Source organism: Erythrobacter tepidarius (assembly GCF_002155695.1).
In the GTDB taxonomy this organism is placed as follows: Bacteria; Pseudomonadota; Alphaproteobacteria; order Sphingomonadales; family Sphingomonadaceae; genus Erythrobacter; species Erythrobacter tepidarius.
On the sequence record NZ_MUYJ01000003.1, the window covers coordinates 1 to 114,263 of the forward strand.

98 protein-coding genes (1 of these 98 running past the window's edge) are annotated in these 114,263 nt (G+C 66.4%); 34 read left to right on the plus strand and 64 right to left on the minus strand.

Annotated elements, in window-relative coordinates; all coding sequences use genetic code 11:
• A partial coding sequence (locus tag BZF61_RS03050; protein ID WP_086616887.1) for an IS5 family transposase occupies nt 1-752 on the minus strand: 752 nt, incomplete at its 3' end.
• Between the two features lie 27 nt (nt 753-779).
• Here BZF61_RS03050 and BZF61_RS03055 point away from each other — a divergent pair.
• The gene (locus BZF61_RS03055) at nt 780-1,541 is read left to right on the plus strand and encodes a hypothetical protein (RefSeq protein WP_143736885.1); all 762 of its coding nucleotides are present in this window, start codon (nt 780-782) and stop codon (nt 1,539-1,541) included.
• A 7-nt stretch (nt 1,542-1,548) separates the two neighbouring features.
• On the opposite strand, the gene BZF61_RS03060 is transcribed toward BZF61_RS03055, so the two are convergent.
• The 6 genes from BZF61_RS03060 to BZF61_RS03085 all read right to left on the minus strand — a co-directional run bounded on the left by BZF61_RS03060 (nt 1,549) and on the right by BZF61_RS03085 (nt 9,253).
• Entirely contained in the window at nt 1,549-2,952 is a 1,404-nt protein-coding gene (locus BZF61_RS03060) for an NAD(P)H-dependent flavin oxidoreductase (protein WP_086617188.1), read from the minus strand.
• A gap of 97 nt (nt 2,953-3,049) precedes the next feature.
• A complete protein-coding gene (locus BZF61_RS03065; protein ID WP_086617189.1) occupies nt 3,050-3,754 on the minus strand; it encodes a class I SAM-dependent methyltransferase in 705 nt (234 codons plus the stop codon).
• 221 nt (nt 3,755-3,975) lie between these two features.
• Nucleotides 3,976-5,103 (minus strand): peptide chain release factor 2, encoded by a 1,128-nt coding sequence (gene prfB, locus BZF61_RS03070; RefSeq protein WP_086617190.1) that lies wholly within the window; start codon nt 5,101-5,103, stop codon nt 3,976-3,978.
• Between the two features lie 89 nt (nt 5,104-5,192).
• The gene (locus BZF61_RS03075) at nt 5,193-5,726 is read right to left on the minus strand and encodes a peroxiredoxin (RefSeq protein ID WP_086617191.1); all 534 of its coding nucleotides are present in this window, start codon (nt 5,724-5,726) and stop codon (nt 5,193-5,195) included.
• A 50-nt stretch (nt 5,727-5,776) separates the two neighbouring features.
• The gene (locus tag BZF61_RS03080) at nt 5,777-8,299 is read right to left on the minus strand and encodes a penicillin-binding protein 1A (protein WP_086617192.1); all 2,523 of its coding nucleotides are present in this window, start codon (nt 8,297-8,299) and stop codon (nt 5,777-5,779) included.
• Nucleotides 8,300-8,353: 54 nt separating this feature from the next.
• Complete coding sequence (locus tag BZF61_RS03085) at nt 8,354-9,253, minus strand: N-acetylmuramoyl-L-alanine amidase family protein (protein ID WP_086617193.1); 900 nt, start codon at nt 9,251-9,253, stop codon at nt 8,354-8,356.
• Nucleotides 9,254-9,677: 424 nt separating this feature from the next.
• On the opposite strand from BZF61_RS03085, the gene BZF61_RS03090 reads away from it, so the two are divergent.
• Nucleotides 9,678-12,356, plus strand: a complete 2,679-nt coding sequence (locus tag BZF61_RS03090; RefSeq protein ID WP_086617194.1) for an Rne/Rng family ribonuclease — start codon at nt 9,678-9,680, stop codon at nt 12,354-12,356.
• Nucleotides 12,357-12,429: 73 nt separating this feature from the next.
• Here BZF61_RS03090 and BZF61_RS03095 read toward each other — a convergent pair whose 3' ends face one another.
• Together BZF61_RS03095 and BZF61_RS03100 are read right to left on the minus strand one after the other, a co-directional pair.
• Entirely contained in the window at nt 12,430-13,062 is a 633-nt protein-coding gene (locus BZF61_RS03095; protein ID WP_086617195.1) for a class I SAM-dependent methyltransferase, read from the minus strand.
• 68 nt (nt 13,063-13,130) lie between these two features.
• Nucleotides 13,131-14,594, minus strand: a complete 1,464-nt coding sequence (locus BZF61_RS03100) for a hypothetical protein (RefSeq protein ID WP_086617196.1) — start codon at nt 14,592-14,594, stop codon at nt 13,131-13,133.
• 141 nt (nt 14,595-14,735) lie between these two features.
• Here BZF61_RS03100 and BZF61_RS03105 point away from each other — a divergent pair, with 141 nt between their 5' ends.
• Nucleotides 14,736-15,743, plus strand: a complete 1,008-nt coding sequence (locus BZF61_RS03105) for a D-alanine--D-alanine ligase family protein (RefSeq protein WP_086617197.1) — start codon at nt 14,736-14,738, stop codon at nt 15,741-15,743.
• A 31-nt stretch (nt 15,744-15,774) separates the two neighbouring features.
• Nucleotides 15,775-16,071: a hypothetical protein gene (locus BZF61_RS03110; RefSeq protein ID WP_086617198.1), complete on the plus strand. Its 297-nt coding sequence runs from the start codon at nt 15,775-15,777 to the stop codon at nt 16,069-16,071.
• Nucleotides 16,072-16,125: 54 nt separating this feature from the next.
• On the opposite strand, the gene BZF61_RS03115 is transcribed toward BZF61_RS03110, so the two are convergent.
• Nucleotides 16,126-16,872 carry an SDR family NAD(P)-dependent oxidoreductase gene (locus BZF61_RS03115; RefSeq protein WP_086617199.1) on the minus strand — a complete coding sequence of 249 codons (747 nt, stop codon included), beginning with the start codon at nt 16,870-16,872 and terminating at the stop codon, nt 16,126-16,128.
• A gap of 248 nt (nt 16,873-17,120) precedes the next feature.
• On the opposite strand from BZF61_RS03115, the gene BZF61_RS03120 reads away from it, so the two are divergent.
• Genes BZF61_RS03120 through zapE form a run of 3 tightly spaced genes read left to right on the plus strand, consistent with a single transcriptional unit; the run spans nt 17,121 to nt 19,492 of the window.
• Entirely contained in the window at nt 17,121-17,900 is a 780-nt protein-coding gene (locus BZF61_RS03120; protein WP_086617200.1) for a succinate dehydrogenase iron-sulfur subunit, read from the plus strand.
• A 4-nt stretch (nt 17,901-17,904) separates the two neighbouring features.
• On the plus strand, nt 17,905-18,366 hold the full coding sequence (locus tag BZF61_RS03125) for a PaaI family thioesterase (protein WP_086617201.1): 462 nt from the start codon (nt 17,905-17,907) through the stop codon (nt 18,364-18,366).
• 7 nt (nt 18,367-18,373) lie between these two features.
• Nucleotides 18,374-19,492 (plus strand): cell division protein ZapE, encoded by a 1,119-nt coding sequence (gene zapE, locus BZF61_RS03130; protein WP_086617202.1) that lies wholly within the window; start codon nt 18,374-18,376, stop codon nt 19,490-19,492.
• Here zapE and BZF61_RS03135 read toward each other — a convergent pair.
• The 12 genes from BZF61_RS03135 to BZF61_RS03190 all read right to left on the minus strand — a co-directional run bounded on the left by BZF61_RS03135 (nt 19,489) and on the right by BZF61_RS03190 (nt 34,645).
• Nucleotides 19,489-21,384 (minus strand): XrtA/PEP-CTERM system amidotransferase, encoded by a 1,896-nt coding sequence (locus BZF61_RS03135; protein WP_086617203.1) that lies wholly within the window; start codon nt 21,382-21,384, stop codon nt 19,489-19,491. The two genes, zapE and BZF61_RS03135, sit on opposite strands and share 4 nt — an antisense overlap.
• A 12-nt stretch (nt 21,385-21,396) precedes the next feature.
• Entirely contained in the window at nt 21,397-22,407 is a 1,011-nt protein-coding gene (gene xrtA / locus BZF61_RS03140; RefSeq protein ID WP_086617204.1) for an exosortase A, read from the minus strand.
• Nucleotides 22,397-23,620, minus strand: coding sequence for a TIGR03087 family PEP-CTERM/XrtA system glycosyltransferase (locus BZF61_RS03145; protein WP_086617205.1), 1,224 nt, complete (start codon nt 23,618-23,620; stop codon nt 22,397-22,399). The genes xrtA and BZF61_RS03145 overlap by 11 nt, the downstream gene beginning before the upstream one ends.
• 12 nt (nt 23,621-23,632) lie before the next feature.
• Nucleotides 23,633-24,694 (minus strand): FemAB family XrtA/PEP-CTERM system-associated protein, encoded by a 1,062-nt coding sequence (locus BZF61_RS03150; protein ID WP_086617206.1) that lies wholly within the window; start codon nt 24,692-24,694, stop codon nt 23,633-23,635.
• Entirely contained in the window at nt 24,691-25,629 is a 939-nt protein-coding gene (locus BZF61_RS03155) for an XrtA system polysaccharide deacetylase (protein WP_211276708.1), read from the minus strand. Before BZF61_RS03155 ends, BZF61_RS03150 begins: the two co-directional genes overlap by 4 nt.
• A 1-nt stretch (nt 25,630) precedes the next feature.
• Complete coding sequence (locus BZF61_RS03160; protein ID WP_086617207.1) at nt 25,631-26,806, minus strand: XrtA/PEP-CTERM system-associated ATPase; 1,176 nt, start codon at nt 26,804-26,806, stop codon at nt 25,631-25,633.
• Between the two features lie 18 nt (nt 26,807-26,824).
• Complete coding sequence (locus tag BZF61_RS03165; protein ID WP_086617208.1) at nt 26,825-28,486, minus strand: porin family protein; 1,662 nt, start codon at nt 28,484-28,486, stop codon at nt 26,825-26,827.
• A gap of 2 nt (nt 28,487-28,488) precedes the next feature.
• A complete protein-coding gene (locus BZF61_RS03170; RefSeq protein WP_086617209.1) occupies nt 28,489-29,475 on the minus strand; it encodes an AAA family ATPase in 987 nt (328 codons plus the stop codon).
• A gap of 16 nt (nt 29,476-29,491) precedes the next feature.
• Complete coding sequence (locus tag BZF61_RS03175) at nt 29,492-31,012, minus strand: XrtA system polysaccharide chain length determinant (protein ID WP_086617210.1); 1,521 nt, start codon at nt 31,010-31,012, stop codon at nt 29,492-29,494.
• A gap of 15 nt (nt 31,013-31,027) precedes the next feature.
• Entirely contained in the window at nt 31,028-31,669 is a 642-nt protein-coding gene (locus tag BZF61_RS03180; protein ID WP_086617211.1) for an XrtA/PEP-CTERM system exopolysaccharide export protein, read from the minus strand.
• 205 nt (nt 31,670-31,874) lie between these two features.
• A complete protein-coding gene (locus BZF61_RS03185) occupies nt 31,875-33,101 on the minus strand; it encodes a pyridoxal-dependent decarboxylase, exosortase A system-associated (protein ID WP_086617212.1) in 1,227 nt (408 codons plus the stop codon).
• The gene (locus BZF61_RS03190; protein WP_086617213.1) at nt 33,098-34,645 is read right to left on the minus strand and encodes an acyl-CoA ligase (AMP-forming), exosortase A system-associated; all 1,548 of its coding nucleotides are present in this window, start codon (nt 34,643-34,645) and stop codon (nt 33,098-33,100) included. The genes BZF61_RS03185 and BZF61_RS03190 overlap by 4 nt, the downstream gene beginning before the upstream one ends.
• On the opposite strand from BZF61_RS03190, the gene BZF61_RS03195 reads away from it, so the two are divergent.
• The 4 genes from BZF61_RS03195 to BZF61_RS03210 are packed head-to-tail and all read left to right on the plus strand — an operon-like array spanning nt 34,644 to nt 37,495.
• Nucleotides 34,644-35,678, plus strand: a complete 1,035-nt coding sequence (locus BZF61_RS03195) for a GNAT family N-acetyltransferase (protein WP_169711936.1) — start codon at nt 34,644-34,646, stop codon at nt 35,676-35,678. The two genes, BZF61_RS03190 and BZF61_RS03195, sit on opposite strands and share 2 nt — an antisense overlap.
• A 42-nt stretch (nt 35,679-35,720) precedes the next feature.
• Nucleotides 35,721-36,017 (plus strand): acyl carrier protein, encoded by a 297-nt coding sequence (locus BZF61_RS03200; RefSeq protein ID WP_086617214.1) that lies wholly within the window; start codon nt 35,721-35,723, stop codon nt 36,015-36,017.
• A gap of 12 nt (nt 36,018-36,029) precedes the next feature.
• A complete protein-coding gene (locus BZF61_RS03205) occupies nt 36,030-36,704 on the plus strand; it encodes an alpha/beta hydrolase family protein (RefSeq protein WP_086617215.1) in 675 nt (224 codons plus the stop codon).
• Complete coding sequence (locus BZF61_RS03210; RefSeq protein ID WP_086617216.1) at nt 36,701-37,495, plus strand: hydrolase 1, exosortase A system-associated; 795 nt, start codon at nt 36,701-36,703, stop codon at nt 37,493-37,495. The genes BZF61_RS03205 and BZF61_RS03210 overlap by 4 nt, the downstream gene beginning before the upstream one ends.
• On the opposite strand, the gene BZF61_RS03215 is transcribed toward BZF61_RS03210, so the two are convergent.
• The 7 genes from BZF61_RS03215 to BZF61_RS03245 form a co-directional block, all read right to left on the minus strand.
• Nucleotides 37,482-38,681 carry a class I SAM-dependent RNA methyltransferase gene (locus tag BZF61_RS03215; protein ID WP_086617217.1) on the minus strand — a complete coding sequence of 400 codons (1,200 nt, stop codon included), beginning with the start codon at nt 38,679-38,681 and terminating at the stop codon, nt 37,482-37,484. The genes BZF61_RS03210 and BZF61_RS03215 overlap by 14 nt on opposite strands.
• Nucleotides 38,678-40,066, minus strand: a complete 1,389-nt coding sequence (locus BZF61_RS03220; RefSeq protein ID WP_086617218.1) for an NAD(P)H-hydrate dehydratase — start codon at nt 40,064-40,066, stop codon at nt 38,678-38,680. The genes BZF61_RS03215 and BZF61_RS03220 overlap by 4 nt, the downstream gene beginning before the upstream one ends.
• On the minus strand, nt 40,063-40,323 hold the full coding sequence (locus BZF61_RS03225) for a hypothetical protein (RefSeq protein ID WP_086617219.1): 261 nt from the start codon (nt 40,321-40,323) through the stop codon (nt 40,063-40,065). Before BZF61_RS03225 ends, BZF61_RS03220 begins: the two co-directional genes overlap by 4 nt.
• A 112-nt stretch (nt 40,324-40,435) precedes the next feature.
• Nucleotides 40,436-42,157, minus strand: a complete 1,722-nt coding sequence (gene ilvD, locus BZF61_RS03230; protein WP_086617220.1) for a dihydroxy-acid dehydratase — start codon at nt 42,155-42,157, stop codon at nt 40,436-40,438.
• 41 nt (nt 42,158-42,198) lie between these two features.
• Nucleotides 42,199-42,915 (minus strand): N-formylglutamate amidohydrolase, encoded by a 717-nt coding sequence (locus tag BZF61_RS03235; protein ID WP_086617221.1) that lies wholly within the window; start codon nt 42,913-42,915, stop codon nt 42,199-42,201.
• Nucleotides 42,912-43,709, minus strand: coding sequence for a 4-(cytidine 5'-diphospho)-2-C-methyl-D-erythritol kinase (locus BZF61_RS03240; RefSeq protein WP_086617222.1), 798 nt, complete (start codon nt 43,707-43,709; stop codon nt 42,912-42,914). The genes BZF61_RS03235 and BZF61_RS03240 overlap by 4 nt, the downstream gene beginning before the upstream one ends.
• A gap of 111 nt (nt 43,710-43,820) precedes the next feature.
• Nucleotides 43,821-45,470, minus strand: a complete 1,650-nt coding sequence (locus tag BZF61_RS03245) for an electron transfer flavoprotein-ubiquinone oxidoreductase (protein ID WP_086617223.1) — start codon at nt 45,468-45,470, stop codon at nt 43,821-43,823.
• A 123-nt stretch (nt 45,471-45,593) separates the two neighbouring features.
• Here BZF61_RS03245 and BZF61_RS03250 point away from each other — a divergent pair, with 123 nt between their 5' ends.
• Genes BZF61_RS03250 through BZF61_RS03270 form a run of 5 tightly spaced genes read left to right on the plus strand, consistent with a single transcriptional unit; the run spans nt 45,594 to nt 50,405 of the window.
• Complete coding sequence (locus BZF61_RS03250; protein WP_143736887.1) at nt 45,594-46,403, plus strand: uracil-DNA glycosylase family protein; 810 nt, start codon at nt 45,594-45,596, stop codon at nt 46,401-46,403.
• Nucleotides 46,376-48,160: a lytic transglycosylase domain-containing protein gene (locus BZF61_RS03255; RefSeq protein ID WP_245804487.1), complete on the plus strand. Its 1,785-nt coding sequence runs from the start codon at nt 46,376-46,378 to the stop codon at nt 48,158-48,160. The genes BZF61_RS03250 and BZF61_RS03255 overlap by 28 nt, the downstream gene beginning before the upstream one ends.
• Nucleotides 48,160-48,690, plus strand: a complete 531-nt coding sequence (gene moaB / locus BZF61_RS03260) for a molybdenum cofactor biosynthesis protein B (protein WP_086617225.1) — start codon at nt 48,160-48,162, stop codon at nt 48,688-48,690. Before BZF61_RS03255 ends, moaB begins: the two co-directional genes overlap by 1 nt.
• A gap of 27 nt (nt 48,691-48,717) precedes the next feature.
• Nucleotides 48,718-49,296 (plus strand): type III secretion system chaperone family protein, encoded by a 579-nt coding sequence (locus BZF61_RS03265; protein WP_143736889.1) that lies wholly within the window; start codon nt 48,718-48,720, stop codon nt 49,294-49,296.
• A gap of 35 nt (nt 49,297-49,331) precedes the next feature.
• A complete protein-coding gene (locus tag BZF61_RS03270; protein WP_086617227.1) occupies nt 49,332-50,405 on the plus strand; it encodes a PA0069 family radical SAM protein in 1,074 nt (357 codons plus the stop codon).
• A gap of 4 nt (nt 50,406-50,409) precedes the next feature.
• Here BZF61_RS03270 and BZF61_RS03275 read toward each other — a convergent pair whose 3' ends face one another.
• Genes BZF61_RS03275 through BZF61_RS03285 form a run of 3 tightly spaced genes read right to left on the minus strand, consistent with a single transcriptional unit; the run spans nt 50,410 to nt 52,958 of the window.
• Nucleotides 50,410-50,844 carry a DUF1330 domain-containing protein gene (locus tag BZF61_RS03275; protein WP_086617228.1) on the minus strand — a complete coding sequence of 145 codons (435 nt, stop codon included), beginning with the start codon at nt 50,842-50,844 and terminating at the stop codon, nt 50,410-50,412.
• Nucleotides 50,837-51,358 (minus strand): GNAT family N-acetyltransferase, encoded by a 522-nt coding sequence (locus tag BZF61_RS03280; RefSeq protein WP_245804488.1) that lies wholly within the window; start codon nt 51,356-51,358, stop codon nt 50,837-50,839. Before BZF61_RS03280 ends, BZF61_RS03275 begins: the two co-directional genes overlap by 8 nt.
• On the minus strand, nt 51,351-52,958 hold the full coding sequence (locus tag BZF61_RS03285; protein ID WP_086617230.1) for a long-chain fatty acid--CoA ligase: 1,608 nt from the start codon (nt 52,956-52,958) through the stop codon (nt 51,351-51,353). Before BZF61_RS03285 ends, BZF61_RS03280 begins: the two co-directional genes overlap by 8 nt.
• 232 nt (nt 52,959-53,190) lie before the next feature.
• On the opposite strand from BZF61_RS03285, the gene BZF61_RS03290 reads away from it, so the two are divergent.
• The gene (locus tag BZF61_RS03290) at nt 53,191-54,327 is read left to right on the plus strand and encodes an OmpA family protein (RefSeq protein ID WP_086617231.1); all 1,137 of its coding nucleotides are present in this window, start codon (nt 53,191-53,193) and stop codon (nt 54,325-54,327) included.
• A 66-nt stretch (nt 54,328-54,393) separates the two neighbouring features.
• Here the strand turns inward: BZF61_RS03290 and dnaE are convergent, their stop codons facing one another.
• The 4 genes from dnaE to BZF61_RS03310 form a co-directional block, all read right to left on the minus strand.
• The gene (gene dnaE / locus BZF61_RS03295; protein ID WP_086617232.1) at nt 54,394-57,906 is read right to left on the minus strand and encodes a DNA polymerase III subunit alpha; all 3,513 of its coding nucleotides are present in this window, start codon (nt 57,904-57,906) and stop codon (nt 54,394-54,396) included.
• Nucleotides 57,907-57,980: 74 nt separating this feature from the next.
• Complete coding sequence (locus BZF61_RS03300) at nt 57,981-58,460, minus strand: glutathione peroxidase (RefSeq protein ID WP_086617233.1); 480 nt, start codon at nt 58,458-58,460, stop codon at nt 57,981-57,983.
• Nucleotides 58,461-58,473: 13 nt separating this feature from the next.
• Nucleotides 58,474-59,163 (minus strand): ABC transporter ATP-binding protein, encoded by a 690-nt coding sequence (locus tag BZF61_RS03305; RefSeq protein WP_086617234.1) that lies wholly within the window; start codon nt 59,161-59,163, stop codon nt 58,474-58,476.
• Complete coding sequence (locus tag BZF61_RS03310) at nt 59,156-60,409, minus strand: lipoprotein-releasing ABC transporter permease subunit (protein WP_086617235.1); 1,254 nt, start codon at nt 60,407-60,409, stop codon at nt 59,156-59,158. Before BZF61_RS03310 ends, BZF61_RS03305 begins: the two co-directional genes overlap by 8 nt.
• Before the next feature lie 260 nt (nt 60,410-60,669).
• Here BZF61_RS03310 and purF point away from each other — a divergent pair, with 260 nt between their 5' ends.
• The 3 genes from purF (at nt 60,670) to BZF61_RS03325 (ending at nt 63,364) form a co-directional block, all read left to right on the plus strand.
• Entirely contained in the window at nt 60,670-62,157 is a 1,488-nt protein-coding gene (gene purF, locus BZF61_RS03315; RefSeq protein WP_086617428.1) for an amidophosphoribosyltransferase, read from the plus strand.
• A 4-nt stretch (nt 62,158-62,161) separates the two neighbouring features.
• Nucleotides 62,162-62,878, plus strand: a complete 717-nt coding sequence (locus tag BZF61_RS03320) for an SDR family NAD(P)-dependent oxidoreductase (protein WP_086617236.1) — start codon at nt 62,162-62,164, stop codon at nt 62,876-62,878.
• Nucleotides 62,879-63,016: 138 nt separating this feature from the next.
• Nucleotides 63,017-63,364: a PilZ domain-containing protein gene (locus tag BZF61_RS03325; protein WP_086617237.1), complete on the plus strand. Its 348-nt coding sequence runs from the start codon at nt 63,017-63,019 to the stop codon at nt 63,362-63,364.
• Nucleotides 63,365-63,383: 19 nt separating this feature from the next.
• On the opposite strand, the gene BZF61_RS03330 is transcribed toward BZF61_RS03325, so the two are convergent.
• The 3 genes from BZF61_RS03330 to BZF61_RS03340 all read right to left on the minus strand — a co-directional run bounded on the left by BZF61_RS03330 (nt 63,384) and on the right by BZF61_RS03340 (nt 67,046).
• Nucleotides 63,384-64,589: a serine hydrolase gene (locus BZF61_RS03330; protein WP_086617238.1), complete on the minus strand. Its 1,206-nt coding sequence runs from the start codon at nt 64,587-64,589 to the stop codon at nt 63,384-63,386.
• Nucleotides 64,590-64,655: 66 nt separating this feature from the next.
• Nucleotides 64,656-66,047, minus strand: a complete 1,392-nt coding sequence (locus tag BZF61_RS03335) for a cryptochrome/photolyase family protein (RefSeq protein WP_086617239.1) — start codon at nt 66,045-66,047, stop codon at nt 64,656-64,658.
• A 15-nt stretch (nt 66,048-66,062) separates the two neighbouring features.
• Entirely contained in the window at nt 66,063-67,046 is a 984-nt protein-coding gene (locus BZF61_RS03340; RefSeq protein ID WP_342742780.1) for a metal-dependent hydrolase, read from the minus strand.
• A 69-nt stretch (nt 67,047-67,115) separates the two neighbouring features.
• On the opposite strand from BZF61_RS03340, the gene BZF61_RS03345 reads away from it, so the two are divergent.
• Both BZF61_RS03345 and BZF61_RS03350 read left to right on the plus strand, forming a co-directional pair.
• Nucleotides 67,116-68,066, plus strand: coding sequence for an alpha/beta hydrolase (locus tag BZF61_RS03345; RefSeq protein WP_086617240.1), 951 nt, complete (start codon nt 67,116-67,118; stop codon nt 68,064-68,066).
• Nucleotides 68,063-68,542 carry an RNA pyrophosphohydrolase gene (locus BZF61_RS03350; protein WP_086617241.1) on the plus strand — a complete coding sequence of 160 codons (480 nt, stop codon included), beginning with the start codon at nt 68,063-68,065 and terminating at the stop codon, nt 68,540-68,542. Before BZF61_RS03345 ends, BZF61_RS03350 begins: the two co-directional genes overlap by 4 nt.
• Nucleotides 68,543-68,545: 3 nt before the next feature.
• On the opposite strand, the gene BZF61_RS03355 is transcribed toward BZF61_RS03350, so the two are convergent.
• The 5 genes from BZF61_RS03355 to BZF61_RS03375 all read right to left on the minus strand — a co-directional run bounded on the left by BZF61_RS03355 (nt 68,546) and on the right by BZF61_RS03375 (nt 74,089).
• A complete protein-coding gene (locus BZF61_RS03355; protein ID WP_245804489.1) occupies nt 68,546-69,043 on the minus strand; it encodes a tetratricopeptide repeat protein in 498 nt (165 codons plus the stop codon).
• 61 nt (nt 69,044-69,104) lie between these two features.
• Nucleotides 69,105-70,283 carry an RsmB/NOP family class I SAM-dependent RNA methyltransferase gene (locus BZF61_RS03360; RefSeq protein WP_086617243.1) on the minus strand — a complete coding sequence of 393 codons (1,179 nt, stop codon included), beginning with the start codon at nt 70,281-70,283 and terminating at the stop codon, nt 69,105-69,107.
• Between the two features lie 9 nt (nt 70,284-70,292).
• Nucleotides 70,293-71,747: an IMP dehydrogenase gene (gene guaB, locus BZF61_RS03365; RefSeq protein ID WP_086617244.1), complete on the minus strand. Its 1,455-nt coding sequence runs from the start codon at nt 71,745-71,747 to the stop codon at nt 70,293-70,295.
• Nucleotides 71,748-71,834: 87 nt separating this feature from the next.
• Entirely contained in the window at nt 71,835-73,340 is a 1,506-nt protein-coding gene (locus tag BZF61_RS03370) for a M28 family peptidase (protein ID WP_086617245.1), read from the minus strand.
• Complete coding sequence (locus tag BZF61_RS03375; RefSeq protein ID WP_086617246.1) at nt 73,337-74,089, minus strand: 3-hydroxybutyrate dehydrogenase; 753 nt, start codon at nt 74,087-74,089, stop codon at nt 73,337-73,339. The genes BZF61_RS03370 and BZF61_RS03375 overlap by 4 nt, the downstream gene beginning before the upstream one ends.
• Nucleotides 74,090-74,184: 95 nt before the next feature.
• Between BZF61_RS03375 and ypfJ the strand changes: the two genes are divergently transcribed.
• Nucleotides 74,185-75,054: a KPN_02809 family neutral zinc metallopeptidase gene (gene ypfJ, locus BZF61_RS03380; RefSeq protein WP_086617247.1), complete on the plus strand. Its 870-nt coding sequence runs from the start codon at nt 74,185-74,187 to the stop codon at nt 75,052-75,054.
• 52 nt (nt 75,055-75,106) lie between these two features.
• On the plus strand, nt 75,107-75,535 hold the full coding sequence (locus BZF61_RS03385) for a hypothetical protein (RefSeq protein WP_245804490.1): 429 nt from the start codon (nt 75,107-75,109) through the stop codon (nt 75,533-75,535).
• Between the two features lie 6 nt (nt 75,536-75,541).
• Here the strand turns inward: BZF61_RS03385 and BZF61_RS03390 are convergent, their stop codons facing one another.
• Nucleotides 75,542-77,263 (minus strand): M56 family metallopeptidase, encoded by a 1,722-nt coding sequence (locus BZF61_RS03390; RefSeq protein ID WP_086617248.1) that lies wholly within the window; start codon nt 77,261-77,263, stop codon nt 75,542-75,544.
• Nucleotides 77,260-77,649, minus strand: a complete 390-nt coding sequence (locus BZF61_RS03395) for a BlaI/MecI/CopY family transcriptional regulator (RefSeq protein WP_281251519.1) — start codon at nt 77,647-77,649, stop codon at nt 77,260-77,262. Before BZF61_RS03395 ends, BZF61_RS03390 begins: the two co-directional genes overlap by 4 nt.
• Before the next feature lie 125 nt (nt 77,650-77,774).
• Between BZF61_RS03395 and BZF61_RS03400 the strand changes: the two genes are divergently transcribed.
• Nucleotides 77,775-79,376 carry an esterase-like activity of phytase family protein gene (locus BZF61_RS03400; RefSeq protein WP_158094048.1) on the plus strand — a complete coding sequence of 534 codons (1,602 nt, stop codon included), beginning with the start codon at nt 77,775-77,777 and terminating at the stop codon, nt 79,374-79,376.
• On the opposite strand, the gene BZF61_RS03405 is transcribed toward BZF61_RS03400, so the two are convergent.
• The 4 genes from BZF61_RS03405 to sdhC form a co-directional block, all read right to left on the minus strand.
• Nucleotides 79,345-80,307 (minus strand): C13 family peptidase, encoded by a 963-nt coding sequence (locus BZF61_RS03405; protein ID WP_245804491.1) that lies wholly within the window; start codon nt 80,305-80,307, stop codon nt 79,345-79,347. The genes BZF61_RS03400 and BZF61_RS03405 overlap by 32 nt on opposite strands.
• A gap of 191 nt (nt 80,308-80,498) precedes the next feature.
• Nucleotides 80,499-82,367 carry a succinate dehydrogenase flavoprotein subunit gene (gene sdhA / locus BZF61_RS03410; protein WP_086617252.1) on the minus strand — a complete coding sequence of 623 codons (1,869 nt, stop codon included), beginning with the start codon at nt 82,365-82,367 and terminating at the stop codon, nt 80,499-80,501.
• Nucleotides 82,367-82,753: a succinate dehydrogenase, hydrophobic membrane anchor protein gene (gene sdhD, locus BZF61_RS03415; protein WP_086617253.1), complete on the minus strand. Its 387-nt coding sequence runs from the start codon at nt 82,751-82,753 to the stop codon at nt 82,367-82,369. Before sdhD ends, sdhA begins: the two co-directional genes overlap by 1 nt.
• An 11-nt stretch (nt 82,754-82,764) precedes the next feature.
• Nucleotides 82,765-83,145 (minus strand): succinate dehydrogenase, cytochrome b556 subunit, encoded by a 381-nt coding sequence (sdhC, locus tag BZF61_RS03420; RefSeq protein WP_086617431.1) that lies wholly within the window; start codon nt 83,143-83,145, stop codon nt 82,765-82,767.
• Nucleotides 83,146-83,254: 109 nt separating this feature from the next.
• Here sdhC and BZF61_RS03425 point away from each other — a divergent pair, with 109 nt between their 5' ends.
• Both BZF61_RS03425 and BZF61_RS03430 read left to right on the plus strand, forming a co-directional pair.
• Entirely contained in the window at nt 83,255-83,980 is a 726-nt protein-coding gene (locus BZF61_RS03425; protein ID WP_086617254.1) for an SDR family NAD(P)-dependent oxidoreductase, read from the plus strand.
• On the plus strand, nt 83,970-84,896 hold the full coding sequence (locus tag BZF61_RS03430) for a 50S ribosomal protein L11 methyltransferase (RefSeq protein WP_245804492.1): 927 nt from the start codon (nt 83,970-83,972) through the stop codon (nt 84,894-84,896). Before BZF61_RS03425 ends, BZF61_RS03430 begins: the two co-directional genes overlap by 11 nt.
• Here the strand turns inward: BZF61_RS03430 and BZF61_RS03435 are convergent.
• The 5 genes from BZF61_RS03435 to BZF61_RS03455 all read right to left on the minus strand — a co-directional run bounded on the left by BZF61_RS03435 (nt 84,893) and on the right by BZF61_RS03455 (nt 91,000).
• Nucleotides 84,893-85,384 carry a CinA family protein gene (locus tag BZF61_RS03435; RefSeq protein ID WP_086617256.1) on the minus strand — a complete coding sequence of 164 codons (492 nt, stop codon included), beginning with the start codon at nt 85,382-85,384 and terminating at the stop codon, nt 84,893-84,895. The two genes, BZF61_RS03430 and BZF61_RS03435, sit on opposite strands and share 4 nt — an antisense overlap.
• Nucleotides 85,381-87,462 (minus strand): NAD-dependent DNA ligase LigA, encoded by a 2,082-nt coding sequence (ligA, locus tag BZF61_RS03440; protein WP_086617257.1) that lies wholly within the window; start codon nt 87,460-87,462, stop codon nt 85,381-85,383. The genes BZF61_RS03435 and ligA overlap by 4 nt, the downstream gene beginning before the upstream one ends.
• Nucleotides 87,463-87,469: 7 nt before the next feature.
• On the minus strand, nt 87,470-88,279 hold the full coding sequence (locus tag BZF61_RS03445) for an alpha/beta hydrolase family protein (protein ID WP_158094049.1): 810 nt from the start codon (nt 88,277-88,279) through the stop codon (nt 87,470-87,472).
• A 167-nt stretch (nt 88,280-88,446) separates the two neighbouring features.
• Nucleotides 88,447-90,111, minus strand: a complete 1,665-nt coding sequence (gene recN, locus BZF61_RS03450; RefSeq protein WP_086617259.1) for a DNA repair protein RecN — start codon at nt 90,109-90,111, stop codon at nt 88,447-88,449.
• 94 nt (nt 90,112-90,205) lie between these two features.
• Nucleotides 90,206-91,000 (minus strand): outer membrane protein assembly factor BamD, encoded by a 795-nt coding sequence (locus BZF61_RS03455; RefSeq protein WP_086617260.1) that lies wholly within the window; start codon nt 90,998-91,000, stop codon nt 90,206-90,208.
• A 337-nt stretch (nt 91,001-91,337) separates the two neighbouring features.
• Here BZF61_RS03455 and BZF61_RS03460 point away from each other — a divergent pair, with 337 nt between their 5' ends.
• A complete protein-coding gene (locus BZF61_RS03460; RefSeq protein WP_211276709.1) occupies nt 91,338-92,153 on the plus strand; it encodes a hypothetical protein in 816 nt (271 codons plus the stop codon).
• Between the two features lie 240 nt (nt 92,154-92,393).
• Here BZF61_RS03460 and lepA read toward each other — a convergent pair whose 3' ends face one another.
• The 3 genes from lepA to BZF61_RS03475 all read right to left on the minus strand — a co-directional run bounded on the left by lepA (nt 92,394) and on the right by BZF61_RS03475 (nt 99,241).
• Nucleotides 92,394-94,211: a translation elongation factor 4 gene (gene lepA / locus BZF61_RS03465; RefSeq protein ID WP_086617261.1), complete on the minus strand. Its 1,818-nt coding sequence runs from the start codon at nt 94,209-94,211 to the stop codon at nt 92,394-92,396.
• A 59-nt stretch (nt 94,212-94,270) separates the two neighbouring features.
• Nucleotides 94,271-96,382, minus strand: a complete 2,112-nt coding sequence (locus BZF61_RS03470) for a putative bifunctional diguanylate cyclase/phosphodiesterase (RefSeq protein ID WP_245804493.1) — start codon at nt 96,380-96,382, stop codon at nt 94,271-94,273.
• Nucleotides 96,383-96,592: 210 nt separating this feature from the next.
• Complete coding sequence (locus tag BZF61_RS03475; RefSeq protein ID WP_245804494.1) at nt 96,593-99,241, minus strand: EAL domain-containing protein; 2,649 nt, start codon at nt 99,239-99,241, stop codon at nt 96,593-96,595.
• A gap of 250 nt (nt 99,242-99,491) precedes the next feature.
• Here BZF61_RS03475 and BZF61_RS03480 point away from each other — a divergent pair, with 250 nt between their 5' ends.
• Nucleotides 99,492-101,189 carry a PHA/PHB synthase family protein gene (locus BZF61_RS03480; RefSeq protein WP_086617262.1) on the plus strand — a complete coding sequence of 566 codons (1,698 nt, stop codon included), beginning with the start codon at nt 99,492-99,494 and terminating at the stop codon, nt 101,187-101,189.
• Nucleotides 101,190-101,312: 123 nt separating this feature from the next.
• The gene (locus BZF61_RS03485) at nt 101,313-102,176 is read left to right on the plus strand and encodes an alpha/beta fold hydrolase (protein ID WP_245804495.1); all 864 of its coding nucleotides are present in this window, start codon (nt 101,313-101,315) and stop codon (nt 102,174-102,176) included.
• Nucleotides 102,177-102,522: 346 nt separating this feature from the next.
• Here BZF61_RS03485 and BZF61_RS03495 read toward each other — a convergent pair whose 3' ends face one another.
• Nucleotides 102,523-103,467, minus strand: a complete 945-nt coding sequence (locus tag BZF61_RS03495) for a glycerophosphodiester phosphodiesterase family protein (protein ID WP_086617264.1) — start codon at nt 103,465-103,467, stop codon at nt 102,523-102,525.
• A gap of 87 nt (nt 103,468-103,554) precedes the next feature.
• Between BZF61_RS03495 and BZF61_RS03500 the strand changes: the two genes are divergently transcribed.
• Nucleotides 103,555-105,321, plus strand: a complete 1,767-nt coding sequence (locus BZF61_RS03500) for an N-acyl-D-amino-acid deacylase family protein (protein ID WP_086617265.1) — start codon at nt 103,555-103,557, stop codon at nt 105,319-105,321.
• Between the two features lie 24 nt (nt 105,322-105,345).
• Here the strand turns inward: BZF61_RS03500 and BZF61_RS03505 are convergent, their stop codons facing one another.
• From BZF61_RS03505 to BZF61_RS03525, 5 genes are all read right to left on the minus strand, one after another.
• Entirely contained in the window at nt 105,346-106,428 is a 1,083-nt protein-coding gene (locus tag BZF61_RS03505; protein WP_086617266.1) for a DUF2855 family protein, read from the minus strand.
• 29 nt (nt 106,429-106,457) lie between these two features.
• A complete protein-coding gene (gene dnaN / locus BZF61_RS03510) occupies nt 106,458-107,585 on the minus strand; it encodes a DNA polymerase III subunit beta (RefSeq protein ID WP_086617267.1) in 1,128 nt (375 codons plus the stop codon).
• 161 nt (nt 107,586-107,746) lie between these two features.
• Nucleotides 107,747-108,511: a 3-oxoacyl-[acyl-carrier-protein] reductase gene (fabG, locus tag BZF61_RS03515; RefSeq protein WP_086617268.1), complete on the minus strand. Its 765-nt coding sequence runs from the start codon at nt 108,509-108,511 to the stop codon at nt 107,747-107,749.
• Entirely contained in the window at nt 108,511-109,449 is a 939-nt protein-coding gene (fabD, locus tag BZF61_RS03520; RefSeq protein ID WP_086617269.1) for an ACP S-malonyltransferase, read from the minus strand. The genes fabG and fabD overlap by 1 nt, the downstream gene beginning before the upstream one ends.
• A gap of 36 nt (nt 109,450-109,485) precedes the next feature.
• A complete protein-coding gene (locus BZF61_RS03525) occupies nt 109,486-110,316 on the minus strand; it encodes an LD-carboxypeptidase (RefSeq protein ID WP_086617270.1) in 831 nt (276 codons plus the stop codon).
• Between the two features lie 56 nt (nt 110,317-110,372).
• On the opposite strand from BZF61_RS03525, the gene BZF61_RS03530 reads away from it, so the two are divergent.
• From BZF61_RS03530 to BZF61_RS03540, 3 genes are all read left to right on the plus strand, one after another.
• Nucleotides 110,373-111,800, plus strand: coding sequence for a glutamate ligase domain-containing protein (locus BZF61_RS03530; protein WP_086617271.1), 1,428 nt, complete (start codon nt 110,373-110,375; stop codon nt 111,798-111,800).
• 51 nt (nt 111,801-111,851) lie between these two features.
• Nucleotides 111,852-113,393 carry a class I adenylate-forming enzyme family protein gene (locus tag BZF61_RS03535; RefSeq protein ID WP_086617272.1) on the plus strand — a complete coding sequence of 514 codons (1,542 nt, stop codon included), beginning with the start codon at nt 111,852-111,854 and terminating at the stop codon, nt 113,391-113,393.
• Between the two features lie 330 nt (nt 113,394-113,723).
• Nucleotides 113,724-114,263, plus strand: the 5' portion of a protein-coding gene (locus BZF61_RS03540) for an NADPH-dependent F420 reductase (RefSeq protein WP_086617273.1). 99 nt of this gene lie beyond the right edge of the window; only the first 540 of its 639 coding nucleotides appear in the window; its start codon is at nt 113,724-113,726; the stop codon falls past the right edge of the window.

Genomic DNA, 114,263 nt, shown 5'->3' on the forward strand with positions numbered 1-114,263 from the left:
AGGTCTGGCAGCCGCGCCCCGTCATGGGCGTTGGCCGCGCTGGCATCCCAGGTCCTGATCAGCCCATGCGCCCGGTCGATGCCGATGTGGTTCTTGTAGCCGAACATCGGGATGGCAAGATCGACCGGCTTGAACGCCGCAGGATCAGCACCCTCCTTCACCTTCGCCTTGGAGTATTTGACCGTCCAGCGCGCATCGCGGTCCTTCTGGCGGATCCTGGCGGGCTTCTCCTTCCAGCGCTCCGGGATCTTGCCCTCCTTTATCGCGGCCTTTTCCTCATCGCTATTGCGCTGCCTGGGCGCCGGCACCACGGTCGCATCGATGATCTGCCCGCCCATCGCCAGATAGCCGCGATCGGTCAGCACGGCATCGAAGCGCGCAAAGAGCTTGTCGATCGCCTTGGCCTTCACAAGCTGCTCACGAAACAGCCACACCGTGGTGGCATCAGGCACCTTGCCATCGAGCCCTAACCCCAGGAACCGCTGGAACGAGAGCCGGTCCTTGATCTGGAACTCTGCCGCCTCGTCCGAGAGCGAGTAGAGCGCCTGCAGCACCAGGATCTTGAACATCATCACCGGATCGAACGGCGGCCGGCCGCCTTTGCCACGATCGCTCCGCCTCAGCGCCACGATCAGCGGCCCGCGGAACACTTCAAAATCCACCACCCCCGCCAACCGCTCCAGCGGATCGCCCGCCGCGCTCAACGCCGCATACCGATCCGACAAATCAAAGAAACCCGGCTGACCAACCATCATCGCCTCCGCTCATCGCAGCGCAGAGTGAATCAGATCAGCGCATCAAAGGCGAGGGTTTTTCGAGGTGTCCACATAGACCCTCGGTTTTATGTCCGAGATAGAATCGGGCAAAAAGATCGCGTCGCCTTGGTAAAAAGCTTCAAAGGAGATGATCGTCTTAAGGGATTTGAGTTTTTCGGTTTCTCCGATTCATTCCTGTCCATACCAAGTTGCCTTGGCTTCCTGGCGAATGGTTTAGCGGTAATCAGTGCTTCTTGCGACTTCATGCTTTTTCAGCAATTTGCGGATCGCCGTATCGAAATCACTTCAGGTAATGAAGAGCGGGAGCGTTATGATTTGAGTGATCGCAAGCCGATCCCCATCAAATCGATGATGTCAAGCCCGCTAGTTTTGGGCCAGATTGTCCTTCCACGTGATGTTGGCTTGGAAGATTATCTGACGAGATTGAACTTCGACAATGTCAAATCCCCGAACGGGAAAATAGCGTCGCAGCCCCTCTACGGTATTAACCCTAACATCATTGAGATGTCACACGATCCAACCACAACGCCAGCGTTTTTCGGCAATATCGATGCAAACATCGCCAGTTTTTGTGCCAACCAAATTTACCTGCGAGATTTTATATTCGAGCAATTCGGAAATTATAAATGGGAAATTGACACCAAGCCCGAAAGGCTGGCGCTTTGGCAGAGGATCGTTGCGAATGCCAAAAGCGAAAATGCATTCATGAGAATGCAGCTTGAACAGGACTATTTCAGGGCGACTGGTCTTCGCGTAAGATTTTAGGCGCCCCTCAATCGCCCGTCAGGATCCGGGCCACCAATTCGCGCACGGTGGGCGTGTAGCCATTGGAATAGAACGGATCGGTCTTGAACCGGTAGGCGGCGTGGCCAGCGAAGGCGAGGTTCCTGTGGGGATCGTCGCCATGGGCGATGTCCTGCAAGGTTTTCTGGATGCAGAAGCTGCGCGGGTCGGCGAGGCGTCCGGTGGTGTGGTCACCGTGATCCTTCCAGCTCGAGAACTGGCAATGCGACAGGCAGCCCATGCAGTCCTGCTGGTCCTTGCGGATCGTATCGCGCGCCTCGGGCGTGACGAAGACGATCGTGTTGTCCGGCGTCTTGAGCGGCTCGGTATGTCCGGCGCGCATCCACATTTCGGCCTTGGCCCTGTCCTCTGGAGTGACCCAGAAACTGCGCGCCTTGCCCTCATCGCCCAGCTGCACCGTGCCTTCCTGCTCGCCGCGCTTGAAAAACCGGATCTGGCGTTCCGAGCGATGCATCAGATCGTAGAGGAACGGTGTCTTGACCGCGCTCGAATAGAAGCCGGTGGGCGAAAACTTGTGCAGCAGCACGTCGCCCGGTTCGACGGTGCGCAGCATGTCTTTCCAGATTTGCGGGATCGGGCTTTCCTGGGTCAGCAGGGGACGCGTGCCGAACTGGAAGGCGATGGTGCCAAGCTCGGGATTGTCGATCCAGTCGTTCCATTCGCGCAGATACCACACCCCGCCTGCCATCACGATCGGCACGGCATCGGGCACGCCCTCGGCGCGCATTGTGTCGCGCAGCGCCTTGACGCGGGGATAGGGCTCTTCGGGTTTGGTCGGGTCTTCGGCGTTGCTCAGGCCATTGTGACCGCCCGCCAGCCACGGATCCTCATAGACCACCGCCGCCATCAGCGCGGCAACCTTGTGATAGCTGCGCTTCCACAGCGCGCGGAAGGCGCGGGCCGAGCTGACGATGGGAAGATAATTGACGTTGAAGCGCGCCGCGATCTCCGCCAGCTTGTAGGGCATGCCCGCCCCGCAGGTGACGCCCGTCACCATGCCGCGGGTGCGTTCCAGCACGCCTTCGAGCACGGCCTGCGCCCCGCCCATTTCCCACAGCACATTAATGTTGATCGCGCCCTTGCCGCCCGCGATCTCGAAGGCCTTCTTCACCTGCGTGGTCGCACCTTCGATGGCGTAGCGGATCAGCTCCTGATGGCGCTCCTCGCGGGTGCGTCCATGATAGATCTGGGGGATGACATTGCCGTCGGCGTCATAGCTGTCGGCATTGACTGCGCTCACCGTGCCGATCCCGCCGGCCGCCGCCCATGCGCCCGAACTGGCATGATTGGTCGCCGAAACACCCTTGCCGCCTTCGACCAGCGGCCAGACCTCACGCCCGCCATAGACGATCGGGCTCAATCCCTTGAACAATGAAAACTCCTCTTCGCGCCGTCCCTGTGGCGCGCATTACATGGTGGTGACATAGAGCCGCGCGGCGCGGCCTGCAACCGTGCCCCCGCGCTTGCCCCTAGCTGGCGTTGCAGGGCTTGATCGCGTGAGGTTCGGTGCGCTTGGCACCGCGCTGGAATCGGGCGAAATATCCCTTGATGTCGGGCCGCTCGATATACTCGACGAGGACATAGCCGACCGCCTCGAACTCGCAGAACAGCAGCCTGTGCGGCAGCCCATGCTGGCCGACTGGGCTTTCGCTTTCCACCACGATGATCTGCCCCTCGGCATTGAGCGCGGGCCACATCCGCCACAGGAAGGCGTAGGGATCGGTCACTTCATGATACATGTGCACCATGAAGATGCGGTCGAAACTGTCGGGGGGCAGCTGCGGATCGGCCGGCTCGCCGAGTTTGATCGAGATGTTTTCGAGCCGTTCCCTTTCGACCCGGCGGCCGAGCCGCTCGAGCGCCTCGCGGCTGATGTCCTGCGCCAGCACCCTTCCATCGCTGCCCACGCGTTCGGCAAGTCGGACGGTGTAATAGCCCTCGCCCGCGCCGATGTCGGCAACGGTCATGCCCGTGCGGATATCGGCGAGATCCATCACGACCTGCGCCTCGTTGCGTTCGTCGCGCGTATCCTCGGTGGCGAACTGATTCGAGACGACCTTGGCCACCGGCCGGTCAGGCTTGGGGAATGCCTCGGCATCTTCCGGCAGTTCAGCGGTGACCGGGATGATCGGGTCGCACCCGCCGAGCAGCGGGACAGCAAGACAGAGCAACATGGCCGCAAGCCGCGGACAAGACCGGTCGTTTCGGAGCATCACTGCGCGCCTTAGCGTGTCGTCCGGATCGATGCAAAAGCCAATCCACGCCAGTCCATGCCGCGGGCGCGATGCTATCGACCCGACCGCAGCGGCGGCAATCAGTCCGGCATCGACGCCCATGCGACTAACGAGATGTCCCGATCCGGCAGAGCAGGGGCGGCAGGAGGCGCCGGTGGTGCCTATTCGACGTCCTCGATTTCGACCTTCTCGCCCGTCACCCGCTGGGCGAGCGCGGCGGAAATGAACGGATCGATCGCCCCGTCAAGCACCGCGTCGGGCGAGGTCGAGACCACACCGGTCCGCAAGTCCTTGACCATCTGGTAGGGCTGCAACACGTAGGAACGGATCTGGTGGCCCCAGCCAATGTCGCTTTTGGCCGAATGCTCGGCGCTGGCGGCTGCCTCGCGGGCGCGCATTTCTGCCTCGTAGAGCCGGGCCTTCAGCATGTTCATCGCGATTTCGCGGTTCTTGTGCTGGCTGCGATCCTGCTGGCTCGCCACCACGATCCCGGTCGGCTGGTGGGTGATGCGCACGGCCGAATCAGTGGTGTTGACGTGCTGACCGCCCGCGCCCGATGCCCGATAGGTGTCGATCTTGAGGTCGGCCGGGTTGATCTCGATCTCGAAGCTGTCGTCGATCACCGGATAGACCCACACGCTCGAAAAGCTCGTGTGGCGGCGGGCGGAGCTGTCGTAGGGGCTGATGCGGACCAGGCGATGGACCCCGCTTTCAGTCTTGGCATAGCCATAGGCATTCTCGCCCCTAATCAGCAGCGTGGCGGACTTGATGCCCGCCTGTTCGCCCGCCTGATATTCGACCGTTTCGACCTTGAACCCGCGCCGCTCGGCCCAGCGTGCATACATGCGCAGCAGCATCTCGGCCCAGTCCTGGCTTTCGGTGCCGCCCGCGCCGGCGTGGATTTCGAGATAGGTGTCGTTGCCATCCGCCTCACCCGACAGCAGCGCCTGCACCTTGTCGGCATCGGCACGCTCGGCCAGCGCGGCGAGCGTGGCGAGACCCTCATCGACGATCGCCTCCTCGCCCTCGGCCTCGCCCATTTCGATGAACTCGATCGCATCGCGCATCTCGGCCGAGATCTCGTTGACGGTGTTCACCGCGCTTTGGAGCGTCTTCTGCTCGCGGCTGATGGCCTGGGCCTGCTTGGGATTGTCCCAGAGGTTCGGGTCCTGCACCCGGGCGTTCAATTCATCGAGGCGCCGCAGCGCACGGTCCCAGTCGAGCGACTGGCGCACCAGCGCCAGCGCTGCTTCGATCCGGTTGATATAGGATTGGGCCTCGGCCCGCATGGTCTGTCCTTCACAAGACGCGAAAAAATCCGGCCCCGCTTAGCCGTGCCTGCGCGATTGTAAAGCGGCGCGCGCGTGCGCCCCTTCGGCTATTTCCTGAGAGCCCGCACCGCTGCAAGCGTCTTTTCGACATGACCGCGGTAATCGGGATTGGAATAGACCGCGACGATCCGCCCGTCAGGAGCAATGACGTAGGAGGTGCGGGTGGCAAGGCCGGAATTGCCCATCGCCACATCATAGCCCTTGATCACCCCCGGCTCGGCCACACCGACCGGGAAGGCATCGCGACATTCCTCGCGGCTGAAGCGCTTGAGCGTCTCGATGTCGTCGTTCGACATGCCGATCACGCTGGCGCCTGCGGCCTTGAACTTGGGCATGGCCTCGGCAAAGGCATTGGCCTCGAGCGTGCAGCCGCTGGTGAAGGCCTTGGGGTAGAAATAGAGCACCACCGGCCCCTTCGCGAGCGCGGCGGAAAGCGAGAAACCGAATTGCTTGCCGGCAAGCGCGGCGCGCGTGGTGAAGGCTGGGGCCTTCTGCCCGACTGGCAGCTCGGCCGAGGCCGCGGTGACGAACCCGGCGCTGGCAAACGCCGCGGCGGCGAGAATAAGAAGCTTTCTGGTCATGGCAGTCCAACCTTCAAGGTAAAGCACGGTTCCCCCGTGCACGGTGCGGGTCAATAGACCCCGCCCTGTTCCTCGACGAAATCGGCCGGCTGATCGGGATTGTCCTCCACCACCGCGCTATCGGCGTTCTGACGCCCGGCGCGGATCAGCGCGAGGATTTCGTTGCGGCGCGCGGCGATCTCGTCCTGACGGGTGTAACGCTCGGGCTCGGTATCGGGCTTGAAGGCTTCCCAGATGATCGCCGACTTGGGATCGTCGGTGGGCCAGCCATCGAACACGCGCTTGCCGGTGCGCCGGTCAACCCGCACCATCCGCACGCCCTGCGGCGCGACCGGCGGAAGATCCGACCACTTCTTCCGGGTCTTCTCGATCAGGCTCTTGATGATCGGCGCGGAGATGGTGCCGCCATAGGCATAGCCGCCCATGTTGCGCGGCTTGTCGAAACCTACGTAAGCCCCGGCCACAATCTGCTGGGTGCCGCCGATGAACCACACGTCCTTCGGGCCGGTGGTGGTGCCGGTCTTGCCGAACAGCGGCAGGCCGAGCGGGTTCAGCACGGTCGCCGTGCCGCGGCTGACCGCGCCGCGGAGCATGTGCATCACCTGAAATGCAGTGCGCGGGTCCATTGCCTGCGCGCCCTTGATCCCGAAGCGCGGCATAGGCTTGCCGTCCCACTTGGGCATGTTGCAGCCCCGGCAGTCGCGGGTATCGGCGCGCCACAGCACCTTGCCGCGGCGATCCTGCACATAGTCGATCACGGTGGGCGGATTGAGCCGGCCGTGATTGGCCAGCGCGGCATAGGCGGCGACCATCTTCGAGAGCGTGGTCTCGCCAGCCCCCAGCGCGGTCGAGGGATAGGGTTCGAACTTGCCGATCCCGAGCTTCTCCACGGTTTTGACGACGTTGGACATCCCGGCCGTCATGCCGATCTGCACCGTCATGATGTTCTGCGACTGTTCAAGCCCGTAGCGCAGCGGATATTGCCCCGCGCGCCCGCCGCGGATGCATTTCTCGCCGAGGTTTGCGCCCTGATAGTAGCAGAAGCGCGAATTATCGATCTGGGTCGAAGGCGTCATCCCATGGTCCAGCCCGGTGGCATAGACGAAGGGCTTGATGGTCGATCCCGGCTGGCGCATCGCCTGCGTGGCGCGGTTGAAGTCCGACAGGCGGTGATCGAAGCCGCCCTGCATGGCCAGCACCCGGCCATATTGCGCATTCTCGACGATCAGCGCGCCCTGCGCTTCGGGGATCGTGCGCACCTGCCAAACATTGCCCGAGGGGCTGGCGGCGATCACGTCACCGGCCTTGAGCCGGTCGGGCAGGCCCGTCAAGGGCGCTTCGCTGCCGTCGGCAAAGCCAATCCGTGCCGAGGCCTGATTGCGGCTGGTGACCACGCCGACTTTCCAATTGCGGTAGCTGATGCCGAGCGGTGAGCTTTGCAGTTGGCTCGCCCAGTTTCCCTTGGAGACATCGATTCGCGCCAATGGCCCGGTCCACCCGCGCCCGCCGTGGTAGCGCAGCAGGCCCTCGCGCAGCGCATCGCGCGCCGCGATCTGCATTTCCGGATCGAGCGAGGTGCGCACCCACAGGCCGCCAGCATAGACCGAATTCGGTCCATCCTCGGCGGTTTCGCCGAAACGCTCGATCAGCTCGCGTCGCACTTCCTCGAGGAAGTAGCCGGCATCGACGCTGCGCTCGCGCCGCTGGGCGACCAGACCGAGCGGCTTTGCTGCGGCCTCACGGCGCTGCGATGCGGTTATGAAGCCGTTGGCCTCCATCTGAGCGAGCACGAAATTGCGCCGGGCGAGCGCCGCCCGTTCCTGCCCCTTGCGGCCATAGCGTTCGGGCGCCTTGGGCAGGATGGCAAGGAAGGCCATCTCGTGCAGTTCAAGATCGTGGACGTCCTTGTCGAAATAGGCGCGTGCCGCGGCCTGCACCCCGAAGGAGCGCCGCCCGAGCGGGATTTCATTGAGATAGAGCTCAAGTATTTCCTGTTTGGTGAGCACCTGCTCGATGCGTCCGGCAAGGATCATTTCCTTGAGTTTGCGGGTGATCGAATATTCGTCGCCCAGCAACAGGTTCTTGGCGACCTGCTGGGTGATGGTCGAACCGCCCACCGCACGCTCACCCGAGCCGAGCTTGCTGGCATAGTCGAGCACGGCATTGGCGGTGCCGAGGAAATCGATCCCCCCATGGCTGAAGAAGGTTTTGTCCTCGGCCGCCAGAAAGGCCTCGATCAGCTTCGGCGGAAAATCGGCATATTGCAGCTGCACCCGCCGTTCGCGCGCATAGGAATGGACGATCTCGCCGTCATAGCCCCGCACCACTGTGGGCAGCGGGGTTTCATAGGTAAGTAGCGCTTCGGCCTCGGGCAGATCCCTAGCAAGCCACACGAACAGCGCGATCCACAGCAGCAGGCCGAAACCCGCCAGGCTGGCGATGATGCGGAACAGCCGGCTTTCCCGCCACTTGGCGCCGAACCATGCAAGCGCGCCGCCGACATCGCGGTTGATGCGATAGCGCAGGTAGGCCCAGGTCGATTGCGGGCTGGAGGCAGCGGTCGGCTCGGTCATCGGCGGGGCGCAACTAGCACGCACGCCGCGCCCAAGGCTAGCGGCTTTCGGCCCCTATTCCCCGCCGCCTGCAAAATCGGTGCGGCGCGCGAAATAGACCCGGATCGCGCGCGCGAGCACGGCGGCATACTGGCCCTGCCCTTCCGGCGTCGTCAGCCGCGCACGGTCGAGCCGGTTGGTGACGAAGCCGCTTTCGAACAGCACCGACGGCACGTCGGGCGCGCGCAGCACCGCGAGCGCGGCGGCGCGGCGCGGTTGCGGGACGAAGGCGAGATCCTCGCCCCCCTCGCGCACCACCAGCCCGGCAAATTCGATCGCATCCTCCTGCGTGCGCTGCTGCGAGAGTTCAACGAGGATCGCGCTCACCGCCGCGCTCTGGCCCTCGATGGTGATGCCATTGAGGCGATCGGCATTGTTCTCGCGTGCGGCAAAGCGGGCCGCAGCCTCGCTGGAAGCCTTTTCCGACAGGGTGTAGATGCTCGCCCCGCTGACATTTTCGCGGGTGCCGGCGGAATCGGCATGAATCGAGATGAACAGATCGGCCTCCAGCTGGCGGGCGATCTCGGGCCGGTAGGCGAGCGGCAGGGTGCGGTCGTCGTCGCGGGTGAGTGCCACGCGGATGCGCCCGCTGCGCAACAACTCGCTGCGCAGCGCCCGCGCGAGCGCCAGGGTGATGTCCTTTTCCTGAACCTTGAGACCCTCGGCATCCTCGCCGATCGCGCCCGGATCGCGTCCGCCATGCCCGGCATCGATCACCACCAGCGGCAGCGCATCATCGGGCGGCCCCGAAATTTCCGGCAGGTCGAGCGGGATCGCGCCGTGCTCCAGCGGAAAGCGCAAGACATAGTCGCGCCCGAACACCGGCACCGGAATCCGTACGTCCAGCGCCGCCGCGCCGCCGAGCACGGCAGCAGGAACCAGCAGCACGATCAGCAACAGGGTGCGAAAGCTCATCTCCGCACCGGCTTACGTTCTTGCCCGTCATCAACGCAATAGAGTTGCGGGGCTTGTCCCGCGGTGCTAGCGGTGCGGGCGGAGAGGTTGCAACTGGTGCCCCGGCACCGAATAGCCCGCCTCTCGCGCCGGGCTCCCTCTCTTTCACGGCTCCCGGCTTCAGCACAGGTTGATGTAGTGACAAGACGCTTTTCCCCGCAATCCAGCACAGTGCGCGCCTTGGCGGCCTGTGTCAGTGCGGGCCGAAGCGCGGCATTTGGCCGCAGTCTTGCCATTGCAGACACGAGCTTCGCGCTTTGCGTCCGTTCAGGACGTGGCGTGACAACCCCTTCCGGCACACCCTTCGGGCCGTCCGGATCATCCCACAATTGGCGTCCCCTTCATCGCCCCCAGCGGGCCGGGCCGGACGCATGGAGAATATTCAATGGCAACGCGCATGCTGATCGATGCGCGCCACCCGGAAGAAACCCGGGTGGCGGTTCTGCAAGGCAACCGGATTGAGGAATTCGATTTCGAATCTGCCGATCACAAACAGATCAAGGGCAATATCTACCTCGCCAAGGTAACCAGGGTCGAACCGTCGCTGCAGGCGGCCTTTGTCGATTTCGGCGGCAACCGTCACGGTTTCCTAGCCTTCAGCGAAATCCACCCCGACTATTATCAGATCCCCAAGGCTGACCGTGAAGCTCTGCTCGCCGAGGAGGCCGAGGCCGCCGCGGAGGAAGAGCGCCTGCGCGCCGAGGAGGAAGAGGCAGGCATTCCTCCCGTCAACGAATATGATGTCGAGGACACGAGCGGCGAGGCACTGGCCGAGGATTTCGCTGAAAGCGGCATCGAGGAAGTCGACACTTCGGACAAGGACGATGTCGCGACCATCGAGGATGGAAGCTCCGACGACGAGAGTGCCGATAGCGAGGAAGAGAACGGCGAGGACGAACGCAGCCGCAGCCGTCGCGGGCGGCGACGCCAGGGCAAGAGCGGCAGCGACAAGGGTGACAGCGAAACGGGCCGCAGCCGTGCCAAGCAGGTCGACGAAGTGCGCGCCAAGCGCATGGCGCTGCGTCGCCGCTACAAGATCCAGGACGTGATCCAGCGCCGTCAGGTGCTGCTGGTGCAGGTCGTCAAGGAAGAGCGCGGCAACAAGGGCGCGGCGCTCACCACCTATCTCAGTCTCGCCGGTCGCTACACCGTCCTGATGCCCAACAGCACCACCGGCGGCGGCATCAGCCGAAAGATCAGCTCGGCCAGCGATCGCAAGCGGCTCAAGGAGATGGTCTCGGACCTCAAACTGCCCAAGACCATGGGCCTGATCGTCCGCACCGCGGGCATGAGCCGCACCAAGCCCGAAATCAAGCGCGACTTTGACTACCTCGCCCGCGTATGGGACGAAATCCGGGAGAAGACCCTCGCCTCGGTCGCACCGGCGCTGATCCATTCGGACAGCGATCTCATCAAGCGCGCGATCCGCGACATCTACAACAAGGAGATCGAGGAAGTCGTCGTCGAGGGCGAAGAGGGCTACAAGTCGGCCAAGGCCTTCATGAAGCTGCTGATGCCCAGCCACGCCCGGCGGGTGAAAGCCTATTCCGATCCGGTGCCGCTGTTCCAGCGCTACGGCGCGGAAGACCAGTTGCGGGCGATGTATGATCCGATGGTGCAGCTCAAGTCGGGCGGCTATCTGATCATCAACCCGACCGAGGCGCTGGTGGCGATCGACATCAACTCGGGCCGCTCGACCAAGGAACACAATATCGAGCAGACGGCGCTGCACACCAATCTCGAAGCAGCACGCGAGATCGCCCGTCAGCTGCGCCTGCGCGATATGGCGGGACTCATCGTCATCGACTTCATCGACATGGAATATGCCTCCAACGTCCGCAAGGTCGAGAAGGCGATGAAGGAGGCGCTCAAGAATGATCGCGCGCGCATCCAGATCGGCCGGATCAGTTCCTTCGGCCTGATGGAAATGAGCCGCCAGCGCCTGCGCACCGGCGTGCTCGAAGCCACCACCCGCCCCTGCCCGCATTGCGATGGCACCGGGCTGGTGCGCACCGCTTCCTCGGCGGGCCTGTCGGCGCTGCGACTGATCGAGGACGAAGCGTCCAAGGGCAAGGGCACGCAGATCCGCCTCGCGGCCAGCACCGAGGCGGCGATCTATCTGCTCAACGAGAAACGCGCCGATCTGGTCGAGATCGAGCAGCGCTACGGGGTCAGCGTCGAAGTCGTGCCCGAAGGCGAGCAGGAAGGCGCGAAGATGAGCATCTCCAGCAGCGGCCCGCGTCCCGCGCAGACCCCGCGCTTCGATCCGATCATCGACGAGGTAGAGGACGAGGACGAAGAGCTTTCCGCGGACCAAGAGGCCCAAGAGGATGCGGAGGCCGAGCGCGAATCGCGCCAGCGACGCGATGGCGAAGAGGATGGCGGTCGCCGCAAGAAGCGTCGCCGCCGCCGGGGTGGCCGCGGTCGCAACCGTGATCGCGAGGAAGGCGCTGAGGCCGAGACCGGCAAGGCAACCCATGCAAGCGAGGGCGAGGATCGCGAAGCCCCCGGCGATGCACCGGCCCACGAGAGCGACGATGACGGCGAGGCCCGCCCGAAGAAGCGCCGCCGTCGTGGCGGTCGCGGGCGCAAGCGGCGCGGCGATGGCAGTGAGGGCGATCTCGGCGCTGACGCGGCGCAGGATAACGAGGCCGAGGTCGAAGCCGGTACCGCAGGCGAAAAGGCAGAACCGAGCAAGCCCGCACCTGCGGCGGAGGCCGAGGCCGAAGTCGCCGCCGAAGTTCAGACCTCAGCACCTGTTGTCGAGGCGGCCGAGGAGGCCGTCGCCGAGAAACCCAAGCGCAAGCGTGCGCCGCGCAAGACCAAGGCCGTCACTCCGGAAGCCGGCGCCGAGCCGGCGGTCGAAGCGACAGGGGAAGCCCCCGCGGCCGACGAAGCGCCCAAGCGCAAGCGCGCACCGCGCAAAGCCAAGGTTGCCGATCCGCAGCCGGTGGAAACCGCCGAAGTCGTCCAACTGCAAGGCGAATCGCAAGCCGAAGCCCCCGCCGAGGCGGCTGAAGCCAAGCCGCGCAAGGGCTGGTGGAGCCGCACCTTCGGCGAGTAGGATGCGTTAGGCCATGGCCGGAAGCGGGGCGGGAGCGGGCAACCGCTCCCGCCCTTCGTGCTTGTCGCCGTGGCTATGCCGGCTTGCGGGCGATGCCCCACTCCATCCATCCGACAAAGCGCGGGACCTTGGGCGTGTAGGCCTCACCCAGCGTCTCGACCGCGAAGCCCGCGCTTGCCAGCGCACTGGCGATCGGGCGACTCAGATGGCAGCCCCCGGCAAGCCGCTTCCAAAGCGGCTCGATGCGCTCCTGCCACCTGCGCACACCGGTGTCGGGGGCGCGGCCGTGTTCGAGGAACAGCATCTGTCCGCCGGGGCGCAGGACGCGGCCGATCTCGCGCATCACCTGCGCCGGTTCATCGACCGAGCACAAGGTAAAGGTGCACACCACGCAGTCGAAGCTGTTGTCGCTGAAGGGGATCGCCTCGCCCCGCCCCTGCCTGAGGTCTGCGGCCCAGCCCTTTGCCCGCGCCGCCGCGCGGGCGGCTTCGAGCAGGCCGTCATGCGGGTCGATCCCGGCATAGGAGGTGATCGCCCGCCTATCGTAGAAATCATGGTTGATCCCGCCCCCGCAGCCCAGTTCGAAGACGTCGCCCCGCGCGAGCGGCACTACCGCACCGCGCCGCTTCATCACCTGAGGCTGCGAACAGGCGCAGGTGATGAGTTTCGGCATGATCTTCGCCTCGTACCAACCCTTGAGGCCCATATCGCTGCTCCTCCCCGCGCGACCCGGCGATCGGTTTCTAGCCGCTGTCGCTGGAATGGAAAGCGGCTTCAGGCGGCCCGGCGCTGGGCGGCGGCTGAAAGAGCTTCGGCAATGCGGGCCATGTCGGCCGCGAGCACAGCGATGAGCGCCTCGGCGGACAGGGCATTCCACTGCGCGATCTGGGGCATCGACAGGCCAACCCGCATCGTGCCGCCCCAGCCCCCACCGACACGCACGCACTTGACCGGCTGGCCGAGCCGGATGCCGTCCATCGCCATGGCCCTGTGCGCTGCCTGCGCCGCCTCGAAGGTTTCCAGCCCCGGAAGGGCCGAAAGGTCGAGCGTTGACAGCGTGCGCATCTCGATCGGGCTGTTGCCCGTGCCCTCGCCTCCCGGTGTCACGCAGGCAAGTCCGAGTGGCGCGAGCAGGTGCGTGTGCATGGCTTGCTCGAAGGCAGCGATAATCGCCTCGATCCGCGGCATGGGGATCGCCTGGAAGCGCTCGATCTCGAACAGAGCGGCTTCGAGCCGCAGCGCCAGGGCGGGGTTGGAACTGTCCTCGAGCGCCGCTGCTCCGGGCCACCCGTCGGGCCACTCCGCGCGGCGGAAGATCTGCGCGAACCCGTGCGGCAGCGGTGCGGCGCTGGCGGCGAGCGTGGCCGGCACCAGCGCCCAGCCATTGAACGGCGGCGCGCCGACGAACTTGGAACCCGTCATCAGCACGATCAGCCCGCGCGCAAGATAATCGCCGATCGCCGCGCTGGTGATGCGCGCCTGGCAGGCATCGACCACGAAGGTCGCATCGGCGCCGAATTGGGCGATAAGGGCATCGAGATCTGCGAGTGCGGGCAAGACCAGCCCGGTCTTGGAACCGTGCACGCAATGCACCACGCTGTGCTTGCCCAGCGCGCGCGCGGCGGCGATTTCCTGGGCTATCCCGGCGGTAATCTCGGCGCTGGTGCGGGCGACGCCATCCGGGCAGCGCACGGGCACGTCGACCAAGCTAATCTCCCCCATGCCCGCCACATCCTGACCTGGAGCAACGCCGTCAACCAGCGCGGTCTCGTTGGCGAAGAAACGGCCATGGGCGGAATGGATGCAGCCCGATCCGGTTTCGTCCGCGCCCAGCAGCACGTTGTGGATGCCCGCCGCGCTGCGCCCCAGAGCCAGTGCCAGGGCGACATATTCGAGATCGGTGCCCGACGGTGCAAAGACGATTTCGGTATCCCCGCCAATGCCATAGGCAGCACGGATGCGGCCGCGCAGCGCGTCGAGCCGCGCCTTGTAGCCCAGCGCAGCCGCGGCACCACCGCGCCCCAGCAGATGCGCGAAGGCAGCGGCGGAAATGTCGCTCACGGTCGAGGACGAATAGGCCAGCACGTCGCGCGGATAGGGCGCGGAGAGATAGCGGTTGAGCCCGCTGTCCGGATGAAGCGTGATCCGCGCATCGCCGCCCGAAGCCAGCGCCGCGACCAGCGCGACAACATCGTCGGTAGGCTCAAGCCCGGCCAGCGGGCGGTTCAGAGGAGGCACTGGGGCAACCTTTCAAGCGGCCTGATAACGGGTTCGCGCGCTCTAGAGAAAGCGCTCTGCCAATAAAACCGCAAAATGCATCTGGCGCACCTTTCCCCTGCACACTAAATGCGCGCCTTCCCGCCAAGAGGCCCGAAACCCATGACCAGCTACCCCGCTCCACTCCGCATCCCCGTAGAGGCCAAGCAGCGTCTCAAGATCCTGTTCATCGCCAAGAACGCGCTGTGGGACGGCTCCGGCACCGCCGAGGACGGCAACCACGCGACCTATCATGTCGAGATGCGCGAGACGCTGAAGGCGCTCGGCCTTAACCTGCGCGTGGAAAACAAGTTCGAGGTATTGTTCGACAGGCCCGAGGTCGATTTCGTCTTTCCGCTGCTCAACCGCGCGGGGTTCTTCAATTCGGAAATGCTTTGTCCGCTGCTGTGCGAACGCGCCGGCATCCCCTATCTCGGCGCCAGCCCGATCCTGCGCGGCCTTTCGGACGACAAGCATCTCGCCAAGCGCGCGGTGCGCGATGCCGGCGTGCCGACCGCGCCTTGGGCGATCTACCGCCGCGGCGCGCCGATCGATCCGGCGCGGTGCCCGGAAGGTGCGCGCTTCGTGATCAAGCCCAACAATTCCTCGGCCAGCTGGGGCGTCATGGACGCGACCGACTGGCCGAGCGTCGAAAAGGCCATCCACGGCGTGCACGATCTCGGCCACGACGCAATCGTCGAGCCTTTCATCGAGGGCTCGGATGTCGAGGTGCCGGTCGTCACCATCAAGGGCGAGCCGATGATTCTGCCGATGATGATCTTCCGCCAGGCCGATCCCTCGCACCTGCGCACCTATCAGGAAAAGCGCGATCTGGTGGATCGCAGCCAGAAATACTCGCTCGATCCATTCGAGCACCCCGAGATGATCGCCAAGATCACTGAATATACCAAGGCCGCGATGCAGGAATATCGTCCGTTCGATTACGGCCGCTGGGAGTTCCGCGTGAACGAGGAGACCGGCGAAATCACTTTCCTCGAGCTCAATCTCAATTGCAACCTCTGGTCGCAAAAGGTGTTCGGGCGCGCGGCAGCACTGGCGGGCTGGAGCCATCCCGAACTGATCGAGACGCTGCTTGCCGAAAGCCTTTCGCGCCACGGGCTGCTGGGGTAGGCTGCGCGGGCATTCCCGCCGGAGACGGACAATGATCCTGCCCACCCTGTTGCCCGCTGACCGCACCCGCCAGTTCCGCAAGCTGTTTGCCGCCTGCGCCGCGCTGCTGCTGGCGCTGCCGCTGGTGGCAATGGCCTTTACCGCAGACGTCAGCTGGGGCGCGGGCGATTTCCTTGGCGCGGCGATCCTGTTCGCTCTTCTGGGCGCCGGGATCGACATCGCGCTGCGCCTGCCCGCCTCGTGGCGGGTGCGCGGCGCCCTGGCGGCAGCGATTGCGGTGGTGTTCCTGCTGACCTGGGCCGAACTCGCGGTCGGCCTTCTCGCGTGAGCTTGTGGCCGGGTTTGCCGCGACCTCGGATGACACCATCTGGCGCGACGGGCGCTAGGCCGGAACTTCCTCTCCACGAAAATCGAAAACCCGTCCCGATTGCGCGGGCGTAAGGCCTGCCAGCACCCCGATCAGATTCGCCGCCGCCGCTTCGGGCGCGGTCAATTGACCCGCCGGCAGGCCAGACTGGAACGGCCGCGACAGCGCCGAATCCACCGTGCCCGGATGCAGACCGGCGACCACGCCGAGCGGATGGGTGCGCGCCAATTCCAGCGCAAGATTCTTCAGCAGCATGTTGAGCGCCGCCTTGCTCGCTCGGTAAGAGTGCCATCCGCCGAGCCGGTTGTCGGAAATCGATCCAACCCGGGCCGACAGCGCCGCAAACACGAACCGGCGATCGCGCGGCATCAGCGGCAGGACATGCTTGGCGATGAGCGCCGGGCCGATGGTGTTGAGTGCGAAGACTTCGGCCATGGCCGCTGCATCGATCCGCTTGTAGGTCCGCTCCGGCCCGGTGCCATCCGGCAGAGTGAGAACGCCGGTCGCCACGATCACCCACTCTGGCGGATCGCCGCGCATCGCCTGGGCCGCAGCAGCGATGCTGGCCTCGTCGGCAAGGTCGAAGGCAAAGGGGCGAAAAGATTCGCCCTCAGGCCCCACGCCCGCCCGTGATCCGGCATGAATCCGCGGGCACCCTGCCGCCGCCAGCCCCTCGCACAGCGCCCTGCCGATACCGCCCGACGCGCCGAACACGCAAGCCGTGCGTGGGGTGGGCACAGCGCCCTGTCCTACATCATCCATGCCGGCTAAAGCGCCCGCATGGCCCGCAGGTTCCGCGATTTTCTGACCTTTGCGAATGCCCGCCCGGCAAGCCTGTGGGCGGCGGCGGATTTTTGGTTTCAGGACAGTGTCTCATGTGTCTCCAACACGGCCTGGCGTGTGTGGGGCAACGCCTGTGCGAAACCATGCAAGAATTGCCAGTCACCGCCCGCTTGCGCGGCGGGACAATGGCGCTAGATAGGGTGCCAATTGCAACGCGGGATCACGTAATGGCGACCTTCACCCTCCCCAAGAATTCGAAGATCAATGCGAGCGGCAAGACTCACAAGGCCTCGGGCGGTCGCGTCAAGTCATTCAAGATCTACCGCTACGATCCCGACAGCGGCCAGAACCCGCGCTACGACAGGTTCGAGATCAATCTCGACGAATGCGGCCCGATGGTGCTCGACGCGCTGTTCAAGATCAAGAACGAGATCGACCCGACCCTGACCTTCCGCCGTTCGTGCCGCGAGGGCATCTGCGGATCATGCGCGATGAACATGAACGGCAGGAACGGCCTTGCCTGCACCACCGCGATCGAGGACCTCAAGGGCGAGATCCGCATCACCCCCCTTCCGCATATGGAGGTGATCAAGGATCTGGTGCCGGACTTCACCCACTTCTACGCGCAATATGCCAGCATCCGCCCATGGCTTCAGACCGTCACGCCGACCCCGTCGGGCAAGGAGCGGCTGCAATCGCCCGAACAGCGTGAGAAGCTCGACGGGCTCTACGAATGCATCCTGTGCGCCTGCTGTTCGACCTCTTGCCCTTCCTACTGGTGGAACTCGGACAAGTTCCTCGGCCCGGCGATCCTGCTTCAGGCCTATCGCTGGCTGGCCGACAGCCGCGACGAAATGACCGGCGAGCGGCTCGATAACCTCGAAGACCCCTTCCGGCTCTACCGCTGCCACACCATCATGAACTGCGCGAATGTGTGCCCCAAGGGCCTCTCGCCGGCCAAGGCGATCGCCGAGACCAAGAAGATGATGGCCGAGCGCGCGATCTGAACCGGTGAGCTTCAAGGACGACGTCTTCGAGCACGGGCCGGATCCGCAAAACCCCGGCTGGCACCACTGGAATCTCAAGGACGAAACGCTGTTCAATGGCGCGGTGATGGGCAGGCTCATCACCCGGGTCGACGATGACGGGAAGGCGCGCCTGCGCATGTTTCCCGAGCGGCGACACATGAACCTCCAGGGTGTGATCCACGGCGCGGTGACGCTGGCGCTGATCGACATCGCGCTTTTCGTCACCATGCACCGGATCGGCACCGGCAATGCCGGCCCTTCGGTGACGCTCGAGCTTTCGACCCAGTTCGTGGGCGGCGGCGATCCGCAGCGCCCGCTCGACGCGGTGACCGAAATCGTGCGCGAAACCGGCAAGCTGGTCTTCATCCGCGGCCTGGTGGTGCAGGACGAGGACACGGTCGCCAGCTTCTCGGGCATCGTGCGCAAGATGCTGCCGCGCGGTTGAGGCACGCGTGCCCGGCCTTCTTGCCCGCTACGATGCCCTCATCGCCAGCGGCGAGCTGCGCGCCGACCCCGACCAGCGCGCCGCGGCCGAACGGCTCGACCGTCTCCAGCGCGAGCTGGAAGCCCCGCCCCCCGCCGCAGGTCTGATCGGCAAGCTGTTAGGAAAGCGCCCCGCCCCGCCCCCGCGCGGGCTCTACATCTGGGGCGGGGTCGGGCGCGGCAAGTCGATGCTGATGGACCTGTTCGTCGAGACGCTCGGCATCGCACACAAGCGCCGTGTCCATTTCCACGCCTTCATGCTCGAAGTTGACCGCCGCATGGCAGCGGCGCGCAAGGCCCAGGTAAAAGACCCGCTGATCGCGGTCGCGCTGGACATGGCGGCGGGTCTCAAATGCCTCGCCTTCGACGAGATGGTCGTCAACAACACCGCCGACGCTGCGATCATGGGCCGCTTCTTCACCGCGCTGATGGAGGCGGGCACGGTGATCGTCACCACCTCCAACCGCCCCCCGCGCGATCTCTACAAGGACGGGCTCAATCGCTCCTTGTTCCTGCCCTTCATCAATCTGGTCGAAGCGAAGATGGACGTGCTCAGCCTCAATGGCCCGACCGACTACCGGCTCGACCGTATCGGCGGGCTCGCCACGTGGCATGCGCCGATCGGCGATGCGGCGACGGCGCAGGTGCGCGAAGCCTTCTTCCGCCTCACCGACTTCCAGCCCGAGGATGCCGCCCATGTGCCTTCGGGCGAACTCGATTTGGGCGGCGGGCGAAGGTTGCACGTGCCCAAGAGCCTCAAGGGTGTGGGCGTGTTCAGCTTCAAGAAGCTGTGCGGCGCAAACCGCGGTGCTGCCGATTACCTTGCCATTGCGCAGGCCTATCACACCGTGATCCTCGTTGGCATTCCGAAGATGGGCCCGGAAAACCGCAACGAGGCGATCCGCTTCACCAAGCTGATCGACGCGCTCTACGAGCACCGGGTCAAGCTGTTCGTCACTGCCGCCGCGGCGCCTGAGGACCTCTACCGGTCAGGTGACGGCGCTTTCGAGTTCGAGCGCACGGTCAGTCGGCTCAACGAGATGCAGTCGGATGGCTACCTGGCGCTTGGCCACGGGACGCAGGACTAGGCGCTCACCCCAAGGCGGGAGAGCGCCTTCTCCAGCATCAGCAGCTGCCACAGGGTGCGCGAATGATCCGCACGGCCGGCGATATGGGCCTCGGCAAGCCCGGCGATAGCCTTGGGCGCGAAGAAGGCGGTCTGCGCAAGACTACCGCTCGCAATCCCCCGCGCCGCCCCGGCCAGCGGCCGCCTGAACCATTCGGCAATCGGGGTGACGAAGCCCTGCTTGGGCCGATAAAGGATGTCGTGCGGGAGATAGCGCTCAAGGCTCTTCTTGAGCAGGTATTTGCCGGTCGCGCCCCTTACCCGCATCGATTCCGGCAGCCTCGCGGCGAATGCCACCAACCGGTGATCGAGCAGCGGCTCGCGCGCTTCGAGGCTCACCGCCATGCTGGTGCGGTCGACCTTGGTCAGGATGTCGCCGGGCAGCCAGAACACGAGGTCGGCATATTGGGCGCGATCGAGGCCCGATCGGCCCGGCGCCGAACGCATCAGCGCGATCACTTCGTCTTCCGCGCGAAAGCCGGCAAGACTGGCGGCGAAGGCATCGGAATAGAGCGCGCGGCGCGCATCGGGGAGCGTTACCGAAAGCCCACGCACGTAACCATGCTCGCCGCTTTCCGCGAGCGCCAGCAAAGTCGCCTTTGCACGCAACGGGCGCGGCGCCCAGTCGGCCTTGGGCCAGACACGCCCAAGCCCCCCGAACAACGGCGCGCGCAGGCCCGCCGGCAGCAGCGCGCGGGCGCGCTCCTCGTGATGGTGGAAAACCTGCCGCCGGTAACCGGCAAAAGCCTCGTCCGCTCCGTCGCCCGAAAGCGCCACCGTCACCCGCTCGCGCGCCAGCTGGCACACGCGCCAAGTCGGCAGTGCCGAGGCATCGGCGAAAGGTTCGTCGAACATTGCGGCCAGCTGGTCTACGGCGGCAAAATCGTCGGTGGCGACGATCCGCTCGGCATGATCGGCGCCGAACTTCGCCGCAACCTGGCGGGCGTGGGAGGTCTCGTCATAGGCGGCGACATCGAAGCCGATCGAGCAGGTTTGGACCGGCTGATGCGAAGCTTCGCTCATCAGCGCGACCACGCCGGAGCTGTCCACCCCGCCAGAAAGAAACGCCCCGAGCGGTACGTCTGCGACCATGCGGGAGCGCACGCCTTCGCGCAGCAGATGCAGAAGCTGCGCGGACAGATCGGCCTCGCTCCCGCGCTCGCGCTCGGTGAAGCATATGTCCCACCAGCGCTGCGGACGGCCCGGCGACTTGCCCTGCTCCAGCAGCCAGAAATGCCCGGCAGGCAGCTTCTCCACCCCCGCCAGCAGGCAATGCGTGTCCGGGACATAGCCCCACGCCATATAGGCCTCGATCGCCTGCGGGTTGACCCGGCGGCGCAGCAGCGGGTGGGCAAGCAGGCCCTTAAGCTCCGAGGCGAAGGCAATGCTGCCGTCCGACAGATGCGCGATGAACAGCGGTTTCACCCCGAACCGGTCGCGCGCGAGGAAGAGCTGGCGCTTGTCGCGGTCGAAGATCGCGAAGGCGAACATGCCGTCGAGCCGCGCGAGGCAATCCGGCCCCCATTTCTGCCAGGCGGCAAGGATCACCTCGGTATCGCCATTGGTGCGGAAGGCGAAGCCGGCCAGCTCCAGCTCGCGACGCAGTTCGCGGAAATTGTAAATCTCGCCATTGAAGACGATCACCGCGCGGCCATCGGCGGCGTGCATCGGCTGCGGCGAGCCGGCAAGGTCGATGATCGACAACCGGCGATGGCCCAGCCCGACCCCGTGATCGCTCCACACCCCTGCTCCATCGGGGCCGCGATGGGCGAGCGCATCGCACATCCGCTCGACCCTCAGCGGATCGACCGGCTTGGGGGTTTCGGCATGGAAAATCCCGGCAATGCCGCACATCGTGGCAGCGGCCTAGAACATGGCCGCAAAGGCGGCAATCGCGGCAAGGGCAATCACCGCAAGCGCGGCAGCGAATGGCGAGACGCTGCCCTTTTCGGCACCGGCAAGCCAGGCGGTGCGGGGGAGACTGCCGGCGCTCCAGCCAAAGTCATGCGGCGCGCGTTCAAAGAACCGCCATGCGCTGGAGAGCAGCATCGTCACGACGATGGCGAAGAAGACCCAGCCATAGACGATGTGATCGAACCCGGTGGCGCGCTCGGCGCCGATATATTGCGCGACATAGATCGTCGCCCAAGCGCGCACCCCGTTGGCGAGCACCGGCACGATCACGCAAGCAGCCATGAACAGGGCGCGACGGCGCCAGCTTTCGAAACGGGTGAAACACACCAGCACGCCGAGCGTCACCATCGCGATCAGGAACTTCACGCCCGAACACGCCTCGGCGACGATGAACAGCCCGGCAGGGGTGTGGATATGAATCCCCGCTATGCTTGCCTCGATCCCGCTCCAATGGGTCAGCGCGATGGCGATCTCGGCGGTGACGAATTGCAGCGGCGGGATGATCTCGTCGCCGAAGGGCACGAGAAAGCTCGCAAAGGCCAGCGGCAAACCCAGCAGCAGCGCAGCGCGCAGGCCAAGCACGCTGATTACCGCCGCCTGCAAGGCCCCTACGGCACCAGCATGGGCGATCAGGTTGATCCCGCTTGCACGCCCTGCCCACCACAGCGCCAGCGCGGCACCGACCAGCAGCAGGCCGGGCATGAACGGGCGCGGCGCGATGGCCGCCAGCTCGCCCACCTTGAGCAGCACCAACCAACCAATGATCAAGGGCACCAGCAGCAGGTGGTTGTAGGTATCGATGTTCCACCATTGGTGCAGCATCTCGCCCCAGCTTTGCGCAGTGACAGCAACCAGCGCGAGCGCGGCAGCCCCCAGCGCCATCAACGGGCTGCGCCACGCGGCAGGCAGGCGCCGGGCTGGCACAGCATCGGATCGAGCGAGAATGGCAGGTTCAGGCGGCATGGCGCACGCTCTCCCCGTCCCGGCCCAGCAGCCGCGCCAGCGGCGCCAGCATGGCTTCCCAGCCATGATGATCGCACACGAAGCGCCGCGCCGCAGCGCCGATGCGCGCGGGCGCATCAGCGTCCGAGAGCAAATCCGCGATCCGCGCGGCCATGGCCTGCGGGTCGGGTGGGCTGACCAGCCAGTGCTCGCCCTCGCGCGCGGCGATACCAGTCGCCGCCTCAGGGGTCAGCACCACCGGTCGGGCCATGGCCATCGCCTCCAGCACCTTGTTTTGCACACCGCGCGCGATCAGCAAGGGTGCGAGCACGGTATCGGCCGCGGCAATGAACGGGCGTACATCGGGCACCTCGCCCCAGACCTCGACACCCGGCCGGCCATGCTGCGCCCGCAGCCTTGGGGTGGGATTGCGACCGACGACATGGAACATCGCCTCGGGGAACCGCGCGCGCAAAATCGGCATGAGCGCCTCGATCACCCACTGTGCGGCCTGTTCATTGGGGCGATAATCCATCTGGCCAGTGAAGACGAAATGCGGCCCCGCCTGGTTGGCGAGCGCCGGGTGCGGGCGAACCGCTTGGGGATCGACCAGGCTTGCATCAATCCCGTTGCCGATCACCTGCACGTTCACTTTCGCCGGATCGCGCAACCGCGAGCGGTAAAGCGCGGCCTCGGCCTCGGAAATGAGGATCGTCGCATCGGCACGCTGGCCGAGCCGTTCCTCCTCCGCCGCCAGCAGGCGCGCCTCGCGCCGGTTAAGCCACACGCGCTCGCCGCCTTGCGCATAGCTGGCGAACTTGGCGCTATCGACATCGCACAGGTCGATCACCACGCGCCCCTTGAAATCGTCGGGGACATATTGACCCATCTGCCCCGAGAACACGACGATCGCGGCAATGTCGCGGACGGCGATGCTATGCCGCACCCAGTCGGCCAGCCGCCGCGAATGGAAGGCGGTGAGGCTCACCGGCCTGCCCGTCAGCACGGCCTCGATCCCGGCAAGCGGCAGCGGCTTGGTGCGCGCGATGATGCAGTGCGATGCGGCGATCTTCGCCAGCCCATCCGCGCCCGCCTTGTCACCGGCATCGGCAAAACAGCCGACATGCACAGGCCCGAGCCGCGCCAGCGCCTTGAGCAGATGATGCGAGCGGATGCGGTCGCCGCGATCGGGCGGAAAGGGCACGCGGTGCGCAAGGAAGAGGATGTCGCCCATCACGCCCCTTCGCTATGCCAACCCGCGTGCGATCCACGGCCCCAGAGCGTTGGCGATGGGCAGCGGCAGCTTCTTCCACAAGGCGATCTTGCGCGAATAGCTGGCGTCGGTGGGATCGACATTGCGCCGCTTTGCGCCGGGCGCGGTCCATGCGCCATATGCCAACGGCTCGGGCACGAAGCCCCAGTTCTTCTTGAAGGCGTAAGGCCCGCTGCCGGTCTTCGAGCGCCCGAAGTCGAAACGGGTCATGCCCCGCCGGCGGGCGTGGAGCATCAATTCGTAATACATCCGCTCGTTGGCCCGGGCCGCGCGCGCGGCGAACACGCCCCCGCCCCAGAAGGGCATCACCGCGCCTTCGTGGTAAAAGCTCAAGACGCTGGCCAGCGGACGCTCGCCATCCCACACGGTGAGGATGTCGCTGGATTCGGGGAATGCCTCGAGCATCGCGGCAAACAGCGCCCGCGGAAAAACCGGTGTGCCGAGATTGCGGACGCTTTCGCTGTAACAGGCGTAGTGCGCGGCGCGATCCGCACGGGCGCGTCCGATGGTGACGCGGTGATCGAGGGCGAGGCCCTTGCGAACCTCGGCGCGGGCCTTGCGCGGGATGGCACCCAGCTCGGCCTCGTCACTCGCCGCCAGCGGACGGACAAAGCCACAATGCCGGTGCGACCATGCGTCCCAATGATCGGGTATCGGCCCGCCGCGCAGCTCGATGCCAGCAAAGCCCCGCGTCAGGGCATGGCGTTCGGCGGCCTCGGCGAGCGCACGGGCAACCTCCGGGCTTTCGGCGATCATCCCCCCGCCAACGCCAAACCCGCTTGACACCAGCGCCTTGCCGAACAGCGCCGAACGCACCTCGGTGAGCGGGAGCCAGCCGGTCACCACGCCGAGCCTTTCGCTCACCAGGCCCGCCGCGCGCTGGCCGGTGCCGGCTTCGACCGCCCGCAGCCATGCCGGGCGGTGGAAGAGGCTTCCTCCACCTTCCGCGACAAAGCCCTCTATGCGGCGCAGTTCGGCCGGATCATGCGCGTCAAACGCGCGCACCTTATGGCCGGCCCTGACCGGCGCGTTCATGCCGCAAACTCCTCGCCGAGGCTGGCGGGCGCGGGCAGTTCGCCGGCGCGTGGCGCTTCGCGGTGGGCGATCATGTCCATCCTGCCCCAGCGGAACTCATGCACCAGCGCGCGCAGCTTTTCGGCCATCTTTGCCAGGCCGGTATAGTGGCGCAAGCGCGAGCGCAGCGGTGCATGGCCGACCCGCGGCTGATCGGGATCGATTTCCCACGGGTGAAAATAGAACACCGCCGGACGGCCTTCGCGGCGGTTCACCTGGCGGATCGCCCAGCGCGAGAAGCCATAGGGCAGCACTCGGAAGAAACCGCCGCCACCGGCCGCAACCCGCCGCCCGCCAAGCAGCGCGGTGGTCACCGGCAGTTCAACCAGCGAGGACCACGGCAAGGGGCGGAAGGCAAAGCGCGGGGCGTCGGGCCAGCCGTAATGATCATGCACTACCGGCGCGACACTGGAGGAATAAGCATAGCCCTGCTCGGCCAGTTCGGCGAAGGCCCAGGGGGTGCGCTGGTCGATCGAAAAGCTCGGCGCGCGATAGCCGGTCACCGCGACACCCGTGCAGTCTTCGAGGATGTGCCGCGCCTTGCGAATGTCCTCGGCAAAAGCGCGGCGCGTGAAGCTATGGACGCGGACGTGATCATAGCCGTGGCTGGCGATCTCGTGGCCGGCCTCGGCGATGCGGCGGATCATCGCCGGATGACGTTTCGCCACCCAGCCCAGGGTGAAGAAGGTCGCGCGCACATCGGCCTCGGCGAACAGGTCGATGATGCGCGCCACATTGCCCTCGACCCGCATGCGGATCGAATCCCAATCGCCGCGCGCGATCACATTCTCGAAGGCGCCTACCTGGAACCAGTCCTCGACATCGACCGACAGGCCGTTGACGATAGTGGCACCGGGCCGGCAGGCCGCGCGACAGGGATCAGGCGGCGCGTTCACGTCACGCCGCCTCGCGCGACGGATTGTCCTCAAGCCACTCGATCAGCATGGCCAGCACGTGGCGGAAGGATTGCTCCTGCTCTTCAAGCCGCGCTTCGATGCGTTCGAGTTCGGCGGCAAAGCGCGCTTCGGCGAGGCGCACTTCCTCGGGCGAGAGCGCTTCGTCCTCGGCCTTGCCTTGCGCCGCGCCAGCAGCCTGAAGCGCGCAGATCGCCGCTTCGAGTTCGGCCGTGCGGGCATCGCGGGTGGCGAGCAGCGCCGCGACTTCCGCGGCAGGCAGGCTGTCGGCCCCGGCGCCCATTTCGGGCGAAGCCGGGGCAACGGGCGCCGCGCGCAGATCGCCGCGACCATGCGCGCCGCGGGTCTGATCGACCGCCATCTCGGCGACCACGGCGTCGAGCATCGCCAGCGTCAGCTCGGAGCGTTCCTCGATCGCGCCGAGCAGCAGCAGGCGGTTCATCACCTGATTGACCCGGCGCGGAATGCCGTCGGTGTGACGATAGAGCGCGCCCAGCAGCCCTTCGCCGAGCGCCGGATGGCCTTTCCACCCGGCATGGCCGAGGCGGTGGCGGACATAGTCCTCGACCTCGCCATCATCGAGCGCTTCGAGATGGTGCGAGGCGATGATGCGCTGGCGGAGCTGTTCGAGCCCTGGATGATGGGCCAGCGTGCGGCGGAATTCGGGCTGGCCGAGCAGCAGACATTGCAGCAGCGGGTGTGCGCCGAGCTGGAAGTTCGACAGCATCCGCAGCTCTTCCAGCGCGGCAAGATCGAGGCTTTGACACTCGTCCACCACCAGCAGGCAGCGCCGACCGGCGCGGGCCTCGTCCTGCAGGAAATGTTCGATCGCGCCGAGCGCGCTGGCCTTGTCATGCCCTTCGACGGCAAGCCCGAAGGCCTGCGCGACGACATGGACCATTTCAGCCCCGTCGAGCGCGCTGGTGACAACCTGCGCCACGGTCAGCGCCGCTGGGTCAATCCGCTCCATCAGGTGCGCGACCAAGGTCGACTTGCCTGCGCCGATCTCGCCGGTGATGACGATGAAGCCCTCGCCCTGCCCAAGGCCGTAGCCGAGATAGCTCATCGCTTTCTTGTGGCTCGCGCTCTCGAAATAGAACTGGGGATCGGGAGTCAGCTGGAATGGCCGGGCGCTGAAGCCGTAATATTGTTCGTACATGAACGTGTCGCTCCCCAATCAGAAGTCGTAGCGCAGGCCGACCAGCGCCGTTGCAAAGGCGAAGTCCTCGGCGGTGAACTCGCTGTCAAAGTAATCGAGCGCCACCGCCGCGCGCGCAGTGAGGCGGCGGGTCAGGGACTGGTTGTAGGCTGCCGAGCCGCCGATCGCGGTGACGTCGCCGTTCGGCTCGGCGCTGTCGAACCAGTTGACGTAGGCATTGGTGGTGAGGTTCGCGTTCTGGCCAATCTGCCGGGTCAGCCCGCCGATCACGTAATAGCTTTCGTCGGTCAGGCCATCGAGCGGCCCGAGCGCCGTTCCGGGGGCGGCGATGAAGGTCCGCCGGTCATAGCCCGCCCCCAGCGCTGCCGTGGTGCGTCCCATCCGGCGCTGATAGGAAGCGCGCGCACCGCGGCCGCGAAATGCCGCCGAGCGCACCGATCCGAGCCCGCCGATGACCGATTGACCCTCGGCGCCTTGCACCAGTCCGCCGAAATCGCCCGTCACCGGATTGCGGATCGCCTCGAAATCGCTCGACAGGCTGGCGAGCGACCGATTGAGCAGACCGCCAAAGCCGGTGACCCCGTCATAGACGCTGAGCGCGAAGGCGCTGCGCTGGCTGGGGGCGTAGGTGAAGGTTCCGTAATAGGTGGTCGAATCGTATCGCTCGCCCACCCGCGCCTCGAGCGAGGTGCGCGAGGACGGACGCCACATCACGCCCACGTCCCACAGCAGGCCATCGACGTCGAAGGCGAGGACCCGCGGTGAGGCGGGATCGGTGACGAAGCGCCCGTCATTGCCGATCACCGGATTGCCATTGGCATCGCGCAGCGCGTCGCGGCTGGAAATCTCAACGTTCTCGTAACCCGCACCACCCACCAGCGCGAGGGTCGGGCTGACCGGGATGGTCACGTCGCCGCGCACGAAAAGGTCGCGCACGCGCTGATCGAGGTTGGAAATGTCTTCCTGGAAACCACCGGCGGTCACAGCCAGACCGACCGGCAGGACTTCGCCCGCGCGGGTGCCAGCGCGCACCTGTCCCATATATGTCACGCTGTCGTCGAACACATCGACCGGATCACCTTGCGCATTGGTCAGCACCGCGTCGTTCTCGAAGCGGTTGTAACCGACCCTGGCCACGCCCTGCACGCCGACGTCGCCGACACGGGTGTTGAGGCTCGGCCCGGCATAGAAGCTGTAAAAGCGGCTTTCCGCGTCCTCGCGCACCAGCGGATTGGTGGTGGTGCCGCCGCCGGCATCGACGCGGGTGCGCGACGCCAGCGCGCCAGCTTCAAGGCTCAGCGTGTTGCGCACCAACGCCAGCGTCCCACGCGCGACACCGCTGAGGGTGTCGCTATCGACGCTGTTGTCGCCATAGCCGATGTTGCGCTCGTAACGCAGCGAAACAGCCGCGCCGCTGTTGCGGCCCTGGACATTGATATCGACACCCGCGGCGATGGTGGTGAAGGTGAGCACATCATCGCCCGGCGAAAGCTCGGCGGACAGCACTTGCCCGACCTCGATATAGGGCTGCACCACGCGATTGGCGCGCTGGTCGGCAGAGACGCCCGTGCTCTGCGCTTGCCCTTGTGGGGAAACCGCCGGCTGCTGCCGGGCCAGCGCCGGCGCACCAGCGACCAGCGCGGCCAATGCGAGCGGCAGAGCGCAAATCGAAGCGCGCATGGTCACCTCCGTTCCGCGCCATAGCTGCCGAAGCGCCGCCCCGAAGGGCTGTAGCGCGCGGCGTTGAGCAGCAGCTTGATATCCGGGCAGGCCGAGAGCAGCTGCTGCGCGTCCTCGATCGCGGCACGCCCGGTCTCGTCGGCGCGGACCACCAGCAGCGCCTGCCCGACGTGGGCGGCAAGCTCGGCTGCCGGCGAAGCGGCCAGCGCCGGCGGCGTGTCGAAGATCACGATACGTTTCGGCGCGCCCTGAGTCAGGCGGTCGAGCACCGCGCCGGTACGGGCGCTGGCAAGATATTCGGCGGCGCGGGCAGAGGCGGTGCCGGCGGGCAGCACGAACAGCCCTTCGATATCGGTTCGGATAACAAGGCTCTCGGGCGCGATCGCAGGATCGGCAAGCGCGTCCATCAGGCCCAGATCGCCCGCGATCCCCAGCCTTGCGGTGACGCTTGGCTTGACCACGTCGGCATCGACCAGCAGCACTTCCAGGTCACGTTCGGCCGCCAGCGCAATGGCGAGGTTGGTGGCGCAATAGGTCTTGCCCTCGCCCGGATGGGGCGAACACACGAGGATGCGGCGCGCAAGCGCGCTGTCGGAGGCGCGAGCATCGGCAAGCAGTTCGCGCTTGACGATACGGAACTCCTCCAGCAGCCCGGTGACAGAATCCTCGGGCACCAGGAATCCCCCTTCGCGCAGATGCTCGCGGTCGACTTCAGCAAAGGGCCCGCAGAAGGCGACCGCGCGCGGGGCCCGCGCAGTCGGTGAAGGCGCACTGCTTGGGGCAGCGGCGCGCGGCCTATCCGCCGCGGGCTGCGACCCGCGATCGGCGGGTTGCGGCCTAGGCGCGCGGCGTGGGGCCTCGGGCAACGGCGGCACTGGCGGAAGCTTGGGCGCGCTGTGTGCCAGCCCCAGCCCGAACATGCTGTCGGCCCGCTCGAACAGCGAGGCCGGCCTTGCGCTTTCCCGGTTGATCTTGGCCTGATCGGTCATCGCGTTGCCCCTGTCCTCACGCGATCATCCCGATCGAGACGATCTCGATCGCCAGCAGGATCACGAACACGCCGATCAGCCCGGCGCATGCCCCGGCAAACTGCTTGAGGCGTCTCTTTTCCATTACGCGCGCGGTATCCGACATGGTCAGCGAGATCGCCCCGATCACCGGCAGGTCGAAGGCGCGCTCGAGTTTCTGCGGCGAGGCGAAGCTCGACTTGAGCTGGCCGAGCGCATAGGCGGCGCCTGCCCCGGCTGCGAGTCCGACGATCAGCACCCCTAGCAGCAGCAGCGGACGGTTGGGGGCAACCGGCTTCTGCGGTACGCTCGGCTCCTGAATTACGTCGAACCGGAACTGGCTGGCCTTGTCCTCGACCTTACCGCGCGTGCGCAGCGCCTCGCGATCCTGAAGCAGCTTTTCGTAATTGGCACGCAGCACGTCATAGTCGCGGCTGATGCGGTTGGCTTCGGCGGCGACCGCCGGCTCGGAGGCCTGGCTTGCCATGAGCGCGGCGAAATCGCTCTGGAGTGCGGCGCGGCGGGCCTGCAAGGCATCGACATTGGCCTGCCGCTCGGTGCGGATCGCCAGCAACGAGGCGTAGGCCGGATTGGGCGCGCCGCCGGCATCGTCGCCGGCCGCAGCCGCCTGCCGGGCAAGCAAGGAAACCTGCTTGGTGACCGCCACGACATCGGGATGGCTGTCAGTCAACCCGCGTGAGCGCAGCTCGGCGAGTTGGGTCTGGGCCTGCTGGAGCGCGGCGCGCGGCCCGGTCGCTTGCGGTCCGCCGACGATGGTGCGCGGCGTGTTGGCCAGCTGGCCCGAAATCGCCGCCAGCGCGCTTTCGGCGGCGGCGAGATCGGCATCGACCGCGCGCAGTTCGGCACGCGCCTGCTGGATCTTGCCCGAGAGGCTGTCCGAACCGCCGACCAGATCGGGATATTGTGCCTCGAAGTTCAGGCGGCGCTGTTCGGCGGCCTCGAGCTCGCGCTTGCGCTCTTCGAGCTGCCGGTCGAGATCTTCGATCGCCGAGCTGATCCCGGCGCGGTTGCCGACCACGTGCTCCTCGCGCAGGATGTCGAGCAGCTTTTGCACCACGTCGCGCGCCAGCACGGCGTTTTCAGCATCGGACAGATCCCTGCGGCCGATTGCGGCGGTGATCTCGAACAGGTTGTCCTCCTCGCTCGTCACCTTCACTTTCTTTTCGAGCTCGCTGATCATCGCATCGAGCGCGCCACGATCGGTCACCGCTTCACCGAGGCGGGTGGCGGTGATCACCTTTTCGAGGTTCTTGGCGCTCGACAGGGTCTGGCGCACGCGCATGATCTCTTCCTTGCCGTCACCGGCAATGCCGAGCTGCTTGGAGAGCACGTCCTCGACGTCGACATAGACGCGCGCCTTGCTCTCGTAGGTGTTGGGGACCATGCTGACCACCAGCCACCCGAGCAGACACACGCCCCAGGCGACTGCAATAGCCAGCCAGCGCCGGTGCCAAACCGACCATAGCGCCGCGCGCAGTTCCTCGAAGATCTCGCTCATGCCCGGCGGTGCCCCCTAGAACCGGCTCTCGGGAATGATGATGGTGTCCCCCGGCATCAGCATGACATTGGCGCTGGCATCCCCGCGCCGGATCAGATCGCTGAGACGCAGACGGTATTCCTCCTGTTTGCCGGTTTCGCGATTCTGGCGAATCAACTTGGCCGAATTGCCGGCGGCAAATTCGCTCAGGCCGCCAACCGCGATCATCGCGTCGAGCACGGTCATGTTGGCCCGGTATGGCAGCGACGCAGGCTGCGCGGTCGCACCGATCACCCGCACCTGCTGGGTGAAGTTGCCCTCGGGCGTGTTGACGATCACCGAGACGATCGGCTGTTCGATGTATTTCGACAGTTCGCCGGCGATGTATTCCTGCAACTGTGTGGCGGTCTTGCCGACCGCCGGGATGTCCTGCACCAGCGGGATCGTCAGCCGGCCATCGGGCCGCACACGCACCTTTTCGGCGGAAAGTTCGGGATTGCGCCACACGTGAATGGTAATCTCGTCGAGCGGACCGATGGTGTATGGCTCGGAAGGCACAATCGGACTTGCGCTGTAATTGGCTGGCGGCAATTCCGGCCCGGTGCCCGCACAGGCCGCCAGCAACAGCGGCGCGAGACCGAGCGTGGCAAGGCGGACGAAAGACAGCGAATGAACCATTGACGAGGATCCTTGGGCCTGAATGCGCATCGACAGGGCACGGGCCGGATGCAGGAGCGACCTGCAAACCGCGCCTTGCGGACGGCCTGTTCCTTTTCGTCGAAATTGGTGAACATCTGGTTAGTTATACAGCGCCAAATCGCCTCCCATCCCGGATCGGGACAGCGGATCTGCGCGGGTTAACACCGGCAGGGATCGCCTGCGCTCAGACCAGCAGTTCGGCTGCCGGCCCGTGGCCAAGAAAAGCGCTCGGGCTGGCGCTGGCCCCGTAAGCCCCGGCGCAGAACACCGCGACCAGATCGCCGACGTCGGCGCGCGGCATAATGGCATTGTCGGCAAGCCGATCGAGCGGGGTGCACAGACAGCCGACGATGTTCACCTCTTCTGTCGGCTCTGCCCCGTAAAGCGTTGCAATTGCCGAAGGATAATTGCGACGCACCACAGTGCCAAAATTGCCCGAAGCGGCCAGCTGGTGATGCAACCCACCGTCGGTGACGAGATAGACCACCCCGTGGCTCTCCTTGCGGTCGACCACGCGGCACAGGTAAACCCCCGCCTCGCCGACCAGATAGCGCCCCAGTTCGAGGCAAAGCTCGCTGTCTGCCAGCACCGCCGGCAGGTGCTCCAACCGCGCGATCAGCGCAGCCCCGACGCGATCGAGATCGAGCGGCTCGTCGCCCGGGAAATAGGGAATGCCAAAGCCCCCGCCCATGTTGAGCTTGGGGCAGCCATGACCGATCGCCTCGGTCAGCCGGGCGGCGAGATCCAGCACATTGCCCTGCGCTTCGATGATCGCATCGGCGCTCAGCGCCTGACTGCCGGTGAAGATGTGCAAGCCTCGCCACTCGGCCCCATGCGCGATCAGCTCGCGGGCAAGTTCGGGCACCTTGTCGGCATCTACCCCGAAAGGCTTGGCCCCGCCGCCCATCTTCATCCCGGAGCCTTTGAGCTCGAACGAGGGATTGACCCGGATCGCAATGCGCGGCGCCTTGCCAAGGCGCTGGCCGATGGCGAGCGCGCGGCGCCCCTCGCCCAGGCTCTCGCAATTGAGCGTCACCCCGGCAGCAATCGCCGCCTCCAGTTCCTCGTCGCGCTTGCCCGGCCCGGCAAAGCTGATCCGTGCCGGATCGATCCCGGCCTTGAGGCACAGCCCCAGTTCGCCCGATGAGGCAATGTCGAACCCGTCGACCAGCGGGGCCAAATGGCCGATCACCGCAAGATGCGGGTTGGCCTTGACCGCGTAGTTGATCCCGACCTGCGCTGGCAGCGCCGCGCGCAGTTGGGCGATGCGGGCATTGAGGTGCGCGCGCGAATAGACGAACAGCGGCGTCCGCCCGGCAGCGGCCACCAGCTCGCTCGCCCGCATCCCACCTATCGCAAGCTCACCCGCAAGGCTCTCGTAACCGGCGGGGATCGGACCGACGGGTTTCATGTCGCAAAATCCCTTTCGAGTTCGGCTTGCAATGCTGTGCGGTCGATCTTGCCGTTGGGATTGATCGGCATGGCCTGACGCCAATGGATCATCTGCGGCTGCATGAAATTGGGAAGATCGCGCTGGAGGCGTTTGGGCAGATCGGCACGTGCGGCCGCATCGCCGCTGCCGCGCACCACCAGATGCACCGCCTGTCCGAGCCGTGCATCCGGCACGCCGAGCGCCACCGCTTCGGCAACAAGACCGGTGGCGAGGGCCGCCTCCTCGATTTCCTGCGGCGATATGCGGTTGCCCGCGCTCTTGATCATCGCGTCGCGCCGTCCGACGAAATAGAGCAGGCCTTCGGCCGATCGGCGCACCCGGTCGCCCGACCACACCGCCATCCCGCCATAGGTCGATGCAGCAGGCGCAGGCCTGAAGCGTTCGGCGGTGCGCTCAGCGTCCTGCCAATAGCCCTGTGCGACCAGCGGGCCGCAATGGACCAGTTCGCCCTCCTCGTCATCGGCGGCAACCTCCCCGGCGTCGTTGATCACCAGGATTTCCGCAAACGGGATTGCCTTGCCCATCGAAGTCGGAAAGGTATCAACCAGCGCGGGATCGAGAAAGGTCGATCGGAACGCCTCCGTCAGGCCATACATCGGAAACAGCCGCGCCTGCGGGAACATCCTGCGCAGGTTGCGCACCAGATCCACTGTCAACGCTCCGCCGCTATTGGTCAGCCGCCGCAGGGGGGCCGAAGCTTCGGCCGGCCATTCGATCTCGGTCAGTTGCACCCACAAGGGCGGCACCGCGGCAAGGGTCGTCACCGCGTGCTTCGCGCAGAACTTGACGACATCCCGAGGGAGCAGAAAATCGAGTGGCACCACGCAGCCGCCCGCATACCATGTGCTCAAGAGCTGGTTCTGGCCATAGTCGAAGGAGAGCGGCAACACCGCCAGTGTCACGTCGTCTTCGGCCATAGCAAGGTAATGCGCCACGCTGACGGCGCCGAGCCACATATTGGCATGGCTCAGCATCACCCCCTTCGGCCTGCCGGTGGAGCCTGAGGTGTAGAGGATGGCTGCGAGCTGGGCCGGATCCGCCTCGGAAGGCCCAAGCCCACGCCCGGCCGCTTGCGCTGCCGCCAGCGCCTCGCCCTCGCCCAGCGCCGCGCAGCCGGGGGGCAGATCGCCCGGCTGGAAGCTGGCCAGCCGCGCGCCGGTGCCGATCAGCAGCTTTGCTCCGCTGTCACCGAGGATATGCGCCACCTGCGCGCGCTTGAGCAGCGGATTGATCGGCACGTGCACCAGCCCGGCCCGCGCCGCGGCAAGCGGCAGCAGACAGGTCAGCTCTCCTTTGGCCGCCCAACTGGCCACCCGCGCACCCTTTTCGGGAACCATCTGCGCGAGCCATCCGGCCAGCATCGCGACACGCTGTCTTAACTGATTGTGGTTAAGCGTCTCATCGCGCAGCACCAGCGCCGGCCTTTCGCCATGACCCGCCGCCCCTGCCAGTTCGGCAAGATGATCGAGCGGACGCGGGAGAGGATCGGGCAGGCTGGGCATGAATGGGAGCAATCTTTCCGTGATCGAAGCGCGGTATCACGATAGCGTTAATGTCTTGCAAGCACTGACTGCGCCTGCAGCCGCCGCACCCTTCGACCGCGCGGAGTGGTATGCCCTGCTCGCCGAGACCGGCCTTACCCCGCTGATCGCGATCGCCAGCGATGCCGAACACACCGCCGCCCTTGCCCTGACGCAGGAAGGCGGACGAATCGCGCCGTTGCGTAACTGGTACTCTTTCACCTGGCGCCAGCTCGCTCCCGAGGGCGAGGCGGGCGACCGGCTGCTCGAAGCGATCGCACGGCAGTTGAAGACCCGCGGCCACCGCGTCACGCTCGAACCCGTGCCGGGCGAGGACGGCTCGGCCGAGCGTCTCGCCCGTGCCTTTCGTGCCGCCGGCTGGCGGGTCGCGGTCGAAACCTGCGACACCAATCACATTCTCGAGGTCCGGGGACGCAGCTTCGCGGAGTACTGGTCGCGCCGTCCGGGGCCGCTACGCACCACGCTCAAGCGCAAGGCAAACAAGGTCGTGACCGAGGTGCTCACTCGCTTCGATCCGGCGGTTTGGGCCGAATATGAGGCAATCTATGCCGCGAGCTGGAAGCCGGCCGAAGACCAGCCGGCGATGCTGCGCGCCTTTGCACAGAGCGAGGGCGCGGCCGGTCGGCTGCGGCTGGGGGTTGCCCGGGCCGAGGGAATCGCGGTGGCAGCCCAGTGCTGGACGGTCGAAAACGGCGTCGCCTACATCCACAAGCTTGCCCATCTCGAAAGCCACAAATCGCTCTCCGCCGGCACGACGCTCAGCGCCGCGCTGTTTGCCCACGTGATCGATATCGACAAGGTCGACCTGGTCGACTTCGGCACTGGCGACCAGCGCTACAAGGCTGACTGGATGGAAGCCGTGCGCCCCCGGTTCCGCATCGACTGTCTCGACTTGGGGCAGCCTGCCGCCTGGGCGCCGCTGGCCAAGCGCTTGCTGCGCGGCGCAGGCGCATCGCCCGCCGCAACGCTTGCACGCGCGCGGCGGCATGGCTAAGCCCCGCGGCCAAGCGTCGATCACAGGGATTTGGGCGATCCGATGAATGCTAATCCAACCCTCGCAAGCGAGGCCGCCGAAGCCGCGCTCGATCAGGAACTCAAGGGCTTGATTGCCGACGTTCTCGGCCTCGATCCCGCGCAGGCGGCGGCCTTGGCGCCGGATTCGGGCCTGTTCGGCCACCTGCCCGAACTGGATTCGATGGCGGTAGCCGGCCTGCTCACCGAGATGGAGGACCGGCTTGGCATCGTGATCGAGGATGACGACGTCGATGGCGAGATGCTGGAAACCTATGGCGGCCTGCTGGCCTTTGCCCGGGCCAAGCTTGCCGGCGACTAGGCCCGCCCAGGCGTGATTGCCGCCTGGAGTGTTGCCGGCGCCGATGGCGCGGTGGGAGAGGAACTGCTCCTCGCCTTCGATCGGGCGCGGCCTGTGCGCGTGCTCGTCTGCCCGGCTTGGTTCGATGAGGCCAACAAGCTGCGGCGCTTCACGGTCGAGGTGATGCGGCGCCTCGACAAGGCAGGGATCGACAGTTTCCTGCCCGATCTGCCCGGTTGCAACGACAGCCTCGCCAAGCTTGAAACCCAGACGCTCGGCGGATGGCGGGAAGGCATGTCGGCGGCAGCGCATGTCTTTGGTGCGACCCATGTCCTGGCCATCCGGGCCGGGGCGCTGCTGGCCCCCGCCCACCTTCCCGGGTGGCACTATGCCCCCCAATCCGGCCCCAAGACGCTGCGCGGGATGATCCGCGCCCGCACCATTGCCGCGCGCGAGGCCGGGCGGGAAGAAACCGCCGAGGCGCTGATGGCGCTGGGCCGCAGCAAGGGGCTGGTGCTCGGCGGCTGGCCGCTCGGCGCGGCGATGATCCGCGAACTGGAGCGCGCCGAGCCGGAGCTTGCCGAAGGGCAGAGCGTGATCGCCCAGAGTGCGCTCGGCGGCCCCGGACTGTGGCTGCGCGCCGAACCGGACGAGGACCCGCGCCAGAGCGACGCGCTGGCAGCGATCATCGCCGGGAGCCTGGCATGACTCGTCTTCGGCTTTCTTTCGCCTGCAAGGATTTGCGCCTTGCCGCAACGCTCGACACCGCGCCGGAAAGCGTCGGCCTGCTGATCGTCTCTGGCGGCAACGAGCTGCGTGCGGGCGCATTCTCCGGACAGGCAAGGCTTGCCGCGCGGATCGCCGAGAAGGGGTTTCCGGTGTTCCGTTTCGACCGGCGCGGGGTGGGGGACAGCGAAGGCGAGAACCGCGGCTTTCGTCACTCGGCCCGCGACATCACCGCAGCGATCGAGGCCTTCCGCGCCATCGCTCCACAGGTTCGGCGCGTGGTTGCTTTCGGCAATTGCGATGCGGCTTCGGCGCTGATGCTGATGGGCGGCGCGGGGTGCGATGGGCTGGTGCTGTCGAACCCCTGGACCATCGAACAGGGCGAGAGCGGTACGGATGCCGACGCAATCCCGCCGCCAAGCGCGATCCGTGCGCGCTATCTCGCCAAGTTGAAGAACCCGCGCGAAATCGCACGCTTGCTCGGCGGCGGCGTCAATCTCGGCAAGCTGGCACGCGGCCTCATGCGCGCGCTCGGCCCTGCCCCGGCCGCGTCCAATCTCGCGCAGGAGATGCGCGAAGGGCTGGCTGGATTTACCGGCGAGACACGCATCCTACTTGCCACCGCCGATCGGACCGCACAGCTGTTCGAGGCGGCGTGGGACAAGAACGACCCGCGCATCCGCCGCTGCGAAGGCGCAGGTCATGCCTTTGTCGAGCCTGAGCATCAGGCGTGGCTTGAAGCGCAGATCCTCGCGCTGCTCAAGGCCGGATAAACAGGCTGGTCAGCTCGACATGGGTCGACCAGCGGAACTGGCCCACCGGGCGCAGTTTCGCTAGCCGGAACCCGGCCTCTACCAACCTCGCCGCATCGCGCGCCCAGCTTGACGGATTGCAGCTGACATAGACCACGCGCCTGAGATTGCTGGCGGCGATCTGTGCGACCTGCGCACGGGCGCCTGCACGCGGGGGATCGAGCAGCACGGCATCGAACCGGTTCAATTCGGCAGGTTGGAGCGGCGAACGAAACAGATCGCGGTGAAGCGCCAGCACAGCGCCGCCCGCGAGCGCACCGGCGGTCTTGCAGGCAAGATAGGCGGCACGATCGGCCTCCACCCCCAGCACCTTGCGGCCCTCGCGCAAGGCAAAGGCGAAGGTGCCGAGACCCGCAAACAGATCGGCAATGCGGTGCGCATCGCCAAGCCACTCGGCGGCATCGGCGGCCATGCGGCTTTCGGCATCCTGCGTCGCCTGAAGAAAGGCCCCCGGCGGCAGGCTGACCGGCACCCCGGAAAGCGTCACCGTCACCGGTTCCGGTTCCCACAGCGTCTCGGGGCCGTAGCCCTGATCGACGGTCAGACGGGCGAGCGCGTGATCGCGGGCAAAATCGAGCGCCGCCTCGGTCGGCCCGAGGCCGTCGAGAGGAAAATGGGCGAGGCTTACCTCAACCCCCTGATCGGCAAGGGTCAGGTCGATCCCGACCATCGCCTTAGGGCCATGCGCCGCGATAAAGCCGCGCAAGGGCACGATCAGCGCGGCAAGCTGGGGGTGAAGCACCGGACATTCGGCCAGATCGACCACACGGTGCGATCCGCCCTCGCGGTAGCCGAGCACCGCGCCCTTGGCGGTGCGCAGACCATGCAGCCCGGCGCGACGACGGGTGTGCGGAGGCGAAAGGTGGACGGGGAGCAATTCCTCCGGCCTCAGTCCTTGCCCAAGCGCCGCATTGACCACCCGGTCACGCACGAAGTCGGCGAGCACCACGTCATCGGCATGCTGCAACTGGCACCCGCCGCAAGTCGAGAAATGGCGGCAGGTGGCGGCGACGTGGTGCGCGCCGGGCGTGATCGCCCCGCTCTCGTCGATAACATCGCCCGGCACCGCGCCGGCGACATGCCGGGCCGAAGCGGTAACCCCGTCGCCCTTGGCGGCAAGGCGGATGATGGGTTCGGGGCTGCTCACCGGCAGGCCGCTAGCGCTTCGGGCACCCTTTCGGCAAGCTGCGAAGGCGTAAAGGCGGGGCCGGCACGCCGTGCGGCCTCGCCATGCAGCCACAGCGCCTCGCAGGCGGCGGTGAAGGGATCGGCCCCAGTTGCCAAGCGACTCGCGGCAATCCCGGCAAGCACGTCTCCGGAACCGGCCACCGATAGCCAGCTCGGCGCGGGGGTGCCCAGCGCCAGCCTGCCATCGGGCGCGGCGATCACGCTGTCCGGCCCCTTGGCGAGCACCACCATGCCGCCAACCTTGGCCAGCGCCGCCGCACGGGCGCGCCGACCCTCGGCGATGATACCGAAAGCGCGGCACAGGCTCTCAAGCTCGCCATCATGCGGGGTGGCGAGTATCGGCAGCTTGCGCGCGAGCATCGCCGGCGCGAGCAGCATCAGCGCGTCGGCATCGAGCACCAGTGCCCTTGCCTGGGCGAGTGCCTCGTCCAGCAGCACCCGCGCCGCTCCGTCACGTCCGAGGCCGGGGCCAATCAGCACAGCGGCCATCCTCGGATCGGCAAGCGCCTGCGCGAGCGGTGCCGTCTCGGTCACGACCTCGGCGGGCGTGCGCGGATCGGGGCTGCGGGCGAGCAGTTTCACATAGCCCGCGCCTGCGTGCTGCGCGGCCTGGGCGGCCAGCAGGCCCGCCCCCGGCATCCTCCCCCCGACAATGCCGAGCAGTCCGCGGCGATACTTGTGGCAATCCGCCGCGGGCGCAGCGATCTGCGGCCGCCCGAGCAGTTGGGCCGCACCCTCCACGCGCGCAATCCCGATCGGCACGAGCCGCATCTGCCCCATCAGCGCACGGCCTGGCAGGCTCCAATGCGCGAATTTCCAGGCGCCGAGCGCGAGCGTCAGATCATAGCCAGGCAACTTCTCGTTGAGCACCGCGCCGGTATCGCTGGCAATGCCCGAGGGCACATCCACCGCCACCCGGTAGCGGTGCCGTGCGGCGAGATCGCGCAGCAGCAGCGCGTGTTCGGCCACCAGCGGGCGCGCGAGACCTGAACCAAACAGGCAATCGACAAACACATCGCCCCGCACCGCGCCCGAAGTCGTCACGCCCCCGCCCCAGCGGCGCTTCGCCTCTTGCGCAGCCGCGGTGGCAGGCGCGAGCGGCGCAACTACCGTGACGGCATTGCCTGCCTCGCGCAGCCGCGACGCAATGACATAGCCATCGCCGCCATTGTTTCCAGGCCCGCACAGCACCGTGACCGATCGTCCCGCCGCCACCCGCCGGATCCACTCGGCCGCGCCGCTCGCGGCAACGTCCATCAGTTCGCAAACGCTCATCCCCGCATCGAACAGCGCCTGCTCGGCAGCGCGCATCTGTTCGGCGGTGAGGATCTGCCGCAAGTTCACGATGCGTCGGTGAGCAAGGCAAGCGGGATGCGATAGCGATCTGCGCCGATGGTGAACTCCACTTCGGCCTGCCGGCCAATTTCCGGCACCAGCGGCTCGGCCCCGTCGCGGGTCATCAGTGCGCCATTGGCCGGATCGCGGGTCAGCCGGCGAAAGCCGCCGTCCGGGTGGTAGAGAATGATCTCGTTGCCGCCTGGGCGACGCTCGACGAAGCAGCCGCGCGACAGTGCCGCCCCGGCCCCGATCGCGCAGGTCATCACCGCGCCCGAGGGCGAAGCGGAGGCCCTGGCATGAGGTGATGGGGCCGATCCGCCTTCAGAGCCGCAACCCGCCACCCCGCCAGCGGCGGTGGCAAGCAGGAGCAACGGGCTAAATGTCCGCAAACACATGGGTCTCCGCCTTGGCGCCCGGGTGCGTCACCGCCCCGTAACGCGCCTTCCCGACAACCTGTTGATAGCGCCACAAGGCGCCCGACTGGTAGTCGTTTGTGCGCGGTTGCCACGATTTGCGACGCTCGGCGAGGATCTCCTCGGGCACGTCCAGATCGATGGTGCCCTTCTCGGCATCGATCACGATGATGTCGCCATCCTCGACCAGCGCGATCGGGCCGCCATCGGCAGCCTCGGGGCAGACATGACCGATGCAGAAGCCCCGCGTCGCGCCGGAGAAGCGCCCGTCGGTGATGAGCGCGATCTTCTCGCCCATGCCCTGGCCGTACAGCGCGGCGGTGGTCGAGAGCATTTCGCGCATCCCGGGGCCGCCCTTGGGCCCTTCATAGCGGATAACGATCACGCAGCCCTCGGCAATATCGCGCCTTTCGACCGCGGCGAAGGCGTCTTCCTCGCAATCGAACACCCGCGCCGGGCCGGAGAACTGGAGGCGCGCCATCCCGGCGACCTTCACGATCGCGCCGTCCGGCGCAAGGCTGCCCTTGAGGCCCACAACCCCGCCAGTCGGCGTGATCGGGTTCTTCACATCGTAAAACACCTTCTGGTCAGGGTTCCAGGTGATCTCTTCGAGGTTCTCGCCAATGGTCTTGCCGGTAACCGTCAGCGGATTGGGATCGATGAATCCGCCGTCGAGCAGCGTCTTCATCGCCATATAGACCCCGCCGGCCTCGTGCATATCTTTGGCGACATACTTCCCACCCGGCTTCAAATCCGCAATGTAAGGCGTTGATTTAAAGATATCCGCGACATCAAAGAGATCAAAGTCAATGCCGCATTCGTTGGCCATGGCAGGCAGGTGAAGCGCAGCGTTGGTCGAACCGCCGGTGGCTGCAACCACCCGCGCCGCGTTGATGAAGGCCTCGCGGGTGCAGATATCGCGCGGGCGCAGGTTGCGGGCGACGAGTTCCATCACCTGCTTGCCCGCGGCCAGCGCGATATCCTCGCGCGATTTGTAAGGAGCCGGCGCCATGTTACTGTTCGGCAGAGATAAGCCAATCGCCTCGCCGACACAGGCCATGGTGTTGGCGGTGAACTGGCCGCCGCAGGCGCCGTGGCCGGGACAGGCGACCTTTTCGAGCGCGATCAGCTCGTCCAAGGGGCAATTGCCCGCGGCGAACTGACCCACGGCCTCGAACACATCGACCACGGTCACATCCTTGCCGCGGTGGGTGCCGGGCAGGATCGAGCCGCCATAGACGAAGATCGAGGGAACATTGAGCCGCAGCATCGCCATCATCATGCCGGGCAGGCTCTTGTCGCAGCCAGCAAAGCCGACAAGCGCGTCATAACAATGGCCCCTGACCGATACTTCGATCGAATCCGCAATGATCTCGCGGCTGATGAGCGAGGACTTCATGCCCTGATGGCCCATCGCGATGCCGTCGGTGACGGTGATGGTGTTGAACCGCCGCGGGGTGCCGCCGCCGGCGATCACGCCTTCGCGGCAGATATCGGCCTGGGCGTTGAGGGTGGTGTTGCAAGGCGCCGAATCGTTCCCCGCGCTGACCACGCCGACGAAAGGCTTGGCAATATCTGCCTCGGTCATGCCCATTGCATAATAATATGAGCGATGCGGCGCGCGCTCCGGGCCGAGCGAAACATGGCGGCTGGGGAGCTTCGACTTGTCAAACTTCTGCGACATAAGATTTCCCGTTGGCGGCGATTTGCGAAACGCCCTTGCCGCTAGCGAAGCGCGGACGCAACCCTTTGCGCAATTTTTGCCAAGAGCGCGGCCCAGCGGAAGTGGTCTGCCGAGGTTTGCGTCAGATCCTGCCGCAATTCGATGCCCAGATAGGGACGGCCCCGCGCTTCGGCATGGCGGTTCATGGTGTAGTTGAGGTCGCGGCCCGAATAGGGGAGATTGTCGCCGACATTGAGCCCCTCGGCCACCAGTAGCGGAATGGCGATGCGGGCGGCGCGATCATCCTCGTTATACAGGACGCCAACCTGCCATGGCCGCTGCTGATCGCTGGTCGCGAGGCGGGGCGTGAATGAGTGGAGCGAGAGGATCAAGGCAGGCTGCGCGACCTCCAGCCAGTGCTCCAGCGCGGCGTGATAGGGGCGGTGGAAGCGGGCAAGCCGCCCTTCCCTGTCTGCGCCGATATTGCCAGGTATCGGGTGGCCGTCGCTGGATTCCGGCACGAGACCGGGGGCGGTCTCCTCGCGGTTCAAGTCGCACACGAGGCGGCTCACCGCGGCGATGTGGCCGGGGATGGCGTGATCCTGCGCCAGTCGCTCGGCGATAGCCGCGGTGCCGATGTCGAGGGCGATGTGTTCGCGGAGCAGGTGCGGGGGGATGCCGAGCGAGATGTCCTCCGGCACGCGGTTTGAGGCGTGGTCGGCGACCAGCACGATCCCGCCGGGGGTCGGCGCGCCGATCTGGCGGAAGATCTCGCTCATCGCAGTCGCCCGGCCATGGTCCACCACCCGGCAGGCATGGCCGCCGCTGCCGCATCGCGGGCCTCGGGCGTATCGTAGAGCGCAAAGCAGGTCGCGCCAGAGCCGGACATCCTCGCAAGCCAAGGCGCGGTGTCGCGCAGGCTTGCCAGAACCTCGGCGATCACCGGGCAGAGCGAAATCGCGGGGGCTTCGAGGTCGTTGCGCCCTTCCCGCGCAATTTTGGACGCCGGGCCTACCGGCAGCGGGCCGCGATCCTCGCCATCCCACGTCTTGAACACCGGCCCGGTCGAGAGCGGCACGCGCGGGTTGACCAGCAGGACGGGGGTTCCGGCGAGGTCGTCCTCGACCGCAAACCGCTCGGTGCCGGTGCCGAGGCCGATATGGGTGTGGCTGAGCACGCAGGCAGGCACATCCGCGCCGAGCGTCGCAGCCCTCGCCTGCCAGTCATCGGGCAGGCCGCTCATTGCCTCGACGATCCGGAACACCGCCCCGGCATCCGCCGACCCACCGCCGAGGCCAGCGGCAACGGGGAGGTTTTTTTCCAATGTCACCGCGAGGCCCTGCGGGCGCGGGAGGGCGGTGAGCGCGCGGGCGACGAGATTGTCGAAGGGATTGTCGAGCACCCCTGCAAACTCGCCCAGCGTGGTCACGCTGTCCTGCGCGGCGGGCTCCGCCACCAACACATCGCCCGCATCGACGAAGGCGAACAGGGTCTCAAGCGCGTGATACCCGTCCTCCCGCCGCCTGCGAACATGCAGCGCGAGGTTGATCTTGGCGTAGGCGGTTTCGATCATTCCACTACCGCTACCTCGTCATTGCGAGCGGAGCGCAGCAACCCATGTCCGGCCCTTGGATTACCGCGCCGCCATCGGTGGCTCGCAATGATGAAGTTAGCACGCGCAACCTCACATATTCGGATAGTTCGGCCCGCCGCCGCCTTCCGGCGTCACCCAGTTGATGTTCTGGTTGGGGTCCTTGATGTCGCAGGTCTTGCAGTGGACGCAGTTCTGCGCGTTGATCTGGAACTTGGGCGCGCCGGTCTTCTCGTCGGTCAGCCATTCATAGACCCCCGCCGGGCAATAGCGTGTCGAGGGGCCGCCAAAGACACCCAGTTCGCTCACCTTCTGCAATTCAAGGTCCTTGACCTGCAGGTGCACCGGCTGGTCCTCGGCGTGGTTGGTGTAGCTGTAGGCGACGTTGGTGAGGCGGTCGAAGCTGATCACGCCGTCGGGCTTGGGGTAGTCGATCTTCGGGAAGAGATCGGCGCGGCCGGTATAGGTATAGTCCGGCTTGTGCTTCATGCTGATCGGCAGACCAATCTTCAGCGTGCGCATCCACATGTCGATACCCGCCAGCACCGTGCCGACATCGCCGCCATACTTGGCGACCGCGGGCTGCGCGTTCTGGACGAGCTTCAATTCGTCCGCGATCCAGCTCGACCGCACCGCCGCATCGTAATCGGCCAACTCGGTCTTCTCTTGGCCCGCCGCAATCGCCGCCGCGACGCTTTCGGCCGCCAGCATCCCGCTCTTCATCGCGGTGTGGCTGCCCTTGATGCGCGGCACGTTGACGAAGCCCGCCGCGCAGCCGATCAGCGCGCCGCCGGGGAAGGCGAGCTTGGGCACCGATTGCCACCCGCCCTCGTTGATCGCGCGCGCACCGTAGCTGACGCGCTTGCCCCCTTCGAGATATTCGCGGATTGCCGGGTGCTGCTTCCAGCGCTGGAATTCCTGATAGGGCGAGACCCAGGGGTTCTTGTAATCGAGCGCAGTGACGAAGCCCAAGGCCACCTGGCCGTTCGCCTGATGGTAGAGGAAGCCCCCGCCCCAGCTGTCGCTTTCGGTCAGCGGCCAGCCCTGGGTGTGGATCACCCGGCCCGGCTTGTGCTTCTTGGGATCGATGTCCCACAGTTCCTTGATGCCGAGGCCATAGACCTGCGGGCAGCAGTTGGCCTCAAGATCATAACGGGCCTTCATCCGCTTGGTCAGATGCCCGCGCGCGCCCTCGGCAAAGAGCGTGTACTTGGCGTGGATCTCCATGCCGGGCTGAAAATCGGCCTTGCGGCTGCCATCGGCGGCAACGCCCATGTCCTGGGTGATCACCCCTCCGACGCGGCCCTGCTCGTCGATCATCACTTCGGCAGCGGGGAAACCGGGAAACACCATCACCCCAAGCCCTTCGGCCTGTTCGGCCAGCCAGCGCGCGAGATTGCCGAGGCTGCCGGTGTAGCAGCCGTGGTTGCTCATCAGCGGCGGCATGATCGCGTGGGGCAGCGCGGTCTTGCCGGTTTTCGAGAGCACCCAGTGCCAGTTGTCGGTCACCGGGGTTTCCGCCATCGGGCACCCCATCTCGCGCCATTCGGGCAGCAATTCGTCGAGCGACCGGGGATCGACTACCGCGCCCGACAGGATGTGCGCGCCGATCTCCGAGCCCTTTTCGAGCACGATCACTTCGAGTTCGGCATTGATCTGCTTCAGCCGGATCGCCGCCGCGAGGCCCGCCACCCCACCGCCGACAATCACGACATCGCAGGGCATTGATTCACGTTCGCTCATGGGGCTTTCCTGATCCTTGATAGTTTGGGCGCACGGGGCGCACATTCCGGCGAATTGCCTGTCCGGTTCACTTGCTAAGCAGGGCTGTGACAGTCAAGACCCGCATTGGATAGCCTTGGCAAGATGACCCGTCCCGAAACTGCCCTTGTCCGCGAACTCGAGGCCGCGCTGGCCTTCTGGCAGGCAGCCGGGGTCAGCCACGATTTCCGTGATCACGCCACCGCGTGGTTGGCCGAGGCGCCGCGCGCAACCGCCGCACCCGGAAACGCCCGCCCTGCTGCGGCCCATCACACGGCGACGCGGGCCCAGGCACCCGCCGCATCCTTGTCCGCCATTCAGCGCGATAAGGCCGCTCCGCCTGCGGTAGCCGCCGGGGCGCCGCGTGCGCGCCTGCTGGGCGAATCCCCTCCGCGCGATCTCGCATCCTTCCGCGATTGGTGGATGAGCGCACCAGGCCTCGCGGCCACGCAGGCCTTTCCCCGGATAGCACCGCGCGGCGAAGCAGGCGCAGAGCTGCTGGTGCTGGTGCCCCAACCGGAGGAAGGCGACCGCGAGCACCTGCTCGGCGGGCCGCAGGGGCGGCTGCTCGCCAATATCCTTGCCGCAATGGGCCTCAAGGAAAGCGCCGTCTATCTCGCGGCCGCCCTGCCCTGCCACACGCCGATGGCTGATCTGGCGATGCAGGCCGCCCGCGGAATGGACGCAGTCACAGCGCATCACATCGCGCTCGCCGCCCCGCACAAGGTGCTCGTGCTGGGGACAGCGCTGACGGCGATGCTGGGCACGGGCGCCGCGGAAGGTTTACGGGAAATCAACCATGCCGACCGCAGGGTTCCGGTAATGGTCAGCGAAACGCTCGAAGCAATGTTGTACTCGCCCACGCTCAAGGCGCGGTTCTGGCGGAGATGGATGGAATGGTCGGCTTCAAACTGAAGCACGGGCTTGGTTCGGCAATCGCGGTTATCGTGCTGGCCGCCGCAGGCCTGCCGGTGGCAGCGCAGGCGCAGTCGGGCGACCTCGTGGCGCGCTGGGACGATGGCGCAAAGCGCGAGAGCGTAGTCGGCACGGTGCTTTCGTCCGAGGAGCGGGCCTTCTATCGTCAGCTGTTCGCCATGATCGATGCCGAGCAATGGGGCGAGGTCGAAAGCCTGCTCGCCGCGCGCCCCGACGGGGTGCTGACCCAAGTCGCGCGTGCCGAATATTACACCCACGCCAACAGCCCCAAGGTTTCCGCAGAACAGATCAGCGCCTGGTTGGCCGCCGGCACCGAATTGCCACAGGCTGAACAGATCGCGCGGATGGGGGCCAAGCGCGGCGTCACCTCCTTGCCGCCGCTGCCCCGTGCGCAGGACTTTGCGCGTCAGCCTTCGGCGCCCAAGCGCACCCTGCCGCGCACCGTCAATGACGGAACCATGCCTGCCGCGACTGCGGGTGCGATCCTCGCCGCGATCAAGGCCGACAACCCGACGGAGGCCCATCGCCTGCTGACCGAGGCCGACGGGCAGCTCTCCAGCGATGCCCGCGCCGAATGGCGCCAGCGGGTCGCCTGGAGTTACTACATCGAGAACAACGATACCGCTGCGCTCGAACTGGCGCGCACCGTGGCCGAAGGCAGCGGCGAATGGGTCGCCGAAGGGGCGTGGGTCGAAGGCCTGGCCGCTTGGCGGCTCGGCTACTGCGCGCTCGCGGGCGAGGCTTTTGCCCGCGCTGCGGCGCGCGCCTCGAACCCAGAACTCGCAGCAGCCAGCCATTATTGGGCGCATCGTTCGCTGGTGCGCTGCCGCGAGCCGGGTCAGGCGCAACAGCACCTGTCGGCCGCCGCGCAGATGCACGAGACGCTCTATGGGATGCTCGCCGCCGACCAGCTCGGGATCGAACTTCCTGCCCACGCGCCGCCCGCGCGGTTCGACCGCAATGACTGGGAGCAGCTTGCGCACCGCAGCAATGTCCGCGTGGCAATGGCGCTGGCCGAGATCGGGCGTGCGGGCCTCGCCGACGAGGTGCTGCGGCACGAAGCGCGGATCGGCCCGGCGAGCCAGTATGACGCGCTCGCTCGCCTCGCCCGCGAGATGGGCCTGCCTTCGACCCAGCTGTTCTTGGCCAGCAACGCGCCCTACGGCAGGCGCAGCGATCCCTCCTTGCGCTTCCCGATCGCTTACTGGCAACCCGTGGGCGGGTGGCGGGTCGATCCCAGCCTTGCCTTTGCCCATGCGCTGCAGGAATCGAACTTCCGCACCAATGCGGTCAGCCCTGCCAATGCCCGCGGGCTGATGCAGATCATGCCCGGCACAGCACGCGATCATGCCGGCCGCCTCGGCCTCGGCGCGTCCTACGAGGATCTGAACGATCCGCATGTCAACCTCGCCTACGGCCAGCGCCACCTCGAGATGCTGCGCGACAGTCCCGCCACCGGCGGCACTCTGCCCAAGATCGTCGCGGCGTATAATGCCGGGCTGAGGCCGGTCGAGCGCTGGAACTATGAGATCAATGATCAGGGCGATCCGCTGCTGTGGATGGAATCGATCCCCTTTTGGGAAACCCGCAGCTATGTTGCGATCGTGATGCGCAATTACTGGATGTATGAACGCGCCGCCGGGGTGCCCTCGCCCAGCCGACGGGCCTTGGCGCAGGGGCGCTGGCCCGAGTTTCCGCGTCCGCAAACGCTGCGCTCTGCCCGACTGGAACCGTAATGGCGATCGACGAAAGCCGCACCTTCAAGCCGATCAACATCGCGGTGCTGACCGTTTCGGACACCCGCACCCCCGAAACCGACACCTCGGGCGATATCCTCGCCGGGCGGGTCACGAGCGCAGGCCACAACCTCGCCGCACGCATGATCGTCAAGGACGATGCCAAAGCCCTCGCCGCGCAGTTCGACGCATGGATCGACGATCCGGCGATCGACGCGGTGGTGAGCACCGGCGGCACCGGCCTGACCGGCCGCGATGTCACGCCCGAGGCGCTGGCGATGATCGAGGGCGCGCGCGAAATCCCGGGCTTTGGCGAACTGTTCCGCTGGCTCAGCTTCAAGACCATCGGCACCAGCACGGTGCAATCGCGTGCGCTCGCCGTAGTCGCGCGCGGCACCTATATTTTCGCCCTGCCCGGCTCCAACGGCGCGGTGAAGGACGGATGGGACGGCATCCTTGCCGAACAGCTCGACAGCCGCAACCGGCCGTGCAATTTCGTCGAACTGATGCCGCGGCTCAAGGAAGTCTGATTACGACCTGCACCTGTGGTCTGTGGCATGGCCGCGCTGGCGCAAGCTCGATTTTGTGTTGGCGCACCCCCTTGGGAGGGGGAGAATCGCGTGCGTTGCACGATACTTGCAGCAGCCCTGTCACTGGCGGTGGGCAGCACGGCGGCTCAGGCCCAAGCCTCAACGCTGTCGCACTTCACCCGCGCCGATTTCGAACGCGCGTTGACCGAGTCCGGGGCAAGCATCACCTCTGCCGCCGGGTCCGAGCGGATCGCGTTCACCCTCCACGGCGGCGTGACCGCCGATGCCCTGCTGCTCGCCTGCGGGGACGATAAGACCAAGACACGCTGCCTCGGCTCCTCCTTGCTCGCCACCTTCCAGGCCGATGCCGACACCACGCGCGAACGGAAGATTGAGGCGGTCAACAAGAACTATTACAAAGAGAATTTCGGCCGCGCTCATATCGAGCCCGATGGCGTGATCGCGGTCAGGATATACATGATCGCCGACGGCGGGATTACCCGCGAGAACCACGCCACCCAGATCGGCATGTGGTTCGCCTTGGTGGTCGATTCCTTCGGCTATCTCTACCCCGAAAACGGCGCCTGGCACACGCGCGGCGGATGACAGCGGGATAATCGTTCTTTATATGTTCTCCGGTCATGCCGGAGCGAATCCATGGACGCGGCGCCCAGTCAGGGGCGACATCGACCCGTTTCGACCTGCCCTCGCGCGCGGTCGACGGGGATTGGCGCGACTATCTGGCATCGCTCGATGGTCCGCCGGTGAAACTGCGCACCACGGTGACCGAGGAGAGGGCCAGATCAATCCTCAGCTTCAACCAATCGCCCGACGTGCCTTTCGACCGTTCGGTAAATGCCTATCGCGGCTGCGAGCATGGCTGCATCTACTGCTTTGCCCGCCCGACCCACGCCTATCACGATCTTTCGCCGGGGCTGGACTTCGAGACCAAGCTTTTCGCCAAGCCCAACGCCGCCGCGCTGCTGCGGGCGACGTTGGCGAAGAAGGGCTACCAGCCCCGCCCTATCGCTATGGGCACCAACACCGACCCCTACCAGCCGATCGAGCGCTCCTACCGGATCACCCGGCAGTTGCTCGAGGTCTGTCTCGAGGCGCGCCACCCCGTCACCATCACCACCAAGTCCGACCGGGTGCTTATGGATGCCGACCTGCTGGCGGAGATGGCGCAGGAAAAGCTGGTGGCGGTGGCGATTTCGGTGACGACGCTCGACAGAATGCTCTCGGCCAAGCTCGAACCGCGCTGCGCTGCACCGGCCAAGCGATTGAGCGCGTTGGGCAAGCTGGTGGAGCTGGGCGTGCCGGTGCATTGCTCGCTCTCGCCGATCATCCCGGCGATCACGGACGAATTCATCGAAGGCATTATCGCGCGGGTCGGCGAACTTGGCGTGAAAAGCGCTGGCTGGATCCCGCTGCGCCTCCCGCACGAAGTCGCGCCGCTGTTCCGCGAATGGCTCGCCGTCCACTATCCCGAACGCGCCGGCAAGGTGATGGGAATCGTGCGCGAGATGCGCGGCGGGCGGGACAATGATCCGAACTTCCACAGCCGCATGAACCCGCAAGGCGTCTGGGCCGATCTCATCCGCGCGCGCTTCAAGCTGGCGTGCAAGCGTGCGGGGATCGGCAAGGCGCGGTTCGAGCTCGATTGTTCGCGCTTCAGGGCGCCGGAAGTGAGCGGGCAGTTGCGGTTGATTTAGGCGCTCACCCGAACCCCTCCCCCGCCTCGCCCGGTGCGAACCGCACCAATCGGCTGTCAACCAAAGCGGCGGTGCGGTTGACCACCGCCTTCTGATAATCCGGGTCCTTGATCATCGCGAAGAAGGCGCCGGCATTGGGGTAGTGGGCGATGAAGGCATCGTGCCAGCGCTCGCCCTCGGGGCCGGTCACCATGGTCTCGAACGTGCCGCGCCAGATGATCTGCCCACCGACCCTGCGGAAAATCGGGCCGCTCGTCACCCCGTATTCCGCGTAGGCGCGGCGCCCGCTCCAGCCCTTGCCGGCGTGCTCGTGTCCTTCCGGATAGTCGGCCAGATCGCGGTAGAGCAGCAGGTTGAGCATATTGATCGGCGTGTCCCGCGGCAGGTCCTTGAAGGCCTGAAAGTTCGCCGGCGACGGATCGATGAAAACCTCACGCATTGTCCCACCCCTCTCCCGTCAGGTCGCATTGCATATAGACCGTATCGAGCCGCCGCCCGAACTTCAAGCCGACATTGCGCAGCCGCCCTGCGTGGACGAAACCGCACTTGCCGTGGAGCGCGACCGAGGCCGGCTCGCCTCCGCCGATCACCGCGATCATCTGTTCGAACCCGGATGCGCGCGCGGCATCGATCAGCGCCCTCAGCAGCTTCGTGCCAATCCCTTGCCCTCGCGCGCTTTCGGCGATGTAGATGCTGTTCTCGCAGGTGCGGGCATAGGCGGCGCGCGGGCGGAACTGGGTCACATAGGCATAGCCGATCACCGCGTCCTCTGCCTCCGCGACGAGGAACGGCCATCCTCGCGCGCTCACTTCGGCGATCTTGACCGCCCATTCCGCAACGCTCGGCCCTGCGCTGTCGAACGATGCCGTGCCGTGGGCAACGTGGTAATCGTAGATCGCACAGACGGCCCCAGCGTCGCTTGGCTGCGCAGGCCGGATGGGCGCGTCAGGCAAGCTTGTAGTCGGCAAACCGGTCACGCAGGTCCTTCTTGGAAATCTTGCCCGTGGCGGTGTGCGGGATTTCATCGAGGAATTCGACCGCATCGGGCAACCACCACTTGGCAACCAGCGGCTTGAGGTGCGCGATGATGTCCTCGGCCGAAACCTCGGCCCCGGGCTTTCTGACCAGGAACAGCACCGGACGCTCGTCCCACTTCGGGTGGTAAATGCCGATGCAGGCAGCCTCGGCCACGCCCGGATGGCCGCAGGCGGCGTTTTCGAGCTCGACCGAACTGATCCACTCCCCGCCCGACTTGATCACGTCCTTGGTGCGGTCGGTCAGTTGCAGCGTGCCGTCGGGATGGATGATGCCGACATCGCCGGTATCGAACCAGCCCTCGTTGTTGACCGCGTCCTTGTCGGCTTTGAAATAGCGCTTGATCACCCAAGGCCCGCGGATCTGGAGCGCGCCCGAAGTCTTGCCGTCGCGCGGCAGTTCGGTGGTCATGTCGTCAAGGTCAACCGTGCGCAGCTGCACCCCGAAGATCGGGCGCCCCTGCATCGCGGTTTTCTCGACCTTCTGTTCGAGCGTGAGCTGGTCCCAGTCCCAGGTCGGGCCGCCCACGGTGCCGATCGGTGACGTCTCCGTCATCCCCCAGGCGTGCTGGACGCGGGTGCCGTTCTTCATCAGCCGTTCGATCATGAACTTGGGTGCCGCCGAACCGCCGATGGTCGCCGCCTTGAGCGGCGGCAGGTCGAGGCCATTGGCATCGCAATACTGGAAATGCGCCAGCCAGACGGTCGGCACGCCGGCGGAATCGGTCACCCCTTCGCGCAGCATCAGATCGTGCAGCACGGCCGGATCGTTGACCGCCGAGAACACGAACTTGATCCCCGCCATCGCGCCAGCATAGGGCAGGCCCCAGCTGGCCGCATGGAACATTGGCACCACGGGCAGCATCACCGAGGAACTCGAGAAGTTGAACGCCGCCGGCTGCAACCCGGCCAAGGCGTGGAGCACGGTCGAGCGGTGCTCGTATTGCACGCCCTTGGGATTGCCGGTCGTGCCCGAGGTGTAGCAGATCATGCAGGGGTCGGTCTCGGCGCCGGTGACCCACTCGAAATCGCCGTCCTGCGCGCCGATCCAGTCCTCGAAGGCCGGAGCATTCGCCCCGCTGTCGTAACAAATGTAGTGTTCGACCGTGGGCCAGCGCGCGCGCATCCGGTCGACGATCGGCTGGAACGCCGCGTCATAGCACATCACGCGGTCCTCGGCGTGATTGACGATATATTCGAGCTGGTCGTCGAACAGGCGCGGGTTGACCGTGTGCAGCACCCCGCCCATGCCGGCCACACCATACCAGCTCACCAGATGGCGCGAATGGTTCATCGCGAGGCTCGCGACCTTGTCGCCGGGCTTCAGCCCGAGCGCCTGCAATGCCTGCGCCATCTTCAGCGCATCGCGGCGGATGCCGGCCCAGTTGGTGCGGGTCTCGCTGCCATCGGCCCAGCGGCTGACGATCTCCCGCTCCGGCGCCTCGCGCGCGGCGTGATCAATCACCGCGGTCACCCGCATGGTCCAGTCCTGCATTGCCCCGAGCCTGGTTCCGGCCATCGTCGTTTCTCTCCTCAAGTCAGCTCCGCAGCGCCTGAGCGCACGGTCGATGATCTATCCACCGCGCTTCCATGCCTTTGCCCCGGGCGCTTGGCAATCGCCCTTGCGCAGCATTCGCAAGCCGCGCCCAGCGCTGCGCAGGACAGGGCGCGAAACATCGCGCAGGCTGTCACAAGCCTGCCATGCAGCACGCCTAGAGTACGGCGCATTATCAAGCACCCGGAGGGCGGACATGAGGTTTTCGGCGGTTCTTCTGACAGGCGCAGCGGCATGCATCACCCTGCCCGCACAGGCCCGCGACGGGCAGTTCTACATCGGCATCAACGGCGGGGTCAGCCTCGAAGACCAGGTCGATGTCGATCTCGCCAACAACAACCCGCAAGCCAACGCCGCCTTTGCCGACACCAACAGCGGCATCGATGCCGATATCGTGGTCGGCTACGATCTCGGGGCTTTCCGGCTCGAGGCCGAGGGCGGCTACAAGCGCAACGGCTATGACGGGCTGACCGTGGTCAATTCGGGCATCCTGCCGGGCGGCCTCACGGTGCCGCCGGGCACGGTGGTGCAGAACGAGGCAGACCTGTCGATCTGGAGCGGAATGCTCAACGGGCTCGTCGAACTAGGCAAGGATGGCGGGGTGCAGGTCTTTGCCGGTGGCGGGGTCGGCATCGCCAAGCTCGATCTGCCGGTCAAGGTCGCCGGCATCGGCACGGTGGTCGACGACAGCGCCACCGATTTTGCCTGGCAACTGCTCGCCGGCCTGCGGGTGGCGGTCAGCGACCATGTCGATCTGGGGGTGAAGTATCGCTATTTCGTCGCCGACGGGTTCGCGCTCGAAGCGGCCAATGGCGTGCCGATCGAGGCGGGCTACACCGCGCATTCGGTGCTGGCGAGCCTGGTCTATAATTTCGGCGGGAAAGCCGCTCCGCCCCCGTCCCCGCCGCCACCTCCTCCGCCGCCACCTCCCCCGCCGCCGCCTCCGCCGCCTCCCCCGCCGCCGGCGGCACCCAAGCCGGTGTGCAGCACCGGGCCGTTCATCGTGTTCTTCGATTTCGACAAGTCCGACCTCACGGCCGAGGCTGCGACCATCCTCGATGCGGCCATCACCGCCTATGGCAATTGCGGCACGGCGCGGGTGATGCTGGCCGGTCACACCGACACCGCGGGCAGCGCGCGCTACAATATCGGCCTCGCCGCGCGCCGCAACGCCGCGGTGCGCAGCTATCTTACCGCGCGCGGCATTCCCGATGCGCGGATCATGGCCGAGGCCTTTGGCGAGAGCCAGCCGCGCGTCCCCACCGCCGATGGCGTGCGCGAGGCGCAGAACCGCCGCGTCGAAGTGACCTACGGCCCCGGCGCGGGGATGTAGTCCTCGGCTTCCACAATATGCCTGCATTTGGGGGGCGACCGCTGGTTGCCCCCTCTTTCTGTGCGGCTAAGCGACGAGCCGCAGCGCCGCCTTGCTCTTGACCGGCACCAGCTCGACATTGCTGATGCCCGGCACCTCGGCCAGTCGCTCGGCCATCTCGCCCGACAGCAGGAAGCCGCGCCCAAGCCGCAGCTGCGCATGGCCGCCGCTCTCCAGCCGCAGCCGCACCACCACCTCGCCATTGCCGATCAAATCGCCGTCATCCCTCACATCGAGCGCGAGCTTGAGTTCGCGCAGCGCGTCGAGGCTGGCGATATCGGCCCTGAGCTGCATCGGCGTGGCCCCGCTCACCGCGCTCAGCGGGCGGGCGCTGCGCACGGTGAGGCGCGGCGGCTCGTCGGGATTGGGCGCGTCGAGCTCGACCGTCATCAGCAGGCACTCGCCATCCGCGGCCCAGCGTTCGAACTGCGGCACGAGCGCCTCCTCGAAGCAGGCTGCCGAGAACTGGCCGGAACTGTCAGAGAAATCGGCGCGCACGAAGGTGCCGCCCTTGCGGGTGCGGGCCTTGGTGATGCCTTCGACCAGCACCGCCATCACCGCCGCCCCGCGCCCGCCCGCAGGCGCGCCGCCTTCCATCAGGCTCTGATAGGTGCGCGCGCCATTGGCCGAGGCCAACTCGCGATACTGCTGCACCGGGTGGGCAGAAAAGTAGAAGCCGAAATTCTCGCGCTCCTTCGCCATGCGCTCGGGCTTGCTCCACGGCGTGGCGGCGGCAAGCCGCAGATCACCACCGGCAGAATCCTCTCCGCCGAACAGCCCGGCCTGCCCGCTGCTGCGCTCGCGCATCGCTGCATCGGCCACCGCCAGCAGCCGCTCGGCATTGGTGTGGAGCAAAGCGCGATCAGGCTCGAGCGTGTCGAGCGCGCCGGCGCAGATCAGCGCTTCGAGCTGGCGGCGGTTCATCGTGCCCTGCGGCAGGCGCTCGAAGAAATCCTTGAGGCTGGTGAACGGCCCGCCGGCCTCGCGCTCGGCAACGATCGCCTCCATCGCCTTCTCGCCGACATTGCGGATCCCGGCGAGGGCATAGCGCACCGCATAGCCGTGATCGGTCTGTTCGACAGTGAAGCGCGCCTCGGAGGCATTGATGCACGGCGGCAGCACTTCGATCCCTCCCGATCCGTTGGGATAGCGCCGCGCATCGTCGACAAACACGCTGAGCTTGTCCGACTGGTGCATGTCAAAGCACATCGAAGCGGCGTAGAATTCCTCGGGGTAATGCGCCTTGAGCCAGCCGGTCTGGTAAGCGAGCAGCGCATAGGCGGCCGCGTGGCTCTTGTTGAAGCCGTAGCCGGCGAACTTGTCGATCAAGTCGAACAGCTCGTTGGCGCGCTTGGCATCGATGCCCGAAACCGCCTTGCAACCCTCGACGAAGCGGCCACGCTGAGCGTCCATTTCGGCCTGCACCTTCTTGCCCATCGCGCGGCGCAGCAGGTCCGCATCGCCGAGCGAATAGCCGGCCAGCACCTGGGCTGCCTGCATCACCTGTTCCTGATAGACGAAGATGCCGTAGGTTTCGGCAAGGATTCCTTCGAGCTTGGGGTGTGGATAGTCGATCGGCACGAGGCCCGCCTTGCGCTTGCCGAACAGGTCGATGTTGTCCATCGGGCCGGGCCGATAAAGCGAGACGAGCGCGATGATATCGCCGAAATTGGTCGGCTTCACCGATTTGAGCGTGCGCCGCATCCCTTCGGACTCGAGCTGGAACACCCCTACCGTGTTGCCCGCCTTCATCAGATCATAGACCGCCGGATCATCGAGCGGCAGCGCGCCGAGGTCGATGGCAATGCCACGCTGCGCCAGCAGATCGACCGCCTTGCGCAGCACCGAGAGGGTCTTCAATCCGAGGAAGTCGAACTTCACCAGGCCCGAGGATTCGACATGCTTCATGTCGAACTGGGTCACCGGCATGTCCGAGCGTGGATCGCGATAGAGCGGCACGAGCTGCGCCAGCGGGCGATCGCCGATCACAACGCCCGCCGCATGGGTCGAGGAATTGCGCGGCAGGCCCTCGAGCTGCATCGCCAGATCGACCAGGCGCTTCACTTCGGGGTCGTTATCGTATTCGCGCTTGAAGTCGGCCACGCCGTTCAAGGCGCGCGACAGCGACCAGGGATCGGTCGGGTGGTTGGGCACCATCTTGCACAGGCGGTCGACCTGTCCGTAGCCCATCTGCAGGATGCGCCCGCAATCGCGCAGCACCGCGCGCGCCTTGAGCTTGCCGAAGGTGATGATCTGCGCGACGTGATCTGCGCCATATTTCTGCTGGACATAGCGGATCACTTCGCCGCGCCGGGTTTCGCAGAAGTCGATATCGAAGTCGGGCATCGACACGCGTTCGGGATTGAGAAAACGTTCGAACAGCAACCCAAGCCGGATCGGATCGAGATCGGTGATGGTCAGCGCCCATGCCACCGCCGAGCCCGCGCCCGAGCCGCGCCCCGGCCCCACGGGAATGCCCTGCTCCTTGGCCCACTTGATGAAGTCGGCAACGATCAGAAAATAGCCGGGGAAGCCCATCTTCACGATCACCTCGATCTCGAATTCGAGGCGGTCGGAATAGACGCGGCGCTCGTCCTCGGTGAGATCGGGATAGGCGGCGAGCCGCGCTTCAAGCCCCCGGCGCGAATCTTCAGCCAGCATCCGCGCCTCGCCCGCCAGATCGCCCGCAAGGCTGGGCAGGATCGGCTTGCGATAGGGCGGTGCGAAGGCGCAACGCTGGGCGATGACGAGCGTATTGGCCAGCCCCTCGGGCAGATCGGCGAACAGCTCCTCCATCATGCTGGCCGATTTGACATAGGCCTCGCGGTTGGAGCGCGGGCGATCCTCGGCCTCGATCTGAGTCGAATGGGCGATGCAGAGCATCGCGTCATGCGCCCCGTATTGATGCGGCTCGGCAAAATTGGCAGGGTTGGTGGCGACCAGCGGAAGGTCGCGGGCATAGGCAAGTTCGATCAACGCCTCTTCGGCGCGCTGTGTCACCGGATCGCCGGCGCGCGCGATCTCGATGTAGAGCCGCGCGGGAAACAGCGCTTCCAGCCGCTCGGCCAGCCGCGCCGCGGCCTCGTGTTGGCCATCGGCGAGCAGCCGCGTCAGCCCGCCCTCGCCCGCCCCGGTCAGCGCGATCAGCCCGCCGGTGCGCCCTTCGAGATCGGCCAGCGTGACATGCGGTTCGAGTTCCAGCGGGCGATCGAGATGCGCCTTGCTGACGAGGTGGCAGAGATTGGCATAGCCTGCCTCATCCTGCACATAGAGCGGCAGGTAGTCGATCGTCCGCGCGCTCGATCCGTCCACGCCCTCGCGCGCGACGCCCAGCAGCGTGCCGATGATCGGCTGCACCCCTTCGCCCTTGCAGGCGCTGGCGAAGGCCATGATGCCGTAAAGCCCGTTGCGGTCGCAGATTGCGATCGCGGGAAAGCCGCGCTCCCTCGCCAGCTTGGCGATCGCCTTGGGATCGATCGCCCCTTCGAGCATCGAATAGGACGACATCACGCGCAGCGGAACGAAGGGAGCAAAGGCCATGAGCGCAGTTTAGGAATTTGCGCCGATTTCGGAAGCGTTCCCGCCGGTTAATTCTCCACAGGGGGTGGCTGTCGTCAGAGCAGCTTCTCGATGTCGGCGGCGATGCTTTCGGGCTTGTCGGTCGGGGCGTAGCGCTTGACGACCCGGCCCTCGCGGTCGATCAGGAACTTGGTGAAGTTCCACTTGATCGCCGTGGTGCCCATCAGCCCCTTGGCTTGCCGCTTCATCCAGTCGAACAAGGGCGAGGCATTCTCGCCATTGACGTCGATCTTGGCCATCAGCGGGAAAGTGACCCCGAAATTGACCTTGCAGAACTGCTCGATCTCCGCGTCGCTGCCCGGTTCCTGCGCGCCGAATTGATTGCAGGGGAAACCCAGCACCTCGAACCCGCGGTCCCGGTATCGCCGGTAGAGCTGCTCGAGCCCGTCATATTGGGGCGTGAAGCCGCACTTGCTGGCGGTGTTGACGACCAGCAGCACCTTGCCGAGCTTGCTCGACAGATCGAGCGGTTCGCCCGTGTTGGTGGTGACGGTGAAATCGGCAATCGTGGTCATGTCCCGTCCTGTGTCAAAGTCCTTCGATCAACACGCCGTCCTTGAGCCGCACCACCCGGTCCATCCGCGCGGCGAGGCGTTCGTTGTGGGTGGCGACCAAGGCCGCACTGCCCTCGCCCCGCACCAGCGCGAGGAACTGGCCCAGTACCACGTCCGAAGTCGCCTCGTCGAGATTGCCGGTCGGCTCGTCCGCGAGCACCAGCATCGGCCGGTTGGCGAGCGCGCGGGCCACCGCGACGCGCTGCTGTTCACCGCCGGAAAGCTGGCTCGGCCGGTGGGTCAGGCGTTCGCCGAGACCGAGACCGGTCAGCAGGGCATCGGCGCGCGCTTCGGCCGCCGCGCGCGCCACCCCGCGAATCATCTGCGGCATCACCACGTTCTCGCGCGCGTCGAAATCGGGCAGGAGGTGGTGAAACTGGTAAACAAAGCCGAGATGTTCGCGCCTGAGCTGGGTGCGCTCATCCCCGGCGAGGTGTTCCGCCTGCTGCCCGGCAAGGACGATCGAACCCTCGAACCCGCCTTCGAGCAGGCCGATCGCCTGGAGCATGGTCGACTTGCCCGAACCCGACGGCCCAAGCAGGGCAACGATCTCGCCCGGCATGATGTCGAGGTTCACGCCGCGCAGCACGTCGATGCGCTGCCCGCCCTGTTCGAACGAGCGCCGGAGGCCCCTGAGCGAAACGATTGGCCGGGGGCTATTCATAGCGCAGCACCTGCACCGGATCGGTATTGGCTGCCTTGAGCGCCGGATAGAGCGTCGCCAGGAAGCTCATCCCCAGCGCCAGCGCGACAATGCCGAGGACCTCCCATGGATCGGTGCGTGAGGGCAGGCTGGAAAGGAAGCGCACTTCCGGGTTCCAGATCTGCTGGCCGGTGGCGAAGGCGATGGCGGCGACGATCTGTTCGCGGAAGAACAGCACGACCGCGCCCAGCGCCAGCCCCGCGGCCGTGCCGATTGCGCCGATAGTGGTGCCGGTGGTGACGAAGATCTTGAGCAGGCTTTTCCGCGTTGCGCCCATCGTGCGCATGATCGCGATGTCGCGGGTCTTGGCGCGCACCAGCATGACCAGGCTCGACAGAATGTTGAAAGATGCCACCACCACCATGAAACTCAAGGCGAAGAACATCGCCACGCGCTCCACCTGAAGCGCCTCGAACAGCGCGGAGTTGATGCTCTTCCAGTCGGACACCACCGCCTGCCCGGCAAGCTTGTCGGCGATCGGCTGGAGAATCTGGCTGACCTTGTCCGGATCCTCGACGGTGACCTCGATCATCCCGATCTTGTCGCCCATCAGCAGCAGCGTCTGCGCCGCGCTGATCGGCAGGACAACGAACTTCTCGTCATAGTCGTAGATGCCGACCTCGAAGATCGCCCCGACCTCGTAGCCGATCTGGCGGATCGAGGTTCCGAACGGGGTGGCGCGGCCCTGGGGATTGATGATCGTAATCGTGTCACCCACCCGGATGCCAAGGTTTTGCGCCAGCCGCGAGCCGATCGCCACCCGGCCCGCTGCCCCGACCGCCGAGGCCTGGTAGAGCTTGCGGATATCGCCCATCACCACCTTGTCGCTCAGCGCGTCAATGTTCTCGTCGGTCTCGCCCCGCACGAACACCGCTTCCACCCTACCATCGAAGCTGATCAGCAAGGGCTGCTCGATCAGCGGCGAGGCTTCGACCACGCCCGGCGTGCGCTCGACATTGGCGAGCACGCTCTGCCAGTTGTCGAGCCTGCCGCCATAGGCCTGGACGATGGCATGGCCGTTCAGCCCCACGATCTTGTCGAGCAACTCGGCGCGAAAGCCGTTCATAACGCTCATCACCACCACCAGCAGCGCGACCGAGAGCGCCACCACGCCCACCGCAATGCTTGCAACCAGCGCGATGAAGGCCTCGCCCTTGCCGGGCCAGAGGTAACGCTTGGCGATCATCCATTCGAAGGGGGAAAGCATGGAAGGTGGGGTGCTGCCTTTATGGTGAACGCTGCCTGTAGTGCGCCGGACATGCCGCTGCAATCCCGCGCTTGGCCATTGTCCTGTCGCCGCCGGGCTTGCGCAGGTCAGCCGGCATGATCGGCAAGGCACGCCGCGCCTGTCACATCGCGGTCAGCAAAAAGGCGGGCATGGCGGGGCCGCTATCCCTTGTAATTGATCCGTCATATCGCCATTGGGGCAAGGCCCACCCCGCGGCTGATTTGCGGGCAGGTCTGGTGATGCCGATGACACCCCTCGAAGTGACTCACCCCTTCCACTATGCCGATGGCGACAAACTGCGCGAGGAATGCGGCATCTTCGGCGCGATCAATGCATCGGATGCGGCGGCGGCAACCGCGCTGGGCCTCCACGCGCTCCAGCACCGCGGGCAGGAAGCGGCGGGAATCGTCAGCTGGGACGGCTCGGAGTTCTACGCCCGGCGGGGCCTTGGCCATGTCGCCGAAAATTTCTCCTCCCCCGAAGCCATCGCCGAACTGCCCGGTCATATGGCCGCCGGCCACGTGCGCTATTCCACCACTGGCGGTTCGGGCCTGCGCAACGTCCAGCCGCTCTATGCCGATCTTGCCAGCGGCGGCTTTGCCGTGGCGCACAATGGCAATATCTCCAACGCCATGACCTTGCGCGCCGATCTGGTGAACAAGGGTTCGATCTTCCAGTCGACTTCGGACACGGAGGTGATCATCCACCTGGTTGCCACCAGTCGCTACCCCACGATTGCCGACCGGCTGGTGGACGCGCTGCGACTGGTCGAGGGCGCCTATGCCCTGATCGTGATGACGCCCGAGGGCATGATCGCCTGCCGCGATCCGCTCGGCATCCGTCCGCTGGTGATGGGGCGGATGGGCGAATCGATCCTGTTCGCCTCCGAAACCGTCGCCTTCGACGTGGTCGGCGCCGAGGTCATCCGCGAAGTCGAGCCCGGCGAACTGGTGCTGGTCAATTTCTCGGGCGAAATCCGCTCGGTGCGTCCCTTCGGCAACCCGGCCCCGCGCCCCTGCATCTTCGAACACGTCTATTTCAGCCGCCCCGATTCCGTATTCGTCGGCCGTTCGGTCTATGAGACGCGCAAGGCGATCGGAGTGCAGCTCGCGCGCGAGGCGCCGTGCGAGGCCGATCTGGTCGTCCCCGTCCCCGACAGCGGTGTGCCGGCCGCGCTCGGCTTCGCTCAGGCCTCGGGTATCCCCTTCGAGCTTGGCATCATCCGCTCGCACTATGTCGGGCGCACCTTCATCCAGCCCGGCGACGGCGCGCGCCATTCGAGCGTCAAGCGCAAGCACAATGCCAACCGCGCGCTCGTCGAAGGTCGGCGCATCGTCCTGATCGACGATTCGATCGTGCGCGGTACCACCTCGCTCAAGATCGTCGAGATGATGCGTGAGGCGGGCGCGGCCGAAGTCCATTTCCGCGTCGCCAGCCCGCCGACGGCGCATTCCTGCTTCTACGGGGTGGACACGCCCGAACGCTCCAAGCTGCTGGCTGCGCGCATGGACCTGGAACCGATGCGCGAATTCATCAAGGCCGACAGCCTCGCCTTCATCTCGATCGACGGGCTTTACCGCGCAGTCGGGCATGAACAGCGCGATCCGGCCCGGCCGCAGTTCTGCGACGCCTGCTTCACCGGCGACTACCCCACTTCGCTCACCGACCTTGCGCTGGCCGAAGCCAAGAACGCCGAGCTTCCCTTCGCTGACCCCAAGGCCGCATGATTCCATGACCGAGACTGCAAAACCGCTTTCCGGGCGCATCGCGCTCGTCACCGGCGCGAGCCGCGGCATCGGCGCGGCCACCGCCAAGGCGCTGGCTGGGGCCGGTGCACACGTCATTCTCGTCGCCCGCAAGGTCAAGGCGCTGGAGGCGGTCGAGGATGAAATCCATGCCGCGGGCGGAACCTCGACCATCGCCCCGCTCGATCTGACCGAGCCGGATTCGATCACGCGCCTCGCCACGGCGATTGCCGGCCGCTGGAACAAGCTCGATATCCTCGTGCTTTCAGCAGCCTATCTGCCGGATCTGACACCGGTTGCGCAGATCGAACCCAAGCAGTTCAACCAGGCCCTGCTGACCAATGTGGTCGCCACGCAGGCGATGATTGCCGCCTTCGACACGATGCTGCGCCAGTCCGAGGCGGGCCGGTTGATTGGCCTCACCAGCAGTCTCGGTCGCGCGCCGCGGGCCTATTGGGGCGCCTATGGCGCGACCAAGGCGGCGTTCGAGAACCTGCTGGAAACCTATGGCGCGGAAGTGGAGAAGCTCAGCCGCCTGCGCGTCGCGATCATCGATCCGGGCGCGACCCGCACCGACATGCGTGCCCGGGCCTTCCCCGGCGAGGATCCGGAGACGGTCAAGCCTCCCGAAGTCGTCGCCGACCGGCTGGTCGCGCTGCTGGTGGAAGGCTTCGACATGCTCCACCGCGAACGCATCGGCTGAATTGTTTTCGCGCGCCTTTTCGGCAAGCGGGGGCAGCGGTTTACCAATTCCGGTAACGGCGCCTTAGGGATTTCAGGCTCATTCAACCTGATAGCTCAGGCCGCGTGCGCGGCCCGCGTCTGACACGAGGTTGAAGTCATGCCACCGGAAAACGATGCCTATCGTCTGGCCGCGCAGGAAGATCGTTGCAGTCCGCGCACACGGCTGACAATCCCGGCGACCTTGCGCGCTTCAGGGGGCCGCGCCTTCCAGAGCGTGGTGCATGACCTGTCGATCTCGGGCTTCTCGGCCTCGTCGATCAACCGCATGTACGAAGGCCAGCTGTGCTGGCTCACCCTGCCCGGCCTCGAATCGCTTCAGGCCGAGGTGGTGTGGTGGGACAACTGCATCGTCGGCTGCGCCTTTTCGGAGCTGCTCAGCCCGATCGTGCACGACAACATCTTGCAGCGCTACAGCAATGTCGGGGTCTACCGGCAGGTGATCTGAGGCAGGCGCGCCGCGCAGTCTATTCGACTTGGGCGGCAACCTTGCGGGCAAGCTCCAGAAACTGCTCGCGCTCCGGCCCGCCGCTGGCTTTGGCCCAGTTGCCGACATAGGCGAAAACGATCTTCTTTTCCGGGAAGATCGTGATCCCCTGTCCGAAGATCCCCTGCGCGCCGTAGGCACCCTGCGGATAGGTCCACCACTGGTAGCCATAACCGAAGCCGCTTTCGCCGAAATCGACAAGGCTGTCGGTCGCTTCGGCAAACCAGTCCGGCGGCACCTCGGCCCCGCCGCCTTCCAGCACGAACTGGCCCATGCGGGCATAGTCGGACAGGCGGATCGAGAGGCAGCACCCGCCGATATTGCCGCCGCGCGGATCGACCATCCAGAACAGCCCACCCTCGAACCCGGCCGCTGCAACGATGTGGTGCTGGGCATATTCGGCGAGCGACATGCCGACCGCATTTTCGACCAGCAGGCCGAGCAGATTGGTCTCGCCGGTCTTGTAAACCCACTTGGTCCCCGGTTCCGCCTCGCGCGGGAGCGCCTTCATCTGCGCGACGATCGCCTCGGGGCCGTAATCGACAACGAAGCGGTTCATCTGCGCCACGTCCGAATTGGGATCGGTGTAGTCCTCGTTCCACTTGACCCCGCTGGTCATGGTGGCCAGCTGCTTGACGGTCACGCCGTCATAGGCGCTGCCCGCAAGGCCGGGGATATAATTGGTCACCGGATCATCGAGGCTGGCGATCTTGCCGTCCTTCACTGCCGCACCCAGCAGGGTCGAGGTGAAGCTCTTGGCGACCGAGAAGCTGGTCCAACGATCCTTGGGGCCCATCCCGAGGCCATAATGCTCGAAGGCGACCTTGCCATCCACCAGCACCATCACGCCTGCAGTGCCGGTGGCCTTCATCAGCGCGGTAATCTCGGCCTGCAAGGCGGGGTTGAGCGGAGTGCCCTTTTCCAGCGGACGGGTGGAGGGCGGCGGAGGCACCTCGTGTCCGGCGAACCACTGCTCCATCGCCCGGAAGCGCTGGCTGCGCTGTTCGTCGCTCCAGAACAGCACCTGAAGTTCAGTCTGGTCACGCGCCGGCGGTTGGGTCAGCGTGACCTCGCCCATGGGCGCGAGCCTGACGTGGGGCGCCTCCTGCGCCACAGCCGGTCCGGATGCCGCTGCCAGCAGTGCCGCCAGCGCCGCGCCCGCAGCCAAGGTTCCGATCCCACGCATCGCATTCTCCCGTCTTGTCTCGTCGGCAACAGGCTTAGGCGGGCGCGGGGCGCGTGGGCAAGCCCTTCAGCTGTCCTTCATTGCCTTCAGCGCCGCCAGCGCGCGTTCGCGGGCGAACTTGTGGGGGACGATCTTGCGCGGATAGCCTGCGGGTCGCTGCCCAAATTGCTCCGGGTCATGGACGTAAGGTTCTTCCAGCCCTTTGAGTTCGGGCACATAGGTGCGGATGTAGCGCGCGGCGTCGAACTTCTCGGATTGCGAAAGCGGCGCCATGATCCGGCTGAACATGTTGGAATCCACCCCCGTCCCCGCGGTCCACTGCCAGTTGGTCGCGTTGGAGGCGTAGTCGGCATCGCACAGCGTATCCCAGAACCACTTTTCCCCCTCGCGCCAGTCGATCAGCAGGTGCTTGATGAGGAAGCTCGCGGTGATCATCCGCACGCGATTGTGCATCCAGCCGGTCTGCCACAGCTGGCGCATTCCGGCATCGACGATCGGGTACCCGGTGCGACCCTGCTGCCATGCCTTGAGATCACGCGCCGCGGCGGGATCGGTGGCGGGATCGCGCCAGGGGAAGCGGTCGAACTCCGCGCGGTAGTTCTGCGTGGCATAGGCAGGGAATTGCAGGATCGCATTGGCCGAATAGTCGCGCCAGATCAGCTCGCCCTCGAACGTCTCCCAGCCCTTGGAGGTATGATGCTTCAAGGCATGCCAGATCTGGATCGGCGAGATTTCGCCGAAATGCAGATGCGGCGAGAGGCGCGAGACCTTGTCAAGGCTGGGGAAATTGCGCTTGTCGTCGTAGTCGTCGACGTCCGCTTCCCAAGCCTTGAGCCGCGCGTGGGCCGCCTCTTCGCCCACTTCCCAGAACGCGCGCATCCCCCCGGCCCAATCGGGCTTCGTCGGAAGCAGGTTCCATGATGCCAGATCGTCCGAAGCGGGCCAGCTGGCGGGGGCTTCGAGCCGGTCGGGCGCGGGGACTTCGGAACGCGGCGGGAATTCGGCGCGCAGGGCGCGGCTGAAGGGGGTGTAGATCTTGTATTGCCCGCCGGTGCCGGTGGTGATGCTGCCGGGCGGCATGAGATAGTTGCCATGGTGCAATTGCAGGTCGAGGCTCTTGGCCAGCTTGCGCTCGGCATTCAGCCACCAGGGTTCGTAATGGCAATTGGCGTGGATCGCGTTCGCGCCGACCTCGTTCGCGAACTTGGTCAGTTCCGCCACCGCCTCCCCGCCCCGTAGGATCAGCTTGCTGCCCCGCGCTTCCAGGCTGCGCGCAAGGCTCGCCAACGAATGATGCAACCACCAGCGCGAGGCCCCGCCATAGGCGTGGTGCCTGGGGCTTTCGTCATCGAGGACATAGACCACCACGACCGGGCCAGCCTTGGCGGCGTGGTAGAGCGCGGGATTGTCGGCAAGACGCAGGTCGCGCCGCAGCCATACGATTTGGGTGTTACTCATGCTGCCCGAAGCGCCTTACCCGGCGGAGAGTTCCACACATTTGACATCCGGCAGCGCGATCGAGAACCGGTCCCGCGCGCGCGGATCGTAGAAGCGGGCGTCGTAGAGAATCACTGAGCCGTCCCGCGCCCGCACCGCAAAGGGCGCGCGCGACCAGAACAGGAAGGCGTCGAGTTGCGAATTGGTGCGGCGGGCTGCGGTGAGGTCGGGCAGCTTGCACTGTGTGGCCTTCGAATTGGCGTAGCCATAGCCGAATGCCAACCCGTTCCAGTGGCTTGAAATCCAGCGACCATCCTCGACCAACGCGATGCGCTCGCGGTTCCAGAAGGCGAACGGCACGGGTGCCGCAATAACCGCGACCGGATAGGGTTCTTGCATTTCGCCGTCAAGGCGTTGGACACTCCACGAAAGGGCTGCATTCGCGCCGATATAGCCCAGTGTCGCCACAATCCCGACGATTGCCGGCCAGCGAAAAGCCGCCCCCGCCTTCTCCCGCCGCCGCGACCACCACACGGTCGCGATCAGCACCGCCCACAGCCACGGGTCGATGATGAACAGCGTGTCGCCATAGAACCACTGCGAGGAGAACGGCTCCAGCAGGCGGATGCCATAGACATTGAGCCAGTCGAAGAAGGGGTGGCTGAGGCACCCGATGAAGGCCATCGCATAGAGCCAGCCGAAGCGCACGGGCAGTCGCGCCTCGGGCCGCGTGCCGCGCTTCATCTGCCAGCGGTCCCAGCCCCACAGCAGCCCCGCCAGAGCCAGCGGCAACAGCACCAGCGCGGGCGGGCCATGGGTGATGCCGCGGCGGAAGGCGAGATGCTCGGTGCCCTCCAGCCAGAAGAAGCACGCCGCGTCCACGTCGGGCAGGTTGGCGCCGATGATCAGCGCCGGCATGGCAAGGCCGGTGGTGCGCTTCAACCCCGCCTGCCCCAGCACCGCGCCGACGAGGCTATGTGTCAGATTGTCCATCGCTTCGCTGGCTAGCGCGCCGCTCATCATCAAGCGAGTGGAAATCCGGCTCTCGCTCGCCTATCGCACCGGCCAGCTAACCGGGAGAGAACCACGATGACCGACGCGCCCTATATCCGCCCCGACATGAAGGCCTTCCTCGACATGATGGCGCAGGTGAACGGGCCGAAGCTTGCGGACATGACTCTGGAAGAGGCACGGCAGTCCTATGTCGCGATGCACAATCTCGCCGACCGCCCGGCGCGTCAGCTCCCGGTGATCCGTGACCTCGCCTGCCCCGGCCCGGCGGGTGACATTCCGCTGCGCCTCTACGACGCGCGCGAAAAGCGCGAGGGGCCGACGCCGGTGATCACCTTCTACCACGGCGGGGGCTTCGTCATCGGCGATCTCGAAACCCACCATGCGCTGTGCACCGAGATCGCCGCGCTGATCGACCTCCCGCTCGTCGCGGTGCATTACGCCCGCGCGCCCGAAGCCCCCTTCCCCGCCGCGATCCTCGATTGCGAGGCGGCGACGCGCTGGGTTGCCTCCAGCCCCGCCGAACTGGGCCGCGCCGCCAGCGGGATCATCACCATGGGCGATTCGGCGGGTGGCAATGCGACTGTGGTGGTGAGCCAGCTGCTTGGGCAGCGCCCCGCCGCCGTCCCTGTGGTGCTGCAAGTCCCGATCTTCCCGCTGGTCGCCGACGCCAACGGCTCGGACAGCATGGCGGCGTTCAGCGAAGGCTTCCTCCTCACCGCCGAGACGATGGCCTTCTTCGATGCCGCCTATGGCGCCGACCGCAACGATCCGCGCGGCTTTCCCATCCTCGCCGACCACTCGGCCGCCCCGCCTACCATCGTCGTCACCGCCAGCCTCGATCCGATCCGCGATTCGGGCCGCGCCTACGCCAAGGCGCTGGTCGATGCCGGGCGCGACGTGGTGTTCCTCGAAATGCGCGGGGTGACGCACAGTTTCATCAATCTCAGGCAGATGGTGCCGAGCACGCAACACGATCTCGAACGCGTGATCGCCGCGATGCAGTTCATGCTGGCCAACCCCGCATGAGCCCCGAAGGCCTGCCCTACCGCCCCTGCGCGGGCTTCATGCTGGTGAACCGCGATGGCCTCGTCTTCGTCGGCCAGCGCGTCGATCCTTCCGCACATGGCTTCTGGCAGATGCCGCAGGGGGGGATCGACAAGGGTGAGGATCCGCGCACGGCGGCCCTGCGCGAGCTTGAGGAGGAAGTCGGGGTTGCGGCGCACCTGGTCGAGGTGATCGCGCAGTCCGCGCAGCCCTATCGCTACGATCTGCCGCCCGAACTTCTGGGCAAGGTCTGGAAGGGCAAGTATCGCGGGCAGGAACAGCACTGGTTCCTTGGCCGCTTCCTCGGCGAGGAGACGGATATCGACCTCGATGCCCACGAGCCGCCCGAATTCAACGCCTGGCGCTGGGTCGCGCCCGAATTGCTGCCAGAGCTGATCGTGCCCTTCAAACGCGATGTCTATGCCGCGCTGGTGGCCGAGTTCGGCAACCTGATCTGAGCGTCAATTGCTCGCCGGCGTGCTCGCTGCGGTTTCAACCGCGAGCCGCGCCGATGGCGCGCGTGCAATGGTGCTCTGCAAGGCCATGGTTTCGGGGCAATTATCGCCGCACAGCGATTGCAGCTTGGCGAGATTGCGCCGCGCCTTCTCAACCGCGCCCTTCTCCACCAGGGCCGCGCCTTCGCCCGAAATCGCGGCGAAATTGCCGGGATCGCGTTCCAGCGCCTCGCGGTAATAGCGGATCGCCTTGCCTTGCAATCCGGTTTTGCGCGCGGCTTCGGCAAGGTCGATGAAGATCGGCGTGTAGCCCGGATCGACCGCCAAAGCGGCCTCGAAGGCATCAACCGCCGCCTCGGTCTGGCCCGCGGCGAGCGCCGCCCGCCCTTGCGCGATCAGCGCAGCGGCGCGCGGATCGGGAACCTGGCTGGCGCCGGCATTGAGCACGCTTGCCGAAATGGCCAGACACAGCGAAAGGGCAGCGGCAGCGGGTGCGAAACGCATCAGAAGCTCCTTCAGCGCAAAAGACCGGGAACCGGAGGGCTGAGCCATAGAGTTCACAATATCATGGCGAACGCAAGCCCGCGACGAAAAAACCATCCGTTGCGTCATGGTATGGGTCAAGTCGCCAGCCCGGCCCATGCGCGCGGCCGAGCGGCATCGCCAGGGCCTCGGCGCGCCAGTCCGGGTGACGCGCGAGGAAGGCGGCGATGCGATCGGCCCCTTCGGCATCGAGCAGCGAGCAGGTGACGAAACTCACCGTCCCGCCAGGCCGCACCAGCTGCGCGGCAAGATCGAGCACATGATCCTGAAGCCGGTTCAGCCGGGCAAGCCCGGCGCGATCGAGTCGCCAGCGTCCCTCGGGGCTGCGCCGCCATGTCCCGCTGCCCGAACAGGGCGCATCGACCAGCACGTGATCGGCCCTGCCGGCAAAGGGGGCAAGCGCCTGCATCTCGCGGCCCGGTTCGAGCAGCACGACTTGATCGATCGCCGCCCCCGCGCGGGCGGCGCGCGGTGCGAGATTGCCGAGCCTGCGCTTGTCGGTATCGGCGGCGATCAGGCTCGCGGCGTTGCCCAGCCTCGCGGCAAGCGCCAGCGTCTTGCCCCCGCCGCCGGCGCACAGGTCGATGATGGTGTCACCGGGGGCGACCGGCAGCGCCTCGACGATCAGCTGGCTGCCGAGGTCCTGCACCTCGATCAGCCCATCCGCATGGGCATCCCACTGTTCGACCGGCGTTCCGGTGGCGAAGCGCAGGCCCTGCGTGCTGGCGAGCGGCTCGCCCGGTTCGGGCAACACCAGGCTTGCACGGTCGGCCTTGAGGGCATTGACACGGATATCGAGCGGCGCGCGCTCGAGCAGCGCGGCGATCGCGGGCCCGCCCAGCCCGGACGCGCGCAAATCGGCGAGGATCCACTTGGCCGCCAGCCCCGTCCTCGCCACCGGCTCGCCCGCGGCACGGGGTGCAGGGCCGTAGGCAGAGCCGTCGAACAGGCTTGCGACGCCCGCATCCTGCGCCGCCACCGCCAGCATCGCCGCGCGCCCGCTTTCGGGCACCGGGCCGCACAGTCGGATTGCGCGATAGACCAGATCGCGCACCGCGCGCCGGTCTTTCGATCCGGCAAAGCGGCGCGCGCGGAAATAGTCGGCGATGATCCGGTCTGCCGGCGCGCCCTGGACACGCGCAGCGGCGATCACGCCATCAAGCAGCTCGATCGCCGCCTGGATTCTGGCGGCCGGGGTCATGCCCCGGTCTCAGCGCGTCGGATAATTGGGCGCCTCGCGGGTGATGGCGACATCGTGGACATGGCTTTCCGAAAGCCCGGCATTGGTGATGCGCACGAATTGCGCGCGCTGCTGCAACTGCGTGATGCTGGCCGAACCGGTATAGCCCATCGCCGCCTTGATCCCGCCGACCAGCTGGTGGATCACGTCGGCTACCGGGCCCTTGAACGGCACCTGGCCTTCGATCCCTTCGGGCACCAGCTTCATCGCCGAGACGTCCTGCTGGAAGTAGCGGTCGGCCGAGCCGCGCGCCATCGCGCCGACCGAGCCCATGCCGCGATAGGCCTTGTAGGAGCGGCCCTGATAAAGGAACACCTCACCAGGGCTCTCGGTGGTGCCGGCCAGCATCGAACCGACCATCACCGAGGACGCACCTGCCGCCAGCGCCTTGGCCGCGTCACCCGAGGTGCGCAGGCCGCCATCGGCAATCACCGGCACGCCCGACTTGGCCGCTTCGGCGGCGCTTTCCATGATCGCGGTGAGCTGCGGCACCCCGACGCCGGCCACCACGCGGGTGGTGCAGATCGAGCCGGGCCCGATCCCGACCTTGACCGCGTCGGCACCAGCATCGACCAGTGCACGGGTCGCTTCGGCGGTGGCGACATTGCCGGCGATCACCTGCACCGCGTTGGAGAGCTTCTTGACCCGCTCGACCGCACGCGCGACTTCGACATTGTGGCCGTGGGCGGTGTCGACCACGATTACGTCGACCTCGGCATCGACCAGCGCCTCGGTTCGGGCGAACCCGGCATCGCCCACCGTGGTCGCCGCCGCAACACGCAGGCGGCCAGCGTTGTCCTTGGTGGCGCTCGGATAATTCACCGCCTTCTCGATATCCTTGACGGTGATGAGGCCGATACAATGGTAGGCATCATCCACCACCAGCAGCTTTTCGATCCGGCGGGCGTGGAGCAGCCGGCGCGCTTCGTCCTGACTGGTGCCGAGCGGCACGGTGGCGAGGTTCTCGGTCGTCATCAGTTCGCGCACCGGCTGCTGCGGGTTCTCGGCAAAGCGCACGTCACGATTGGTGAGAATGCCGACCAGCTTGCCAGCGGCGTCCACCACGGGAATGCCGCTGATCCGGTTGGCCTGCATCAGCGCCTGCGCCTCGCCCAGCGTCGCGTCGGGGCCGATGGTGATGGGGTTGACCACCATCCCGCTCTCGAAACGCTTGACCGCGCGCACCGCGGCGCACTGCGCATCAATATCGAGATTGCGGTGGAGCACCCCGATCCCGCCTAGCTGCGCCATCGCGATCGCCATGTCGGCCTCGGTCACGGTGTCCATCGCCGCGGATAGGATCGGAATGTTAAGCGCGATCTCACGCGTCAGACGAGTCGAGGTGTCGGCCATGCTCGGCAATACGCTGCTCTCCGCCGGGCGGAGCAGCACGTCATCGAAGGTGAGACCGAGCGGGATATCCATGCGTGCCACTTTCTTGCGTTCGGGAGGGGGCATCTCCTCGCGCGGGAGATTCGTGGCGGCCCATGTAACCGCGGTTTGCAGGTTAGGCTAGGGGCGCAGGCCAGCCGGCGCAGAATAGCGCGCGGCATCGGCGAGAATGCGCACCAGCCGCTCGTGCAGCAGCAGGTCGTCGACCGCCCCGCCCAGCTCGATCGTCCCGGCCATATCGGCGGGACGGTGGTAGCGGTGGGCAAGGAAGGGCTGGAGCACCGCCTCGCTGCCGAAGGCGCTCGACAACAGAACCGCGGGCACGCCCCGTTCGAGCAGCACCCAGCCATCCTGCCGGGCAAGGAAACGCTCGGCCAGCGCCTTGTCGCCGATGCTGCGCCCGCTGCGCGCGATTTCGGCGCGGATCACCGTGTCGAGCGGGGTCCGGCCTTCCCCGATGAAGCCTACCGGGCTGCCCTTGGGGGCGAGCGCGAGCATATCGAGATTGAAGGCGGCAAGGATGCTGGACAGCGGCACCGGCGGGGCCTTGGCAAAGGCGCGCACGCCGAGCAGACCGGCCTCTTCCGCGGTGCTGGCCAGAAAATAGATGTCCCGATCGGGCGGCCGGCCGGTCTTCAAGCGCCGCGCCAGTTCGAGCAGCACCGCGAGCCCGCTGGCATTGTCGACCGCGCCATGACAGATTCGCTGCGTCGCATCCGCCGCGCCGCATTCGCCGAGGTGGTCCCAGTGCGCCAGCACCAGCACCGCACCCGATCCCGGCAGCCGGCCTGGTATCATGCCGATGAGGTTGCTGCTGGTGAATTGGTGCCGCTCGGCGGTGGCTTCGATGCTGATCGCCAGCTGGATCTCGATCGGGGTGAAATCGGGCTCGTCGCTGCGCGCCTTGAGTCGCTCCCAGTTGGCCTTGCCCAGCACCTGCGCCAGCGCGCTGTCGGTGACATAGGCCGTGAGCGTATCGACCTCCTCGCTCGCCAGCTGCACGCTTTCCCCTTCGCGCGCGGCGCGCAGTTCGGCGAGGGCTGCGGCATCGGGCAGCACGGTGATCACCGCCGTCGCCCGGTCGCGGTAGGGATCGGCCATGCGCGAAGGCTCGCGCCCCTCGGCCCCGAGCAGCACCACCATCGCGCCCGCCACGGTTTCGGGCGCGACCGGCCCTTCCCCGCGCCCGACGAACACCACCGGCACGCCCGTGGCCGGCCCGCCGGCCGCAAGCGCACGGCGGCGGCGGGTATAGACCACGCCCTCTGCCTCGGGCACCACCAGCGCAGTGCGCCCGCGCGCAAGGATCAGCTTGCCCGAAAGGGGCCTGACCGCCACCAGATCGACCGGCATCCGCCAATAGGAGCCGGGATCGCCCGTGCCCGACAGCAGGCCAACCTCGCCAAAACGCTGTTCGAGATAGGCGAGCGTTTTCTCTTCGCCCGGTGTGCCCGGCCTGCGCCCGGCGAAATCGTCGCTCGCCAGCACCGCGATATCGGCCGATAGCCGCGCGGCGATGGCAGAACGTTCGGGAGCCGGGACACTGCCGAGCGGCGCGCGGGCACAGGCGGCCAGCATCAGGCTCGCCAGCAAGGTCACCAGCAGCCGGATGCGCAGCGCGCTCATTCGGCGGTCCATCCCCCGTCGATGGCGTAATTCGCGCCGGTGATGTTGCGCGCCGCATCGCTGCACAGGAACACCGCCAGCGCGGCGACATCCTCGGGAGTGACGAAACTCCTGGTCGGCTGCTTGGCGAGCAGCACCTCGTTCAGCACCTGCTCGCGCGTCATGCCGCGCGCGGCCATGGTGTCGGGAATCTGGTTCTCGACCAGCGGGGTCCAGACATAGCCCGGACTGATGCAATTGGCGGTGATGCCATGGGTGGCAAGTTCGAGCGCGATCGTCTTGGTGAAACCCGCAATGGCGTGCTTGGCCGCGACATAGGCGCTCTTGTAGGGCGAGGCGACCAGCGAATGCGCGCTCGCGGTGGCGATGATCCGTCCCCAGCCCTTGGCCTTCATCCCCGGCACGGCCAGGCGCGTGGTATGGAACGCCGCCGACAGGTTGAGGGCGATGATCGCGTCCCACTTGTCCGGCGGGAAATCCTCGACCGGCGCAACGTGCTGCATCCCGGCATTGTTGACGAGAATGTCGATCGGGCCGATGTCGGCCATCATCGCCGCAATCTCGTCCGGCTTCATCAGGTTTGCGCCATTGTAGCTCGCGCCCAGTTCCTGACAAAGCTGCGCGATTTCTTCGGGATTGCCGAGCCCGTTGAGAATTACCTCGGCCCCCTCGGCAGCCAGCGCACGCGCGATTGCCAGTCCGATTCCCGAGGTCGAGCCGGTCACCAGGGCGCGCTTTTCCTTGAGCATTGGCGGCAACTCCTGCACTTGTACGGGTATTGGCAATCGCTTTTGCCGCGCCGCAAGCGGCTGTCCAGCGATTTGCGCGAAGGTAAGGAAACGCGATGCGGCTGGGGCCCTATGACAGTTCGGATATCGAGGTGCGTTCAAGCGGTGGCGGCGGGATGCGCCGCGCGGGCGGGATCGGCTGCGGTACAATCGTGATCGCGCTCATCGGCGCGCTGGTGTTCGGCCTCGATCCGATGCAGACCATCGGCATGGTCGAAAGCGTCCAGCAGCAGGCCGCCCCCGGCAGCACGAGCAGCGCGAGCGACATGAGCGAGGCGGAGGTCTGCGCCGCCAGCGAATATGCCGGCGAGGCCTGCGCCGCACTCGCCAGCCTCAACGCCACCTGGCAGGCCGTCTTTGAACGCGCGGGCATCGCGTTCCAGCGCCCGGTGCTCGATCTCTACCGCGATGGCCGCGTGACGACCGAGGGCTGCGGCAGCGCCACATCGGCGGTGGGGCCGTTCTACTGCCCGGCTGACAAGGGCATCTATATCGACACCAGCTTCTACGACCAGCTCGCCCAGATGTCGGGCACGGGCGGCGATTTCGCGCGGCTTTACGTGATCGCGCATGAATATGGCCACCACGTCCAGAACATCACCGGGCTTTCGGCGCAGGTGCGCAAGCAACAGCAGCGCAATCCCGCCGCCGCCAATCGCCTGCAGGTGGCGATGGAATTGCAGGCCGATTGCTATGCCGGGATGTGGGCGGGCCGCAACCGCGACCGGATCGAGCCGGGCGATCTGGAGGAAGGTCTCGCCGCCGCCAGCGCCATCGGCGACGATACCCTGCAACGCAATGCCGGCCAGCGCGTCAATCCCGAAAGCTTCACCCACGGCACCAGCCGTCAGCGCATGGCCGCTCTGCGTCTGGGCCTTGAAAGCAAGGACGATACCGCCTGTGACGTATTCTTCGAAAACGGCTAGGCTTCTGCTCGCCGCCGCCCTGATCGCGCCCTTGCCCGCAGCCGCGCAGGTGGTGCCCGAGCCCGACGCGGCCGAAGTCGCCAAGACCCCGCTGCGCGATCTCAACCTCGACGCGCGCGACATTCCCGAGCTGCTCAAACAGGCGATGGAGAACCCCTACGCGACCGCGCGGCTGAAGAGCTGCAACGCGATCATCGCCGACATCGCCGAACTCGATGAGGTGCTGGGCGCGGATTACGACATTGCCGAGGCAAGCGAGGGCGGCGGGATCAATGTCGGGCGGATCGGGCAGAAGGTGGTGGGCTCGATCATTCCCTTTCGCGGCATCCTGCGCGAAGTGACGGGCGCGGCCGATGCCGACCGCGCCCTGCGCGCCGCCTTTACTGCGGGAATGGTGCGGCGCGGGTTCCTGAAAGGTCTGGGGCTGGGCCGTGGGTGCAGGTATCCCGCCCGGCCCAAACCCCTGCCCAGATCGAAGTAAGGCTGCTCAGCCTTCCTTCTCGCTCCACCGGACGATCGCACGGTCAAGCTCCCTGAGAATTCGCTGGCGCGTTTGCTCCGGGATATCGCGATTGGCGGCAATCTCGTCGCGCGCTTGTTTCAGTCCCCTGCGCGCGGAGGCATAAATGCGCCGCTCGCAAATGGTCACGGTGCTCGTCCCGTCGGCGTGCTCGGTGGTTTCGGCGGGCTCGTCGCTGCCCGGACGGCATTCGCGTTTGACGACCACCCGGGCCTGCTGGCTTGCCGCTGTGGCTGCGGCGCGGGCTGCTTCGGCCTCGGCCATGGCCTCGCTGACGATCCGCGGCATGTCGGCCAGCGCGCGGTCAGCCTCCGCCAGCCCCTGGCGCAGTTCGGCCAGCATCTTCTCCTGATCGGCGCGGCGCGCTTCGGCCAAGGCCTTCAGCTCGGCAGCCTGCGCAGCGCGGTCGCCATGACCGCGGAACACCATCCGCACGCGCTTTTCCTTGCCGTCCTCGCCGCGGACTACGCGCTCGATCACTTCGACCTTCCCGTCCTTGCCTTCCGGGGCATCGGGATCGATCGCGAGGATCGCTTCGATCGCCGGCTGCGCGGGGGGCGCGGGCGGCTCCGGGGCCTCGGGCGGCGCCGGGGGTGAAGGCGGGGCGGGCGGTGCCGGGGGCGCAGGCGGTGCCGGAGGCACGGGCGGCTTGGGCAGCGTCGGCGCGGCCTCGCCGGCAGCATAGCTGACCGTGGCGGTCAACGGCAGCGCGAGCAGGCCGAGGCCCAGCATCGCGCGGCCAGCCAGACGGCGGCGGGGTGAAATGTGCGACATCCTCAGGCTCCTCAATCGTTCTATGATGGATTTCTCGCCAAGCACGGGGCACGCCATCGGCGCGGCCAGAGCAAGGTTGGGGCCGGCCGCGAATCCGGCGATCAGGCGGGCATAGGCGGCCCGCTCCTCGGCGCTGCGGCGGGCGATCACGCGGGCATCGCAGGCCGCCTCCTGATCGCGCCGCAGCGCCAGCCAGCCATAGTGCCCGAGCGGGGTGAACCAGTGCAGCGCGAAAAGCGGCTGAACCACGACATTGACCAGCAGATCAAGCCCGCGGTGATGCGCCAGCTCGTGCGCCAGCGCGAGATCGCGCGCGCGCCGGTCATGCAGGGCCATGAAGCCCGGCGGCAGCGCGATCACCGGATCGAGCACCCCGAAGGCAAGCGGGGCAAGCGTGCCGGGGGTCTCGACCAGCCGGATCGGCCCCAGCGGCCCGGAAGCTCTGCCGACCTCGCGCGCGTCGGCCAGCAGCTGTTCGCGCAGCGCGAAATAGGCGGTGAAGCGACGGATCAGGAACACCCCCGCCCCGCCCAGCCACACCGCCAGCAGGATTTCCGCAAGCGGCAGGGTGCCCAACCAAGCGAGGAAATCGAAAGCCGGTTCGGGCGGCGGCGGGGCGGCCACGCTGAAGGTGGCTGGCACGCTCTCGGCCTGCCAGGCGAGCGGCTCGACGAGCGTGGCGCGCGTGGCCTCGCTCGGAGCGGGGTGCGGCGCGAGCTGCGACAGCAGCGGGTCGGCCGGGGCCATCCATGCCGGCAGGGTCAGCGGCGGCAGCACCAGCCGCAGCACCGGCAAGGCCCACAGCGCATAGGCATATTGCGGCCCGAAGGTGCGGGCCACCGGACGGCGCAGCACCAGCACCAAAGCGATCAGCGCGCCGCTCCAGGCGAGCGTTTCCAGCACTGCCACGCTCATGGCCTAAGCTCCTTGAGCAGCGCCTCGATTTCGGCGAGGTCATCCTCGGTAAGCGCCTCGGTCTCGGCCAGATGGGCAACCAGCGAGGCCGCGCTGCCACCGAACAGCCGGTCGACCAGCCGCCGGGATTCGCCCCCGACATAGGCGGCACGTTCGATCAGCGGCGAATAGAGATAGCGCCGCCCGTCCGGCTCGGCGGCAATTGCGCCCTTCTGGACAAGGCGGGACAGCAGGGTCTTGACGGTGGCGGGGCTCCAGCCCCGCGCGGCGCAGACTTCCTCGCAGACCTCGGCCGCGGTGCGGCGCGGGCGTTGCCACAGCACGTCCATCACCGCCAGCTCGGCCTCGGTGATGCGCTCGTGGACCGGTTCCTCGGTGCTGTTCACGAAGGGGCCTCCCTCAAGCTTGATTACATCTGTAGTCATCACGACTACGGCTGTAAACATTGCCACCCGATGAACCGCGCGCCTGCCCGCTTGCGCCTCGACGAAGCGCCGATATGTTCGGACCAATGATGTTGCGCGCCGCCTTCTCCGCTCTGCTTGCCGCCCTTGCCGCGCCCGCGCTGGCGCAGAGCGAAAGCTTCCTGCCGCTGACCGAGCCGATCGAGCTTGCCCCGGGCGAGCCGGACAGGCAGGTCGGCGCGCTCATCTACCGCGGCGGCGTGGCGATCGCGCCCGACAAGGCCGGGATCGGCGGCATTTCGGGCCTCGAATGGTACGACGGGAAGCTCTACGCCGTCACCGATGACGGGCGCTGGCTGGTGCTGACGCCGGAGGATGTGCAGGGCCGGCTGGTCGATGTTTCCGCAGTGACCCTCGCCCCGCTCCTCGACGCGAAGGGCAGAAGGCTCGGCTCCAAGGAGCGCGGCGATGCCGAGGCGATCACCCGAACGGGGGACGGGACATGGCTGGTCGCCTTCGAGCAGGAGCACCGCATCTGGCGCTATCCCGCCCTCGATGGCGCGGCGGCCGGCGGCGAGAGCGGCGCGGCGGCGCTGGTGGCGGGGGCAGAACCCAATCGCGGGATCGAAACCCTTGCCGGCTTTGCCGAAGGCCTGCTGGCTTGCGGCGAATGGGCCGATCCGGCGCGCCCCAACTGCCTGCGCATTACCGCGACCGGGTCCACGCCGTTCCACCTCGCCGTGCCCGAGGGGATTGCCGCCGCCGGGGGCGTGCCGAGCGATGCCGCCTGCAGCCTTGAGGGCACCTGTTACGTCCTGTTGCGCAGCTACAACCCCGGCGAAGGCAACCGCGCGGCAATCGTCAGGCTTGCGCCCGACAATGCTGCAACCACACTTGCCGTGCTCGCCCCGCCGCTCACGCTCGACAATTTCGAGGGGCTGGCGCTGCGCGAGGAGCCGGAGGGCAGCTTCCTCTATCTCGTCTCGGACGACAATTTCCACAATTGCGACAACGACCCCACACCCGGCTGCCAGCGCACCTTGCTGATGAAGTTCCTGATCGATGGCACCCAGCCCTTGGCCAGCCCGGGAGGGCAGGTCATCGCCGCCGTTCCGCCCACCCCCGCAACCGGTCGACCGGGCAAACGCCCCTTCCCCGAGGCCGCGAGCGTCAGCGTGGTGCTGTCCACCGAACTGGGCGATATCACCATCGCGCTCGAAACCGAGCGTGCGCCGATCACCGCCGGCAACTTCCTGCGCTATGTTGATGAAAAGCGTCTCGACGGCACGGTCTTCTACCGCGCAATGCGATTGGACCGGGCGCCGCGCCCCAACGGATTGCTGCAGGGCGGCACCCAGTTCGATCCCAAGCGCATCCTGCCGCCCATCCCGCACGAGCCGACGACGCAGACCGGGCTGACCCACACCCACGGCGCGCTGTCGATGGCAATGGGCGAGCCTGGCAGCGCCAACGGCGATTTCTCTATCATGATCGAGGACCAGACCGGCCTCGACGCCGATCCATCCGCGAGCGATCCGGTTTGGAAGCACGGCTATGCGGTGTTCGGCTATGTCACGGACGGGATGGACGTGGTCGCGGCGATCCACGCCACCGCGATCGATCCTAACAAGGGCGAAGGCTGGATGAAGGGCGAGATGTTGGCGAGGCCGGTGAAGATCATTTCTGCCCGGCGCGTGCCGGCGCGATAAAATCCGCCGGATCGAAGGCCGGGCGGCCCACCGGCGCGCTGGCGATGCGGGGCATGTGCGCTTCGATCTGCGCCAGCCAGCCCTTGGCCTCGGCGCCGATGCTGACCTGCGGGAGCGAGGCGAGGAAGCGTGCCCGGGTTTCCCATTCCGCGACCGAACGCCCGGCCATCTTCGCCGCCTCTTCGAGGCTGACCGGCTGGCGCAGTGCGCGGTTGATCAGCGCATCGCCGAAGAAGGTCCAGTCGTTCTCGGCGGCGCAGCCGAAGGAAGTGCGCGTCGCAGCCGCCGCGGTGAGGATCGCGGTGTCGGGGCTGGCGAGCACCGGCACAAACACCCCAGAATGGCAGGCCGAGAGGATCAGCACCCGCCGCCGGATACCCGCCTCCTCCAGCGCCGCCTTGAGCCGCGCGGGGCTGAGGATGCCGTAGCCGGTGTCGCCGTAGTGATAGACCAGGCCGATATCAGCGCCGTGGCTGGTGGTATAGAGCACCAGCACGTCCTCCGAAGGATCCATCAGGCTCCCGATGTGGGAAAGCGCGAGCGCCAGCGCGGATATCGAGCCGTGGGGGGCATCGTCGCGCACCCCGTCCGGCCCGGCAAGCACCAGCATGCGCCCCTCGGCCCGGTAACGCGCCCCCAACACCCGCGCCGCCTCGCGCGCCTCGCGCGCGAAGACCGGATCGCTATCGAGCGCGACGGTGACGACGAAGGCATCCGGCGTGCCGGGGGTGTGGGGCCGAATCGCGGCCAGCGCGCTATCGAGCCGGCGCTGTTGGTCGCGCAAGGTTGCGGCGGACACCCCGCGCTGCAATTCCGGCCCGGCCTCGAAACTCGTCCGCCGCTCGATCCGGCTCTCCCCGCTGCCGAGATCGGGAAACGGCGCGGTGTGCGGCGGCGGCTGGAAAGGATTGGCGGGCGCGGACTGGGCCAAGCAAGGAGGTCGCACCGGAGCCGCAAGGAATAGCGCAAAAAGCCCAGCGATGATCCAGCCCCTGTTCATCGCGGGCGAAGCTGCCTCTGCGTGCCCCCAGCGTCAAGCCGCCATTGTCCAGATGCACCAAAACCAAAGGCCCGATCCCGAAAGAGGACCGGGCCTTCGATTTCATTCGCCGAAACGCTGGATCAATACACCCGCGCCTTCGGCTCGATATAGGCGATATCGTCGGTCAGCGTGTAATCGTGGACCGGGCGGTAATCGATCCGGATATTGCCGCCGCGCCCGCCCCAGCCATCGAACCAGGCGATGGTGTGCTTCATCCATTCCTTGTCATTGCGCTCGGGGTAGTCCTCGTGCGCGTGGGCGCCGCGGCTTTCCTTGCGGTTGGCGGCGCTGGCCATGGTGACATTGGCCTGGGCCATGAGATTGTCGAGCTCGAGTGTCTCGATCAGATCGGAGTTCCAGATCAGCGAACGGTCGGTGACATGGATGTCCTCCATCCGCTTGTTCTGTTCGGCCAGCTTGGCCACGCCCTCGTCCATCAGCTTCTGGTCGCGGAACACGGCGCAGTGCTTTTGCATCGCCTTCTGCATCTCCGCGCGGATCTGCGCGGTGGGCGAGCCACCATTGGCGTAGCGGAAGTGATCGAGCCGGGTCAGCGCGAAATCGGCGCTGTCGGCGGGCAGCTCGGGCTGCTTGGCGTTGGGCTTGAGGTTGTCACGCAGGTGGTGGCCGGTCGCACGGCCGAACACCACGAGGTCGATCAGCGAGTTCGAGCCGAGGCGGTTGGCCCCGTGCACCGAAACGCAGGCCGCCTCGCCCACGGCATAGAGGCCGGGAATGACGGTATCCGGATTGCCGTCCGGTCCCAGTGTCACGACCTGCCCATGGTAGTTACACGGAATGCCGCCCATGTTGTAATGCACCGTCGGGGTGACGGGCAGCGGCTGTTTGGTGAGATCGACCCCGGCGAAGATCTTGCCGCTTTCGGTGATGCCCGGCAGGCGCTCGGCCAGCACCTTGGGATCGATGTGATCGAGGTGGAGGTAGATGTGATCGCCCTCCGGCCCGACGCCGCGGCCCTCGCGGATCTCGAGCGCCATCGAACGGCTCACCACGTCGCGGCTGGCGAGGTCTTTCGCGCTCGGCGCGTAGCGCTCCATGAAGCGCTCGCCCTCGGAGTTGGTGAGATAGCCCCCCTCCCCGCGCGCGCCTTCGGTGATCAGCACGCCCGCGCCGTAGATACCGGTGGGGTGGAACTGCACGAATTCCATGTCCTGCAGCGGCAAGCCGGCGCGCAGCACCATCCCGCCACCGTCGCCAGTGCAGGTGTGGGCCGAGGTGGCGGTGTAGTAGCAGCGCCCGTACCCGCCGGTCGCCAGCACCACGCTCTGCGCGCGGAAGCGATGGATCGTGCCGTCATCGAGGCACATCGCCATCACCCCGACGCATTGCTTCACCCCGTCCCGCTCGGACATGATCAGATCGAGCGCGAAATATTCGATGAAGAAGTCCGCGTCATACTTCAGGCTTTGCTGATAGAGGGCATGAAGCATGGCATGGCCGGTGCGGTCGGCCGCGGCGCAGGTGCGCTGCACTGGCGGGCCGGCGCCCATGTTCTGCATGTGCCCGCCGAACGGGCGCTGGTAGATCGTGCCATCGGGATTGCGGCTGAAAGGAACGCCCGCGTGTTCGAGTTCATAGACCGCCGCCGGGGCCTCGCGCGCGAGGTATTCGATCGCATCCTGATCGCCCAGCCAGTCCGAACCCTTGACAGTGTCATACATGTGCCAGGTCCAGTGGTCGGGACTGTTGTTGCCGAGCGAGGCGGCGATCCCGCCCTGGGCAGCAACCGTGTGCGAACGGGTGGGGAAGACCTTGGAGATGTTGGCGGTGCGCAGGCCCGCCTCGGCCGCGCCCATGGTCGCGCGCAGGCCCGAACCGCCCGCGCCCACCACCACCACGTCATAGGTGTGATCGACGATTGTGTAGGCGCCCTTCAGATGCGCGCCTCCCACATCATTGGCGGTTCCCTTGGGTGCTGCGGTAGCCATCAGGCCTTACCTCCGAATGCGAGCGCGGCGACGCTGAAAATCCCGTAGGCGCCGCCGCCGATGGTTGCGAGGTTGAGCGCGAGGAGCGCTCCGAACTTGGTGCCGGTGTCGTGCAGATAGTCCTCGATCAGCACCTGCAGGCCGAGCCTTGCGTGCCAGAACAGGCTGAACACCAGCAGGATCATCGCGGTCGCGTTGAACGGATGCGCGAGCCACTTGGTGATGGTGGCATGGCCATAATCCCCGAGCATGACGAGGCTGACCAGCAGCCAGCTCATCAGCACCAGATTGCCCACCGCGGTAAAGCGCTGCACCAGCCAGTGATGCGCGCCGTGATGCGCTGCGCCCAAGCCGCGGACGCGGCCGATGGAAGTTCCGTTACCCATGTGTCGTCCCCTTACCTGATCAGGATAACGGCCCAGAAGGCCGCGGTAAGAACAACCGCGATCACCGGCGAGGCGATCGACCACAGGCGGTTGGTGTTGAGTTCGTAGCCGGCACCTATATCGAGCACGAAATGGCGAAGCCCGCTCATCAGGTGGGTGAAGAATGCCCAGGAGAGCCCGACCAGCACGATCATTCCCGGGACCGAGCCCATGATCCGCTGGAAGCTGCCATAGGCTTCCGGCCCGCCCGCGAGCGCACCAAGCCACCACACCAGCACTCCCAGCCCGACCAGCGCCATCCCGTCACCGGTCGCGCGGTGCAGGATCGAAACGAGCATGTGCGGCCCCCAGCGCCAGATCTGGAGATGGGGCGAAAGCGGTCTTTGGTTCATGATGATACCGTCGTGTCCCTGTTGGTCGCATCCCATCTAGCGCGGATGTCGGCTGAGGCAAGCGGCGACATAGTGGACACGGCTTGCAAAGTTTCGGATAGCGCCTTGCATGGGACACATTCTTGTAACCGGATCGAGCCGCGGCATCGGCAGGGCAGCGCTTGCGGCGCTGGCCGCGCGCGGGGCGAGAGTCATCGGCCACGCCTCGCGTCCGCAGGCCGACTTGCCTCCCGGGGTGCCGCTGATCGCGGCCGATTTCGGCGATCCCTTAGCCGCGCAGAGCCTGTGGGAGCAGGCACTCGAGATCGCGGGCGGGGCCATCGACGTGGTGGTCAATAATGCCGGACGCTTCGAGGCCAACCGGCTCGACCGGTCGGACATCGAATGGCTCGATGCGTGGGAGGACACGCTGCGTGTCAACCTCACCAGCGCCGCGCAGCTCTCGCGCTTTGCGGTGCGCCACTGGCAGGCGCGTGGCTTTGCCGGCCGACTGGTGCACGTGGCGAGCCGCGCCGCCTATCGCGGCGATTCGCCCGCGCACTGGCACTATGCCGCAGCCAAGAGCGGGATGGTGGCGATGCACAAGACCATTGCCCGCGCCTATGCCAGGCAAGGCATCCTCAGCTTTGCTGTCACCCCCGGCTTCACCGACACCTCCATGGCCGGCGACTACTTGGCCAGCCGCGGCGGGCCGGGGCTGCTCGCCGACATTCCGCTCGGCCGTGTTGCCACCCCGGACGAAATCGCCGCGATCATCACCTTCTGCGCGCTCGACGCGCCGCCGAGCATGACCGGGGCGGTGATCGATGCCAACGGAGCGAGCTTTGTCCGCTAACGCCACCTGGAAACTCTCGGCCTTCGCCCCCAAGCCCGTGGTCCAGGCGGCGCTCATCGCGCATGACGCAATCGAGGACTGGGACCCCGATCTCGTCATCGCCGGGCGCGAGGTCGCCGAGGACCGGCCCGAGGACTGGGTGCTCGAAGCCTGGTATCCGGCAAGGCCCGGCAAAGCCCAGAAAGCGGCGATCGCTGGCCTGTTCGCGGGGGTGGCGGAAAATGGGGTTCCGAAGATCACCATCGAGCAACTCCCTCCCGCAGACTGGGTGACGCTCAGCCAGCAGGGCGTCACGCCGATCCGGGCCGGGCGCTTCCATGTCCACACCCCCGATTTTCCCGCTGCGCCCGATGCGATCGATATCATCATTCCCGCCAGCCAGGCCTTTGGCACCGGCCAACACCGCACCACCGCAGGCTGTCTCGAAATGCTCGGCCACATGAAGGCAACCGGCATGGCGGTGCGCAATATCGCTGATATCGGCACCGGCACCGGCCTGCTCGGCTTCGCCGCGCTGCGCCTGTGGCCGCGTGCGCTGTGCACGTTGACCGACATCGATCCGGTTTGCGTGCCGGTGGTCACGGACAACGCCGCGCGCAACGCCATCGCGCTCGGACCCAGGCCGGGCGAGGCGCTGATGATCCTCGCCGACGGGATGGGCGATCCGCTGATCACCTTGCGCGGGCCTTACGATCTGCTGATTGCCAACATCCTTGCCAGCCCGCTGGTGCGCCTCGCGCCCGATTTCGGGAAGGCGGTGGTGCCGGGGGGCAGCCTGCTGGTGGCCGGCCTATTGGCGGGCGAGCAGGAGAATGACGTGCAGCGCGCCATGCGCCGGGCCGGTTTCCGCATGGCCGCAAGATTGCAAAGCGGCGACTGGGCGATCCTGTGGCTGCGCCGGCGGAGGGCGCGCTAAGCCCCAAGCGCGTCCCTGAAGGCTTCGAGCGCGTTGCGCGTAAAGGCCTCCATGTTGGCGATGCGATCGTCCGAGGCGGTTTCGAGCAGACGGGTGTATTCCCCGCCCGGCCCCGCCAGCGCGGCAACCGAGCGCCCGGCAGGTGCGCCGCTGGGGTGCGCCGACCCGCCGGCCGAACCGCTCTCGGCCAGTCCCCAGTCCGCGCCGAAATTGTCGCGGATCGCGCGCGCCTGCAACAGCGCGTAATCCTCGCTGGCCCCGCGCATCCCCCTGTAGGCCTCGCGCGGGAGAGCAAACAGCACATCGCGCGCGCGGAGGGAATAGACCACGCCCCCGCCGACCAGGAAATCGAGCGCGCCCGGAACGCTCAGGAGGCTCGCCGCGATCAGGCCGCCGGTCGCCCCGTCGGCCACCGCGACCTTCTCGCCCCGCGCACGCAGCCGCTCTGCGATCTGCACGGCGAGGTGATGGAAAGCGAGGAAATTCACGCCTTGCCTTCCAGCGCCTCGGCGACGATCGCCGCCCAGCCCGCTTCATCGACAACCTCGATCCCGAGTTCGGCGGCCTTCTTGAGCTTCGCGCCTGCCCCCGGCCCGGCGACGAGCAGATCGGTCTTGGCCGAGACCGAACCGGCCGCCTTGGCGCCCAGCCTTTCGGCCTGCGCCTTGGCCTCGTCACGGCTCATGGTCTCGAGCTTGCCGGTGAACACCACGGTTTTCCCTGCGACCCGGCTGGCGATGGTCTGCACCTCGTAGCGCGGCGGGGTGACCTGTGCGAGCAAGTCCTCCCACACCGCGACATTGTGGGGTTCGTGAAAGAAATTGCCGAGCGCCTTGACCACCGAAGGGCCGATCCCGTCGATCGCGGTGAGTTCGCCAATCGCGTCCGCATCGCCCGCATGCGCCCGCTCCGCCAGCGCACGCAGCACCGGCAGTTCATGAAAGTTCTTCATCAGATCGCGCGCCGTCACCTCGCCGACATGACGGATGCCGAGCGCGAACAGGAGCCGCGCGGCATCGGGACTGCGCTTGGCCTCGATCGCGGCGAGCAGGTTGTCGACCGACTTCTCCTGCCAGCCTTCAAGACCGAGAATCTCGGCACGGCGATCCTTCAGCCGGAAGATGTCCGCCGGGCTCTCCAGCCAGCCCAGGGCGAAGAACTGGGCGATGGTCTTTTCGCCCAGCCCTTCGATGTCGAGCGCCTTGCGCGAGACGAAATGCTCCAGGCGCTGGGTGCGCTGGGCGGGACAGATCAGCCCGCCGGTGCAGCGCACATCGACCTCGCCCTCCTCGGCCACCGCCTCCGACCCGCATTCGGGACAGTGATCGGGAAAGACGTAAGGATCGCGCTCCTCCTCGCGCGTGAGGTTTTCGACCACCTGCGGGATCACATCGCCCGCGCGCTGGATCACCACGCGATCGCCCACGCGCAGGCCCAACCGGGCAATCTCGTCGCGGTTGTGGAGCGTCACATTGGTCACCGTCACCCCGCCGACCAACACCGGCGCGAGCCGGCCCACCGGGGTGAGCTTGCCGGTGCGGCCCACCTGAATGTCGATCGCCTCGACGATGGTCTCGGCGCGTTCGGCCGGGAACTTGTGCGCCAGCGCCCAGCGCGGGGCCTTGGCGACGAACCCCAGCCGCTCCTGCCAGTCGAGCCGGTCGAGCTTGTACACCACCCCGTCGATATCATAGGGCAGATCGGGGCGCGCCTTGCCGATTGCCTCGAAGCGCGCGAGCAGTTCCGGCGTCCCGCCGACCACGCGCGCGAACAGCGGCGAAACCGGAAAGCCCCATGCGCGCAGCTGCTCGATCACTTCGCTCTGGGTCGTCCCCGGCACCGCCGAGGCCGCGCCCCAGCCATGCGCCCAGAACCGCAAGGGGCGCCTGGCCGTAACGCTCGCGTCCTTCTGCCTGAGGCTGCCCGCCGCGGCATTGCGCGGATTGGCAAACAGCTTTCCGCCCGCTTCATGCTGCGCCGCATTGAGTGCGGTAAACGCCTGTTTCTCCATGTAGACTTCCCCGCGAACCTCGAACAGTTCGGGGACACCATCGGGCAGTTTCTGCGGGATGTCGGGGATGTGGGCGACATTGGCCGTCACGTCCTCGCCCACCTGCCCGTCACCGCGCGTCGCAGCGCGCACCAGCACGCCGCTTTCGTAGCGCAATGAACAGGACAAGCCGTCGATCTTGTCCTCGGTGGTGATCGCCAGCGGCTGGCCTTCGGGCAGGTTGAGAAAGCGGCGCATCCGCGCCAGCCACTCAGCCACTTCCTCAGGCGAAAAGGCATTGTCGAGGCTCATCATGCGAACCTCGTGCCTTACCTTGCCGAGCGGCGAGGCGGTGATCGCGTGGCCGACCTTGCGCGAGGGGCTGTCCGCGCGGACCAGGTGCGGAAAGGCTGCTTCCAGCTCGGCGTTGCGGCGCACCAGCGCATCATATTCGGCGTCGGAAATCTCGGGCGAATCCTCCAGGTGATAGAGCCGGTCGTGGTGGGCGATCGCCTTGGCGAGACGCATCAGCTCGTTGGCGGCCTCGGCTTCGGAAAGGGTGGCCGGATCGGTCATGGAATCCTCATTCGCCCTTGATTGCCGCCAGCATCGCGGCTTCGTTGGCCTGATGGACAGGATTGCCCGGGGTGATGATGGCAAAATGGCTCGCGCCGGGGTTCTCACGCACCGTGACCCTGGCTCCGCCTGCGGCAAGCGCGGCCTGCGTGGTGGCCGAGGGCGCGGGCAGCTTTGCCTGCACGAACAGGATTTCGGCCAGTTGCGGGGCATGGGCAGCCGGAGAGATCGCGCCGGTGCGCGCGGGCGCGGGCGTGCCGATGAAGGGCGCGACCGCCGCAAACTGGCACAGCGCGTCAAAGGCCGGCTGCTCGGCCCCGACATCGCCCGGCCCGTCGAGCACGATCGCGGCGCGCACCTTGAGCGCGGCGCGTGTGCCCACCGGGCCATCCTCGCCGCTCGCGCTCGCCAGCCAGACCGCAGGCAAGCCGCCCGCCGAATGGCCGACCAGCGTGACGCGGGCGCGGTCGATCGGGTGGTTCGCCGCGACCTCCTCGATCAGCCTGGCCGAGGCCGCCCAGTCCTCGAAAGATCCGGGCCACCCGCCCCCGTCGCCCACCTCGCGGTAATCGACATTGAGCGTGGCGATGCCGAGGCTCTGCCAGTGGGTGGCGAGCGGGGCCATGTAGGCTTGGCTGGCGATGCCGGTCTTCCAGCACCCGCCATGATAGATCACCGCGAGCGGGAACGGGCCTTCGCCCTTGGGCAGGCGCAATTCGGCAAAGCCGCGCGGGTGGTCGGCATAGCGCAGCACCGCGTCGGGCCTGGACGCTGCCAGATGGGCGTCGGTGCCGTAGGTGGCATTGTTGGGCTGCACGGCGGCGGTGGCCTCCTCGGGCGCGGGGGTGGCGGGGATGGCGGGGGTGCAGGCAGCGACGAGCAGGAGCGCGCTCCACCCCCCCTGCCCGCCTCCGCTTGTGTCTGATGCGACAGCTTTGCTTTTAGAGGAGGGATTTGGAGAGCCATGCCTGGCTTTCGAAACGTTCACACCCCCTCCAGCAGCCGGTCGGCCTGCGCGCGGGCTTCGGGCGTGACCTCGGCGCCCGAGAGCATCCGCGCGATCTCCTCCTGCCGGCCCGCAGCGTCGAGCAGCACCACGCTCGTCTTGGTCACCGTGCCGCTGGAAGCCTTGGCGATCAGGTAATGCTGCCCCCCGCGCGCCGCGACCTGCGGGCTGTGCGTCACCGCCAGCAATTGCCCGTCGCTCGCCAGCCGCGCCAGCCGCTCGCCGATGGCCGAGGCGACCGCCCCGCCCACGCCGCGGTCGATCTCGTCGAAGATGATCGTCGCCGCCCCGCCCTTCTCCGCCAGCGCGACCTTGAGCGCGAGGATGAAACGCGAAAGCTCCCCGCCCGACGCGATCTTGGCGAGCGGCGCGAAGTCCGCGCCGGGGTTGGTGGAGATGAGAAATTCGACCGCATCCATGCCATGGGCGCCCCAGCGTTCCTCGGGCAGCTTGGCCACCTGCGTGCGGAACCTGGCGGCATCGAGCCTGAGCGGCGCGAGTTCGGCTGCGACCGCCGCGTCGAGCCTGCCCGCCGCCGCGGTGCGCGCCCTATGCGCCGCCTCTGCCGCCGCGACATAGGCGCTGCGGGCTTCCTTGGCCGCCGCTTCCAGCGCGTCCAATTGTGCTTCCCCGCCCTCGATCGCGTCGAGCCGGGCGCGCATGGTGCGCATCAGCTCGGGCAGATCGTCGACCTCGCAGCGGTGCTTGCGCGCGGCAGCGCGCAGATCGAACAGCCGCGTCTCGGCCCGTTCAAGCGCGATCGGATCATGCGCCAGCGCCTCGGCGGCCATGGCCAGCTTGTCCTCGGCCTCGCCCGCCTCGATCACCGCGCGGTCGAGCGCGGCGAGCGCCTCGGCCAGCAGCGGGTGCTGCCCGGCAATCCGGTCAAGCCGCCGCGCCGCCAAACGCAGCGCCGCAAGCGGGGAATCCGAGCCGTCCCAGACGTGCCGCAGCTCCTCAAGATCACCCGCCAGCCTCTCGCCCTTTTGCATGTCGGCCCGGGCCAGCGCGAGGCGCTCCTCCTCGCCCGCGACCGGATCCAGCGCGGTCAGTTCGGCCAGGTGGGCGATGAGCAGATCCTGATCGGCCTTGGCCTGCTCCACGCTTCCGCGCGCTTCGGCCAGCTGCGCCTCGGCGCGCGCCCACTCGGCCCAGGCGCGTTCCAAGCCGGCCACATCCGTCCCGGCATAGCGATCGAGCAGCGCGCGGTGCCCGCGGGGGTTGACGAGGCCGCGATCATCGTGCTGGCCGTGCAGTTCAACCAGCGCGGGCGCCAGTTCGCGCAGCAGGGCGACGCTCGCCGGTTGATCGTTGATGAACGCCTTGGAGCCGCCATCGGCCTTGATCTGGCGACGGATCAGCAGCGGCTCGCCCGGTTCGATGGCGATGTCGGCATCCTCCAGCGCGGCGGCAATCGCGGAGGGCAGCGTGGCGAATTCGAAGGTGGCGGCAACGCTCGCCTTATCCTCGCCGGCGCGCACCAGCGCGGTGTCCGCGCGATCCCCCAGCACCAGCCCCAAAGCATCGAGCAGGATCGACTTGCCCGCGCCGGTCTCTCCGGTGAGCACGCCCAGCCCGCGCGCGAATTCAAGATCGAGCGCTTCGATGAGGACGACGTTGCGGATCGAGAGGCGGGTGAGCATGGGCAGCGGAACAGATAGCGCACGTGCGCAGCCGCGTCACCTGCGGATGCGCGGGCAATCCCCAAGCCTCGGGGCGCGGCGCCGCCCGCAGGGCTCAGCTCGCGGTGACGCCCTCAGCGTGCTTGTTCACCAGCTTGTACGCCTTCTCGTACCACTTGGAGCCGGGATAGTTTGCCCCCAGCACCGCGGCATATTTCACCGCCTCTGCCGGGATGCCGAGCGCAAGGCTGCTCTCGCACAGGCGGTAGAGCGCCTCGGGCGTGTGGCTGGTGGTGTCGAACTTTTCGACCACGTTGCGGAAGCGCAAGTCGGCGGCAAGCCACATGCCCATGCGCTGGTAATGGCGGCCGATCTCCATTTCCTTGCCCGCGAGGTGATCTTCGACCAGATCGAGCTTCAACCGCGCATCGGCGGCATATTCGCTCTGCGGGAAGCGCCGGTTGACCTCGCGCAGCGCGGTCTGCGCCTGCTCGGTGATCTTCTGGTCTCGGGTCACGTCGCTGATCTGCTCGTAGTAGGAGAGCGCGATCAGATAATAGGCGTAAGGTGCATCCTTGTTGCCGGGGTGGATCGACAAGAACCGCTGGGCGTTCTGGATCGCCTTGTTGTAGTCGCGCGCGATGTAATAGCTGAAGGCGCTCATCAACTGCGCGCGGCGCGCCCAGGGCGAATAGGGGTGCTGGCGCTCGACTTCGTCGAACAGCGCTGCGGCGACCAGCGTGTTGCCGCGATCGAGCCGGCGCTGCGCTTCGGCATAGAGCGATTCGACATCGCGTGCGACATAGGCGACGTCCTTGCCCTCGGTCGAACGGGCGCACCCGGCAGTGGTGGCAAGCGCCGCCGCGATCAGGCCGGCGCGCAAAATACGGGAGGAGAAGGATGTCACCATGGCGCACCCTATAGCGAGCGGCGCGCTGAACGCCAAGTGAAGGGTGAAGCCCCTTGCGCAGGTCATCGGCTTGGGAAAGTGGGGCGCAGCTCGTCGGGCTGGCCCACCTTGCAATCCAAGCGCAGCCGCGCCGCGCGCAGGGCCGGTGCGCGGGCAAACGCGCGGCGGCGCGGGACGGCCTCGGCCCAACCGGCATTTTCCTACACGCGCCTTTTGTGTTCCAAACTCCAACGGTCGCACAGCGACCGCAAGGGCGACCGCCCGCCCGCAGCGACGCTGGCGCAGCCAGCATAAGCGAGGAAACCGCGCCCGCACAGGCGGGTGCGAAAGGATAAAGATGACCAGACGCAAAGACCCCCGCATCACCCGCCGCCCCGTCCCCGCGGGCGAGCTGCCCCCCTTCACCCCCGTCCCGCGCCGCTGCGCGCGTCACGACGGCTGGACCCCTGAGCGCCAGATCGCCTTCATCGAGGCGCTGGCCGACACCGGCTCGGTTGAGGCCGCCTCCAAGGCCGTCAACATGAGCGCCGAGGGCGCCTACAACCTGCGCCGCCAGCCCGGAGCCGAGAGCTTCCGGGCCGCGTGGGAGGCTGCGCTCCAGCTCGGCGTCCAGCGGATCGAGGACGTGGTGATGGACCGCGCGTTGAACGGCGTTGAGGAACCGCTCTACTCCTACGGCAAGCTGGTCGGCACCCGGCGGCGCTATAACGACCGGCTGCTGATGTTCATCCTGCGCAACCGTGCGCCCGAACGCTTCGCCGAAGGCAAGCCCAAGGCATTGAACGCGATCGGCCGGATGGAGCGCGAACGGCTCAAGAAGAAGTGGCGCAAGGAGTGGGAGGCCGAGCAGCGCAACGTCACGCCCGAGGAGGTGCGCGCCAGCATCGAGCGCAAGATCATCGAACTGCGGACTCGTACCCGGCGCGAGGCCGAGCACCGCTGGGCCGCGCTGTCGCCGGAAACCCGCAGCGCCTGGGCGCGCTTCATCGCCTTGCGCGACCGCGACCTTGCCGCGATGAACGCCGATGCCAAGACCCGCGCGGTGCTCGACGTGCCATGGCAGGCGCGGGCGGATCATTTCGATCCACCGGAAAGGCTGCGGTTGGTTGGGGGCGAATGCGCGGCGACGCAGGCGCCGGAGGAAGAGGAATGAAGGCGCGCAGCGCAAACCTTCGCGAAGCGAACGGCAAGCTGCAAGCCGGTGCGCGTCAGCGCATCACCCGCCCCGACCGGCGGGTCGCCCCTAAGCAAAGCGAGGGATGAACCCGATTGCCCTCAAAGCCCCGGCCAAGAGGTGGGCTTCGCCCAGTTTCGCTTCCGAACGGGTTTCACTGCGGCCCCGCCGGCCGGAGTTGCAGCCTCTCGCGCGTAAGCTTCGCTTACACGCACGGCTTCACTCCTCCCCCATCCGCAAGGCCGCGATAAACGCCTCCTGCGGGATCGACACATTCCCATATTCCCGCATCCGCGCCTTCCCCTTCTTCTGCTTCTCCAGCAGCTTCTTCTTGCGGGTGATGTCGCCGCCATAGCACTTGGCAGTCACGTCCTTGCGCAGCGCCGGAATCGTCTCGCGCGCGATCACCTTGCCGCCGATTGCGGCCTGGATCGGGATCTTGAACAGGTGGCGCGGGATCAGGTCTTTCAGGCGCTCGCACATCCCGCGGCCGCGTTCCTCGGCGGCGTGGCGGTGGACGATCAGGCTGAGCGCATCGACGGGTTCGTTGTTGACGAGGATGTTCATCTTCACGAGATCACCCTCGCGGCTGCCGATCTGCTCGTAGTCGAAACTGGCATAGCCTCTGGAGATCGACTTCAGCCGGTCGTAGAAATCGAACACCACCTCGTTCAAGGGCAGTTCGTAGGTCACCTGCGCGCGCCCGCCCACGTAGGTCAGCTCGGTCTGGATGCCGCGGCGGTCCTGGCACAGCTTGAGGATCGCGCCGAGATGTTCGTCGGGGGTGTAGATCACCGCCTTGATCCACGGCTCCTCGATCTTCTCGATGCGGTTCACATCCGGCCAGTCGGCGGGGTTGTGGATGTCGATCACCTTGGCATCTTCGGTCCGGGAATGGCCGAGATGGACGCGATAGACAACCGATGGCGCGGTGGTGATGAGATCGAGATCATATTCGCGGCTGAGGCGTTCCTGAATGATTTCAAGGTGCAATAGGCCCAAGAACCCGCAGCGGAAACCAAAGCCGAGCGCGGCGCTCGACTCCATCTCGTAGGTGAAGGAGGCATCGTTGAGCCGCAGCTTGGCGATGGAGTCGCGCAGCTTCTCGAAATCGGCGGCATCGACCGGGAACAGCCCGCAGAACACCACCGGCTGCACTTGCCGATAGCCCGGCAGCGGCTCGCTCGCGCCGTTCCTGACGGTGGTGATCGTGTCACCGACGCGCGCCTGCTCGACTTCCTTGATCTGCGCGGTGATGAAGCCGATCTCGCCGGGGCCGAGCTCGGCAAGGTCGGTGCGCTTGGGGGTGAAGCAGCCGACCCGGTCGACAATGTGCTGGGTGCCGCCCTGCATGAAGCGGATGTTCAGCCCCTTGGTGAGCTTGCCGTCGATCACCCGCACGAGGATGACGACGCCGAGATAGGGGTCGTACCAGCTATCGACGAGGCTCGCCTTGAGCGGCGCTTCGAGAGTGCCCTTGGGCGGCGGGATGCGGGTGACGACGGCTTCGAGCACGTCCTCGATACCGATGCCCGATTTGGCCGAGGTCAGCACGGCCTCCGATGCATCGAGGCCGATGATTTCCTCGATCTCGCGGCGGACCTTGTCGGGATCGGCGGCGGGCAGGTCGATCTTGTTGATGACAGGGACGATCTCGTGATCGTGCTCGATCGACTGATAGACGTTGGCGAGCGTCTGGGCCTCGACACCCTGCGCCGCGTCGACAACCAGCAGAGCGCCCTCGCAGGCGGCGAGGCTGCGGCTGACTTCATAGGCGAAGTCGACGTGGCCGGGGGTGTCCATCAGATTGAGCTGATAGGTCTCACCGTCCTTGGCGGTATAGCTGAGGCGCACGGTCTGCGCCTTGATGGTGATGCCGCGCTCTTTCTCGATGTCCATGTTGTCGAGGACTTGCGCAGACATCTCGCGCTCGGAGAGGCCTCCGGTGAACTGGATCAGCCGGTCCGCGAGAGTCGATTTGCCATGATCGATATGAGCGATAATGCTGAAATTGCGGATTTTGCAGAGGTCGTTCATCGTGCCCGCGACTTAGCCTTGCGATGCGGCAAAGTCATTCGAGAAAAACACAACTGTCCTCAGTCCGCCCTTGTGCCATGAGCATAGCCGAATTTGGGGGCACCGCTCTGCCCGAAGAGTCCCCCAACCATGCCCTGATAGCTCCCTGGCGCCAGCGCGGCGAGCGGTGCTCCGGCCGCGGCCAGCGCGTAGGGTGAGACGCGGTTGCGGGTACACAGCCCGCCCGAACCATCGTCTATCAGCGACTGTTCGAATTCCAGCCCCTGCGTGTCCCCGCTCGAGCGCGTCACGGTCGCCACGGCCAGCTGCCCCCCGCCCAGGTCGACAACAAACTGCGTCCCCTTGGGCACATCTGTCAGACCCTGGATCAGCGCCCCGGTGCGCGACAGGTTGCGCAAGGTCACTTCGTAGGCATAGTCGTCGTGGATCACCTGAATTTTGCGGAATACGGTTCGGCGCCGAGCCCGGTGGGTCCGGTTTGATCCGGGTTCGATCTTCCACGTCCCGCCCGCGATTTCCTGCGCGACCATCTCCTGATCGATCGGTTCGCTGAAGATTGGGCCCTGCAGATAGCTTACCCCGCACTCTCTGAGCAGCGCCAGCAAAGCCCCGCTCTCGATCCCGTTGGCGATGGTGTCCATGTCAAGCGCGCCGGCCAGCGCCACGATCGCCCGCACCAAACCCAGTTCGCGGCTGTCGTGGCGTTCCACCTCGGCGAGGAGCTTCTGGTCGATCTTTATCGCATCGAACGGCGCGCGGCGAAGATAGGCGAGCGACGAATAGCCGGAGCCAAACTCGTCCAGCGTCAGGCGCACACCAAGCTTGAACAGGCTGGCGAGAGTGCGGTCGACCACCGCGGTATCGCCGAAGAACACCGCCTCGCTGATCTCCAGTTCGAGCCGATTCGGGGCCAAGCCGGCGGCGGTCAGCGCTTCGCTGACCTGTTCGACGAAGGTTTCCGACAGGAACAGCGGCACCGGCACATTGACCGCAATGCGCACGCTATCGGGCCAGTCGGCCGCGCGGCGGCACGCTTCTGTGATTGCCCACATGCCGACCTCACCGATCAGGCTCGAGCCCTCGACGATCTGGCCGAATTCCTCCTCGTCGATGATGCCGCGTTCGGCATGGTTCCAGCACACATGCGCCTCAACCGCCTGCACCATCTGCGTCTCGGCGTTCACGATCGGCTCGAAGCGCAGGAACAGATGCTCCATCTTCAGCGCATCGCCGAGATGCTGTTCAAGCCTTCGGCGGAAGATCGTCTCGTTTTCAAGCTCGCCAGAGAAGAAGCGGTATTGCCCGCGACCGCCGTTCTTGGCGGCGTAGAGCGCCAGATCGGCGGCGCGCACGATATCATCGTGATTGACCCCGTCATGCGGCGCGATCGCAATGCCCACCGATGCGCCGATCACGCAGCGCCCTTCCTCAAGACTATAGGGCTGACGCAGCATGGCGATGATCTTGGCCGCCAGCTCGCCCAACTCGCCGCGATCGGCGATATCGGGCAACAGCACTTGGAATTCATCGCCGCCAAGCCTGCCGATCTCGCATTCGCGGTCGATCGCACGGGTAAGGCGGGCGGCGACCTGCTTGAGCAATTCGTCCCCGGCAGCATGGCCGAGCGTATCGTTGACATGCTTGAAGCGATCGAGATCGAGCATCATCACCGCGCAGTTGCGGCGCGCCGCCTTGAACGCGGTCAGCATGGTCTCGATCTGGTGCGCCATGCGGTGCCGGTTCGACAGGCCGGTGAGCGAGTCGAACCGGGCGAGCCGCGCGGTTTCCTGCTCGCGGTAGAACTCGTCGGTGATATCGGCGCCGGTACCGCGGAAGCCGACGAAGCGATCGCCGGCTGCGAACACCGGTTGCCCGGACAAACGCAGCACCGGCCCTTCAGGCCGGCGCGACGCGCGCACCGCCATGCCGGTGAAAGCCTTGTGCGCGCCGAGCATCAGCGCAAGCGACTTGGCGCGTCCTTCGCGCTCTGCGGCGGTGAATATGGCGGTGAGCGGCTGACCGAGCAGATCGGTCAGCGGCAGATCGAGCCGTTCGGCGATCGCGGCGGATATATAGGTCAAGTTGCCTGCGGCGTCGCTTGCCCAGAACCAGCCGAGACCGGATTTCTCCAATTCGTCAAGCATCGCCAGTCGTTCGCCATCGGACAGCATCGATGCCGCCTGACCGCGAAGGCCGCGCTGCGCGGAGGGGCCGCGCGATGACAAGAGACCCTTGAGGGACACTCGGGGCTAACCTTTCGATATCGCAGGTCCAGCCTTGTGCAGCTTGCGCACAAGTCCGACCGTCAATGACCGTTGCGTAAAGCCCGATGGTTATTTTTTGGCTAAGCGCCAGCCTTGCGGCATGTGGCCGAAATCCTGCTAGCCAAGATTTGCGATGCGCGCGCCGGTGCCGCGCGGCAATGCGAAGCCACCATTGCCGCAACGGCGCAACGGCAGATGGAATTCGACGCCAAGCCGGTTCTCCTGCGACCAGCGCACCTGCCCGGTAATCGCCTGGCTGGGGCTGAACTCGACTCTCAGCACATGGCCTTCGGCCACGTTCCACAGGCCTTCGATCATCGCCCCGCCCTCGGAAATATTGCGCAACGTGGCATTGTGACGGACGCCGCGATGGACCACGACCACCTTGCGCAGCACCGCATAGCGCGGGGCACGGGCCGATTGCGGCCCATTGGCCACCGCATCCAGACCACCCGCCACGAGCGCGGCCGCATCCTTGGCACTCATCGGCGGGAAATAGATGTGGCCCTGGACATGGCTGCACCCGAGCAGGCGCACCAGTTCAAGTTCGTCGCGCGTTTCCACCCCTTCGGCGGTGGTGTCCATGTGCAGCACTTCGGCAAGGCTGGTGATCGCGGCAATGATCGCGCCGTTGCGGCTGCCCTGCTCGGTCGCACTGCGCACGAAGCTGCGGTCGATCTTGATCCGGTCGAAGGGTGCCTTGCGCAAATAGCCGAGCGAAGAATAACCGGTGCCGAAATCGTCGAGCGCCAGCCGCACGCCTAGCTGCTTCAATGCGCGGAAGGTCGCCTCGATCCCGGGCGTGTCGCTCACGAACACGCTTTCGGTGATTTCCAGTTCGAGCCGCGCCGGGTCTATGCCGTTATGCGCCAGCGCCGAAGCGACGATGGTGGGCAATTCGGGATTGGCGAATTGCAGCGCCGAGACATTGATCGAGCAGCGGATGTTCGCTGGCCAGCGCGCCAGATCGGCGCAAGCGGACTGGAGCGCCCATTGGCCGAGCCTGTCGATCAGCCCCGCGTCCTCGGCAATCGGGACGAATTTCGTCGGCGACACACATCCGCGCTGCGGGTGATCCCAGCGCATCAGCGCCTCGAAACCGACCACCTTCTCGCTCGCGGCATAGACCACCGGCTGATACCATAGCTTGAGCTCGCCCCGGGTGATGGCCGCGCGCAAGTCCTGTTCCAAGGCGGCGCGCTCCTCGACGGCGGCGTGCATGCCCGGCTCGTAGAAGCGCGCGACCCCGCGTCCTGCATCCTTGGCAGCGTAGAGCGCCAAGTCGACGCTGCGGATCAGCGCCTCGCTGGTGCTGCCGTCAGACGGCGCCCGCGCGATCCCGATCGAGACGCCAATAACCACGCTCTGCCCACCAATCATGTAGGGCTGTGACAGCAGCGCGATGATCTCCTGCGCGATGGCGGCAAGCTCCTCCGGGCTGCGCTCGCCCGGAATAATCACCTTGAATTCGTCTCCGCCCAGACGCCCGCAACGCCCATCGGTACCAATCACCTGTTCGAGCCGTTGCGCAACCTGCTGGAGCAGCGCATCTCCCGCCGGGTGGCCGAGCGTGTCGTTGACCTGCTTGAAGCGATCGAGATCAAGCATCAGCACCGCGCAGGCTCGCTCGCGCTTGGCTGGGGCGGCGAGGATCTGTTCGAGCGCCTGGCTCATCTGGACGCGGTTCGCTAGGCCGGTAAGCGAATCGTAAAGCGCGAGGCGCGAGACCTGCTGCTCGCTGCGGCGCCGCTCGGTGAGATCGGTGCCATGGCCGCGGAAACCACAGAAATTCTTGTAAGAATCATAGACCGGCCGACCGGTAAGCGCCCACCAACGTTCCTCGTCCGGACACCCCGCGCGCATTTCGAGATCCTGGAATTGCGAGCGTGCGCTGAGGTGGAAGGCGAGCGCCCGCGCAGCCTCGGCCCCGTCGGCATCTGTCGTAAACAACTCGCGCAAGGGCGCGCCGCGCAGACTTTCGGGACTGCGTCCCAGCACCCGCGCCACCTTGGGTGAGATATAGGTGATCAGCCCAAGGCGGTCGGTCTCCCAGAACCAGCCCTGCCCGCTTTCCTCGAAGCTGCGCAGAATGTCCTCGGCGCGCGCCGCGATCCGCTCGCGCGCCTCGTGCAGCGCCCGGCGGCGTTCGGCGGCGCGCCATTCGATCTGGGCGATCAATGCCAGTGTCACCGCCGCGCCGGTGAGTGCGGCGAAGGTCAGCAGGCCTGGCGCGGCAATCACCACGAACCCTGCCCAACTGGCGATGTTGGCGCAGAACAGCGAGGCAATGCGGCCCGAGAACAGCACCGCGGCGGCGGCATTGATGCACACCAGGGTCGCTACCGCCCATTCCCACGGCAGACCGCTGGCGATCGCTGCGCCCAGAGCATAGCCGACACAGGCCATCGGCAGGATATTGGCGAGAATCAGCAGCGCAAAGCGCATCGGACGCCTGGTCTGGCAGCGACGCTCGATCGCGGCGAACCATCCGCCAACTGCAAACAGGCCGGTCGAAAGCAGCCCTGCAATCAGCGAGGGCCAGCCCGGCAATGCGGGCGAGACCGCCGCAGCCAGACCGAGGGCGACCAGCAGCGACACCGCCATCGGGCGGCTGCGCGGCGGGAGATAGAAGTGCTGCTCCTCCTTGGCGGCGCCGGCGTTCTGGACGATTTCTGCAAGCCCTTCGGGCGCCAGACGCTGGGCGGCGCGGCGTTCGCTGCCGGCACGCAGGGCGCTGACGTCCGCCTGAGCCGTCGCGTCGGCCACGGCCAATGCCTCGTCCGCAACAGCGGCGGACGCGGTTTCCCTATGCGATCTTGCGGGCAGCCCTGACATGAACGGGCATTGCGCCTTGAGCCCTTGGAAAAGCGTGAATCGAAGCGGTAAACAAGGCCCTGACAGCGCCGCAAAATCGCGCCAGTGAAAGCCACTTGCTCATGCTTGCAACTTGCTGCGGCTGGCTGCATCTTGGTACCGGCCGCAGATCGCACAACAGAAATGCAGGACAGGGGATCGAATGGCACAAGACGAAGTAAGGCTCGAAAACGAGGCCGCCCAGTCAACCAGCGCGTTGGGGCCGCTGATCGGGGTGGCGCGCGAGGACTTCGTCAGCGCCGTGGCGCTCCTTCTGCGCGAAACCGCCTCCGATCCCGCGCGCTTGATCCGCCACTCGACTGCGATGGCGCAAGACATGGTCAGGATTATGGCCGGGAAAAGCGAGCTTGCACCCGATCCCAAGGACAAGCGGTTTATGGATCCGGCCTGGCAGTACAACCCCTTCTTCCGCGCCGGTGCGCAATATTACCTCGCCGTTCAAAAAGGGGTGAAGAATTGGCTGGAAGAGCTCGAGCTCGACGAACTCGAACGCAACCGCGCGAATTTTATCGCCAATATCATCCTGGACGGCCTCGCGCCGACCAACACGCTCCTCGGCAATCCGACCGCGCAAAAGCAGATCATCAATTCGGGCGGGCTCAGCCTGATCAAGGGCCTTCAGAACGCCTACAACGATCTCGTCCACAACCAAGGCATGGTCAGCCAGGTCGACAAGCGACCCTTCAAGCTGGGCGAAAACATCGCCACCTCGAAAGGCGCGGTGATCTATCGCGACGAGATCATGGAGCTGCTGCACTATGCGCCGACGACCGAGAAGGTCTACGCGATCCCGCAGCTCACTATCCCGCCGCAGATCAACAAGATGTATATCAACGACCTGTCGCCCGACAAATCGGTGGTCAAATGGCAGGTCGACAACGGCATCCAGACCTTTGTGATCTCGTGGCGCAATCCCCGCAAGGAACAGGGCCACTGGGGGATGGCCGATTACGTCGCCGCCTGTGAGAAGGCGCTCGAGGTTGTGTCGCAAGTCACCGGCTCGAAGAAAGTTAACGTTTCGGCCGGATGCTCGGGCGGTCAAACGGCCTCGGTGCTCGCCTCCAAACTGGCGGCGAAGGGCAATCCGATCCTCGGCACGCTGACGCTGATGGTATGCGTGCTGCACCCCAAGCCGACCGATATCGAAGCCGCATCGCTGGTAAGCGAGAACGGGATGAAGCTTGCCCGCCAGCGCGCGATGAAGGCGGGCGTGATCAAGGCAGACGATCTGGCGCGCGGTTTTGCCTGGCTCAGGCCCAATGACCTTATCTGGAACTACGTCATCAACAACTATCTGCTCGGACAGGATCCGCCGGCTTTCGACGTGCTGTTCTGGAATGCCGACGCCACCAACCTTTCGGCAAACCTGATGGGCGATTTCCTGACGCTGTTTGAAACCCTTGCCTTCACCAAACGGGGCGAGGTCGAGATGGCCGGGCACAAGATCGATCTGAGCAAGGTCACCGCCGATCTGTTCATCCTTGGCGGGGTAACCGATCACATCACGCCGTGGAAGGCGACATATCGTTCGACCCAGCTGTTCGGCTCGAAGGATGTCACCTACGTGCTCTCGCAGAGCGGTCACATGCAGGCGATCCTCAACCCTCCGGGCAATCCCAAAGCGAAGTATTACGTCCAGAAGAAGAAGGGCAAGCTGCCCGCCACCGCCGAGGAGTGGCTGCAAGGCACCGAGGAGGTGAAGGGCAGCTGGTGGCCGCTGTGGATGCAGTGGCTACAGGCGCGCTCGGGCGACCAGCAGCCTGCCCCCGCCAGCTTGGGCAACGATAGCTACAGGCCGCTCGATCCCGCACCGGGACTCTACGTCATCGAAGAAGTCTGATAAGGCGCATCGGGCCAATGCGCGCCCCTGGCCCGCGCGAGACCCTGCGGGCGCTTTCGTGAGGGATCGACGAAAGCGCCCAACCTGCCCCCTTGCGTGAGGGGCGAGAAAGGACGTGAAGAGGTGAAAAATCCGATGGACGAGGCGGTCGTCTCGATGGAGCAGGTAGCCGGGCGGACGCTACGGACTGCTAGCTGGCGGCTCGACATGCCATCCGATCACCCGCCGATCCTTTTCTTCAACGGGATCGGCGCGAATATCGAAGCGGTGGCCCCGCTGGCAGCGGCCCTGCCCGAGCGCGGTTTCATCATGTTCGACATGCCCGGAACCGGCGAATCACCCGATCCCCTGGTGCCCTACAATCCGTTCACCATGAGCTGGACCGCAGCGCAGTTGCTGCGTAAATATGGCCTCGACGAGGTCGATGTGATGGGGGTTTCATGGGGCGGCGCGATGGCGCAGCACTTCGCGCTCCAGCATCCCGGCCGGACCCGTCGCCTTATCCTGATTGCGACCACGCCGGGTATGGTGATGGTGCCGGGCAACCCCGCCGCTTTCACCAAGATGGCCGATCCGCGCCGCTACATCGATCCCGAGTTCATGAACGAACACTTCGCCACGCTCTATGGCGGGGTCGACAGGGACGGGGCTGAGCACCACAAGAACAGCCACATCGGCCGGCTCAAGCCACCATCCCCGCGCGGCTACATGTACCAGTTGCTATGCATGCTCGGTTGGACCAGTCTGCCCGCCTTGCCCTTCCTGACCAAGGAAACGCTGATCATGATGGGCGAGGACGACCAGATCGTCCCGCTTGCCAACGGCAAGATCCTCAAGGCGCTGATCCCCAATTCGCGGCTGATCACCTTCGAAGGCGGCGGGCACCTTTTCCTGCTGACCCACGCCGATGAAAGCGTGGCCGCGATCCGCGCATTCCTCGACGCGCCGGAAACCGAGAAGGAAGCGCAGCGCGCAGCGGTCGCCTAGGCCTCGGCTCCCGGAATCAGTACTGGCTGCAATTCAAACCGATCGAGCGCCATAGCAGCGAGGATGCCCCAGCGCACCTCTGCTGGAGAGCCTCGTCGATGCAGTCCTGCCGCAGGCAGCGACGGTCGCCGGGGCGGACAGGAACAACCCGAAGATTGCCGATGGCCGGCACGTCGGCAGGCACGCAGGCCATCGTCGCCGTCCGGGCGGCAACCGAGGCTGGCACGCCCTGCGCCAGCAATGGCGCAAGCAGCAAGACGGCGCGCGCCGGACAGCCGGGCATCGGGCGGGATAGGCCCTTGTGTTCGAACCGGCGAAATATCGCCTTGCCGCAATCGCAAAGGCGCTAACCGCCCCGGCTGACCCCGCACTGCCCCGGCTTGGGCAGCCGCCCAGCCTCGGCCAGAGCAGCGGCGGCCTCGCGCGGGCGATCGGTGGCAATAATGTCGACGCCCTCCCTGCCCAGATCAGGATAGCGCTCATCCATGCCCAACCGCGCGATCACCGCATCGATCGAACGCGGCGAACCACCCAGCGTGCCGAAGATCACCTCGATGTCGTCCCTGTCGAGCTCGGCGAAAAGTTCGGGACGCGGATAGCGGGTGCCGGTGAAGGCGACCAAGCGATCCGCGGGAATGCCGACCGATTTCAAGGCCGCCACATCGTCGAGATCGTTGACTGACACCGACAGCAGCATCTCGGGTGCAGCGCGGTGGAGGGCGGCAGCCTGATCGACCGAGTAGGCGATCAGGATGACACTGCGCTCCATCCCCGCCGCCCGGATTGCGGCAATCACTTTATCGACATTGACCGAGCGCTTGAAATCAATCTGCAACACGGTGCGCCCCTTGGCCCAGTCCAGCGCCTCATCCAGCCGGGGAATGGCATAGGGCGTGACCCAGCCCCAATTGTCCTTGAGCCGCAGCTTGCTGAGCGCCGCCCAGTCCTGCGCCGCGGCCTCGCCGGTGCCGGTGGTCGTGCGATCGAGCCGATCATCGTGAAGCAGGAACAGCATCCCGTCGGCGCTCTGGCCAACATCGACCTCCATGATCGCCGGGTATGCCGCTAGCAGCGCATCCATGGTGGCGATGGCATTTTCCGGCAGGCCCGGGGTCGGCCCTCCGCGATGGGCGGAAATCAAGGTCTGCCCGGCGGCTTCGAAACAATCGAGCATTGCCGAAAGATCGCTCTCCGGCACCAGCCGCCACGCGCCCTGATCCTGCGCGGCCAGCGGCGCTGCCAGCATTGCCCAGACTGCCACGACACAGCGCCACACCCGCTTGCGAACCATTTTCAGTTCCCTTGCCTAATTCCACAATCCTCGCGCTCTTGTAGGACGGCACGATTTGCGACATCCTGCCCATAAGGGAGAGAATGAATGGCGCAATATGATCTGATCATCCGGGGCGGCACGATTGTAGATGGCACCGGGGCCCCTGCCTTTACCGGCGATGTCGCGATCCGCGACGGGTTGATCGCCGCGGTCGGCAAGGTCCACGGCAGCGCCACCGAGGAGATCGACGCGACGGGCAAAGTGGTCGCGCCGGGCTTCGTCGACATTCATACCCACTACGACGGGCAGGCCACCTGGGATCAGGAAATGGCCCCGTCGAGCTGGCATGGCGTCACCACTGTCGTCATGGGCAATTGCGGGGTGGGCTTTGCCCCGGCCCGCCCCGACCGGCATGATTGGCTGATCAGCCTGATGGAAGGCGTCGAGGATATCCCGGGTACCGCACTCGCCGAGGGGATCACCTGGGATTGGGAAACCTTCCCCGAATATCTTGACGCGCTCGAAAAGCTTCCCCGCACTCTCGATATCGCCACCCATGTGCCCCATGGCGCGGTGCGCGCCTATGTGCTGGGTGATCGCGAAAAGCCGGGTGCGGTGCCCACGGCCGAGGACATTGCCGAGATGAGCCGCATCGTCGAGGAAGGCGTGCGCGCGGGCGCGCTCGGCTTCTCGACCTCGCGCACGGTCCTGCACAAATCGGTCGATGGCGAGCTGGTGCCGGGAACCACGGCGACGCCTGAAGAACTGATCGCCATCGGCAGGGCGCTGGGCCGCGCCAAGGCGGCGGGCGGTCACGGCGTGTTCGAGATCGCCAGCGATCTCAAGCGCGAATGGAACGAGTTCGAATGGATGGGCAAGCTCTCGCGCGAGGCCGGCATTCCCGTGACCTTCGCCGCGCTGCAATCCATCGCCAAGGAGCTGCCGCTCGACGAGCAGATCGCCCTGATGCGCGCCGAGAACGCCAAGGGCGCCAATATCGTCGCGCAGATCGCGCTGCGCGGCAACGGCATCATCATGGCCTGGCGGGGCACCGTCCACCCCTTCCGTTTCCGTCCCAGCTGGAGGGCGATTGCCGATCTGCCGTGGGAGCAGCAGAAGGCCAAGCTGCTCGATCCGGCGTTCAAGGCAAGACTGCTGGCCGAGCCCAATGACTACACCGACGCCCCCAAGGACATTGGCGGAGTGGTGATGGCGATCAGCATGGGCTGGAGCCTGCAATATGAGATGGACCCGGATTTCGATTACGAACCCGCGGCTGACGCCAGCATCAACGCCCGCGCCGCAGCAGCGGGCGTGAGCCCGCAGGAATATGCCTACGACCTTCTTTGCCAGGAGGACGGGAATGGCTTCATCTACCTGCCGATCCTCAACTATGCCGACGGCAATCTCGATTTCCTGCTCCCGCTCCAGCACGCCGATGACACCGTGAACTCGCTGTCCGACGGCGGCGCGCATTGCGGGACGATCTGCGATGCGGCCTCGCCCACCTTCATGCTTGAACACTGGGTCAAAGGCCGCAAGCGCGGCGGTCGCATCAGCCTCGAACATGCGATCAAGCGCCAGTGCCGCGACACGGCAGCGCTCTATGGCCTCGAAGACCGGGGGGTGATCGCGCCGGGCTATCTTGCCGACCTCAACGTGATCGACATGGACGCCCTGAAGCTGGGTAAGCCGTGGCTCGCCTTCGATCTTCCCGCGGGCGGCAAGCGGCTGTTGCAAAAGGCGGACGGCTATGTCGCCACCATCAAGAGCGGGACAGTGACCTTCCGCAACGGGCAGTGGACCGGCGCCACGCCCGGCGGTCTGATCCGCGGTCCGCAACGGGTGGAGCTGGCAGAGGCGGCGGAATAGGCCTCCTTCGGGATCCATTCGGGCCTAGGGTTCGATCACGATGCCCTTGGCCGGATCGGCCCGCCCCGCCACCATCGCAGTGAAGACATCGCGCGCCGCCGCCAGACCTGGCAGGCGCGCGATCGTGATAGCGCCAGCGCTCGCAGCAAGGAATGCGCGCCAGGCGGCCGCAATCAGCCTTCCGCCCTCCTCCGGCCCGTGCGCCTTGAAAAAGGCATCCGCATGGTCGGGTGCGAAGAACAGTGCAGGCTTGGGGCCAGGCAAAGCTTCGCTGCCACCTAGGGTCGAACGCGCCTCGATATGCGTCATCCCGACCAGCGCGGAATGGGTGAGCGCCGCGCCAAACAGGCGATGGATGCGCGCCAGCAGCTCGGCATTGCCGGCAAAATCGACGCTGACGCTGCGCAGCACAGTCACGCGCTCCAGATCGTCATAGGCGAAGACCGCATCGTAAAGCCCGCTCGCCTCGACAAAGCCGACATTCCCGCGCGAGGTCAGCCCGATGCGCTTCACCTGCGGCGAGGATTGCCGCGCCACGCTGGCAAGGCCCAGCGCGGTCTTGGACGAGGCGCTGGTGACGACCAGCTGCTCGGCGCCGAACCATCCTTCCCCACGCAGGAAATACTCGATCAGGAAGCCGGTGCGGAACAGCGGGCCGAAGATCATCCGCTCGGCCTCGCGCGCGGGATCGTGCTCGGGATCGGCGGCAAGGCGGGTGTAGCTGTTGTAGACCGGGCTCATCGGCTGACGGTGCGCGGCCATGTCCGCAAAGCCGCCTTCGCTTACCCGGCCGGGGAGAACATCGAGGTGGCTTGCCATCGGCAGATAGCCATAGACCCGCTCGCCCACGGCGATATCGGGATGGCGGCTTTCGATCACCCGCGCGTGCCCCCACATCGGCACGATGCCCATGCCGTCCGGCGCGGGGAAGAAGTCAGAATATCTGAAGGCGTCCCCCGCCACCGCATAGGTGACATTGTTGGCAGTGACCGCGAAGCTCTCGATGCCAAGCCGCAGTGCGCCATCCCCCAACGGGGCGAGCGGCACTTCGGCCAGCGCAGCATCGGTAAGCGCGCCTTTGCGCACATGAACCTGCACGGCGTTCATCGCCTCTCCCCTCCGTCAGATGGCGGGGATCACACCCGCATCGGCATCAGCACATAGAGCGCGCGCGCCTTCTCGCTCTCGCGGATCAGCGTCGGTGCACCGGCGTCGGCGAGGTGGATTTCCACCGTATCGCTGTCGATCTGGCCGAGGATGTCCTTGAGATAATTGGCGTTGAAGCCGATTTCGAGCCCTTCCGAGCGGTATTCGGCCGCAAGCTCCTCGGCCGCTGTGCCATTGTCGGGCGAGGTGACCGACAGCGTCACGCGGTCATTGTCGAGGCCTATCTTGACTGCGCGGGTCTTTTCGGTGGCGATCGTGGCAACGCGGTCGACACCCGAGAAGAAGGCCTTGGGATCGACCTTGAGCAGCTTGTCATTGGCGGTCGGAATCACCCGGCTGTAATCGGGGAAGGTTCCGTCGATCAGCTTGGAGGTGAGCACGACGCCGCCTTCCCCGCCGAGCGTGAAGCGGATCTTGCTGGCCGATAGGTCGATCAGGACATTGCCGTCGAGCGCTTCTTCGAGCAGCTTGCGCAGCTCTCCCACGGCCTTGCGCGGCACGATCACGTCTGGCATCCCGGCGGCGCCTTCGGGGCGCGGCAAGGTGAAGCGCGCGAGGCGGTGGCCATCGGTCGCCGCGGCTTTGAGCAGCGGCTCGTCCTCGTCGGTGACATGCAGGAAGATGCCGTTGAGATAGTAACGGGTTTCTTCGGTCGAAATCGCAAAGCGGGTCCGGTCGATCAGTTCGGCGAGCAGGCGTGCCGGCAGTTCGAAGCTGGTCGGCAGGTCGCACTCGACGATCACCGGGAAATCCTCGCGCGGCAAGGTTGGCAGCTTGAAGTTCGAGCGGCCCGCCTTGACCTCCAGACGGTTGTCGCTGGTGGTGAGGCTGACCTCACTGCCTTCGGGCAACTTGCGGGCGATTTCGAACAGCAGGTGTGCGGAAACAGTGATTGCCCCTGCCTGATCGACCCGGTTGGCCGCCATGGTCTCAACCACCTGCAGATCAAGGTCGGTCGCCATCACCCGCACGCTCCCGCCCGCATCGGCATCGATCAGCACGTTGGACAGGATCGGGATAGTGTTGCGGCGCTCGACCACCGATTGCACATGGGAAAGGCACCGCAGCAGCGTCGCGCGTTCGATCGTGGCCTTCATCGCGTGTCCTTATCGTTCCAGTGTGTGGCAGGAGGCCGAAGGAATCGCCTCCAAGCGCCGGAAAGTGCCTGAAACCTTAGCGCGCCCGACGCGACGGGCAAGTTGACGGCTTTGCGAGGGGTGACTGTGCTGGGGATAAGGGGCGCGATTGGTGGCGCGGCTCACCCCAGCATCGCCATCCCGCCGTTCACGTGCAGCGTCTCCCCGGTGACATAGGCCGCTTCGCGGCTGGCGAGGAAGGCCACCGCAGCGCCGATCTCGGCGCCCTCACCCATTCGGCCCATCGGAATGCGGCTGTTGATCGCAGCCTGCTGCTTCTCGTCCAACGCGGCGGTCATCGCGGTGCGGATGAAGCCAGGGGCGACGCAATTGGCGGTGATCCCGCGGCTGGCGACTTCCTGCGCGAAGGCCTTGGTCATGCCGGTCAGGCCGGCCTTGGCGGCGCAGTAGTTCATCTGGCCGGGGTTGCCGGTCGCGCCCACCACGCTGGTGATGTTGATGATGCGCCCGAAGCGGGCCTTCATCATCGGCTTGGCTGCGGCGCGCATCAGGCGGAAGGCGGCTTCGAGGTTGATGCGGATCACCTGTTCCCATTCCTCATCCTTCATCCGCATCCCCAGATTATCGCGGGTGATGCCGGCATTGTTGACGAGAATGTCCAGCGTGCCGAGCGTGTCGAGCGTTGCCGGGATCAGCTCCTCGACCTGCGACTGGTCGCCGAGGTCGCAGGTGATCTCGACATGGCCGTCGTGATCGTGGTGCGGATAGGCTTCGTTGAGCTCGTCACGAAAGGCCCGCAGCTTGGCCGCATTCGAGCCTGACAAAGCCAGCCGCGCGCCCTGCGATGCGAGCGCATGCGCGATTGCAGACCCGATCCCCCCCGATGCGCCAGTCACCAGCGCGTTCATGCCCTTGAGCGAAAACATCACGTGATCTCCTTCGCAAATGCCTCAAGGTCGGCCATCGTCACAAGGCTCATCACCCGAGCGTCCCTGTCGATCCGGCCAACCATCGGGCCGACCACCTTGCCACCCAGTTCGACGAAGCTTTCAACACCGTCAGCGCGCATGGCAAGCACGCTTTCGCGCCAGCGCACGCGGCCCGTCACCTGCTCGACCAGAAGTGCGCGCTCCTCGTCGGGATCGGTAACGGGGGCAGCGGTGACATTGGCATAGATCGGCAGCGCCAGCGCGCCGGGCGGGGTTTCCGCCAGCGCCTCGGCCATGCGCGCCGCTGCCGGGGCCATCAGCGAAGAATGGAAGGGCGCAGAGACATTGAGGATCATGCCGCGCTTGATCGCGAAGTCCTTCACCAGCGCCACCGCGCGTTCGATTGCGCCTGTATGGCCGGAGAGCACGACCTGCGAGGGGTCATTGTCGTTTGCAACTTCGCACACCTCTCCCTGCGCGGCGGCTTCGGCCAGCGCCTTGGCCTGTTCGAGATCCGCACCAAGCAGCACCGCCATGGTCCCCTCGCCTACCGGCACGGCGGCCTGCATCGCGCTCCCGCGCAGCTTGAGCAGCCGCGCGGTATCGGCCAGCCCGAAGGCCCCGACCGCGCACAGAGCGGAGTATTCGCCGAGCGAGTGGCCGGCGACACAGTGGCCGTGCTCGATCAGCTTTATCCCGAAGTCGCGTTCCAGAACCCGCAGCGTGGCAATCGCATTGGCCATGATCGCGGGTTGGGCATTTTCGGTAAGGGTCAGCTGCTCCTCCGGCCCTTCGCGCATGATCGCGAACAGCTTCTGGCTGAGCGCCTCATCCACCTCACCGAACACGTCGCGGGCAGCCTCGCTCGCCGCGGCCAGTTCGACACCCATGCCGACCTTCTGGCTTCCCTGACCCGGAAAAAGAAACGCGCGCATGATCGCCCCCTTCGGTTGTCTTTTCGGCGCGCGCCGTTACGTCCGCGTGGGCGGGCTGGCAAGGCCGAAGGGCACAACCCTGTTGGCAGACGTGTGCCCGATCAGCGCGCGGCCAAGGAAGGGTATCCCCGCGCGCTCGCACCAGTAACGGGCGATTTCCTCCTCGCTCTGGCCGAATTCGACGTAGTTTTCGGGCACATCGGTAACCGCTCCCAGACGCAGACCCGCGAGCCGCGGAAGCGTCAGGGCGAGGTGAAAGAACAGCCGGTCGACCGAATAGAGATGCTCTGCCACCTCCTCCACCATCAGGACATGGCCGGTGAGATCGGGCATCATCGGCGTGCCCGCGATCATGGCCAAAGTGATGAGATTGAAGGCGGCTGCGGGCGTGGTGCTATCGAGGCTCGGCTCGACCCCGCTGGTGTCGCCTTCGAGCCACCTGAGGACCCGCCGGATCGCCTCGCGCCCGCCTTCCGAGCGGGCGCTGACCGGCATGTGGCCATGCACGCTCTGGCCGATGCCGTTGCGGTAGAGCGCGGCCAAGAGGTAGCCAGCGTCGGAAAAGCCGATATAGGTTTTGGTCCGCGCAGCAGTGTTCATCTGCGCCACCGCCGCCTCGGCAATGCGGTTCGAGCCGTAGCCCCCCTTGGCAAACCATACGACATCGAAGGCCGGATCGTTGGCGCATTCGAGCAGCGCGGTCAGACGCCGTAGATCGTCTCCGGCAAAATGGCCCTGACGCTCGAAACATTGTTCGTGAAACGTCACCCGGTGCCCCGGAAACTCTGCGGCGACCAGCGCCTCAAGCGCGGCCTGATGCTCACGGGTGATCGGCGTTGCCGGTGCACAGATGGCGATATTTGTCATATCTCCCAGCCTATGGCGCTTGTCAGTCCTGGCGCAAGGCAATAACCGTGAAGAATATGGATAATCGGGTCTTGGCCGGGTCGCTCGATGGGCGCCCGCTTTTCTTTTGCGGCATTGGCGGATCGGGGATGCTGCCGCTCGCGCAGATCGCCCATGGCCTGGGGCATCCGGTCGCCGGGTCGGATCGCGGCCATGATCAGGGCCGAACCCCGGAAAAGTTTGCATGGCTCGCAAGCCATGGTTTCCAGCTCTTCCCGCAGGACGGCAGCGGGGTCACCTCGCCGGAACAGGTTCTCGTCGCCTCGGCGGCGATCGAGGACAGCGTTCCCGAAGTCGCCCGCGCGAAGGCGCTCGGCTGCGAACGGGTCAGCCGCGCCGAGCTGCTGGCAGCGCTGTTCAACGCGGCCGGTTTCTCGATCGCGGTCGGGGGAACCTCGGGCAAGTCCACCGTCACCGGGATGATCGCCTGGATCCTCCATGAAGGCGGTTTTGATCCCACGGTGATGAACGGGGCGGTGATGAAAAACTTCGTCAGCCCCGACAATCCCTTCGCCAGCGCCCGTATCGGGCGGCGCGACCGGTTCGTCAGCGAGGTCGACGAAAGCGACGGCTCGATCGCACTCTACCGCCCGACAATCGGCGTGCTGCTCAATGTCAGCCTCGATCATAAGAGCATCGAGGAGCTGCGCGTGCTGTTCGGCAACTTCATCGCCAGTGCCGGAACGGCAGTGATCAATCTCGACAGCCCCGAGGCCGGCGCCCTGGCGCCGCGCGCCCGCAACCGGGTTACCTTCGCGCTGAAGAACCCCATGGCCGACATCACCATCGAGCCCGACTCGATCGACCAGAGCGACTTCGGCATCCGCGCTGCGGTAATCGACAACCGCAGGCGCGAGGTGTTCCCGCTGATCCTGCCCTTGCCCGGGCTGCACAACCTCTCCAACGCTCTGGCGGCGATCGCCGCGGCGGACGCGGCGGGGATCGGCGTTGACGAAGCGGCCTATGCGCTGCGCAGCTTTGCCGGCCTTGCCCGCCGCTATGATGTGATCGGGACCTCGCCCTCGGGGATCACCGTGATCGACGACTTTGGCCACAACCCCGAAAAATGCGCCGCCACCTTGCGCACGCTCAAGGCCGGCCAAGGTCGCGTCATCGCCTTTTTCCAGCCGCACGGTTACGGGCCGCTGCGGCAGATGGGCACCGAACTGGCCCAAACCTTCGCCCGCGAACTGGGGCCGGATGATGTCACCATCCTGTGCGACCCGGTCTATTTCGGCGGCACGGTCGACCGCAGCGAGGGTTCGGAACAGATCGTCGCACGCATCAACCAGGGCGGCGGCAAGGCCGAGCACATCCCCGCGCGCGAGGCCTGTCTTGAGCGCATCATTGCCCTCGCCCGGCCTGGCGACCGGATCGTGGTGATGGGGGCGCGCGACGACACGCTGAGCGACTTCGCCCGTTCCATCCTTGGCCGGCTTGCCTGACCCCCAAAATCGCTGATGGATGGAGATGCCGAGCGCGTTTAGGCTGGCGCCATGCATCCGCGTGATTTCTCCCTCGATACGCTGCTTGCCAACTGCGCTCAGCGCCACGGTCACCGCCTTGCCACCGTCGATGGCACCCAGCGCCTGACCTGGGCAGAGCTCGACGCGCGCGTCACCAACCTTGCCCGCTGGCTGCTCGCCCGCGGGCTGGCGCCGGGTGATCGCATCGCGCTGCTGCTGACCGACGGTGCCCCGTTCCTCACCACCCTGCTTGCCGCGGGCCGGATCGGAGCGATCGCGGTGCTGCTCAACTGGCGGCTGGCCCCGGGCGAGCTTGCGTGGATCTGCGCCAATGCCGGGCCCGCGATGACCTTCGCCAACCCCCGCTTCGCTGATCTCATCGCCGGGGCCGAGGCGGGCGAGGTGCTGCTCGTGGACGAGGGCCACGCCGCAGACGGCCTGTTCGAGGCCGCTGTCACCACCGCCCACGCCCCGCTTGCCAATCCCTACGATCTTGGCCTTGGCCTTGCCCCTGACCGGCCGCTCTACATGATGTACACCAGTGGCACCACCGGCCGGCCCAAGGGCTGCCTTCAGGCCGCCAGCGCGGTCGCCGCCAGCGCACTCGGCTTTGCCCAGCACCGCCGCTTCACCGCGAGCGAGGTGCTGCTCTCGGTCAACCCGCTGTTCCACGTGGTGGGCATGCAGCAGGTGGCGGCGATGCTGGCCTGCGGGGGCACCTCGGTGTTCGCGGGGCGCGACGATGACAGCGCCGCGATCCTCGATCTGCTCCACCGCGAAGGCTGCACCACCACCAGCGCCTTCCCCACGATCTGCTTCCCGTGGCAGGCGATGAACCCGGTTCGCAATGGCGTGATGCCGCTGACCAATTACACCGGAGGCGCAGGCACGGGCCGCCCGCAAATCTACGAGTTCATCGAGAAGGAGTGGGACGCGCGGGTGATCGGCGGATACGGCCAGACCGAGATCTGCGGCTTTGCGACCTTCATCGACTACCCCGATATGCTCGAAGCTCCGCGCTCGATCGGCTGGACTTTGCCGCACGTGACGATGACGGTGCTCGATCCCGAGGGCAACCATCTGCCCCCGGGTGAGGAAGGCGAGCTGTGTCTGCGCGGCCCTTCGGTGATGCTCGGCTACTGGAACAATCCCGAAGCGAGCGAGGCCGCGCTTGGGGCTGGCTGGCTGCGCACCGGCGATCTCGGCACGATGGACGCGCGCGGACGCGGCTATCTGCTCGGCCGCGCCAAGGAGCTGATCAAGACGGGCGGCGAGAATGTCTATCCGGCCGAGGTCGACGCAGTCTTCGCCGCCATGCCCGAAGTGGCGGACGCCGGCTGCTGCGGGGTGCCCGACAAGCAGTGGGGCGAGGCGGTCAAGGCCTTCGTGGTGCTCAAGCCCGGCATGAGCCTGACGCGCGAGGAAATCACGCGCCGGTTCAAAGGCCAGATCGCCGGCTACAAGCGCCCGCGCTACATCGAATTCGTGGACAGCCTGCCGCGCGATCCAATCGGCAAGCTGCTCCGGCGCGAGCTTTCCGCGCGCCCCGTCACCCCCGATCAGGCCGCGTAATTTTCTTTCAAAGGTGACAAAGGTGACACGCTGTCACCTTTGCACTATCACCCTTTATCCTTTTAATTCCGTTGCTTGCCTCTTTTATGGCGGCCGGACGGACAGAAAGCGACCGCAGCGAAACGCGCGACCGGCGTGCGTGGTGATCGACGATGCGAAAGAGCCGCGCACATCCTAGCGCGGCCCCATCCGGTAGGAAAATCGTTCCACAAGCTGCGCCCCACATCCAGGGCATGACTCGATTTTCCGAAAGACCTATGCTCTGGCGCAAGATGCGTAAACGCAGCCGGAGAGGGCTGCCGCGAGATGCGCGGGAGGGAGAAATTCGCAATGCGGATTGCAATCATCGGTGCCGGCACTGTGGGAAGCGCGCTCGCTCGCGGGTTGAAGGGCAAGGGTCACAGCGTGACGCTGGGCGTGCGCGATCCCTCCTCGCCCAAGGCGCTCGCGCTTGCCGGGCAAGCCGAAGCCGGGCTTGCGCTTCCGGCCGAGGCCGCGGCTGCATCGGATATCGTCATTCTGGCGCTGCCTTGGTCGGGGGCCGAGGAGGCGGTCAAGGCGCTTGGCGATCTTTCGGGCAAGATCGTGGTCGACTGCACCAATCCGCTCGCGATGGTCGATGGCGAGCTGGTGCTCACCATGGGGCACGCCACGAGCGGGGGCGAAACTGTCGCCGGGTGGCTGCCCGGCGCGAAAGTGGTCAAGACCCTCAATACGGTGGGCGCCGAGATGATGGAAGACAATGCCGCGCTCGCGCATCGGCCGGTGATGTTCATGGCGGGCGATGACGCGGCGGCCAAGGCGAAGGTTGCCGACTTGCTGAGCGACCTCGGCTTCGCCCCGCTCGATGCCGGAGACATCACCAAATCC

Excerpts from the sequence above, each read along its gene's own strand:
- BZF61_RS03065 (WP_086617189.1), bottom strand. The coding sequence starts at position 3,754 with ATGTTGCTCTGTCTTGCTGTCCCGCTGCTCGGCGGGTGCGACCCGATC.
- prfB (WP_086617190.1), bottom strand. The coding sequence starts at position 5,103 with ATGCGGGCCGAGGCCCAATCCTATATCAACCGGATCGAAGCAGCGCTG.
- BZF61_RS03075 (WP_086617191.1), bottom strand. The coding sequence starts at position 5,726 with ATGACCAGAAAGCTTCTTATTCTCGCCGCCGCGGCGTTTGCCAGCGCC.
- BZF61_RS03080 (WP_086617192.1), bottom strand. The coding sequence starts at position 8,299 with ATGACCGAGCCGACCGCTGCCTCCAGCCCGCAATCGACCTGGGCCTAC.
- BZF61_RS03085 (WP_086617193.1), bottom strand. The coding sequence starts at position 9,253 with ATGAGCTTTCGCACCCTGTTGCTGATCGTGCTGCTGGTTCCTGCTGCC.
- BZF61_RS03090 (WP_086617194.1), top strand. The coding sequence starts at position 9,678 with ATGGCAACGCGCATGCTGATCGATGCGCGCCACCCGGAAGAAACCCGG.
- BZF61_RS03095 (WP_086617195.1), bottom strand. The coding sequence starts at position 13,062 with ATGGGCCTCAAGGGTTGGTACGAGGCGAAGATCATGCCGAAACTCATC.
- BZF61_RS03105 (WP_086617197.1), top strand. The coding sequence starts at position 14,736 with ATGACCAGCTACCCCGCTCCACTCCGCATCCCCGTAGAGGCCAAGCAG.
- BZF61_RS03110 (WP_086617198.1), top strand. The coding sequence starts at position 15,775 with ATGATCCTGCCCACCCTGTTGCCCGCTGACCGCACCCGCCAGTTCCGC.
- BZF61_RS03115 (WP_086617199.1), bottom strand. The coding sequence starts at position 16,872 with ATGGATGATGTAGGACAGGGCGCTGTGCCCACCCCACGCACGGCTTGC.
- BZF61_RS03120 (WP_086617200.1), top strand. The coding sequence starts at position 17,121 with ATGGCGACCTTCACCCTCCCCAAGAATTCGAAGATCAATGCGAGCGGC.
- BZF61_RS03135 (WP_086617203.1), bottom strand. The coding sequence starts at position 21,384 with ATGTGCGGCATTGCCGGGATTTTCCATGCCGAAACCCCCAAGCCGGTC.
- xrtA (WP_086617204.1), bottom strand. The coding sequence starts at position 22,407 with ATGCCGCCTGAACCTGCCATTCTCGCTCGATCCGATGCTGTGCCAGCC.
- BZF61_RS03145 (WP_086617205.1), bottom strand. The coding sequence starts at position 23,620 with ATGGGCGACATCCTCTTCCTTGCGCACCGCGTGCCCTTTCCGCCCGAT.
- BZF61_RS03150 (WP_086617206.1), bottom strand. The coding sequence starts at position 24,694 with ATGAACGCGCCGGTCAGGGCCGGCCATAAGGTGCGCGCGTTTGACGCG.
- BZF61_RS03160 (WP_086617207.1), bottom strand. The coding sequence starts at position 26,806 with ATGTACGAACAATATTACGGCTTCAGCGCCCGGCCATTCCAGCTGACT.
- BZF61_RS03165 (WP_086617208.1), bottom strand. The coding sequence starts at position 28,486 with ATGCGCGCTTCGATTTGCGCTCTGCCGCTCGCATTGGCCGCGCTGGTC.
- BZF61_RS03170 (WP_086617209.1), bottom strand. The coding sequence starts at position 29,475 with ATGACCGATCAGGCCAAGATCAACCGGGAAAGCGCAAGGCCGGCCTCG.
- BZF61_RS03175 (WP_086617210.1), bottom strand. The coding sequence starts at position 31,012 with ATGAGCGAGATCTTCGAGGAACTGCGCGCGGCGCTATGGTCGGTTTGG.
- BZF61_RS03180 (WP_086617211.1), bottom strand. The coding sequence starts at position 31,669 with ATGGTTCATTCGCTGTCTTTCGTCCGCCTTGCCACGCTCGGTCTCGCG.
- BZF61_RS03185 (WP_086617212.1), bottom strand. The coding sequence starts at position 33,101 with ATGAAACCCGTCGGTCCGATCCCCGCCGGTTACGAGAGCCTTGCGGGT.
- BZF61_RS03195 (WP_169711936.1), top strand. The coding sequence starts at position 34,644 with ATGAATGGGAGCAATCTTTCCGTGATCGAAGCGCGGTATCACGATAGC.
- BZF61_RS03190 (WP_086617213.1), bottom strand. The coding sequence starts at position 34,645 with ATGCCCAGCCTGCCCGATCCTCTCCCGCGTCCGCTCGATCATCTTGCC.
- BZF61_RS03200 (WP_086617214.1), top strand. The coding sequence starts at position 35,721 with ATGAATGCTAATCCAACCCTCGCAAGCGAGGCCGCCGAAGCCGCGCTC.
- BZF61_RS03210 (WP_086617216.1), top strand. The coding sequence starts at position 36,701 with ATGACTCGTCTTCGGCTTTCTTTCGCCTGCAAGGATTTGCGCCTTGCC.
- BZF61_RS03225 (WP_086617219.1), bottom strand. The coding sequence starts at position 40,323 with ATGACCTGCGCGATCGGGGCCGGGGCGGCACTGTCGCGCGGCTGCTTC.
- ilvD (WP_086617220.1), bottom strand. The coding sequence starts at position 42,157 with ATGTCGCAGAAGTTTGACAAGTCGAAGCTCCCCAGCCGCCATGTTTCG.
- BZF61_RS03235 (WP_086617221.1), bottom strand. The coding sequence starts at position 42,915 with ATGAGCGAGATCTTCCGCCAGATCGGCGCGCCGACCCCCGGCGGGATC.
- BZF61_RS03240 (WP_086617222.1), bottom strand. The coding sequence starts at position 43,709 with ATGATCGAAACCGCCTACGCCAAGATCAACCTCGCGCTGCATGTTCGC.
- BZF61_RS03245 (WP_086617223.1), bottom strand. The coding sequence starts at position 45,470 with ATGAGCGAACGTGAATCAATGCCCTGCGATGTCGTGATTGTCGGCGGT.
- BZF61_RS03250 (WP_143736887.1), top strand. The coding sequence starts at position 45,594 with ATGACCCGTCCCGAAACTGCCCTTGTCCGCGAACTCGAGGCCGCGCTG.
- BZF61_RS03255 (WP_245804487.1), top strand. The coding sequence starts at position 46,376 with ATGGATGGAATGGTCGGCTTCAAACTGAAGCACGGGCTTGGTTCGGCA.
- moaB (WP_086617225.1), top strand. The coding sequence starts at position 48,160 with ATGGCGATCGACGAAAGCCGCACCTTCAAGCCGATCAACATCGCGGTG.
- BZF61_RS03265 (WP_143736889.1), top strand. The coding sequence starts at position 48,718 with ATGGCCGCGCTGGCGCAAGCTCGATTTTGTGTTGGCGCACCCCCTTGG.
- BZF61_RS03270 (WP_086617227.1), top strand. The coding sequence starts at position 49,332 with ATGCCGGAGCGAATCCATGGACGCGGCGCCCAGTCAGGGGCGACATCG.
- BZF61_RS03275 (WP_086617228.1), bottom strand. The coding sequence starts at position 50,844 with ATGCGTGAGGTTTTCATCGATCCGTCGCCGGCGAACTTTCAGGCCTTC.
- BZF61_RS03285 (WP_086617230.1), bottom strand. The coding sequence starts at position 52,958 with ATGGCCGGAACCAGGCTCGGGGCAATGCAGGACTGGACCATGCGGGTG.
- BZF61_RS03290 (WP_086617231.1), top strand. The coding sequence starts at position 53,191 with ATGAGGTTTTCGGCGGTTCTTCTGACAGGCGCAGCGGCATGCATCACC.
- dnaE (WP_086617232.1), bottom strand. The coding sequence starts at position 57,906 with ATGGCCTTTGCTCCCTTCGTTCCGCTGCGCGTGATGTCGTCCTATTCG.
- BZF61_RS03300 (WP_086617233.1), bottom strand. The coding sequence starts at position 58,460 with ATGACCACGATTGCCGATTTCACCGTCACCACCAACACGGGCGAACCG.
- BZF61_RS03305 (WP_086617234.1), bottom strand. The coding sequence starts at position 59,163 with ATGAATAGCCCCCGGCCAATCGTTTCGCTCAGGGGCCTCCGGCGCTCG.
- BZF61_RS03310 (WP_086617235.1), bottom strand. The coding sequence starts at position 60,409 with ATGCTTTCCCCCTTCGAATGGATGATCGCCAAGCGTTACCTCTGGCCC.
- purF (WP_086617428.1), top strand. The coding sequence starts at position 60,670 with ATGCCGATGACACCCCTCGAAGTGACTCACCCCTTCCACTATGCCGAT.
- BZF61_RS03320 (WP_086617236.1), top strand. The coding sequence starts at position 62,162 with ATGACCGAGACTGCAAAACCGCTTTCCGGGCGCATCGCGCTCGTCACC.
- BZF61_RS03325 (WP_086617237.1), top strand. The coding sequence starts at position 63,017 with ATGCCACCGGAAAACGATGCCTATCGTCTGGCCGCGCAGGAAGATCGT.
- BZF61_RS03330 (WP_086617238.1), bottom strand. The coding sequence starts at position 64,589 with ATGCGTGGGATCGGAACCTTGGCTGCGGGCGCGGCGCTGGCGGCACTG.
- BZF61_RS03335 (WP_086617239.1), bottom strand. The coding sequence starts at position 66,047 with ATGAGTAACACCCAAATCGTATGGCTGCGGCGCGACCTGCGTCTTGCC.
- BZF61_RS03340 (WP_342742780.1), bottom strand. The coding sequence starts at position 67,046 with ATGAGCGGCGCGCTAGCCAGCGAAGCGATGGACAATCTGACACATAGC.
- BZF61_RS03345 (WP_086617240.1), top strand. The coding sequence starts at position 67,116 with ATGACCGACGCGCCCTATATCCGCCCCGACATGAAGGCCTTCCTCGAC.
- BZF61_RS03350 (WP_086617241.1), top strand. The coding sequence starts at position 68,063 with ATGAGCCCCGAAGGCCTGCCCTACCGCCCCTGCGCGGGCTTCATGCTG.
- BZF61_RS03355 (WP_245804489.1), bottom strand. The coding sequence starts at position 69,043 with ATGCGTTTCGCACCCGCTGCCGCTGCCCTTTCGCTGTGTCTGGCCATT.
- BZF61_RS03360 (WP_086617243.1), bottom strand. The coding sequence starts at position 70,283 with ATGACCCCGGCCGCCAGAATCCAGGCGGCGATCGAGCTGCTTGATGGC.
- guaB (WP_086617244.1), bottom strand. The coding sequence starts at position 71,747 with ATGGATATCCCGCTCGGTCTCACCTTCGATGACGTGCTGCTCCGCCCG.
- BZF61_RS03370 (WP_086617245.1), bottom strand. The coding sequence starts at position 73,340 with ATGAGCGCGCTGCGCATCCGGCTGCTGGTGACCTTGCTGGCGAGCCTG.
- BZF61_RS03375 (WP_086617246.1), bottom strand. The coding sequence starts at position 74,089 with ATGCTCAAGGAAAAGCGCGCCCTGGTGACCGGCTCGACCTCGGGAATC.
- ypfJ (WP_086617247.1), top strand. The coding sequence starts at position 74,185 with ATGCGGCTGGGGCCCTATGACAGTTCGGATATCGAGGTGCGTTCAAGC.
- BZF61_RS03390 (WP_086617248.1), bottom strand. The coding sequence starts at position 77,263 with ATGAGCGTGGCAGTGCTGGAAACGCTCGCCTGGAGCGGCGCGCTGATC.
- BZF61_RS03400 (WP_158094048.1), top strand. The coding sequence starts at position 77,775 with ATGATGTTGCGCGCCGCCTTCTCCGCTCTGCTTGCCGCCCTTGCCGCG.
- sdhA (WP_086617252.1), bottom strand. The coding sequence starts at position 82,367 with ATGGCTACCGCAGCACCCAAGGGAACCGCCAATGATGTGGGAGGCGCG.
- sdhD (WP_086617253.1), bottom strand. The coding sequence starts at position 82,753 with ATGGGTAACGGAACTTCCATCGGCCGCGTCCGCGGCTTGGGCGCAGCG.
- sdhC (WP_086617431.1), bottom strand. The coding sequence starts at position 83,145 with ATGAACCAAAGACCGCTTTCGCCCCATCTCCAGATCTGGCGCTGGGGG.
- BZF61_RS03425 (WP_086617254.1), top strand. The coding sequence starts at position 83,255 with ATGGGACACATTCTTGTAACCGGATCGAGCCGCGGCATCGGCAGGGCA.
- ligA (WP_086617257.1), bottom strand. The coding sequence starts at position 87,462 with ATGACCGATCCGGCCACCCTTTCCGAAGCCGAGGCCGCCAACGAGCTG.
- recN (WP_086617259.1), bottom strand. The coding sequence starts at position 90,111 with ATGCTCACCCGCCTCTCGATCCGCAACGTCGTCCTCATCGAAGCGCTC.
- BZF61_RS03455 (WP_086617260.1), bottom strand. The coding sequence starts at position 91,000 with ATGGTGACATCCTTCTCCTCCCGTATTTTGCGCGCCGGCCTGATCGCG.
- BZF61_RS03460 (WP_211276709.1), top strand. The coding sequence starts at position 91,338 with ATGACCAGACGCAAAGACCCCCGCATCACCCGCCGCCCCGTCCCCGCG.
- lepA (WP_086617261.1), bottom strand. The coding sequence starts at position 94,211 with ATGAACGACCTCTGCAAAATCCGCAATTTCAGCATTATCGCTCATATC.
- BZF61_RS03470 (WP_245804493.1), bottom strand. The coding sequence starts at position 96,382 with ATGCTGTCCGATGGCGAACGACTGGCGATGCTTGACGAATTGGAGAAA.
- BZF61_RS03480 (WP_086617262.1), top strand. The coding sequence starts at position 99,492 with ATGGCACAAGACGAAGTAAGGCTCGAAAACGAGGCCGCCCAGTCAACC.
- BZF61_RS03495 (WP_086617264.1), bottom strand. The coding sequence starts at position 103,467 with ATGGTTCGCAAGCGGGTGTGGCGCTGTGTCGTGGCAGTCTGGGCAATG.
- BZF61_RS03500 (WP_086617265.1), top strand. The coding sequence starts at position 103,555 with ATGGCGCAATATGATCTGATCATCCGGGGCGGCACGATTGTAGATGGC.
- BZF61_RS03505 (WP_086617266.1), bottom strand. The coding sequence starts at position 106,428 with ATGAACGCCGTGCAGGTTCATGTGCGCAAAGGCGCGCTTACCGATGCT.
- dnaN (WP_086617267.1), bottom strand. The coding sequence starts at position 107,585 with ATGAAGGCCACGATCGAACGCGCGACGCTGCTGCGGTGCCTTTCCCAT.
- fabG (WP_086617268.1), bottom strand. The coding sequence starts at position 108,511 with ATGTTTTCGCTCAAGGGCATGAACGCGCTGGTGACTGGCGCATCGGGG.
- fabD (WP_086617269.1), bottom strand. The coding sequence starts at position 109,449 with ATGCGCGCGTTTCTTTTTCCGGGTCAGGGAAGCCAGAAGGTCGGCATG.
- BZF61_RS03525 (WP_086617270.1), bottom strand. The coding sequence starts at position 110,316 with ATGACAAATATCGCCATCTGTGCACCGGCAACGCCGATCACCCGTGAG.
- BZF61_RS03530 (WP_086617271.1), top strand. The coding sequence starts at position 110,373 with ATGGATAATCGGGTCTTGGCCGGGTCGCTCGATGGGCGCCCGCTTTTC.
- BZF61_RS03535 (WP_086617272.1), top strand. The coding sequence starts at position 111,852 with ATGCATCCGCGTGATTTCTCCCTCGATACGCTGCTTGCCAACTGCGCT.